This window comes from Nocardioidaceae bacterium (genome assembly GCA_018672315.1).
In the GTDB taxonomy this organism is placed as follows: Bacteria; Actinomycetota; Actinomycetes; order Propionibacteriales; family Nocardioidaceae; genus TYQ2.
The window spans coordinates 746489-861831 of record CP076053.1 but is presented as its reverse complement, the minus strand read 5'-3'; the positions used below and the strand labels follow the sequence as shown (position 1 = coordinate 861831).

General features: G+C 72.3%; 100 protein-coding genes and 5 tRNA genes (2 of these 105 running past the window's edge). 66 read left to right on the top strand and 39 right to left on the bottom strand.

Translation table 11 applies throughout. The features are described from left to right. From KLP28_04040 to orn, 3 genes are all read right to left on the bottom strand, one after another. Positions 1-51: the 5' end (the start) of an NAD(P)/FAD-dependent oxidoreductase gene (locus tag KLP28_04040; GenBank protein ID QWC85919.1), read on the bottom strand. It extends 1596 nt beyond the left edge of the window; 51 of the gene's 1647 nt are visible here — the first part of the coding sequence; the start codon lies at positions 49-51; its stop codon lies beyond the left edge, outside the window. A 60-nt stretch (positions 52-111) separates the two neighbouring features. Beyond that, positions 112-187, bottom strand: a tRNA-His gene (locus KLP28_04035). Positions 188-249: 62 nt separating this feature from the next. Next, positions 250-861, bottom strand: a complete 612-nt coding sequence (orn, locus tag KLP28_04030; protein ID QWC85918.1) for an oligoribonuclease — start codon at positions 859-861, stop codon at positions 250-252. Positions 862-982: 121 nt separating this feature from the next. Between orn and KLP28_04025 the strand changes: the two genes are divergently transcribed. Next, the gene (locus KLP28_04025; GenBank protein ID QWC85917.1) at positions 983-1786 is read left to right on the top strand and encodes a DsbA family protein; all 804 of its coding nucleotides are present in this window, start codon (positions 983-985) and stop codon (positions 1784-1786) included. A gap of 12 nt (positions 1787-1798) precedes the next feature. Here KLP28_04025 and KLP28_04020 read toward each other — a convergent pair. After that, a tRNA-Arg gene (locus KLP28_04020) sits at positions 1799-1872 on the bottom strand. A 54-nt stretch (positions 1873-1926) separates the two neighbouring features. Further along, complete coding sequence (locus KLP28_04015) at positions 1927-3360, bottom strand: aminopeptidase P family protein (GenBank protein ID QWC85916.1); 1434 nt, start codon at positions 3358-3360, stop codon at positions 1927-1929. A gap of 48 nt (positions 3361-3408) precedes the next feature. Here KLP28_04015 and KLP28_04010 point away from each other — a divergent pair, with 48 nt between their 5' ends. The 5 genes from KLP28_04010 to ettA all read left to right on the top strand — a co-directional run bounded on the left by KLP28_04010 (position 3409) and on the right by ettA (position 10468). Then, positions 3409-4581 (top strand): PrsW family intramembrane metalloprotease, encoded by a 1173-nt coding sequence (locus KLP28_04010; protein QWC85915.1) that lies wholly within the window; start codon positions 3409-3411, stop codon positions 4579-4581. After that, positions 4578-6350, top strand: a complete 1773-nt coding sequence (locus KLP28_04005) for an ABC transporter (protein ID QWC85914.1) — start codon at positions 4578-4580, stop codon at positions 6348-6350. The genes KLP28_04010 and KLP28_04005 overlap by 4 nt, the downstream gene beginning before the upstream one ends. Further along, positions 6347-8059, top strand: a complete 1713-nt coding sequence (locus tag KLP28_04000; protein ID QWC85913.1) for a 50S ribosome-binding GTPase — start codon at positions 6347-6349, stop codon at positions 8057-8059. Before KLP28_04005 ends, KLP28_04000 begins: the two co-directional genes overlap by 4 nt. Positions 8060-8213: 154 nt before the next feature. Then, a complete protein-coding gene (locus tag KLP28_03995) occupies positions 8214-8708 on the top strand; it encodes a single-stranded DNA-binding protein (protein ID QWC85912.1) in 495 nt (164 codons plus the stop codon). Positions 8709-8785: 77 nt separating this feature from the next. Then, positions 8786-10468 carry an energy-dependent translational throttle protein EttA gene (ettA, locus tag KLP28_03990; protein ID QWC85911.1) on the top strand — a complete coding sequence of 561 codons (1683 nt, stop codon included), beginning with the start codon at positions 8786-8788 and terminating at the stop codon, positions 10466-10468. A 69-nt stretch (positions 10469-10537) separates the two neighbouring features. On the opposite strand, the gene KLP28_03985 is transcribed toward ettA, so the two are convergent. Together KLP28_03985 and KLP28_03980 are read right to left on the bottom strand one after the other, a co-directional pair. Further along, positions 10538-11074: a MarR family winged helix-turn-helix transcriptional regulator gene (locus KLP28_03985; protein QWC85910.1), complete on the bottom strand. Its 537-nt coding sequence runs from the start codon at positions 11072-11074 to the stop codon at positions 10538-10540. Between the two features lie 4 nt (positions 11075-11078). Next, positions 11079-12296: an acetyl-CoA C-acetyltransferase gene (locus KLP28_03980; protein QWC85909.1), complete on the bottom strand. Its 1218-nt coding sequence runs from the start codon at positions 12294-12296 to the stop codon at positions 11079-11081. A 98-nt stretch (positions 12297-12394) separates the two neighbouring features. On the opposite strand from KLP28_03980, the gene KLP28_03975 reads away from it, so the two are divergent. Then, complete coding sequence (locus KLP28_03975; GenBank protein QWC85908.1) at positions 12395-13339, top strand: acyl-[acyl-carrier-protein] thioesterase; 945 nt, start codon at positions 12395-12397, stop codon at positions 13337-13339. On the opposite strand, the gene KLP28_03970 is transcribed toward KLP28_03975, so the two are convergent. Genes KLP28_03970 through KLP28_03955 form a run of 4 tightly spaced genes read right to left on the bottom strand, consistent with a single transcriptional unit; the run spans position 13296 to position 18230 of the window. After that, positions 13296-14141: an SGNH/GDSL hydrolase family protein gene (locus KLP28_03970; protein QWC86786.1), complete on the bottom strand. Its 846-nt coding sequence runs from the start codon at positions 14139-14141 to the stop codon at positions 13296-13298. The genes KLP28_03975 and KLP28_03970 overlap by 44 nt on opposite strands. 51 nt (positions 14142-14192) lie before the next feature. Continuing rightward, positions 14193-14582 carry a globin gene (locus tag KLP28_03965; GenBank protein ID QWC85907.1) on the bottom strand — a complete coding sequence of 130 codons (390 nt, stop codon included), beginning with the start codon at positions 14580-14582 and terminating at the stop codon, positions 14193-14195. A 27-nt stretch (positions 14583-14609) separates the two neighbouring features. Next, positions 14610-17195, bottom strand: a complete 2586-nt coding sequence (locus KLP28_03960) for a hypothetical protein (protein ID QWC85906.1) — start codon at positions 17193-17195, stop codon at positions 14610-14612. Between the two features lie 21 nt (positions 17196-17216). Further along, positions 17217-18230 (bottom strand): mechanosensitive ion channel family protein, encoded by a 1014-nt coding sequence (locus KLP28_03955; GenBank protein ID QWC85905.1) that lies wholly within the window; start codon positions 18228-18230, stop codon positions 17217-17219. A gap of 190 nt (positions 18231-18420) precedes the next feature. Between KLP28_03955 and KLP28_03950 the strand changes: the two genes are divergently transcribed. Beyond that, positions 18421-18822 carry a hypothetical protein gene (locus tag KLP28_03950; GenBank protein QWC85904.1) on the top strand — a complete coding sequence of 134 codons (402 nt, stop codon included), beginning with the start codon at positions 18421-18423 and terminating at the stop codon, positions 18820-18822. After that, on the top strand, positions 18809-19252 hold the full coding sequence (locus tag KLP28_03945) for a DUF5130 domain-containing protein (GenBank protein ID QWC85903.1): 444 nt from the start codon (positions 18809-18811) through the stop codon (positions 19250-19252). Before KLP28_03950 ends, KLP28_03945 begins: the two co-directional genes overlap by 14 nt. A gap of 12 nt (positions 19253-19264) precedes the next feature. Here the strand turns inward: KLP28_03945 and pepN are convergent, their stop codons facing one another. Beyond that, on the bottom strand, positions 19265-21817 hold the full coding sequence (gene pepN / locus KLP28_03940; GenBank protein QWC85902.1) for an aminopeptidase N: 2553 nt from the start codon (positions 21815-21817) through the stop codon (positions 19265-19267). Between the two features lie 92 nt (positions 21818-21909). On the opposite strand from pepN, the gene KLP28_03935 reads away from it, so the two are divergent. The 6 genes from KLP28_03935 to KLP28_03910 all read left to right on the top strand — a co-directional run bounded on the left by KLP28_03935 (position 21910) and on the right by KLP28_03910 (position 27562). Further along, on the top strand, positions 21910-22533 hold the full coding sequence (locus KLP28_03935; GenBank protein QWC85901.1) for a disulfide bond formation protein DsbA: 624 nt from the start codon (positions 21910-21912) through the stop codon (positions 22531-22533). A 117-nt stretch (positions 22534-22650) separates the two neighbouring features. Further along, a complete protein-coding gene (gene metG / locus KLP28_03930; GenBank protein ID QWC85900.1) occupies positions 22651-24471 on the top strand; it encodes a methionine--tRNA ligase in 1821 nt (606 codons plus the stop codon). Further along, complete coding sequence (locus KLP28_03925) at positions 24468-25031, top strand: hypothetical protein (protein ID QWC85899.1); 564 nt, start codon at positions 24468-24470, stop codon at positions 25029-25031. The genes metG and KLP28_03925 overlap by 4 nt, the downstream gene beginning before the upstream one ends. Positions 25032-25049: 18 nt before the next feature. Next, positions 25050-25949, top strand: coding sequence for an alpha/beta hydrolase (locus KLP28_03920; protein QWC85898.1), 900 nt, complete (start codon positions 25050-25052; stop codon positions 25947-25949). Between the two features lie 13 nt (positions 25950-25962). Continuing rightward, complete coding sequence (locus KLP28_03915) at positions 25963-26442, top strand: ribose-5-phosphate isomerase (protein ID QWC85897.1); 480 nt, start codon at positions 25963-25965, stop codon at positions 26440-26442. 40 nt (positions 26443-26482) lie between these two features. Beyond that, the gene (locus KLP28_03910) at positions 26483-27562 is read left to right on the top strand and encodes a serine/threonine-protein phosphatase (protein ID QWC85896.1); all 1080 of its coding nucleotides are present in this window, start codon (positions 26483-26485) and stop codon (positions 27560-27562) included. Positions 27563-27572: 10 nt separating this feature from the next. Here the strand turns inward: KLP28_03910 and KLP28_03905 are convergent, their stop codons facing one another. Then, the gene (locus KLP28_03905) at positions 27573-27737 is read right to left on the bottom strand and encodes a hypothetical protein (protein ID QWC85895.1); all 165 of its coding nucleotides are present in this window, start codon (positions 27735-27737) and stop codon (positions 27573-27575) included. 80 nt (positions 27738-27817) lie between these two features. Next, positions 27818-27891: transfer RNA gene (locus tag KLP28_03900), tRNA-Gly, on the bottom strand. A 119-nt stretch (positions 27892-28010) separates the two neighbouring features. Here KLP28_03900 and KLP28_03895 point away from each other — a divergent pair. From KLP28_03895 to clpX, 6 genes are all read left to right on the top strand, one after another. Then, positions 28011-28086 (top strand) — tRNA-Pro (locus tag KLP28_03895). Positions 28087-28174: 88 nt separating this feature from the next. Then, the gene (tig, locus tag KLP28_03890; protein QWC85894.1) at positions 28175-29620 is read left to right on the top strand and encodes a trigger factor; all 1446 of its coding nucleotides are present in this window, start codon (positions 28175-28177) and stop codon (positions 29618-29620) included. A gap of 63 nt (positions 29621-29683) precedes the next feature. Then, on the top strand, positions 29684-30913 hold the full coding sequence (locus KLP28_03885) for a GPI inositol-deacylase (GenBank protein QWC85893.1): 1230 nt from the start codon (positions 29684-29686) through the stop codon (positions 30911-30913). Positions 30914-31021: 108 nt separating this feature from the next. Continuing rightward, complete coding sequence (locus KLP28_03880) at positions 31022-31636, top strand: ATP-dependent Clp protease proteolytic subunit (GenBank protein ID QWC86785.1); 615 nt, start codon at positions 31022-31024, stop codon at positions 31634-31636. Between the two features lie 7 nt (positions 31637-31643). Continuing rightward, positions 31644-32246, top strand: a complete 603-nt coding sequence (locus KLP28_03875; GenBank protein ID QWC85892.1) for an ATP-dependent Clp protease proteolytic subunit — start codon at positions 31644-31646, stop codon at positions 32244-32246. A gap of 200 nt (positions 32247-32446) precedes the next feature. After that, positions 32447-33721: an ATP-dependent Clp protease ATP-binding subunit ClpX gene (clpX, locus tag KLP28_03870; GenBank protein QWC85891.1), complete on the top strand. Its 1275-nt coding sequence runs from the start codon at positions 32447-32449 to the stop codon at positions 33719-33721. Positions 33722-34948: 1227 nt separating this feature from the next. Here the strand turns inward: clpX and valS are convergent. Continuing rightward, positions 34949-37579, bottom strand: a complete 2631-nt coding sequence (gene valS, locus KLP28_03865) for a valine--tRNA ligase (protein ID QWC85890.1) — start codon at positions 37577-37579, stop codon at positions 34949-34951. A 65-nt stretch (positions 37580-37644) separates the two neighbouring features. Here valS and KLP28_03860 point away from each other — a divergent pair, with 65 nt between their 5' ends. The 12 genes from KLP28_03860 (at position 37645) to KLP28_03805 (ending at position 49724) form a co-directional block, all read left to right on the top strand. Beyond that, positions 37645-39204 (top strand): bifunctional folylpolyglutamate synthase/dihydrofolate synthase, encoded by a 1560-nt coding sequence (locus KLP28_03860; GenBank protein QWC85889.1) that lies wholly within the window; start codon positions 37645-37647, stop codon positions 39202-39204. Next, positions 39197-39538: a DUF4233 domain-containing protein gene (locus KLP28_03855; GenBank protein ID QWC85888.1), complete on the top strand. Its 342-nt coding sequence runs from the start codon at positions 39197-39199 to the stop codon at positions 39536-39538. Before KLP28_03860 ends, KLP28_03855 begins: the two co-directional genes overlap by 8 nt. 48 nt (positions 39539-39586) lie before the next feature. Then, the gene (ndk, locus tag KLP28_03850) at positions 39587-39994 is read left to right on the top strand and encodes a nucleoside-diphosphate kinase (protein ID QWC85887.1); all 408 of its coding nucleotides are present in this window, start codon (positions 39587-39589) and stop codon (positions 39992-39994) included. A 158-nt stretch (positions 39995-40152) separates the two neighbouring features. Beyond that, the gene (locus tag KLP28_03845) at positions 40153-41175 is read left to right on the top strand and encodes a rod shape-determining protein (GenBank protein ID QWC85886.1); all 1023 of its coding nucleotides are present in this window, start codon (positions 40153-40155) and stop codon (positions 41173-41175) included. Beyond that, positions 41172-42143, top strand: a complete 972-nt coding sequence (locus tag KLP28_03840) for a rod shape-determining protein MreC (protein ID QWC85885.1) — start codon at positions 41172-41174, stop codon at positions 42141-42143. Before KLP28_03845 ends, KLP28_03840 begins: the two co-directional genes overlap by 4 nt. Then, positions 42140-42694, top strand: coding sequence for a rod shape-determining protein MreD (mreD, locus tag KLP28_03835; protein ID QWC85884.1), 555 nt, complete (start codon positions 42140-42142; stop codon positions 42692-42694). Before KLP28_03840 ends, mreD begins: the two co-directional genes overlap by 4 nt. Next, positions 42691-44889 (top strand): penicillin-binding protein 2, encoded by a 2199-nt coding sequence (gene mrdA, locus KLP28_03830; protein QWC85883.1) that lies wholly within the window; start codon positions 42691-42693, stop codon positions 44887-44889. Before mreD ends, mrdA begins: the two co-directional genes overlap by 4 nt. A 35-nt stretch (positions 44890-44924) precedes the next feature. Further along, on the top strand, positions 44925-46118 hold the full coding sequence (gene rodA, locus KLP28_03825; GenBank protein QWC86784.1) for a rod shape-determining protein RodA: 1194 nt from the start codon (positions 44925-44927) through the stop codon (positions 46116-46118). Between the two features lie 16 nt (positions 46119-46134). After that, on the top strand, positions 46135-46308 hold the full coding sequence (locus KLP28_03820; GenBank protein QWC85882.1) for a DUF4184 family protein: 174 nt from the start codon (positions 46135-46137) through the stop codon (positions 46306-46308). After that, positions 46293-46886, top strand: a complete 594-nt coding sequence (locus KLP28_03815) for a DUF4184 family protein (GenBank protein QWC85881.1) — start codon at positions 46293-46295, stop codon at positions 46884-46886. The genes KLP28_03820 and KLP28_03815 overlap by 16 nt, the downstream gene beginning before the upstream one ends. A 9-nt stretch (positions 46887-46895) precedes the next feature. Further along, the gene (locus tag KLP28_03810) at positions 46896-47588 is read left to right on the top strand and encodes an aspartate/glutamate racemase family protein (GenBank protein ID QWC85880.1); all 693 of its coding nucleotides are present in this window, start codon (positions 46896-46898) and stop codon (positions 47586-47588) included. A gap of 126 nt (positions 47589-47714) precedes the next feature. Further along, on the top strand, positions 47715-49724 hold the full coding sequence (locus KLP28_03805) for a TIGR03960 family B12-binding radical SAM protein (GenBank protein ID QWC85879.1): 2010 nt from the start codon (positions 47715-47717) through the stop codon (positions 49722-49724). 27 nt (positions 49725-49751) lie between these two features. On the opposite strand, the gene KLP28_03800 is transcribed toward KLP28_03805, so the two are convergent. Then, positions 49752-51038 carry an MFS transporter gene (locus KLP28_03800; GenBank protein ID QWC85878.1) on the bottom strand — a complete coding sequence of 429 codons (1287 nt, stop codon included), beginning with the start codon at positions 51036-51038 and terminating at the stop codon, positions 49752-49754. A 54-nt stretch (positions 51039-51092) separates the two neighbouring features. On the opposite strand from KLP28_03800, the gene KLP28_03795 reads away from it, so the two are divergent. The 14 genes from KLP28_03795 to KLP28_03730 all read left to right on the top strand — a co-directional run bounded on the left by KLP28_03795 (position 51093) and on the right by KLP28_03730 (position 64644). Next, entirely contained in the window at positions 51093-51800 is a 708-nt protein-coding gene (locus KLP28_03795; GenBank protein ID QWC85877.1) for a TIGR03936 family radical SAM-associated protein, read from the top strand. Positions 51801-52150: 350 nt separating this feature from the next. Continuing rightward, the gene (locus KLP28_03790) at positions 52151-55765 is read left to right on the top strand and encodes an Rne/Rng family ribonuclease (protein ID QWC85876.1); all 3615 of its coding nucleotides are present in this window, start codon (positions 52151-52153) and stop codon (positions 55763-55765) included. A gap of 194 nt (positions 55766-55959) precedes the next feature. Then, complete coding sequence (gene rplU, locus KLP28_03785) at positions 55960-56265, top strand: 50S ribosomal protein L21 (protein QWC85875.1); 306 nt, start codon at positions 55960-55962, stop codon at positions 56263-56265. A gap of 69 nt (positions 56266-56334) precedes the next feature. Then, the gene (gene rpmA, locus KLP28_03780; GenBank protein QWC85874.1) at positions 56335-56589 is read left to right on the top strand and encodes a 50S ribosomal protein L27; all 255 of its coding nucleotides are present in this window, start codon (positions 56335-56337) and stop codon (positions 56587-56589) included. Positions 56590-56700: 111 nt separating this feature from the next. Continuing rightward, entirely contained in the window at positions 56701-58365 is a 1665-nt protein-coding gene (gene obgE / locus KLP28_03775; GenBank protein QWC85873.1) for a GTPase ObgE, read from the top strand. Then, entirely contained in the window at positions 58362-59537 is a 1176-nt protein-coding gene (locus KLP28_03770; GenBank protein QWC85872.1) for a glutamate 5-kinase, read from the top strand. Before obgE ends, KLP28_03770 begins: the two co-directional genes overlap by 4 nt. Before the next feature lie 251 nt (positions 59538-59788). Beyond that, complete coding sequence (locus KLP28_03765; GenBank protein ID QWC85871.1) at positions 59789-60133, top strand: hypothetical protein; 345 nt, start codon at positions 59789-59791, stop codon at positions 60131-60133. A 29-nt stretch (positions 60134-60162) separates the two neighbouring features. Continuing rightward, positions 60163-61458 (top strand): glutamate-5-semialdehyde dehydrogenase, encoded by a 1296-nt coding sequence (locus KLP28_03760; GenBank protein ID QWC85870.1) that lies wholly within the window; start codon positions 60163-60165, stop codon positions 61456-61458. Positions 61459-61571: 113 nt separating this feature from the next. After that, entirely contained in the window at positions 61572-62459 is an 888-nt protein-coding gene (locus tag KLP28_03755) for a DMT family transporter (protein QWC85869.1), read from the top strand. Positions 62460-62468: 9 nt separating this feature from the next. Further along, on the top strand, positions 62469-62654 hold the full coding sequence (locus KLP28_03750; protein ID QWC85868.1) for a hypothetical protein: 186 nt from the start codon (positions 62469-62471) through the stop codon (positions 62652-62654). A 56-nt stretch (positions 62655-62710) separates the two neighbouring features. Continuing rightward, positions 62711-63349, top strand: coding sequence for a nicotinate-nucleotide adenylyltransferase (gene nadD / locus KLP28_03745; protein QWC86783.1), 639 nt, complete (start codon positions 62711-62713; stop codon positions 63347-63349). Beyond that, positions 63350-63760: a ribosome silencing factor gene (rsfS, locus tag KLP28_03740; GenBank protein QWC85867.1), complete on the top strand. Its 411-nt coding sequence runs from the start codon at positions 63350-63352 to the stop codon at positions 63758-63760. Next, positions 63757-64449: a histidine phosphatase family protein gene (locus tag KLP28_03735; GenBank protein ID QWC85866.1), complete on the top strand. Its 693-nt coding sequence runs from the start codon at positions 63757-63759 to the stop codon at positions 64447-64449. Before rsfS ends, KLP28_03735 begins: the two co-directional genes overlap by 4 nt. A 122-nt stretch (positions 64450-64571) precedes the next feature. Next, a tRNA-Ala gene (locus KLP28_03730) sits at positions 64572-64644 on the top strand. Positions 64645-64651: 7 nt separating this feature from the next. Here KLP28_03730 and KLP28_03725 read toward each other — a convergent pair. From KLP28_03725 to KLP28_03710, 4 genes are all read right to left on the bottom strand, one after another. Then, on the bottom strand, positions 64652-65464 hold the full coding sequence (locus tag KLP28_03725) for a winged helix-turn-helix domain-containing protein (protein ID QWC85865.1): 813 nt from the start codon (positions 65462-65464) through the stop codon (positions 64652-64654). Positions 65465-65581: 117 nt separating this feature from the next. Beyond that, entirely contained in the window at positions 65582-66274 is a 693-nt protein-coding gene (locus tag KLP28_03720) for a response regulator transcription factor (GenBank protein ID QWC85864.1), read from the bottom strand. A gap of 90 nt (positions 66275-66364) precedes the next feature. Beyond that, a complete protein-coding gene (locus KLP28_03715) occupies positions 66365-66937 on the bottom strand; it encodes a hypothetical protein (GenBank protein ID QWC85863.1) in 573 nt (190 codons plus the stop codon). Continuing rightward, a complete protein-coding gene (locus KLP28_03710) occupies positions 66934-68511 on the bottom strand; it encodes a multicopper oxidase domain-containing protein (protein QWC85862.1) in 1578 nt (525 codons plus the stop codon). Before KLP28_03710 ends, KLP28_03715 begins: the two co-directional genes overlap by 4 nt. 291 nt (positions 68512-68802) lie before the next feature. Here KLP28_03710 and KLP28_03705 point away from each other — a divergent pair, with 291 nt between their 5' ends. Together KLP28_03705 and KLP28_03700 are read left to right on the top strand one after the other, a co-directional pair. Next, positions 68803-73752, top strand: a complete 4950-nt coding sequence (locus KLP28_03705) for an Ig-like domain-containing protein (GenBank protein QWC85861.1) — start codon at positions 68803-68805, stop codon at positions 73750-73752. Positions 73753-73895: 143 nt separating this feature from the next. Next, positions 73896-74480 (top strand): hemerythrin domain-containing protein, encoded by a 585-nt coding sequence (locus KLP28_03700; protein QWC85860.1) that lies wholly within the window; start codon positions 73896-73898, stop codon positions 74478-74480. Between the two features lie 21 nt (positions 74481-74501). On the opposite strand, the gene KLP28_03695 is transcribed toward KLP28_03700, so the two are convergent. The 3 genes from KLP28_03695 to galE form a co-directional block, all read right to left on the bottom strand. Beyond that, a complete protein-coding gene (locus tag KLP28_03695) occupies positions 74502-75005 on the bottom strand; it encodes an NUDIX domain-containing protein (protein QWC85859.1) in 504 nt (167 codons plus the stop codon). Positions 75006-75101: 96 nt separating this feature from the next. After that, positions 75102-75875 (bottom strand): 3-oxoacyl-ACP reductase FabG, encoded by a 774-nt coding sequence (locus tag KLP28_03690; protein ID QWC85858.1) that lies wholly within the window; start codon positions 75873-75875, stop codon positions 75102-75104. Positions 75876-75884: 9 nt separating this feature from the next. Continuing rightward, positions 75885-76859, bottom strand: a complete 975-nt coding sequence (gene galE / locus KLP28_03685; protein ID QWC85857.1) for a UDP-glucose 4-epimerase GalE — start codon at positions 76857-76859, stop codon at positions 75885-75887. Between the two features lie 217 nt (positions 76860-77076). Between galE and leuS the strand changes: the two genes are divergently transcribed. Continuing rightward, positions 77077-79581, top strand: coding sequence for a leucine--tRNA ligase (leuS, locus tag KLP28_03680; protein QWC85856.1), 2505 nt, complete (start codon positions 77077-77079; stop codon positions 79579-79581). Positions 79582-79607: 26 nt separating this feature from the next. Here the strand turns inward: leuS and KLP28_03675 are convergent, their stop codons facing one another. Beyond that, on the bottom strand, positions 79608-80078 hold the full coding sequence (locus KLP28_03675; GenBank protein ID QWC85855.1) for a hypothetical protein: 471 nt from the start codon (positions 80076-80078) through the stop codon (positions 79608-79610). A 61-nt stretch (positions 80079-80139) separates the two neighbouring features. On the opposite strand from KLP28_03675, the gene KLP28_03670 reads away from it, so the two are divergent. From KLP28_03670 to holA, 4 genes are all read left to right on the top strand, one after another. Continuing rightward, a complete protein-coding gene (locus tag KLP28_03670) occupies positions 80140-81042 on the top strand; it encodes a DegV family protein (GenBank protein ID QWC85854.1) in 903 nt (300 codons plus the stop codon). Between the two features lie 96 nt (positions 81043-81138). Beyond that, the gene (locus KLP28_03665; protein ID QWC85853.1) at positions 81139-82149 is read left to right on the top strand and encodes a helix-hairpin-helix domain-containing protein; all 1011 of its coding nucleotides are present in this window, start codon (positions 81139-81141) and stop codon (positions 82147-82149) included. 10 nt (positions 82150-82159) lie between these two features. Further along, positions 82160-84580, top strand: a complete 2421-nt coding sequence (locus KLP28_03660) for a ComEC/Rec2 family competence protein (GenBank protein ID QWC85852.1) — start codon at positions 82160-82162, stop codon at positions 84578-84580. Then, positions 84577-85650 (top strand): DNA polymerase III subunit delta, encoded by a 1074-nt coding sequence (gene holA, locus KLP28_03655; GenBank protein QWC85851.1) that lies wholly within the window; start codon positions 84577-84579, stop codon positions 85648-85650. Before KLP28_03660 ends, holA begins: the two co-directional genes overlap by 4 nt. A gap of 100 nt (positions 85651-85750) precedes the next feature. On the opposite strand, the gene rpsT is transcribed toward holA, so the two are convergent. Continuing rightward, positions 85751-86011 carry a 30S ribosomal protein S20 gene (rpsT, locus tag KLP28_03650; GenBank protein ID QWC85850.1) on the bottom strand — a complete coding sequence of 87 codons (261 nt, stop codon included), beginning with the start codon at positions 86009-86011 and terminating at the stop codon, positions 85751-85753. Between the two features lie 221 nt (positions 86012-86232). On the opposite strand from rpsT, the gene KLP28_03645 reads away from it, so the two are divergent. Both KLP28_03645 and KLP28_03640 read left to right on the top strand, forming a co-directional pair. Continuing rightward, positions 86233-87849 carry an FMN-binding glutamate synthase family protein gene (locus KLP28_03645; GenBank protein ID QWC85849.1) on the top strand — a complete coding sequence of 539 codons (1617 nt, stop codon included), beginning with the start codon at positions 86233-86235 and terminating at the stop codon, positions 87847-87849. Continuing rightward, positions 87846-89570: a ubiquinone-dependent pyruvate dehydrogenase gene (locus KLP28_03640; protein ID QWC85848.1), complete on the top strand. Its 1725-nt coding sequence runs from the start codon at positions 87846-87848 to the stop codon at positions 89568-89570. Before KLP28_03645 ends, KLP28_03640 begins: the two co-directional genes overlap by 4 nt. 12 nt (positions 89571-89582) lie before the next feature. Here KLP28_03640 and KLP28_03635 read toward each other — a convergent pair whose 3' ends face one another. The 5 genes from KLP28_03635 to KLP28_03615 form a co-directional block, all read right to left on the bottom strand. Next, positions 89583-90791: an ABC transporter permease gene (locus KLP28_03635; protein ID QWC85847.1), complete on the bottom strand. Its 1209-nt coding sequence runs from the start codon at positions 90789-90791 to the stop codon at positions 89583-89585. After that, entirely contained in the window at positions 90788-91750 is a 963-nt protein-coding gene (locus KLP28_03630) for an ATP-binding cassette domain-containing protein (protein ID QWC85846.1), read from the bottom strand. The genes KLP28_03635 and KLP28_03630 overlap by 4 nt, the downstream gene beginning before the upstream one ends. An 89-nt stretch (positions 91751-91839) precedes the next feature. Next, positions 91840-92523, bottom strand: a complete 684-nt coding sequence (locus tag KLP28_03625) for a response regulator transcription factor (GenBank protein QWC85845.1) — start codon at positions 92521-92523, stop codon at positions 91840-91842. Further along, entirely contained in the window at positions 92520-93863 is a 1344-nt protein-coding gene (locus KLP28_03620; GenBank protein ID QWC85844.1) for a sensor histidine kinase, read from the bottom strand. The genes KLP28_03625 and KLP28_03620 overlap by 4 nt, the downstream gene beginning before the upstream one ends. A gap of 102 nt (positions 93864-93965) precedes the next feature. After that, complete coding sequence (locus KLP28_03615; GenBank protein QWC85843.1) at positions 93966-95705, bottom strand: BCCT family transporter; 1740 nt, start codon at positions 95703-95705, stop codon at positions 93966-93968. Positions 95706-95835: 130 nt separating this feature from the next. Between KLP28_03615 and lepA the strand changes: the two genes are divergently transcribed. Beyond that, positions 95836-97782 (top strand): translation elongation factor 4, encoded by a 1947-nt coding sequence (gene lepA, locus KLP28_03610; GenBank protein ID QWC85842.1) that lies wholly within the window; start codon positions 95836-95838, stop codon positions 97780-97782. A 3-nt stretch (positions 97783-97785) separates the two neighbouring features. Here the strand turns inward: lepA and KLP28_03605 are convergent, their stop codons facing one another. After that, the gene (locus KLP28_03605; protein ID QWC85841.1) at positions 97786-99081 is read right to left on the bottom strand and encodes an amidase; all 1296 of its coding nucleotides are present in this window, start codon (positions 99079-99081) and stop codon (positions 97786-97788) included. After that, the gene (gene asnB, locus KLP28_03600; GenBank protein QWC85840.1) at positions 99074-100630 is read right to left on the bottom strand and encodes an asparagine synthase (glutamine-hydrolyzing); all 1557 of its coding nucleotides are present in this window, start codon (positions 100628-100630) and stop codon (positions 99074-99076) included. Before asnB ends, KLP28_03605 begins: the two co-directional genes overlap by 8 nt. A 64-nt stretch (positions 100631-100694) precedes the next feature. On the opposite strand from asnB, the gene KLP28_03595 reads away from it, so the two are divergent. Then, positions 100695-101588 (top strand): aminoglycoside phosphotransferase family protein, encoded by an 894-nt coding sequence (locus tag KLP28_03595; protein QWC86782.1) that lies wholly within the window; start codon positions 100695-100697, stop codon positions 101586-101588. Positions 101589-101603: 15 nt separating this feature from the next. Here the strand turns inward: KLP28_03595 and KLP28_03590 are convergent, their stop codons facing one another. Next, positions 101604-101837 (bottom strand): transcriptional regulator, encoded by a 234-nt coding sequence (locus KLP28_03590; protein QWC86781.1) that lies wholly within the window; start codon positions 101835-101837, stop codon positions 101604-101606. Positions 101838-101907: 70 nt separating this feature from the next. Continuing rightward, positions 101908-102375 (bottom strand): hypothetical protein, encoded by a 468-nt coding sequence (locus KLP28_03585; protein QWC85839.1) that lies wholly within the window; start codon positions 102373-102375, stop codon positions 101908-101910. Between the two features lie 65 nt (positions 102376-102440). Here KLP28_03585 and KLP28_03580 point away from each other — a divergent pair, with 65 nt between their 5' ends. From KLP28_03580 to KLP28_03565, 4 genes are all read left to right on the top strand, one after another. Next, on the top strand, positions 102441-103127 hold the full coding sequence (locus KLP28_03580; protein QWC85838.1) for an MOSC domain-containing protein: 687 nt from the start codon (positions 102441-102443) through the stop codon (positions 103125-103127). Positions 103128-103259: 132 nt separating this feature from the next. After that, entirely contained in the window at positions 103260-105101 is a 1842-nt protein-coding gene (locus KLP28_03575) for a long-chain fatty acid--CoA ligase (GenBank protein QWC85837.1), read from the top strand. 25 nt (positions 105102-105126) lie between these two features. Then, positions 105127-106389, top strand: coding sequence for a radical SAM family heme chaperone HemW (gene hemW, locus KLP28_03570; protein ID QWC86780.1), 1263 nt, complete (start codon positions 105127-105129; stop codon positions 106387-106389). A 101-nt stretch (positions 106390-106490) separates the two neighbouring features. Beyond that, positions 106491-106775 carry a hypothetical protein gene (locus tag KLP28_03565; protein QWC85836.1) on the top strand — a complete coding sequence of 95 codons (285 nt, stop codon included), beginning with the start codon at positions 106491-106493 and terminating at the stop codon, positions 106773-106775. Here the strand turns inward: KLP28_03565 and KLP28_03560 are convergent. Beyond that, on the bottom strand, positions 106768-107076 hold the full coding sequence (locus KLP28_03560) for a DUF4870 domain-containing protein (protein ID QWC86779.1): 309 nt from the start codon (positions 107074-107076) through the stop codon (positions 106768-106770). The two genes, KLP28_03565 and KLP28_03560, sit on opposite strands and share 8 nt — an antisense overlap. A gap of 392 nt (positions 107077-107468) precedes the next feature. On the opposite strand from KLP28_03560, the gene KLP28_03555 reads away from it, so the two are divergent. Continuing rightward, entirely contained in the window at positions 107469-108944 is a 1476-nt protein-coding gene (locus KLP28_03555; GenBank protein QWC85835.1) for a S8 family serine peptidase, read from the top strand. Positions 108945-108947: 3 nt separating this feature from the next. On the opposite strand, the gene KLP28_03550 is transcribed toward KLP28_03555, so the two are convergent. Continuing rightward, entirely contained in the window at positions 108948-109808 is an 861-nt protein-coding gene (locus KLP28_03550) for a DUF3097 domain-containing protein (protein QWC85834.1), read from the bottom strand. 196 nt (positions 109809-110004) lie between these two features. Continuing rightward, positions 110005-110925 (bottom strand): MBL fold metallo-hydrolase, encoded by a 921-nt coding sequence (locus KLP28_03545; GenBank protein ID QWC85833.1) that lies wholly within the window; start codon positions 110923-110925, stop codon positions 110005-110007. Positions 110926-111070: 145 nt separating this feature from the next. Here KLP28_03545 and hrcA point away from each other — a divergent pair, with 145 nt between their 5' ends. Genes hrcA through KLP28_03530 form a run of 3 tightly spaced genes read left to right on the top strand, consistent with a single transcriptional unit; the run spans position 111071 to position 114098 of the window. After that, positions 111071-112093 (top strand): heat-inducible transcriptional repressor HrcA, encoded by a 1023-nt coding sequence (hrcA, locus tag KLP28_03540; protein ID QWC85832.1) that lies wholly within the window; start codon positions 111071-111073, stop codon positions 112091-112093. Positions 112094-112149: 56 nt separating this feature from the next. Further along, the gene (dnaJ, locus tag KLP28_03535) at positions 112150-113331 is read left to right on the top strand and encodes a molecular chaperone DnaJ (GenBank protein ID QWC85831.1); all 1182 of its coding nucleotides are present in this window, start codon (positions 112150-112152) and stop codon (positions 113329-113331) included. Then, on the top strand, positions 113328-114098 hold the full coding sequence (locus tag KLP28_03530; GenBank protein ID QWC85830.1) for a 16S rRNA (uracil(1498)-N(3))-methyltransferase: 771 nt from the start codon (positions 113328-113330) through the stop codon (positions 114096-114098). Before dnaJ ends, KLP28_03530 begins: the two co-directional genes overlap by 4 nt. Positions 114099-114142: 44 nt before the next feature. Here the strand turns inward: KLP28_03530 and KLP28_03525 are convergent, their stop codons facing one another. Next, the gene (locus KLP28_03525; GenBank protein ID QWC85829.1) at positions 114143-115294 is read right to left on the bottom strand and encodes a hypothetical protein; all 1152 of its coding nucleotides are present in this window, start codon (positions 115292-115294) and stop codon (positions 114143-114145) included. Then, positions 115291-115343 carry the 3' portion of a SigE family RNA polymerase sigma factor gene (locus KLP28_03520; GenBank protein QWC86778.1) on the bottom strand. The gene runs 448 nt beyond the window's last position, so only the last 53 of its 501 coding nucleotides appear in the window; its start codon lies beyond the right edge, outside the window; it ends in the stop codon at positions 115291-115293. Before KLP28_03520 ends, KLP28_03525 begins: the two co-directional genes overlap by 4 nt.

Genomic DNA, 115343 nt, shown 5'->3' with positions numbered 1-115343 from the left:
GGTGCCGGCCAGGTGCCCGGAGGACGCTGCCGAAGGTGCTGTGGGGCTCATGTCCGGACCGTAACGCGCCGCGCCGCCCGCCCCGACGGGGGCGGACGGCGCGGGACGGAATGGGGTGAACGACGGGACTTGAACCCGCGACATCCGCGACCACAACGCGGCGCTCTACCAACTGAGCTACGCCCACCAGGGACCCTCGCGGGTCGGTCGCAGATTCTACACAGCGTGCCGTCTGCGACGCAGGCGCGGTCAGTCCGCGCCGGTGATGGCTCCGCCGTGGGTGGCGGCGATGCTGCGGGCGGACGCGGAGTCCGGGCCGGGCTGGGGCACGAAGATCGCCTCGCGGTAGTAGCGCAGCTCCTCGATGCTCTCCTGGATGTCGGCGAGCGCGCGGTGGTTGCCGGTCTTCTCCGGGGAGGCGTAGTAGGCCCGCGGGTACCACCGGCGGGCCAGCTCCTTGACCGAGGAGACGTCGACGTTGCGGTAGTGCAGGGAGCTCTCGAGCCGGGGCATGTCGCGCGCGAGGAAGGCGCGGTCGGTGCCGATGGAGTTGCCGGCCAGGGGTGGGCGGGAGCCGTCGGGGCAGTGCTCGCGGAGGAACGCGATCACCTGGTCCTCGGCCTCGGCGAGGGTGACCCCGTGCTCGAGCTCGGGAAGCAGCCCCGAGGAGACGTGCATGTCGCGCACGAAGTCGCCCATCTGCTCCAGCGCGGGCGCCGGGGGCTTGACGACCACCTGCACGCCGTCACCGATGACGGTGAGGTCGAAGTCGGTGACGAGCGCCGCCACCTCGATCAGCGCGTCGGCCTCGAGGTCCAGGCCCGTCATCTCGCAGTCGATCCACACCAGCCGGTCGCTCATGGGGGCGAGGCTACCTGCGCGCCGTCGCCGTGTCGGGCCGTGTGGTCGGTGCGGACGGCCTCCCTACGATGGGCGCGTACGTCCGTCCCATCCGCACCACGTCGTCACGGGAGAACAGCACATGGCCAAGGGGTCCAAGTCGCAGCGTCGCGCCCAGTCCGCGGCCGCCGAGCGAGCCGCCGCGCTGCGCAAGGAGGCCGAGCGCAAGGAGCGCCGCAAGCGTTCCGCGCTGATCGGCGCGGTCGCCGTGGTGGTGCTGGTGCTCGTCGGCGGTGTGGCCGCGCTGGTGATCTCGAACCAGGACGGGTCGGCACCGGCGGCCGGCACGGCCCCCGCCGGCGCGGTCGCCACCACCGGAGGTCCCGAGGACGCACAGGCCGGACGTCTCGCCGTGCCCTGGGGAGAGGCCGCCGCGCCTGTCGAGGTCGTGGTCTACGAGGACTTCCTGTGCCCCTTCTGCCGCAACTTCGAGGCGGCCAGCACGCCGATCCTCAGCGACTACGTGGCCGACGGCGACGTCGAGGTGCAGTTCCGGCCGCTGAACTTCCTCTCACGCGCCGGTGAGTACTCCGGCCTGGCCGCCAACGCGTACGCCGTGGTCCTCGACGCCGAGGGGCCGGAGGTCGCGAAGGAGTTCCACGACCAGCTGTTCGCCAACCAGCCCTCGGAGTCCGGACCGTTCCCCGACGAGTCCGACCTCGTGGACCTCGCCGTCTCGGCCGGCGCCGACCGCGACGCGGTCGAGAGCGGCATCGAGGGCGGCGCCTTCGAGGACTGGGTCGCCGACGGCACCGAGGCCGCCCAGGACGAGGGCGTGAGCGGCACGCCCACCGTGTACGTGGACGGCGAGGAGATCGACGCCGCCTCCGAGGCCGACCTCATCGCCCAGCTGCAGCAGCGCATCGAGGCGGGCCTGCAGGGTTGAGGCAGGCCACGGCGCCCCCGGCAGGATTCGAACCTGCGACCTAGAGATTAGAAGGCTCTTGCTCTATCCAGCTGAGCTACAGGGGCCAGACCGGCAAGTCTAGGTGCAGCGGGCCCGACCGTCCGGGGAGGTCGGAGCGGTCAGGCCCGCAGCCGCGCCATCCACTCCTCCACCGCGTCGGGGTCGCGGGGCAGTGCCTCGGAGAGGTTCTCGCAGCCGTCGGCGGTCACGACGACGTCGTCCTCGATGCGGATGCCGATGCCGCGCAGCTCCTCGGGCACCAGCAGGTCGTCGGACTGGAAGTAGAGCCCCGGCTCGACCGTGAGCACCATGCCCTCGGCCAGGTCCCCCTTCGGGTAGGCGCCCGGGTCGGACGCCGCGCAGTCGTGCACGTCCATCCCGAGCATGTGGCTGGTGCCGTGCAGGGTCCAGCGGGCGTACACCCGGGACTCGGGGTCCAGGGCCTCCTCGGCGCTGACTGGCAGCAGCCCCATGTCCTCGAGCGCGTGGGCGAGCACGCGCATCGCGGCCTGGTGGGCCGCTTGGAACGGCACCCCGGGGCGGACGGCGTCGATGCCGGCCTGCTGCGCCTCGAGCACCAGGGAGTAGAGCTCGCGCTGCAGGGCGGAGTACCGACCGGAGACGGGCAGCGTCCTGGTCACGTCGGCGGTGTAGAGGCTGGTCGCCTCGACCCCCATGTCGAGCAGCACCATCTCGCCGGGCACGAGGGGTCCGTCGTTGGTGATCCAGTGCAGCGTCGTGGCGTGCTGGCCGCCGCCGACGATCGAGTCGTAGCCGAGGTCGTTGCCCATCGTGCGGGCACGCCGGAAGAAAGTGCCCTCGATCCAGCGCTCGCCGTGCACGAGCGCGTTGTCCCAGTCGGCGACGCTGTCGGAGAAGCCGAGCGTGGTGGCGTCGCAGGCGGCGCGCAGCTCGCCGAGCTCCCAGTCGTCCTTGACCAGTCGGGCCTCCGACAGCGCCCGGGCGAGCTCGGCGTCGACCGTGGCATCGGCGGCGGCGTCGGGGCGTACGAGCGAGTCGATGCGCCCGTCGCGACCGCGCAGCAGACGCGTACGCCCCCTTCCGCGCAGCACGTCCGGCAGCTCGTCGAGGTGCCTGGTCCGCACGCCGAGGGTCTCACCGATCTCCCCGAGCGAGGGCCGGCGGCCGGCCCACAGCTCGCCGTACTGCCGGTCGCGGAAGAACTCGTCGGTGTCGCGGGAGGAGCGGGGCCGGGCGTACAGCGTGGCCTCGCCGTCCTCGAGCACGAGCACGGCGTCGGAGGTCTGGTTGCCGCACAGCCAGGTGTGCGCGGTGTCGGGACGGAACCGGTAGTCGGTGTCGTTCGCGCGCACCTTGTAGCCGCCTGCCGGCACCACGAGACGCTCCCCGGGGAACATCGCCGCGATCGCCTTGCGCCGACGCTCCGCCGAGTCGGCGACGGGGTGCCGCGAGACGTCCAGCGGCCGCTCACCCCACCCGGTGCGCATGAAGTCCGCGTACGCCCGCGGCACCGACGGGTCGTGGGACTCCTCACCGGTGTCGGTCGTGGCCGCCTGCTGCTCGCTGCTCATCGCCTCAGGCTACGACCCCGGCTGCCGCGACGGCTCTACTGTGAGCCCATGGCCGCCCGCCCCGCCGTACGCCCCGCCGCGCTCCCTCCCGAGCCCGGCCGGGTACGGACCACCCTGTTCACCGTGCTGGTCACGGTGGCCCTGCTGGTCGGCGGTCTCATCACGGCCCTGGTGCTGCTCAGCATCGGGGCCTCCGACGCCCTCGTCGTGGCCGTGGTGCTGGCCGCGTTGCCGGTCGGACCGGTGCTGGCGCTCTACCTGTGGCTCGACCGCTACGAACCCGAGCCGCGCTCCCTGCTGCTGCTGGGTCTCGGCTGGGGTGCCTTGGTCGCCACCAGCGCCGCGATCGTCTTCCAGGCCTTCGACCAGGTGCTGGTGGGACGGCCCGAGGCGGACTCGGCGACGCTCGTGGCCCCGGTGGTGGAGGAGGCGGCGAAGGGTGCGTTCGTGGGCCTCGTCGTGTGGTTGCGGCGCAAGGACCTCGACGGAGTGCTCGACGGGCTGGTGTACGCGGGCTTCGTCGGCATCGGCTTCGCCTTCACCGAGAACGTCCTCTACCTCTCCGCGGCCTACCTCGGCGAGGACGGCGGCGGTGGGGGCCTGGGGTCCGCCGTGGGCCTCTTCGTGCTGCGCGGGCTGATCAGCCCCTTCGCGCACCCGCTCTTCACCTCCTTCATCGGCATCGGTCTGGGTCTCGCGGTCACCTCACGGTCGGGCCTGGTCCGCATCCTCGCCCCGCTGGTCGGCTACGTGCTCGCGGTGGTGACGCACATGATGTGGAACAGCTCCGCGCTCTACGGCGGCGCCGCCGGCTTCCTCGGCACCTACGTCGTGGTGATGCTGCCCGCCTTCGCGGTGCTGGTCGTGCTCGCGGTGTGGGCGCGTCGGCGAGAGCGGCGCATGTTGGAGCGCTCGCTCACCGACGCCGCCGACCGCGGGCTCCTGGATCCTCGCGAGGTGCCGTGGCTGGTGAACCTCGACGGGCGCAAGGCGATGCGTACGCACGCCCGCCGGGTCGGCGGCCGAAGGGCTCGCGACGCCACCGAGCACTACCAGCAGCTCGCGGTGCGTCTGGGGTTCCTGCACCACCGCATGATCCGCGGGAACCCGCCCGAGGACGGTCGCGAACGCGGCGCCCGGCTGCTCGCTCAGATGCAGCAGGTGCGGCCCGCCGTGCGGTTCCCCGGCGACGACCGGGCCGTCTCCGGGGGCGGCTGGTGAGGGCCGCGGGCACGCAGCCGGCCTCGCCCGCGGACCTGGCGGGGCAGGTGCTGGCGTTGCGTACGGAGGCCGCCTCGGCGCCGCTGCCCCTGTCGCTGCCGGGTGCCTCCCAGGCGCGCGCGGACCGCGACGCGCTCGTGGCGCAGCTCGACGACTACGTGCTGCCCCGGCTGGCCTCGCTCGACGCGCCGCTGCTCGCGGTGGTCGGTGGATCGACCGGATCCGGCAAGTCCACGCTGGTCTCCTCGGTGGTCGGGGCGCGGGTCTCCGAGCCCGGCGTGCTGCGACCCACCACCCGGGCGCCGGTGCTGGTGCACCACCCCGAGGACGTGGCCTGGTTCGAGGACACCCGCGTGCTGCCGAGTCTCGCCCGGGTGACCGGGACCGGTCCCGAGCCCGGGCCGGGCGCGCTGCGCCTGGTCGCCCACCCGGGGGTGCCGCGCGGTCTCGCGCTGCTCGACGCACCCGACATCGACTCGGTCGCGGCCGAGAACCGTGCGCTGGCCGCGCAGCTGCTGGCAGCCGCCGACCTGTGGGTCTTCGTGACCACGGCCGCGCGATATGCCGACCAGGTGCCGTGGGGGTTCCTCACGGAAGCGGCCGAGCGCTCCGTCGCCCTCGGGCTCGTGCTCGACCGCACGGACGACGCCGCGGTGGCGGAGGTCGCGGGGCACCTGCGCGAGATGCTGGACGAGCGAGGTCTGGCCGAGGCCCGGCTGATGACGGTGCCCGAGGCAGCGCTCGACGGGCGCGGACTGCTGGCCGCCGACCGGGTCGCTGAGATCCGCGACTGGCTGCACGGTCTCGCGGCCGACGCCGAGGCCCGGGCGGAGGTCGTGCGCCGCACGCTGGACGGCGCCCTCGCCGCCGCGTGCGAACGCGCGGAACACCTCGCCGCGGCCGTCGAGGAGCAGCAGGTCGCGCGCGCAGCACTGGAGCGTGACGCCGCGGCTGCGTACGACGACGCCGTGCGCGACGTCGACGACGCCTGCAGCGACGGGACCCTGCTGCGTGGGGAGGTGCTGGCGCGCTGGCAGGAGTTCGTCGGTGCCGGCAAGGTGCTGCGGGCCCTGGAGACGGGCGCCGGACGGTTGCGCGACCGCGTCGCCGCCGCCGTGACCGGGCGGCCGCCCGCACCGTTGCAGGTCAGCCAGGCGGTGGAGTCGCGGCTCGAGGTGCTGGTGGTCGAGCACGGCGAGCGGGCCGCGGAGCGGGCACGGTCGGCCTGGGTCGCGCACCCGGCGGGCCGCGACCTCCTCGCCGGTGGCGACGCCGACCTCGGGCGCGCCTCGCGCGACCTGCGCGAGCGCACCGAGCGGGCCGTGCGGGAGTGGCAGGCCGGGGTGCTGGAGCTCGTCCGCTCCGAGGGGGCAGAGAAGCGGTCGACGGCGCGGTTCCTCGCCTTCGGCGTCAACGGCCTGGGCGTCGCACTCATGGTCGTCGTCTTCGCCCATACCGGCGGTCTGCTGGCCGGGGCGGAGGTCGGTGTCGCCGGAGGGTCGGCGGTCGTCGGGCAGAAGCTCCTCGAGGCCGTCTTCGGCGACCAGGCCGTACGCCGCCTCGCCGCCCAGGCACGCAACGACCTCTCGCGACGTGTCACCGACCTGATGCTCACCGAGCGTGCGCGCTTCACCGCGCTGCTCGACGGCGGGGATCTGGCCGACCTCGGTGACCACGGGTCCTCGACGGCACCGGACCGCCAGCTGCTGCGTCGCGCCGGCGCCGTCCGCGCGGCCGCCGGCGTCCGCGGCGGGAGGGGGTGGTCGTGAGCCTGCGCGAGCGTGCTCGGGACCTCCTCGGCGCCGGCGTGGACCGGCGCGACGTCGAGCAGCGCGTGGCAGGGCTGGAGCAGGCCGTGTCCGCGTGCGTACGCCACGAGCCCGTCGCCTCGGCGCCCGAGGTCGCAGCGGCCCGGGAGGTGCTCGAGCGCGCGGGCCGGCGGCTCGCGCTGTCGCTGGACCACACCGTGGTGGCCGTGGCGGGTGCCACCGGGTCGGGCAAGTCCTCGCTGTTCAACGCGCTGTGCCGGGCCGAGGTCGCCAAGCCGGGACTGCGGCGTCCCACTACGACCGAGACGAGCGCCGCGGTCTGGCCGGCGCGCGGTGGGGTCGGTGGGGTCGGTGGCGCCGGTGGGGTCGGTGGCGCCGGTGGGGTCGACCCGGACCCCGGCCCGCTGCTGGACTGGATCGGTGCAGCCCGCCGCCACCAGGTCGCGGGCGGGGACCACACCGACCTCGCGGGCACGGTGCTGCTGGACCTGCCCGACCACGACTCGACCCACGTCGAGCACCACGACGAGGTGGACCGGCTCAGCCGCCTCGTCGACGTCTTCGTCTGGGTCGTCGACCCCCAGAAGTACGCCGACGCGGCCCTGCACGACCGCTACCTGGCCCCGCTGCGGCGTCATGCGGGCCGGTCGGTGGTGGTGCTGAACCAGGTGGACCGGCTGCCGCCCGACCAGGTCGAGGTCGTGCTCGCCGACCTCCGGAGGCTGCTGGCCGTCGGCGGACTCGGCGAGGCAGTCGTGCTCCCCGCCTCCGCCACGCGTGGCGACGGGCTGGAACCCCTGGCCGAGGAGATCGCGCGACGCACGGCCGAGCGTGAGGCGGCCCGGGGTCGGCTGCTCGCCGACCTGGTCGATGCCGGAGACCGGCTCGAGCGGGTCGTGGGCACCGTCCCTGCCGGCGAGCTGTCCTTGACGCAGCGGGAGACGGTGGTCGACGCCTGCAGCGCGGCTGCGGGCGTGCCGACGGTCGTCGCCGCCGCGCGCACGTCGGCCCGCCGCCGCGGACGGGTCGCCACCGGGTGGCCGATCACCTCATGGATCGCCGGGCTGCGCCCCGACCCGCTGCGCCGGCTGCACCTGGACCGCGGCCCGCGCTCCGGTGACCTCGTGACGGCGGCGCGCACCTCGCTGCCGCCGCCCGGTGCGGTCGAGCGCGCCCACGTCGAGCGTGCGGTGCGGGACGCGGTCGAGGCACGGTGCGGCGACCTCCCGGAGGTCTGGCGCACGGCGGCGCGCGCGGCCGCGAGCCCGGTGCCCGAGGACCTGGCCGATGCGCTCGACCAGGCGGTCGCCGGTGCCGACCTGGGCCTCGAGCGCCCCCGCGCGTGGATGCGCGGCGTGCGCGTGCTGCAGTGGCTGCTCCTGGCCACCGGCCTGGTGGGCGCGATCTGGCTGCTGCTGAACGCGTTCGCGACGTTTCTCGTGGTGCCGCTGCCCGACCTGGCGCTCGGCGGCCGCGTCGGGACGGTGCCGGTGCCGACGCTTCTGCTCGCCGTCGGCGTCCTCGGCGGCGTCCTGCTCGCGCTGCTGACCCGGTGGTTGGTCTCGGTCTCCGCGGCCCGCTCGGCCCGCCGCATCGACCGCGTGCTGCGCGAGCGCGTGGCCGAGGTCGCGCAGCTCCAGGTGCTGGGGCCCCTGGACGGCGTGTGCCGCGACCAGGTCACGGCGTACGAGGGCGTCCACGGCACCTGAGGCGGGCCGGTTGCCGTGCCCGGGCGCCACCCTGCGGGGTTCTCCACCACCGGAGTCCTCGCCGCTCGCCGGACGCGCGAGACGCCCCCAGGGTGGGCGTACGCGGTGCCCGTCCGGGGCGCCAGGCCCGGGCATTGCCCGGAGGAGGTCCCTCATGTACGACACGCAGGTCACGGTGCAGGGCTGGGTCGGCGGCCCCGTCACGGTCCACGAGTTCGACGCCGACTCCCGCCTCGCGAAGTTCCGCCTCGGCGCCACGCCCCGCGTGCGCCGCGACGGGCAGTGGGTCGACGGCGAGACCGCCTGGTACTCGGTGCGCGCCTGGGGCCAGCTGGGGCGCAACGTCTCCCAGTCCGTGCAGCGCGGCGAGGCGGTCATCGTCACCGGTCGGCTCCGGCGCAGCAGCTGGACCGGCGAGAACGGGGTGGAGAACTCCGACTGGGAGATCGACGCGACCGCCGTCGGCCACGACCTGAGCCGCGGCAACAGTCGCTTCACCAAGCCCGAGGCACGCACGTCGCGCCAGGAGCAGGACGAGGAGCAGCCGGCCGAGGCGGAGGCCCCCGCCGGCGTCGACCCCGACACCGGAGAGATCACCGAAGGCACGGAGCAGGAGAGCTGGCGCGCGCCCGATCCCGCGCTCGTCTGAGCGGCACGCCGCGCCGCCGGGGGCCGCCCCACCCGGCGGTGACGGCGCCCGGGCCGTCGCCCCGTAGGCTCGACAGCATGTCTGAGTACGTCTTCACGTTGCGCAACGTGCGCAAGGCCCACGGCGACAAGGTGGTCCTCGACAACGTCACCCTCTCCTTCCTGCACGGCGCGAAGATCGGCGTCGTCGGGCCCAACGGCACCGGCAAGTCCACCTTGATGAAGATCATGGCCGGGCTCGAGCAGGCCTCGAACGGCGACGCCATTCTCGACCCGGGCGCGACGGTCGGCATGCTTCAGCAGGAGCCGCCGCTGACCGAGGGCGCGACGGTGCTGGAGAACGTCGAGGAGGCCGTCGGCGACATCAAGACCAAGCTCGACCGGTTCAACAAGATCAGCGAGGAGCTCGGCGACCCCGACGCCGACTACGACACCCTCCTCGCCGAGATGGGTGACCTGCAGACCGACCTCGACCACGCCGGCGCCTGGGACCTGGACTCGCGGCTGGACCAGGCGATGGACGCGCTGCGGTGCCCGCCGCCGGACGCCCCGGTCGACAACCTCTCCGGTGGCGAGCGCCGCCGGGTCGCGCTGTGCAAGCTGCTGCTGCAGCAGCCCGACCTGCTGCTCCTCGACGAGCCCACCAACCACCTCGACGCCGAGTCCGTGAACTGGTTGGAGGGGCACCTCGCCACCTACCCCGGCGCCGTGCTGGCCGTGACCCACGACAGGTACTTCCTGGACAACGTCGCCAGCTGGATCCTCGAGCTCGACCGCGGCAAGACGCACCCGTACGAGGGCAACTACTCCACCTACCTGGAGACGAAGAAGTCCCGGCTGAAGGTGGAGGGCGCCAAGGACGCCAAGCGCGCCAAGATGCTCGAGCGCGAGCTGGAGTGGGTGCGCTCGAACCCCAAGGCCCGCCAGGCCAAGTCCAAGTCCCGCCTCGCGCGCTACGAGGAGATGGCGGCCGAGGCCGAGCGCATGAAGAAGATCGACACCGCGGAGATCAACATCCCCGCCGGACCGCGTCTCGGCGACGTGGTGCTGGAGGCCAAGAACCTCACGAAGTCCTTCGGTGACCGCACCCTGATGGAGGACCTCTCGTTCTCGCTGCCGCGCGCGGGCATCGTCGGTGTCATCGGCCCCAACGGCGTCGGCAAGACCACCCTGTTCCGCATGATCATCGGCGAGGAGCAGCCGGACGCCGGCGAGCTGAACGTCGGCAAGACCGTCAAGATCTCCTACGTCGACCAGTCCCGCGGCGGCATCGCGGCGGAGGAGAACGTCTGGCAGGTCGTCTCCGACGGCCTCGACCACATCAAGGTCGCCAACTTCGAGATGCCCAGCCGGGCGTACGTCGCCTCGTTCGGCTTCAAGGGCCCCGACCAGCAGAAGAAGGCCGGCGTGCTCTCCGGCGGAGAGCGCAACCGCCTCAACCTGGCGCTCACGCTCAAGATGGGCGGCAACATGCTGCTGCTCGACGAGCCCACCAACGACCTCGACGTGGAGACGCTGAGCTCGCTGGAGGACGCGTTGCTCGACTTCCCCGGCTGCGCCGTGGTCACCTCCCACGACCGGTGGTTCCTCGACCGGGTCGCGACCCACATCCTCGCGTGGGAGGGCACCGAGGAGAACCCGGCCCAGTGGTTCTGGTTCGAGGGCAACTTCGCGGCGTACGAGCAGAACAAGATCGAGCGCCTCGGCGTCGAGGCAGCCCGGCCCCACCGCGTGACGCACCGCCGCCTCACCCGCGACTGACCGCCGAGAGGGCACAGAATCACGCCGAGAGGGCACAGAATCACCGCCCGAAGGTGATGGCGTGCCCTCTCAGCGGATGTCGGCGTCCGGGTGGCCCTCGGTCAGCGTGTCGGTGATGCGACCGAAGACGTGCCCGACCGCGGCCAGCTGCTCGCGCGACCCCTGGTCGACGAACCAGCGGCGTACGCCACGCACGTGGTCCGGCGCCGCCCGGCGCAGCAGCTCGAGGCCCGCGGGCTCGAGCACTGCATCGACCCCGCGCCCGTCGGACGCGGCCGGCTCGCGGCGTACGAGACCGGCGCGCTCGAGGCGTCCGACGGTGTGGGTCATCCGCGACCGCGAGTGCCGCAGCGAGTCCGAGAGCACCGCCATGCGGCAGCGGTGCTCGTGGGCCTCGGAGAGCCGCACCAGCACCTCGTACTCGCTCAGGGAGACGCGGTGCCGGGTCTGCAGCTCACGGTCGAGCTGGTCCAGCAGCCACGTCGAGCCGACGACGTAGGCCCGCCAGACCTCCTGCTCGTCGGCCGAGAGCCACGGCACCTCCCCCTCGACACCGGAGTGGGACGGCGGCGTCGGGACGTGCGAGGGGGGAGGTGCCTGGCTCATCGGGTCAGCTCATCCGTTCCACGATCATCGCCATGCCCTGGCCGCCACCGACGCACATCGTGATGAGGCCGGTCTGCTTGTCGTGGTGCTGCAGCGAGTTGAGCATCGTGGCCTGCAGCCGCGCGCCGGTCATCCCGAAGGGGTGGCCGATGGCGATGGCGCCACCGTTGACGTTGAGACGGTCGATGTCGATGCCGAGGTCCTTGTAGGAGGGCACGACCTGGGCCGCGAACGCCTCGTTGATCTCGACGAGATCGATGTCGTCGATGCTCATGCCGGCGTTCGCGAGCGCCCGCCGGGAGGACTCCACTGGACCCAGACCCATGATCTCCGGCGAGAGGCCGGACACGCCGGTGGAGACGATGCGCGCCAGCGGCGTCAGGCCCAGCTCGGCGGCCTTGGTGTCGCTCATGACGACCACGGCGGCGGCGCCGTCGTTCAGCGGGCAGCAGTTGCCGGCCGTGACGACACCGTCCTCGCGGAAGACGGGCTTCAGACCGGAGACCTGGTCGTAGGTCACGCCGGCCCGCGGGCCGTCGTCGGAGTCCACGACGGTGCCGTCGGGTGCGGTGACCGGGGTGATCTCCTTGGCCCAGAAGCCGTCGGCGATGGCCTTCTCGGCCAGGTTCTGGCTGCGGACGCCGAACTCGTCGAGCTCCTTGCGGTCGAGCCCCCGCAGCTTCGCGACGTTCTCCGCGGTGAATCCCATGCCGATGTAGGCGTCGGGGACGTCGCCGTCCTCCCGTGGGTCGTGCCAGTCGCGGCCCTGGGCCGCGGTGTCCTTCGTGCGCTGCTGCGCCTCGTCGAAGACGGGGTTCTGCGTGTCGGGGATGTGGTCGGAGGTGCCCTTGCGGAACCGGGAGACCGTCTCGACGCCCGCGGAGATGATGCAGTCGGCCTCGCCCGCCTTGATCGCGTGCAGCGCCATGCGGGAGGTCTGCACCGAGGAGGAGCAGTAGCGGGTGATGGTCGCGCCCGGCACCTGGTCCATCCCGAGCAGCACGGAGACGACGCGCGCCATGTTGTGGCCGGACTCGCCGCCGGGCAGCCCGCAGCCCAGCAGCAGGTCGTCGATGTGGTCGGGCTGCAGTGCCGGGACCTTGTCCAGGGCGGCCTGCACCATCAGCGCGGCGAGGTCGTCGGGTCGGAAGTCCTTCAGCGAGCCCTTGTTGGCGCGGCCGATGGGTGAACGTGCGGTGGAGACGATGACGGCCTCGGGCATGAGAGCTCCTCAGGGTCGGTGGACGGACTCGGGTGCGACGCCGAGCCTAGTCCCGGCCCCGGTCGTCGCAGGCTGCGGGCGTGGGCCAGCATGGGTCCGTGACCAGCCCCCACACGTACGCCTGCCCCCTGCGCTGGGGCGACCTGGACATGCTCGGGCACACCAACAACGTGCGCTACCTCGACTACGTCGGTGAGGCCCGCACCGCGCTCCTGGCGGCCGCGGGGCTGCCGGTGGAAGGGCCGCACCGGGTGCGCGTCGACGTACGCCGCCAGGACGTCAGCTTCGACGCGCCGCTGATGTTCCGCGAGGCCCCGGTCACCGTGGAGTCAGTCGTCGTCGACGCCGCAGCCGACCTGGTGGTGCTCGAGCAGAGCGTCGTCGACCGTCCGGGCGAGGGCGCGGTGCCGGGATCCGCCGGCGCGCCGCGGGTGTACTTCCGCGCCCGGACGGAGCTCACCGCCGCCGACGCCTCGGGTGCTCCTCGTCCCTGGGGCGCCGACGAGCTCGACGGTCTCTCCCGCTTCGGCGGCACGGCCCAGGAGCCGCCGCTGCGTCCCGAGGTCGCCGCCGACCTGGTGCCCGTACGCGCCGACACGGTGCCGGCCGGGGCGACGTCCTACCCGGTCCGGGTGCGGTGGCGCGACGTCAGCGCCGACGGACGCGTCGGCGACGAGGAGTTCGTCGAGTACCTCCAGGAGGCGCGGCTGCGGATGCTCGGGCTGGAGCGGTGGCTGGGCCACGGGGATGCCTCCATGCCTGCGGGTGGCTTCGACAACCTGCTCGTCGTGGCGCGCACCTCGGTGCGCCACGTGCGTGCGGCGCACTTCCGGTTGGAGCCGTACGAGGTCCTCTCGTGGGTGAGCCGCATCGGCGGGGCGTCCTTCGACGTGACCTCGGTGATCCGCGACCCGCTGCGCGAGGGGTCCGAGGCGGTGCTCGGCAGCGGTCGGGTCGTGCTCGTGGCCTTCGACGCGCGCGAGCAGCGGTCGGCGGAGCTCACGCAGAGCTCGCGGGGCGTGCTCGAGAGCCTGCGGGGCTGAGCAGCCACGGGGCGTCCGTCGCGATGGCCTCGACGACGGCAGGCAGCACCTCCTTGGCCGTGCGCTTGTAGCCCAGCGGGCTGGGATGGAACCGGTCGAGGCTGAACATGCCGTCCGGATCGGTCAGGAAGAAGGGGCCGACGGCGCGTGCCAACGAGACCGGGTGCGCGCCGCTGCGCAGGCACGCCCGGTGCTGGGCGGCGGCCAGGGCCCGCGAGGCGTGCGAGCCGAGCGTACGCAGCGGCTGGGGCACGGGTCGGAGGGCGCCGAGGTCGGGACACGTGCCGACGACGACCACCGCGCCCGCACCACGCAGGCGCGCGATCGCCTCCTCGAGGTGCGCGACGGAGGTGGCCGTCGGCACCCGGTGCGTGACGTCGTTGCCACCGACGACGATGACCGCGACATCGGGCGGGCAGTCGTCCTGCACGCGATCCACCTGGGCGGTGAGGTCCGCGGACTCGGAGCCGACGACGGCCAGGGTCGTCAGCCGGACCGACCGTCGCAGCTCTTTCGCGAGGTAGCGCGCCAGGCGGCCCCCGAGGGTCTCCTTGCGTCGGTCGGCGCCCAGCCCGGCGGCGATGGAGTCACCCAGCAGGACCAGGTGCAACGGGTCGCCGTAGCTGCGCTTCCACACCCGGTCGGCGTCGGGCACCGACTCGCCGAGGGGCTGCCCGATCAGCCGGCGGGCGTGCTGCGCCTGACGGTGCAGCAGCTCCCTCGCGGCGTACCGGGAGAGGCCGAGTCCACCGCCGACGGCGAGAGCGACCGCGGACACGAGACGCACGTCGACGCGCCTCACCGCCCGCTCGTCCACGCGGCCACGCTGTCGGGTGCCGGTGAACGGACCGTGTCACTGCAGGGTGTTGACCATGAACTGCGCGGCGTGGTCGACGTACTCACGGAAGCGGGCGTCGTGCTCCGGAGCGAGCTCTTCGGCGTCCAGGGCGGCGTGGAAGTGGCGCAGCCAGTGCTCGGCCGCCGTCGGCGTCACGGGGAACGGGGCGTGGCGCATCCGCAGCCGCGGGTGCCCTCGGGTGTCGGAGTAGGTCGTCGGGCCGCCCCAGTACTGCATGAGGAACAGCCGGAACCGCTCCTCGGCCGGCGCGAGGTCGGCCTCGGGATACATCGGGCGCAGCACCTCGTCCTCGGCGACGCCGGCGTAGAAGCGCTGCACGATGCGGGTGATCACCGGCTCGCCGCCGATGGCGTCGTAGAAGGTCTGCTCGGTCGGCTGGCTCACGCCCCCAGTCTCCCAGGCGGCACGAGCTCAGCGAAGGCGGCGTACGTAGCGACGTGCGGCATCGATCTCCGCCCGCCGCGACTCCCAGGTCGCTCCCACCAGGAGCAGCGCCGCGCCGACACCACCGGCCACGATCCACCACGGCACCACGCTGGAGACCGGCCCCAGCATCCGTACGCCGACGACGAGCAGAGCGGCGCCACCGGTGAGCAACGGCGCCGACAGGCCGCCCAGGGCGCCCCACGTCAACGCGGCGACGCCCAGGGCCACGACCAAGAGGGTCCGCGTCCCCAGCGGCTCGGTGAGGCTCAGCAGCAGGGTGGGCGTGAGGGTGAGCGTCAGCGCCGGGGCCAGCGCCCGGCGACTGCTCGTGCCCGGCCGGCGCCGCAGCTGCCATGCGCCGAGCGCCAGCAGCACCGCCCCGGCGCCGAGGGAGACGACCTCCGGCGGGGGCCCGCCGGCGATCGAGCGGGCGGCCGAGGCGCCGAGGAGCAGGGCGCTGCCGACCCAGGCGGGGGTCCCGTCGTCGGGTGCGGTGACGGTGACGAGCACGGCGAGGATGCCGGCGACCAGCAGGATCCAGGTGCTGTCGGCGGCCGAGCGGCCCTCGAGCTGGGCGACCACGGCGAGCAGCGCCGCGGCCCCTGCCGCCTGCCTGTGCGGCAGAGGTCGGCGCAGCAGACCGAGAGTGACGACCCACGCGCCGACGGCGACGACGACGGCCAGGGCCCCGGCGAGGGGCGGGAGGTCGAGACCCGGTAGTCCGGTCATGAGCGCCCAGGCGCCTGCGCCCGTGGCGACAGCGGCAGCGACTGCTCCGACGGCGAGCGGCGGGTCGAGCTGCGCGAGCGTGCCGCCCGGTGCGGGGGCGGTACGGCCCGGCGGGGGGAGACGGAACGCCATGGTCCCCGCGACCAGCGTGACGAGGGTCAGGCTCACGACGAGCAGCGGCGCCGAGGGCACGGAGGTCTTGACGAGCAGGGCCGCCGAGCCGGCCAGTACGACGACGGCGGTGGGCCCGGGCGAGGCGTACGCCGCCGCGGCCGCGGCCAGCACCGCCGCAGCAAGCGTCGCCACGACCGTCCACAGGGGCGCCTGCGGAGCGACGGCGCACGCGGCCGTCACGACCAGCAGCACGGCCGGAGTGACGGGTCGCGCGGCTCGTACGCCGCGGTGGAGCCCGGGGGCGGGTGAGGCCTCGGCGATCCGCGGCAGCGTGGCCGCGACGACCGCGAGAAGCACCGGAGCGGCCCACCACCAGTCGGTCACCGAGCCGGTCGGCAGTCCGGGGGCGTCGGCCGACAGGGGTCCCCGGCGCTCCCCGGCCACCACCAGGGTTTGCGCTGTCGCCAGACCGACCAGGACGACGGCGCCGACGGCGAGCAGCGCGTACGCCGCGAGGAGTCCCTGCGCCCGACGGCGGACGGGACCGTCCACGTCGGAGAAGTCGACGGCGGGCGAGCCCAGCGTGGCGATCAGGAGGAGCAGCGCCCCGCCGACCAGTGCCGCGGCGTTGAGGTGCGGCTCGGGGGAGAGCGTGGCGCGGCTGTAGCCGGTGGTCGCCGCGGCGCCGGCGAGCACGAGGAGCACCGCGGCAGCCCCGGCACCGGCGGCCTGCGCCCAGCCGATGGCTTTGCCCGGGAGACGGGTGAACGGGGCGTACGCCACGCCCGCGGCGAGGAGGAACGCGACGATGACGTCGGCGTAGCGGACGGGCTGCCAGGCGGCGTAGCCGCCGTCCACGACGGTCGTCAGGCCGACCACGACGATCGCCGCCCAGGCCGCGACCGTCGCCGCGGAAGCCCCGGCCGCCGTGACACGCAGCCGGCTGCGTACGCCCACGACGGACAGCCCGAGGGCGAGCAGGAGGACCGGCAGCGCCGCGCCGGAGCCGAGCAGCGGGAGGTCGGGATCGAGTCCCGTCAGGGCCGCGGCGGCCACGGCGCCCAGCACGAGCGTGCTCACCTCGAGCAGCGTCGGCACCGCCAGGTCGCGGCGGTGCAGGGCCTGCGCGACCGCCACCGCCGCACCCGCGAGCGCGAGGCCCGCGCCCAGCGCCCACGCCGCCTCGGCGCGGCCGGTCCCGGGCCCGAGCAGGAGGAGCCCGACCAGGGAGACGAACAGACTGAGCGGCCAGAGTGCCTCCGCGGCGATCCGCAGTCGGCGGCGCGAGGCGGCCCAGGCACCTGACCCGATGCCCAGCGCGATGACCAGCAGCAGGAGGGCCCGGCCGATCTCGGGGAGGAGGAACCAGGTGAAGGCGGCGAACAGCAGCACGGCCACCGCCAGCAGCAGCGCACCGACGGTCAGCAGGACGAGCGGCACCGTCGCGGACGGCAGGCGCGAGCCCCGCTCGGGCCGGGGACGCCCGGCGGGGGCGGGGGCGGGGGCGGTGACGGTCTCCGGAGCCGGGTCGCGGGACGCCGAGGAGCGTGCGCGCAGCTCGGCGAGCACGTCGTCGGCCTCGGAGAGCAGCGAGAAGAGGCGCTGGGCCTCAGGTCCGTCCAGCGCCAGGCCGCAGGCCCGGCACGCAGGTCGACCCTCCAGCGCGGCACGGCAGTCCGGGCACCGGGTCGGGTCCGCCCAGCGGGCGGCCGGACGCTGCGTGGTCATGCGCACAGCATGACCGCAGGATCAGCCGGAGTGCTCGACCTGACCGCTGGAGACGACCGTGCCGTCGTCGCTGCGGTGCCACACGACGCGCTGGCTGAAGGGGATCTCGATGCCCTCGGCGTCGAAGCGGGTCTTGATGCGCTGACGCATCTCGCGGGCGACGGCCCACTGCTGCAGCGGCGCGGTCTTGAGGACGACCCTCACCACGACCGAGTCGGCCGCGAGCTCCTGGACGCCCCAGACCTCCGGCGCCTCGATGACCTTGCCCTTGAACTCCTCGGCCTCGAACAGGTCCTTGGCGACCTCGCCGAGCACGTCGCGCACGCGCTGGATGTCCTCGCCGTACGCGACGCCGATGTCCAGCACGGTGCGCGCCCAGTTCATCGACTGGTTGCCCACGCGCAGGATCTCGCCGTTGCGGACGTACCAGACCGTGCCGTCGACGGCGCGGACGCGGGTGATGCGCAGACCGACCGACTCCACGGTGCCGATGGCCTCACCGAGGTCGACCACGTCCCCGACGCCGTACTGGTCCTCGAGCAGGATGGCGATGCCGGAGAGGAAGTCCGAGACCAGCGACTGGGCGCCGAAGCCGATGGCCAGCCCGAGCACACCGGCCGAGGCGAGGATCGGGGCCACGTCGGCGCCGACCTCGGCAAGGGCCATGACGACCGCGATGCCGAAGATGACCGCGGTCGCGATGTTCTTCAGCAGCGAGCCCATCGACTGTGCCCGCTGCGTGCGCCGCGAGCTGCCCGGCGTCGCCGCGACCTCGACGGACCGCCCGATCGAGCCCAGGCGGCCCGGGAGGCGACCGTGCTCGGCGCCCTTCATGATGCGGTCGATGCCCCGGTGCGCGAGCCAGCGCACGATGATCGCGCCGAGGAGGATCACCACGACCGAGACCGCCGCCGGGGCGGCGGTGTCGGTCAGCCAGGGGAGGAGGGTGTCGCGCAGCCATCCGCCCGCCTGCTCGGCGGACTCGCTGACCTGGTTGCTGTCGGGCTGGTTCTGAGCGGACACCGAGGAAGACATGCAGCGGAGGCTAGCGAGGGCGCCCGGTCGCGACCAACCGTCGCGCTCGTCCCCTGGGACCACGCGCCCGGAGCGAGGGTGGGCGACAGTGTGGGGTGGGGCGTGATCACCGTCGCACCCGACGTCAGGCCGGTCACGTCCACCGCTGCGGGTGCGCGTGCGACGGCTCGGAATGGATAACCTCGCAGGTGTGAGTACGACGACGCCGACCTCGACGACCCCCACGCCGCGCCGCGTCCTGACGCGCCCCCGCGTGGTCGCCGGCCTCGCTGCCGGTGTGGCTGTGAGCATCGTGACCTCGCCGTCGGCCGCGTACGCCGTGGCGGCCGAGGGATGGCCGGAGGCGCCGGAGGTCTCCGTGCTGCGTCTGCTGACGCTGGTCCTGCTCGTCCCGCTCGGCCTGGCCGTCGTGCTCGGAGTGGCGTTCGCCCTGCCGGGTCTGGCCTCGGACCGCAGGCAGAAGTCGGGCTCCTCGGTGCCCGCGACGTGGATGGGCGGCCCGAAGGGCGGCGCCGGCGACCTGCCCGAGGGCAGCTCGGCCACCGACGACACCGGCAGCGACGCGCGGGGCGGTTCCAGTGCTGGGTGGTGACAAGGGTGCGCTGAGCAAGTCCGAGCGCACGCGCGTCGACTCGGCGATGCGCGACGCGGAGATGCGTACGCGCCTGGAGTTCTCCGTCTTCGTCGGACCGCTGACCGGGGAGGACACCCGTGCGGCCGCGCGCGACCTGCACGGTCGTCTGCGCTCACCGGGACGCTCGGTGCTCATCGCGGTCGCGCCCGACCGCCGCGTCATCGAGGTCGTCACGGGTGAGCAGGCCGAGGAGCGGCTCTCCGCGGGCGAGCTCGACCGCATCACCGGCGAGATGGCCGACTGCTTCTCCCGCGACGACGTCGCGGGAGGGCTCGTGCACGGACTGGGCGCGATCGCCCAGTCGTGCCAGCGTGGCAAGCAGGCAGAGCGTACGGAGCGGTCCGGCGGTGCCGACCCGGCCCCGGGCCGGCACCGCGCAGACGCCTGAGTCAGACTCTCCTCACGCGTCCTGGGCGTCGCTGGCCTGCGCCCGCAGCGCCCGGGCTGCCTCGTCGCGGCCCTCGCGGACGTACCGCTTCGCGGCCTCCGGCGCGGCGGTCTCCTCCAGCCAGCGGTCGACCCGGTCGATGAGACCGTCGGAGGCCAGCGGCACCGGGAACATGTACTCCAGCACCGTCGAGGCGCGCTGGGTGCCCTTGGACTCCCAGATCGACTCGGCCGCGGTGAGGTACTGCTCCACGAACGGCTCCAGCGCCGCCGGGTTGCGCCCCCCGGTGAACGCGGTCGCCACCGACCGCTGGGTCTCGTTCGCGACGTCGTCGCGCTCCACGGCGTCGCGCCAGGCCTCCTGCTTCGCCTCCACCGTGGGGCGTACGGCGAGGGCCGCTGCCGCACGCTCCTGACCCGAGATGGTCGCGTCGCGATCACGCTCGGCCGCGATCTCCTCGGCGCCGGCCCGGCCCGCGGCGGCCAGCGCGCTGAGCAGGGTCCAGCGGAGGTCGGTGTCGATCTCGAGACCGTCGAGCGAGGCCTCGCCGGCCAGCAGCTGCTCGAGGTGGTCGAGGGCCTCGTCGGTGACGGACGCGGCGGCGTACGCGCGGACGAAGGCGAGCTGGTGGTCGCTGCCCGGCTCGGCGTCGCGCAGCAGCCCGCGGACGCCGGCCTCCCAGCGGCGACGCAGGGCGTCGCGGTCGGCCGGTGCGGTGAAGCGCTCCACGGCCTGTCGGGCGTACATCGGCACGCGGCCGAGGGCGGTGACGTCGCTCTCGCTGCCCAGCGCGCGCACCACCAGGTCGACGTAGTCGCGGGCGCGCATCTCGGCGTCGCGCGTCATGTCCCAGGCGGCGCCCCAGCAGAGCGAGCGCGCGAGGGAGTCCTCGAGCGAGGCGAGGTTCTGCACCACGGTGCGCAGGGACCGCTCGCCGAGGCGGATCTTGGCGTACGTCAGGTCCCCGTCGTTGAGCAGCAACAGGTCGGGCTCGAGCTCACCGGCCAGCTCCTCGACGACCGTGCGCTCGCCGCGTACGTCGGTCTCGACGCGTCGCCGCAGCGCCAGTCGGCCGTCGGTCAGGTCGTAGAGGCCGACGCCGATGCGGTGGCGCCGCAGCGTGGGGTACGCCTCGATGGCCGTCTGCGCCACCGCGACCTCCGCCATCCGACCGTCGTCGGTCACGGTCACCTCGGGACGCAGCGTGTTGACGCCGGAGGTCTGCAGCCACTCGGCGACCCACGGCCGCAGCTCGCGACCGGAGGCCGCCTCGAGCTGGGAGAGCAGGTCCTCCAGGTCGGTGTTGCCGAAGGCGTGCTCGGCGAAGTAGGCACGCAGACCGCGGACGAACTCCTCCTCGCCGACCCAGGCGACGAGCTGCTTGAGCGCGGACGCGCCCTTGGCGTAGGTGATGCCGTCGAAGTTGACCTCGACGGCGTGCAGGTCGTGGTTGTCGGCGGCGACCGGGTGGGTCGAGGGCAGCTGGTCCTGGCGGTAGGCCCACACCTTGCGGGCGGTCGCGAAGGAGGTCCAGGCCTCGGTGTACTCCGTGGCGTTCGCCATCGCCCAGTGCGAGGCCCACTCGGCGAAGGACTCGTTGAGCCAGAGGTCGTCCCACCAGCGCATCGTCACGAGATCGCCGAACCACATGTGGGCCATCTCGTGGAGGATCGTGTTGGCGCGGGACTCGTAGAACGCGGCGGTCTGACGGCTCCGGGGCAGGTACTCGTCGCGGAAGGTGACGCAGCCCGCGTTCTCCATCGCCCCCATGTTGTACTCGGGCACGAACAGCTGGTCGTAGGTCCCGAAGGGGTAGGCGGAGTCGAAGGCCTCCTCGAAGAACGCGAACCCCTGCTTGGTGACCTGAAGCAGGCGGTCGACGTCGAGGTCGGGCTGCTTGGAGGCACGGCAGTAGAGCCCGAGGGGGATCTCGCCGCCCCGGCCCGCGTAGGAGTCGCGCACCTCGACGTACTCGCCGGCCACGAGCGCGGTGATGTAGGTCGACATGCGCTCGGTCGGGGCGAAGCGCCAGGTGCCTGCGCCCTCGCCGGCCGGCTCGGGCTCGACCCGGGGGGAGTTGGAGACCACCAGCCAGTGGTCCGGCGCGGTGACCGTGAAGGTGAAGACGGCCTTGAGGTCGGGCTGCTCGAAGCACGCGTAGACGCGGCGCGCGTCCGGCACCTCGAACTGGGTGTAGAGGTAGACCTTGTCGTCGGCCGGGTCGACGAAGCGGTGCAGACCCTCGCCGGTGCGGGAGTAGCGGCAGCGGGCGCGGACGACGAGCTCGTTGTCGGCCTGCAGCTCGGGCAGGGGCAGGCGACCGTCGGTGTGGGAACCGGGGTCCAGCGGCTCGCCGTTCAGCGTCGCCGCCTCGACCTCCGCCCCGACGAGGTCGATCCAGGTGCTCGCGCCGAGGCCCTCCTCCGTGGCCGAGAAGCGGACGGTCGTGACCGAGCCGAAGGTGTCGGGTCCGGTCGTGAGGTCGAGCTCGACGTCGTAGGTGTCGACGCTGAGGAGGGAGGCGCGGGTGCGCGCCTCGTCGCGGGTCAGGTTGGTTCCAGGCATGGCGCGAGGCTAGTCCCGGTGGTCGAGGAGCGAGGCGCCAGCCGAGCCGCGAGACCCGGAACATCTTCGCCGCCCGGGTGGTTGAGACCGGCATGACCTCCACCGCTCCTGAGACCACGCAGACCGCTGACTTCTGGTTCGACCCGCTGTGCCCCTGGGCGTGGATGACCTCGCGCTGGATGCTCGAGGTCGAGCAGGTGCGCCCGGTGACCACGCGCTGGCACGTCATGAGCCTGGCGGTGCTCAACGAGGGCCAGGACGTGCCCGAGGAGTACGCCGAGGCGATGAAGCGTGCCTGGGGCCCCGTACGCGTGTGCATCGCCGCCGCCCAGGACCACGGCGACGAGGTGCTGCTGCCGCTCTACACCGCCCTGGGCAACCGCATCCACCTCCAGGACCGCACCCCGGACCGCCCCCTCATCGAGGAGGCCCTCCGTGAGGTCGACCTCCCCGTCGAGCTCGCCGCGGCGGCGGAGTCCGAGGCGTACGACGAGCAGCTGCGCGCCTCCCACCAGGACGGCATCGACCGCGTCGGCCAGGACGTCGGCACCCCGGTGATCGAGGTCGAGGGCACCGCGTTCTTCGGCCCGGTCGTGACGCCCACGCCGAAGGGCGAGGCGGCCGGTCGGCTCTGGGACGGTGCCGTGCTCGTCGCGAGCACTCCCGGCTTCTTCGAGCTCAAGCGCAGCCGCGACAAGGGCCCCGACTTCTCCTGAGCAGAGAGCCGTACGCCTCCGGCGGTGTCGAGACGCTCGGCCGGCGCCTCGCTGCTCGACCACCGGCCCGGGAGCCTCGCCCCTCCACCGACCTGGCCGTCTCACTAGGGTGACGCCATGACCCGTGTGCTCTCCGCCGTCGCCTGGCCGTACGCCAACGGGCCCCGCCACATCGGCCACGTGGCCGGCTTCGGGGTGCCCTCGGACGTCTTCAGCCGCTACATGCGCATGGCCGGTCACGACGTCTTGATGGTCTCGGGCACCGACGAGCACGGCACCCCGATCCTGATCGCCGCCGACGAGGCCGGGTTGACCGCGCAGGAGCTCGCGGACAGGAACCACCGCCTCATCGCCGAGGACCTCGTCAGCCTGGGTCTGACGTACGACCTCTACACGCGCACCACCACCCGCAACCACGAGGCCGTGGTGCAGGAGATGTTCCGCGGGGTCCACGACAACGGCTACTTCGTCGAGCAGACGACCTACGGCGCCATCTCGCCGTCCACGGGCCGCACGCTGCCCGACCGCTACATCGAGGGCACCTGCCCCATCTGCAAGACGCCCGGCGCCCGCGGCGACCAGTGCGACGCGTGCGGCAACCAGCTCGACCCCGCCGACCTCATCGACCCGGTGAGCCGCATCAACGGTGAGACCCCCGAGTTCGTCGAGACCCAGCACTTCCTGCTGGACCTGCCGGCGCTCGCCGACGCGCTGGCGGAGTGGCTCGACGAGCGTGAGGCGTCCGGCACCTGGCGGCCCAACGTCATCCGCTTCAGCCAGAACATCCTCAAGGAGATCCGCCCCCGGGCGATGACGCGCGACATCGACTGGGGCATCACGATCCCGCTCGAGGGTTGGCGGGACAACCCGACGAAGAAGCTGTACGTCTGGTTCGACGCCGTCATCGGCTACCTCTCGGCGAGCATCGAGTGGGCCCGCCGGTCCGGGAACGCGGAGGCCTGGCGCGACTGGTGGAACCCCGGCCCAGACGGCACGACGGACTCCCTGTCCTACTACTTCATGGGCAAGGACAACATCACCTTCCACTCCCAGATCTGGCCCGCCGAGCTGTTGGCGTACGCGGGGAGGGGCGAGAAGGGCGGCGACCCGGGCGACTACGGCGTGCTGAACCTGCCGACCGAGGTCGTCAGCTCGGAGTTCCTGACCATGGAGGGCAAGAAGTTCTCCTCCTCCAAGCGCGTCGTGATCTACGTGCGCGACATGCTCGAGCGCTACCAGCCCGACGCGTTCCGCTACTTCGTCGCCGCAGCCGGTCCCGAGAACCAGGACGCCGACTTCACCTGGAGCGAGTTCGTGCGGCGTACGAACGACGAGCTGGTCGCGGGCTGGGGCAACCTGGTCAACCGCACCGCCAGCCTGGTGGCGAAGAACTTCGGCGAGATCCCGGCGGTGGGCGAGCTCACCGAGCGCGACGAGCGGCTGCTCGCCGACGTGCGCGAGACCTTCGCTCGCGTCGGCGACCAGATCGGCCGGCACCGGCAGAAAGCCGCGATCGGCGAGGCGATGCGTACGGTCGGCGAGGTCAACCGCTACGTCTCCGACGAGGCCCCCTGGACGCTCAAGGGCGAGGACGAGCGTGAGCGCCTGGGCACGGTGCTGCACGTCATGTGCCAGGCGGTGGCCGACCTCAACGTGGTGCTCAGCCCGTTCCTGCCCTTCAGCGCGAACGCGGTCGACCGGGTGCTCGGGGGCGCGGGACGCATCGCGCCGATGCCCCGTCTGGAGGAGGTCGAGGATCTCGACGGCGGCGCGCCGTACCCGGTCATCACCGGGGACTACGCCGACGTGCCAGCCTGGGCGAGCTCACCGATCACGGTGGGCACGCCGGTCGCCAAGCCGACGCCCGTCTTCCGCAAGCTCGACACCGCGGTGGTCGAGGCAGAGCTCGCCCGGCTCGACGAGGAGGCAACGCCATGACCGAGGTCCTGCACCTCCCACGCTTCGAGCTGCACCAGAAGTTCGCGATGACCACGAACGTCTACCGCGTCGTCGCCGGCGGGCTCGACGTCGCCGAGGCGCGCCAGAAGCGCATGGCGCTGAAGGAGCGCGTCACCTTCCGGGACGAGGAGGGCCACGAGTCCTTCTCCTTCGCCGCGCGTCAGGTGCTCGACTTCGGGGCCACGTACGACGTGGTCGACGCCGAGGGCAGCCCGCTCGCCTCCTTCAGCAAGGACTTCGCGAAGTCGCTCTCGCGCAGCACCTTCACCCTCGAGGGGCCCGGGTACGCCGCCACCGGCGTCGAGCGCTCCCAGGGCATCGCGATCCTGCGCCGCGTGATGGACGTGCCCTTCCTGCCGATCCACTTCGACTTCACCTCCGCGCAGGCGGAGGAGTCGGGACGGTCGGGAGTGCTCATGTCGGTCGAGCGCAAGCCCACGATGCGGGACCGCTACGCCGTCGAGGTGCCCGACGAGCGCGTCGACTGGCGCGTGGCCGCCTCCGTGGCGGTCGCGCTCGACGCGATGATGCAGCGCTGAACGGCGCGGCACCCGACCATGGCGCTCCACCCCCAGGCGCTGGCCTCCCTCGAGGCACAGCCCTCGGGTCCGAGGAACTTCGAGCCCGGCTTCGACATCGAGGCGACGCGTACGCAGGCGCGTGACGTTGCTGCGGCGGAGGCTCGTCCCGAGGTGGCCGAGGTGCGCGACCTCGACGCCGACGGTGTGCCCGTACGCCTCTACCGGCCGCGGGGCCGGGGGCACGACGCCCCGGGGGTGGTGGTGCACCTGCACGGTGGGGGCTTCGTCTTCGGTGACGTGGAGGTGCACGACGCGGCGGCGCGCCGTCTCGCTCTGGCCTCCACGGTCCCGGTGCTGAGCGTCGACTACCGGCGACCGCCCGAGCACCGATTCCCTGCGGCACCCGACGACGTCGACACGGTGCTGCGCGTGCTGAGCCGTGACGCCGCCGAGCTGGGGCTCGAGGGTCCTGTGACCCTCCACGGGGACTCCGCCGGCGGCAACCTCGCCCTGGTGGGTACTCTCCGCAACCCCGCCCTCGTTGCAGGTCTGGTGCTCGTCTACCCCTTCCTCGACCCGGCCGCGGCGTGGCCGTCGTACGCGAGCGAGACCGCGGGGTTCGACGCCCGGGAGGCGGCGTGGTTCTGGCAGCAGTACGCCGGGTCGCCGGAGGACCTCGAGCACCCCGACCTGGCGCCGCTGCGGTCCTCGCGCCTCGGCGACCTGCCGCCGACGCTGGTGGTGACCGCGGAGCACGACCCGTTGCGTGACGAGGGGGAGTGGCTGGCCGCGCGACTGGCCGAGCTCGGCGTCCGCGTGCAGGCGCTCAGGGTGCTCGGGATGCTGCACGGCTTCTGGCGTCACCCCGCGGTCTTCGACGCCGCGTCCCTGGTCACAGGGGTGAGCGCGGGATTTCTCAAATCGTTGCATCTTTGACAGGATCCCGAGCATGCGTGTCCACCTCGGGTCAGACCATGCCGGTCTGGAGTTGAAGGACCACGTCGCCGCCTGGCTCCGCGAGCAGGGGTACGACGTGGTCGATCACGGACCCTTCGTGTACGACGCCCTCGACGACTACCCCGTCTTCTGCCTCCGCGCCGCGGAGGGTGTCGCCGGTGACCCGGGCAGCCTGGGTGTCGTCGTGGGGGGCAGCGGCAACGGTGAGCAGATGGCGGCCAACAAGGTCGACGGCGTACGCGCCGCCCTCGTGTGGAGCCTCGAGACCGCTCGCCTGGCACGTGAGCACAACGACGCCAACGTCATCTCTGTCGGGGGACGGATGCACAGCATCGAGGAGATGACGTCGTTCGTGGGTGAGTTCCTCACCACGGACTTCAGCAACGACGCACGCCATGTCCGGCGTATCGGCATGCTTGCGTCCTATGAGGAGACGGGAGAGCTGCCTCCGCTCCCTGCGTCCGCCACCTGAGGTGGCGCCGGGCCGCAAGGGCCCTGCCGGATCCGGACGGGTGAACTCCCGCTGGTCCCGGCTGCCGCGTCGTGCCCTCGAGCGGGTGCGTGTGGACCCGTCGGAGCGGTCGGCCCTGGTCTTCCTCGGGCTGCTCTCCTCGGCCATCACGGCCATGGCTGTTGTTCGTGACGCCGAGCTCTACACGGTGCAGCTGCTGCCGGTCTACCTCTCCTCGATCTGGCTGGGACCGCGCCGTCTGGCCTGGTTCGCCGTGTGGATGGTCGGCAACTTCCTCGCCATGCTCGTCGGACTGCCCATCGAGGGCTGGGAGACGGTGCTCCGCTTCCTCGCCGTCTTCTCGATCACGGCCTTCGTCCTGCGCGGGGCGATCCTCCGCGACCGACTGGGGGTCACGGGGCGTACGGGCGAACGTCTCCTCGTCGACCTGCGCGACCGGATCCTGCGGCAGAGCCCCCTGCCCGAGGTGCCCGCGGGCTGGAGCCTGGACAGCAGGATGCAGGCGGCCGGCAACACCCAGTTCTCGGGCGACTTCGTGCTCGGCCACCTCTCGGGCAACGGCCGGTGGCTGGACCTGGTGGTGGTGGACGTCTCTGGCAAGGGCGTCGGCGCCGGTTCGCGCTCCCTGGTGCTCAACGGGGCGATGGGAGCCCTGCTCACCGGGTTGCCGGGCCCGAACTTCCTCGACGTGGTCAACGAGTTCCTCGTCGACCAGGGGTGGGACGAGGGCTTCGCGACCGCCGTCCACGCCCACGTGGACCTGCTCGAGGGCGACTACTGGATCACCTCGGCGGGTCACCCGCCCAGCGTCCACCTGCCGGTCGGTCTCGGGCACTGGTCGAAGCTGCAGCCGCCGGGCCCGGTGCTGGGGCTCCTGCCCGACATCGAGTACGACTCGGTCCAGGGCCGCCTCGACCGCGGGGACGTGCTGATGCTCTACACCGACGGCATGGTCGAGGACCGCACCCTCGAGATCGACGAGGGCATCTCCGCCATGGTGACGAGGACCGTCGAGGTCCTGCGCGAGGACCGCACGGCCCCCACCACCAGGATCATGGACGGACTCGCCCGCGCCCGGGCCGGCGACGACTGTGCCCTGGTGGTGCTGCAGCGGGTCTGACCCGCGCCGCTCAGCGCTTGCCGGTGAACTTCCGTACGGCCGACCGCACCGCGCGGCCGATCTGGGCGTCCTGGCTGTGGGAGGCCCCACCACGGGCGGGGGCACCGCCGGTGGTCGTGGGGCCGCGGCGACCGCGGCCGGTGAAGCGGGAGATGATCTGTCGGAGTGCGCTCATGAAGACGTCATTCCCGACGCGTGGGCGTCCATGCCCGACACGCCCTCCGGACCGGACATGTCCGGCCCGGTGGCGACTCGTGGAGCGGATGACGGGAATCGAACCCGCGTAGCCAGTTTGGAAGACTGGGGCTCTACCATTGAGCTACATCCGCGCAGTCCGCGACGACGCGCCGACCACGCTCATCCTGGCACACCTGCGGCACGGGGTCCCCGGCCGCCCAGGTTCGCGTACGACCCGTGCCGGGCTCTACACTCTCGGGGTCCAGCAGACCGGGGCGTAGCGTAGTGGCTAGCGCGCCTGCTTTGGGAGCAGGAGATCGCAGGTTCGAGTCCTGTCGCCCCGACCACCGACCCCGGTCCGCACCGCCCGGACCAGGACGCTGCCGTGCAGCGCCGGCCGAGCCCCCGATCAGGCAAGCGAGAGAGAGAAACACCGTGAAGAGCGCCGTCGAGACGTTGACGCCCACCCGCGCCAAGCTCACCATCGAGGTCCCCTTCTCCGAGCTCCAGCCGAGCCTGGACAAGGCCTACAAGGACATCGCGAAGCAGATCAACGTGCCGGGCTTCCGTCGCGGCAAGGTCCCGCCGCCGGTCATCGACCGCCAGGTCGGCCGGGGTGCTGTGCTCGACCAGGCCATCAACGACGCGCTCCCGGGCGTGTACATGCGCGCGCTGCAGGAGAACGAGGTCGAGCCGCTCGGGCAGCCCGAGATCGACATCAGCCGGCTCGAGGACGGCGAGCTCCTGGAGTTCACCGCCGAGCTGGACATCAAGCCCGCCGTCGAGGTGCCCGACTACAGCGACATGGCCGTCTCGGTGGCCGACGTCGAGGTCTCCGACGAGGACGTCGACACCCAGATCCAGTCGCTGCGCGAGCGCTTCGCCTCGCTGACCGAGGTCGAGCGCGCGGCCGCCGACGGCGACTTCGTGACGATCGACCTTAAGGCGACCCAGGACGGCGAGGACGTCGAGGGCGCCGAGGTGACCGGCACCAGCTACCAGGTCGGGCGTGGCGGCATGCTCGACGGCCTCGACGAGGCGCTGACCGGCATGTCCGCCGGCGAGGAGAAGACCTTCACCTCCGAGCTGGTCGGCGGTGACGCCAAGGGCCAGCAGGTCGACGTGCTCGTCAAGGTCAGCGCGGTCAAGGAGCAGGAGCTCCCCGAGCTCGACGACGACTTCGCCCAGGAGGCCTCGGAGTTCGGCACCGTCGCCGAGCTCCGCGAGGACGTCTCCACGCGACTGCAGCGCGGCAAGCGCCTGGAGCAGGCCGCCGAAGCGCGCGACGCCGTGCTGGAGGCGCTGCTGGAGAAGGTCGACGTGCCCCTCCCCGAGAGCCTGGTCGCCGAGGAGCTGACGGCGAGGCGCCAGAGCGTCGAGCAGCAGCTCGCGTACGCCGGCATGACCATGGAGGCCTACCTCGACGACGAGGGGCAGACCATCGACGAGTTCGAGGCCGAGCTCGAGGCCCGTGTCCGGGACGCCGTCGCGGCGCAGTTCGTGCTCGACGCCGTCGTGAAGGCCGAGGAGATCGAGGTCGAGGAGCAGGAGCTCCAGCAGCACCTCATGCAGCGTGCGCAGCAGTCCGGTCAGAACCCGAACGAGTTCATCCAGCACATGCTGCAGCACAACCACATCCCCGAGATGGTGGCCGAGGTGTTGCGGGGCAAGGCGCTCGCGCGCATCGTCGAGTCGGCCACGGTCACCGACGCCTCCGGTGCCACGGTGGACCTCGCGAACCTCCGTCCCGACGGCTCGATCGGTGACCCCGAGGCCGAGGCGGCAGAGGCAGCCGAGTCAGCAGAAGCAGCAGAGGCGGCCGAGGCTCCGGCCGACACTGCGACGGCCGAGCCGACGCCGGAGGCCGACGAGAAGGCCTGACCGGGTCGTCCGCCACAGCGGCGGTGCTTGACCGCGCCCCGCGAGTTCAGTGAACATGTGTACATGAACGCTGAACCGCGGGGCGCGTCTGCGTCCGAGGACCGGTCGCATCGTGCCGCCTCGACCGGTCCGACGGTGATCGAGGGAGCTGCTCACGGCGCCGAACGCGCTGATGAGCTGCTGCTGGGCACAGCGCGCGAGGCGCACCAGGCGATCGCCCGGCGGATCTTCGACACGCTCGACCTGGCGACCCCCGCCATGCTCGGCATCAACCGGGTGGTGCGTACGGCCCACGACGGCGTCAGCGCGGGGGTGTACGGAGTGATGGGCGCCTCGGCCCGGGGGCTGGCCCGCGGGCTGCGCGAGCTCGACCGGCACCAGACGGCGCCGCGACTCGAGGCGACGGCAAGCGGACGGCTCCTCCTCGCGGCGGTGAACGGTCTGACCGGCGACAAGCTGCGGGACGAGGGATCGCAGATGGCGATCTCGATGGCCGTGCGCCACCGGGGGGCCGACGTGGCGCTGACGGGGGAGGGCATCGCGGCCGCGTACCCCGCGGCGACAGGTGACGTCGTCGTCTTCGTCCACGGTCTGTGCGAGTCCGAGGACTTCTGGTGGCGCGGCAGCGACGAGCAGGGCGGCTCCTACGGTGACCGGCTCGCCGCCGACGCAGGCTGGAGCCCGGTGTACCTGCGCGTCAACACCGGCCTCCCCATCGCCGAGAACGGTGCCGCCCTCGCGGGGCTCCTCGACGACCTGGTCGAGGTATGGCCGACCCGGGTCCGACGGCTCGTGCTCGTTGGCCACTCGATGGGGGGCCTGATCATCCGCGCGGCCTGCGTGGTGACGACACCCGCCGGCACGCCGTGGACCGAGCTCGTCACCGACGTGGTCACGCTGGGCACCCCCCACCTCGGCGCCCCGCTGGAGCAGGTCGTCGACCTGACCACGAAGCTCCTCGGCCGGGTCCCCGAGGCGGCGCCCTTCGGCCGCATCTTCGAGTACCGCTCCCGCGGCGTGCTCGACCTGCGCAGCGGCCTGGCCCGCGACGTCGAGAACCTGCCGCACGCCCGCTACCGGCTCGTCGGCGCGACGCTGGCGGCCTCGCCGCGTCACCCTGTCAGCGAGACCGCCGGCGACCTGCTCGTGCGGTGGCCCTCGGCGATCGGTCGGCCGCGACGGGGTCCGGAGATGTTCCCCGGCGCAGAGACCCTGCACGTCCCGGGGGCGGACCACTTCGACCTGCTCAACCACCCCGACGTGTACGCCGCCATCAGGCGCTGGCTGGCCTGAGGGGCCGGAGCCGTTCCGCCAACAGCGAACAACCCCCGCCAGGACGTGGCTGGTCGCCCCGTGCGGGCTAGGGTCGCCCACGTGACAGACACCAGCATCGACCCCACCATGACGCCGACGAGCGGTGGCGGAGCCCCCTCGTACGGCCTCGACGACCACATCTACCAGCGCCTCCTGCGCGAGCGGATCATCTTCCTGGGCTCGGAGGTGCGTGACCAGAACGCGAACGCGATCTGCGCGCAGATGCTGCTGCTCAGCGCCGAGGACCCCGACGCCGACATCTTCCTGCACATCAACAGCCCCGGCGGCTCGGTCGACTCCGGCATGGCCATCTACGACACCATGAACTACATCCCCAACGACGTCGCGACGGTGGCCATGGGCCTCGCCGCCTCGATGGGACAGTTCCTGCTGTGCGCCGGCGCGCCCGGCAAGCGGTACGCCCTGCCGCACGCGCGCATCATGATGCACCAGCCGCTCGGCGGCATGGGTGGATCCGCCTCGGACATCAAGATCCAGGCGCAGCAGTCGCTGCACATCAAGAAGGTGCTCTTCGACCTGATCGCCGAGCACACCGGCCAGTCCGTCGAGCAGATCGAGAACGACGCCGACCGCGACCGGTGGTTCACGGCCGACCAGGCCAAGGAGTACGGCTTCATCGACAACGTGATCGCCCGCGCGGCCCAGGCCGCCGACCAGGGCCGCCCGGCCCAGAAGAAGTGAGGCCGAGATGAACTACTACATCCCGCAGTGGGAGGAGCGCACGTCCTACGGTGTGCGCCGCATCGACCCGTACGGCAAGCTCTTCGAGGACCGCATCATCTTCCTCGGCACGCCGATCAGCGACGACATCGCGAACGCGGTCATGGCGCAGCTGCTGTGCCTGGAGTCGTTGGACCCCGATCGCGACATCCAGATGTACATCAACTCGCCCGGCGGCTCGTTCACCGCGCTCACGGCCATCTACGACACCATGCGCTTCATCCAGCCGCAGGTGCAGACGGTGTGCCTGGGTCAGGCGGCCTCGGCGGCCGCGATCCTGCTCGCCGCCGGTGCGCCGGGCAAGCGGCTGGCGCTCCCGAACAGCCGGATCCTGATCCACCAGCCCTACACCGAGGGCACCTACGGTCAGGCCTCCGACATCGAGATCCAGGCCAACGAGATCATCCGCATGCGCGAGCTGCTCGAGACGATGATCTCCGAGCACAGCGGCAAGGACGTCGAGCAGGTCAGCCGCGACATCGACCGCGACAAGATCCTCACCGCCGAGCAGGCCGTGGAGTACGGACTGGTGGACGCGATCCTCGAGTCCCGCAAGGCCGTCAAGGTCTGATCCGACGGGCCCGGTCGACGGGGGAGCAGCACGCGGGGGTGTACGCCGAGGGCGTACGACAAACCGTCCCGTGTCGTCTCCCCCCGTCGACCGGACCGGGGTACCGTCGCCCCCACGTCGACGGGTCCACAGGGGCCGCGTACGACATCCGCCGAGGGCCTCTGCGCCCACACCACCGATCCGTGAAGGAGATGGCACACGTGGCACGAATCGGTGACGGCGGCGACCTCCTGAAGTGCTCGTTCTGCGGCAAGAGCCAGAAGCAGGTCAAGAAGCTCATCGCCGGTCCCGGTGTCTACATCTGCGACGAGTGCATCGACCTCTGCAACGAGATCATCGAGGAAGAGCTCAGCGAGGGCACCGAGGTCGGTCTCGACGAGCTGCCCAAGCCCTCGGAGATCTTCGACTTCCTCAACTCCTACGTCATCGGCCAGGAGACGGCGAAGAAGTCCCTCGCGGTGGCGGTCTACAACCACTACAAGCGGGTGCAGGCCGTCGCGGCCGCGTCACCCCGCAAGGGTGAGGAGGTCGTCGAGGTCGCGAAGTCCAACATCCTCGTGATCGGTCCCACCGGTTGCGGCAAGACCTACCTCGCGCAGACTCTCGCCCGCATGCTCAACGTGCCGTTCGCGATCGCCGACGCCACCGCCCTCACCGAGGCCGGATACGTCGGTGAGGACGTCGAGAACATCCTGCTCAAGCTGATCCAGGCCGCCGACTACGACGTCAAGAAGGCCGAGACCGGCATCATCTACATCGACGAGATCGACAAGGTCGCCCGCAAGGCCGAGAACCCGTCGATCACCCGCGACGTCTCCGGTGAGGGCGTGCAGCAGGCGCTGCTGAAGATCCTCGAGGGGACGACCGCGTCGGTGCCGCCGCAGGGCGGACGCAAGCACCCCCACCAGGAGTTCATCCAGATCGACACGACGAACATCCTGTTCGTCGTCGGTGGCGCCTTCGCCGGCCTCGAGCACATCATCGAGCAGCGGATCGGCAAGAAGTCGCTCGGCTTCACCGCTGAGATCCGCGACGCCGCCGAACGCGAGGCCGACGTGCTCTTCGAGCAGGTCCGTCCCGAGGACCTCACCAAGTTCGGTCTGATCCCCGAGTTCATCGGCCGGCTGCCGCTGATCGCCAGCGTGAACAAGCTCGACCGTGAAGCCCTCGTGCAGATCCTCACCGAGCCGCGCAACGCTCTGGTCAAGCAGTACCAGCGCTTGTTCGACATCGACGGCGTCGAGCTGGTCTTCACCGACGACGCCGTCGCCCGGGTCGCCGACAAGGCGCTCGAGCGTGGCACGGGGGCCCGTGGTCTGCGCTCGATCATCGAGGAGATCCTGCTGCAGGTGATGTACGAGGTGCCCTCCCGTGGCGACGTCGCGCAGGTCGTCGTGACCGCCGAGGCCGTCGAGGGCACGGCGCAGCCGTCGCTGGTGCCGCACGAGGAGCCCAAGAAGAAGAAGTCCGCCTGAGGACCTTCGCCTCGCACCGGCTCAGAACGGGACGAATGCGCTAGTCCGATCGGCGTCTGATCCTGCGTTTTCTCGTGCCGTCCGCGTCCTCTCGACGATGATGGAGTGATGGAAGCCGCCTACCGCGCCCCGGTCGCGGCTTTCTCCGTCCTCAGCCTGGCGGCGGCTGGCTTCCTGGCCCAGAACCTGCCTGCGGGGTCGCCTGCTCCGGCGACGACGCAGGCGTCGCAGCAGACGACACAGGTCGAGGTGCCCTGGGCGGACGCGGTCGCCCCGCTGGTGAGCGCGGTGGGGTCACCCCTGTACGGCGCAGCGGAGTTCTCCGGACTGTACGACTACGGAGTCCGCCACGGATGGACCGTCGACCTCGAGCTGCCCCAGGACATGGTCACGGCGGTGCCGGTCGTGGGACAGGTGGTCGGGGAGGTCGACCAGGCTGGGACGGTGCTCCTCGCGGGTGACGGCTCCACGACCATCGCGACTCCTGCGACGTCCGAACCCGCTCCTCGCACGCCGACGCAGGCGCCGACACAGGAGCCGGCTCAGGCGCCGACCGACGGTCCCGTACGGACTGCTGGACAGACTCCGACACGGACCCCGCCACAGAGTCCACCCGGGACCGCGGCGCCGAACCCTGCAGGCACCCCGGCGTCACCGGGCGCACGTCCTGCACCCCAGGCCCCCCAGGCCCCCCAGGCCCCTCAGGCACCGCGGCCGTCGGCACCCGGCCGACAGTCCGAGCCCGGTCCCGGTGCGTCCGGGGAGGACCGCAACGGCAACGGCAACGGCCGGGGCAACGGACGGGGAAACAGCCCGGGTCCAGATCGGCGCGCGAACGCGGAGCGTGGTTCCGATCGCGGACCGGACGCGAGACCCGGCAGATCCGCCAAGCCCCCGAAGCCCACGAAGCCCACGAAGCCCCCGAAGTCGTCTGCGCCGAGCAAGCCGGAGCCGCGGAAGTCTCGGGGCGCGTCGAGCGCGTCCTCACCGCCCGGCCCGCCCGGTCAGGGCGAGCGCGGGCGGGGCAAGGCGTACGGCGTCGGCAAGGCGAAGCACGCCGAGTCAGGCCCGGGCAAGGGCGGTCCCCCGACCTCGCCCCCGGGCCGGAGCCCGGACAAGAGCCCGGACAAGGGCCCAGGCAAGGGCCCGGACACGCCCCCGGGTCACAGTCCGGGCAAGGGCAAGGGCAAGGGCAAGGGCCCCGGCAGGCCCTGAGCGCCTCCCGACTCAGTCGGCCGTGGCGAGCTCGACCTCGTCGACCGCCGCCCTGGGGTGGTCGGAGGACTCGACGACGTCCAACGAGCCGGTCACCCTGCCCGCGGCCCGCAGGTCGGGCTCGACGGCATCGACGAGGGCGGCGGTGCCGCTCGGCCCGGTGACGCGCAGGTGGTCGACCTCGGTGCGCATGCCGACCTTGGCGGTCGACTTCGCGCCGCGTACGCCGGCGAGCACGGTGCGCGCGAGGTCGAGCAGACCCTCGTGCTCCGCGCCCTCGGTCGGCGCGACGTCCGTGGGCGCAGGCCAGGAGGCGCGGTGCACCGAGCCGTCCTGCCACCAGGACCAGACCTCCTCGGTGACGTACGGCAGGAACGGTGCGAGCAACCGCAGCTGCGTGTGCAACGCCACCGCGAGGGCCGCCCGGCCGGACTGCCGTGCGGGGGAGTCGTCCTCGGCGTACGCGCGCTCCTTGACGAGCTCGACGAAGTCGTCGCAGAACTCCCAGAAGAAGCGTTCGGCGGCCTCGAGCGCGGAGGTGTAGTCGTAGGCCTCGAAGGAGGCAGTGGCCTTCTCGACCACGCCCGACAGCTCCGCCAGCAGCGCCCGGTCGACGGGCTCGGTGACTGCCGCGAGGTCGGGGTCGGTGGCGCCGACGCTGCCGAGCACGAAGCGCGAGACGTTGAGGATCTTCATGGCCAGCCGCCGACCGACCTTCATCTGCGACTCGTCGAAGGGGGAGTCCAGGCCGGGCCGGGCCATCGCCGCGCGCCAGCGGACCGCGTCCGCGCCGAACGTGGTGAGGATCTCGTCGGGCACGACGACGTTGCCCTTGGACTTGCTCATCTTCTTGCGGTCGGGGTCGACCACGAACCCGGAGATCTGCACCGTGTGCCACGGAAGCACGTGGTGCTCCAGGTGCGAGCGCACGACGCGGCTGAAGAGCCAGGTGCGGATGATGTCGTGGGCCTGGGTGCACAGGTCCATCGGGAAGACGCGCTGCCACAGGTCGTCGTCGGTCTCCCAGCCCCCGGCGATGTGCGGGGTGAGTGAGGAGGTGGCCCAGGTGTCCATCACGTCGGGGTCGCCGATGAACCCGTTCGCCACGCCTCGCTGGGTCTCCTCGTAACCGCGGGGTGCGTCGGTGGAGGGGTCCACCGGCAGCTCGGCCTCGCTGGGCATGAGGGGGTGGGCGTAGTCGGGCTCGCCCTCGGCGTCGAGGGGGTACCAGACCGGGAACGGGATGCCGAAGTACCGCTGGCGGGAGATCAGCCAGTCGCCGTTCAGTCCGCCGACCCAGTTCTCGTACCGGTTGCTCATGTGGGAGGGCACCCACCGCAGCTGCTCGCCGTCCTCGACGAGCTCCCGACGCAGGTCGCTGTCGCGGCCGCCGTTGGTGAGGTACCACTGCCGGGTGGCGACGATCTCGAGCGGCTTGTCGCCCTTCTCGTAGAAGTTCGCCATGCGCTGCGTCGCCTTCGGCTCGCCCACGAGCTCGCCGGTCTCGGTCAGCTTCGCGACCATGGCCTCGCGCGCGCTGAACGTCGTCTTGCCGGCGAGCTCGCTCCAGAAGTCGGCGCCGGAGCCTTCGATCCACTCCGGCACCTCGTGCTGGAAGCGGCCCCCCCGGTTGATGACGGTGCGCACCGGCAGGTCCAGCTCGCGCCACCACGTGACGTCGGTGAGATCACCGAAGGTGCAGCACATCGCGATGCCGGCACCCTTGTCGGGCTCGGCGGCCGGGTGCGCCAGCACCGGGATCTCGACCCCGAACACCGGTGAGGTGACCGTCTGGCCGAAGAGGTCGGCGTACCGCTCGTCGTCGGGGTGCGCGATGAGGGCGACGCAGGAGGCGACCAGCTCGGGGCGCGTGGTCTCGATGTGCACGGGGTCCCCGCCGGGCCGCCCGAACGCGAGCCGGTGGTAGGCGCCCGGGTACTCCCGCGCCTCCAGCTCGGCCTGGGCGACTGCGGTCTGGAAGGTGACGTCCCACAGCGTGGGGGCCTCGGAGAGGTACGCCTCGCCGCGGGCGAAGTTGCGCAGGAACGCCCGCTGACTCACGACCTGCGCCTTCGCGCCGATCGTCGTGTAGTGCTGGCTCCAGTCGACCGAGAGGCCCAGGGTGCGCCACAGGTCCTCGAAGACCTTCTCGTCCTCGACGACGAGCTGCTCGCACAGCTCGATGAAGTTCGGTCGGCTGACCGGGACCTGCCTCTTGGGGTCCGGCTTCGTCGGCGGGCTGAAGTCCGGGTCGTACGCCAGGGAGGGGTCGCAGCGGACGCCGAAGTAGTTCTGCACGCGGCGCTCGGTCGGCAGACCGTTGTCGTCCCAGCCCATGGGATAGAAGACCGTCTTGCCGCGCATGCGGTGGAACCGCGCGACGACGTCGGTGTGGGTGTAGCTGAAGACGTGCCCGACGTGCAGCGACCCGGAGACCGTCGGCGGCGGGGTGTCGATGCTGAAGACCTCCGCGCGCGGGCGGGTGCGGTCGAAGGCGTAGGTGTCCTCGGCCTTCCACCGCGCCGACCAGGTGGCCTCGAGGCCCTCCAGCGCCGGCTTGTCGGGGACGGTGACGGCACGGGCGGGAGCGGCAGGCTCGGGCGTCGGCGTCGTCGGGTCCTCGGGCTGGGCGGGGGCACTCATGGGCCCGATCCTAGGAGGCGTACGCACCGCGCCCGGATCCGGCGGGCTCCGTAGACTCGGGGGTGATGAGCGAGCACCCGCCGACCCCTGCCGACGCAGCCGACGACGTCCCGGCGCGCGCCCGGTTGGCGCGCACCGTCGAGGAGGTCACCGACGCGCTGCTCTCCCGCTGGCCGGAGAGCCGGCTCGAGCCGTCGCTGGACCGCATCGCCGCCCTGTGCGAGGTGCTCGGCGAGCCGCAGCGGGCCTACCCGGCGATCCACCTGACCGGCACCAACGGCAAGACCTCGACCTCGCGGATGGTCGATGCGCTGCTGCGGGCGTTCGGGCTGCGCACCGGTCGGTTCACCTCGCCCCACGTGGAACGCCTGAACGAGCGCATCAGCCTCGACGGGGAGCCCGTCACCGACGAGCAGCTCGTCCGCGCCTTCAACGACGTCGCGCCGTTCCTGGCGCTGGTCGACGACAGCCAGGACCACCCGCTGTCGTTCTTCGAGACGGTCGTGGGCATGGCGTACGCCGCCTTCGCCGAGGCGCCCGTCGACGTCGCGGTGGTCGAGGTCGGCATGGGCGGGTCGTGGGACGCGACGAACGTGATCGACGCGGGCGTGGCCGTGGTGCTGCCGGTGGCGCGGGACCACACGCAGTACCTCGGCGACGGCGAGGTCGCCATCGCCACCGAGAAGGCCGGCATCATCAAGACCGGCGCCCAGGTGGTGATCGCCGAGCAGGACGAGGCCGTGATGGAGGTCCTCCTCGCCCGTTGCGCCGAGGTCGACGCCGTCCCCGTCCGTGCCGGCGCCGACTTCGAGCTGGTCTCCCGCGTGCCCGCCGTCGGCGGCCAGATGCTCCACCTGCGGGGTCGGCGCGCGGAGTACGAGGAGGTGTTCCTCCCTCTGCACGGCGCGCACCAGGCCGAGAACGCCGCCGTGGCCCTGGCCGTCGTCGAGTCCTTCCTCGGGGGTGAGCCCCTGGACGCCGAGGTCGTCCGCGAAGCCTTCGGCCAGGTGGAGTCGCCGGGGCGGCTCGAGGTCGTCCGCCGCAGTCCCACAATCCTGCTCGATGCCGCCCACAACCCGCACGGCGCACGGGCGCTGGTGGCCGCGATCGAGGACTCCTTCGCGTTCAACCCGCTGGTGGCTGTGCTCGGCATCATGGGCGACAAGGACGCCGAGGGGCTCCTTGAGGTGCTCGAGCCGGTGCTCTCCCACGTCGTGTGCACGCAGGTCGACGACCGGCGCGCCCTGCCGGCGACCGAGCTGGCCGATCTCGCCGAGGCGGTCTTCGGCGGCGATCGCGTCACCGTCGCTCCGCGCATCGAGGACGCCATCGACCAGGCGGCGGCGATGGCGGAGTCCTCGGGTGCCTTCGGCGAGGCCATCGGTGCCGGCGGAGTGTTGGTCACGGGGTCGGTCGTGACCGTGGGACGGGCGCGCGCCCTGCTCGTGCATGAGCGCGAGGTGCTCGCGCCCCCGACGGCTCGGCTCGAGCCCCCGGACGAGCCGGAGGACGACGACGACACCGAGACCCTGGATGCGCTGGGTGCCCTGGAGCGTCTCGTCGACGTGCGCCGTGAGGCCCCCGGTCGGACCGAGCGAGACGACAGCGAGGACCTCGATGCGTGACCCCAAGCGCACCATGTGTGCCTCGGTGCTGGCCTTCGAGACGATCGTGCTCGCCCTCATGAGCCCGGTGCTGATCGTCATCACGGGCCTCGCGACCCCGGTGGGCCTCGGCATCGGCCTCGGCCTCGCGGCGCTGGCGATCGTGGCGGCGGGAATGCTGCGCTCGCCGATCGGCTACTACCTCGGCACGCTCGTGCAGGTGCTCGCCCTCGTCTGCACCGTCTTCATCGGCGCCATGGCCGTCATCGCGGTCATCTTCGGATCCCTCTGGGCCACGGCGTGGTACCTGGGCGTCAAGATCGAGCGCGAGCGCGCGGCGTACGGCGAGAGCTGACGCCGACCGCGCGCGCCGCCGCGGCGACTCGAGCAATAGGCTGTCGCCATGTCACAGCGCACCCTGGTCCTCCTCAAGCCCGACACCGTCCGCCGCGGGCTGATCGGGGAGGTGCTCGGCCGGTTCGAGGCCAAGGGCCTGCGGATCGTGGCGATGGAGCAGCGCCACGTCGACGGCGACATGGCCGACACCCACTACGCCGAGCACGTCGAGCGCGACTTCTACCCGCCGCTGCGCGACTTCATCACCTCCGGCCCGCTCGTGGCGATGGTGCTCGAGGGCGACGAGGCGATCTCGGTCGTACGCGCCCTCAACGGCGCCACCGACGGACGGGAGGCAGCCCCCGGCACCATCCGCGGCGACCTCGCGCTGAGCAACCGCGAGAACCTCGTCCACGGGTCGGACTCCCCGGAGTCCGCAGCCTCCGAGATCGCGCTCTGGTTCCCCGACCTCTGAGCCGGCTCCACGAGGTCGCCGACACCATCTCTTTACCTTCGGCGCCGCCCCACGCTGCGTGTCGCCACGGTCGTACGCGCCTGCGCTCTTAACCTGAGGTCAAGGGTCTTCCCCGGATCCACTTCCCTCGGTTGCATCAGCGCAAGGTGGTCGCTCGCATGGCGAACAACTTCATCGGCCGTGACATGGCCGTCGATCTCGGCACGGCCAACACCCTGGTCTACGTGCGCGGCAAGGGCGTCATGCTCGACGAACCCTCGGTCGTCGCGATGCGCGAGGACACCGGCGAGGTCGTCGCCGTCGGTCACGAGGCCAAGCGCATGATCGGGCGTACGCCGGACGCGATCACCGCGATCCGTCCGTTGAAGGATGGCGTCATCGCCGACTTCGACGCGGCCGAGCAGATGCTGCGCCACTTCATCCACCAGGTGCACCGCCGGCGCTCGCTCGGCAAGCCGCGCCTGGTCGTGTGCGTGCCCTCCTCGATCACCACCGTCGAGCACCGTGCCGTGAAGGAGGCCGGCTACCAGGCCGGCGCCCGCCGGGTCTTCCTCGTCGAGGAGCCCATGGCGGCCGCGATCGGCGCGAACCTGCCGGTGCACCAGGCCACCGGCAACATGGTCTGCGACATCGGCGGGGGCACGACGGAGGTCGCCGTGATCTCGCTCGGCGGTGTCGTCACCTCCATGTCAGTCCGCTACGCCGGTGACAAGCTCGACCAGTCGCTGATCGCGTGGATGAAGAAGGAGCACGGTCTGCTCCTCGGTGACCGCACCGCCGAGGAGGTCAAGATGACCCTCGGCAGCGCGTTCCCCCTGCGGGAGGAGCCCGAGGCCGAGGTGCGCGGACGCGACCTCGTCTCCGGCCTGCCGAAGACGGTCATCGTCTCCTCCGCCGAGGTCCGTCGTGCGCTCGAGGAGCCGCTGCACGCCATCATCGACGCCGTCCGGGCGACGCTCGACCAGACCCCGCCGGAGCTGGCCGGCGACATCATGGACCGCGGCATCGTCCTCACCGGCGGCGGCGCCCTGCTGCGCGGCCTCGACGAGCGCCTGCGCCACGAGACCGGCATGCCGGTCCACGTCGCCGACGACCCGCTGAGCTCGGTCGCCCTCGGCGTGGGCAAGTGCGTCGAGGAGTTCGAGGCCCTGCAGCAGGTCCTGGTCTCGGAGCGCCGATGAGCCCGCGCGGCCGTCGCCCCGGCCGTCCCCGACGCACCGCGGTCGACCGCAAGCGGGGCGGTGCCGTCGAGACGCCGTCCCGTCGCCCGGCGATCGTCGCCGCGGCCCTGCTGGCAGCCGGCTTCGGCGTCGTGACGCTCGACGCGCGCGCCGAGGGTGACTCGCCCCTGGACCCGGCTCGTGACGTGCTGGCCGACGTGGTGGCTCCCGCCCAGGAGGCCGTGGCCGCCGGCGTACGTCCCCTGGCCTCGCTGGCCGACGGGTTCTCCTCGCGCACCGCGCTGCAGGACGAGATTCGCGCGCTGCAGGCCGAGAACGCCGAGCTGCGCGGGGCGCTGGTCGCGACCGACGTCGACGCCAAGCGCGTCGCGGAGGTCGACGCCCTGTTGGCCACCTCCGGGTCCACGGGCTACGACGTGGTCGGCGCCCGCGTGGTCGCCATGGGTGGAGCGCAGTCCTTCAACCAGACCGTGACGATCGACACGGGCCGCAGCTCCGGCGTACGCCCCGACCAGACGGTCATCGCCGACGAGGGGCTCGTGGGGCGCGTCGTCAGCGCCGGCCGGTCCACCGCCGTCGTCGTGCTCGCGGTCGACCGCGGTGCGGTCGTCGGTGCGCGTCTCGGCAGCAACCGCGAGATCGGCTACCTGCGCGGGTCCGGCGACATGGGGGCCGAGGGGCGGCTGTCGCTCGACTTCGTCGACGACGCCGTACGTCCCGCCCGCGGCGACGTCGTGGTCACCTGGGGCTCGCGCGGCGGCGCCCCGTACGTGGGCGACATCCCGATCGGCCTGGTCACCGACGTCGTCAGCACCCCGCGCCAGCTGTCCCAGCACGCCGCCATCAAGCCGTTCGTCGACTTCTCCTCGCTCGACGTGGTGGGTGTCGTGGTGCCCGAGGGCACCGCCGGCGACCGCCCCGTGATCGGTGCAGCGCAGGACGACGACCCCACCGGGAGCGACCAGTGACCCCGTTCCGAGCCGTCGTCGGTGCCCTCCTGGTCACCGGCGCCGTCCTCCTCCAGCTCGGCCTCGCCCCGGTCGCCTCCGTGCGCGGCATCGTGCCCGACCTCGCGCTGCTGGTGGTCGTGGCGGCGGCGCTCACCCGCAGCCCCGTGTACGCCACCTCGCTCGCCTTCGGGGCCGGTCTGCTGCTCGACCTCGTCCCGCCGGCCGACCACGTGGCGGGCCGCTGGACGATCGCGTTCGTCGTCGTCGCCTTCCTCGTGAGCCGCGTACGCCACGACGCCGCCTCCTCGGCGCTGCTGGCGCTCGCGACCGTCGCGGCCTCGGCGTTCACCGCCACCTCGCTCTTCGCGCTGTCTGGCCTGCTGCTGGGTGACCCGGCGGTGCCGGTCTCCGCAGCACTGTCGGTGCTGCCGACCGCGATCGTGCTCGACGTGCTGATCGCCCCCTTCATCCTGCCTCCGGTGATGGCGTTGCTGTCCTACGAGCGCGCCGAGACGCCCAGCACCTGGACCGCCGGGCGACCGCAGGAGTCCGTGAGGCTGGTCTCGTGAGTCCTCGACCCACGCTCGGTGTCCCGCGCGCCAGCCAGGACGAGCGGTCGCGCCTGCGGCTGGTCGTCGTGCAGGCGACCGTGCTGGCGCTGTTCATCACCCTGTTCGGGCGGCTCTGGTACCTCCAGGTGCTCGACGGGGAGTCCTACCAGGCCGCCGCCGCCGACCAGTCGGTCCGTGAGGTCGTGGTGCAGCCGTCCCGTGGTCTCATCGTCGACGACATGGGTCGGCCGCTGGTGGCCAACCGCACCAGCTGGGACGTCACCGTCGACCGCACCCTGCTCGCCCGCCTGGAGGAGCCCGAGCAGGAGCAGCTGCTCCGCCGGGTCGCCCGGGTGACGAGGACGCCGTACAAGAAGGTGCTCGCCCGCACGGTCCTGTGCGGCGAGCCGGACGCCGAGGTCGGTCTGTGCTGGAACGGCTCACCGTTCCAGCCGGTCGTGGTCGCGCGCGACGTCGGCCAGGCCACCGCGGTCCGCGTCTCCGAGCGCCGCGAGGAGTTCCCCGCCGTGCTGGCGGAGTCCCGCAGCGAGCGCGCGTACCCCGCACCGTTCGGCATCAACGCCGCCCACGTGCTCGGCTACCTCAGCCCGGTCACGCCCGAGGAGCTCGACGAGGCCCGGGAGGACGAGGACACCTCGATCAACGGCGGCTCGATGGTCGGTCGTGCCGGCCTCGAGCGGGAGTACGACCGGTGGCTGCGAGGCCAGCCCGGCTACCAGCGCGTCGCCGTGGACTCGCTGGGACGCGTCCTCGGCGGTCAGGGCGAGGTCCGTTCTACGCCTGGCGACACCCTGGTCACCTCGATCGACGCCAAGGTGCAGGCGACCGTCGAGCGCGAGCTCGCCGAGACGATCCGCACCGCCCGCGCCACCGTCGACACCGTGACCGGCCGTCCGTACGAGGCCGACCAGGGCGCCGCCATCGTCATGGAGGTCGACACGGGGCGCATGGTCGCGATGGCCAGCCAGCCGACGTACGACCCCGAGGTCTGGGTCGGCGGCATCAGCCAGAAGAACCTCGACCGGCTCTACTCCGAGGCCGCCGACACCCCGCTGCTCTCCCGCGTCACGCAGGGCCAGTTCGCGCCCGGCTCGACGTGGAAGCCGATGATGAGCGTGGGTGCGCTGACCAACGGCTACTCGACCGACTCGCTGCTCGACTGCTCCTCGGCGGTGCGCGTGGGCAACCGGGACTTCAAGAACTACGAGTCCGGCGCGTACGGCTACATCAGCTTCGCGAAGGCTCTCGAGGTCTCGTGCAACACGTTCTTCTACCGCATCGGCCTGGACTACTGGAACAAGTTCGGCTCCGACGAGACCGACGTCGACGCCCGCGACCCGCTGGTCGAGGAGGCGCTGGACTTCGGCTTCGGCTCCGAGACCGGCATCGACCTCCCCGGGGAGGCCGCGGGCCGCATCGCCGACCGCCAGTGGAAGCAGGAGTACTACGAGGCGATGAAGGGCTACTACTGCCGTGTCGCCAAGAAGCCCGGCTCGGACTTCCTGCACGTGTTCGCCCGGGAGTTCTGCGTCGAGGGCAACCACTACCGCGCCGGCGACGCCGTGAACTTCTCCATCGGCCAGGGCGACACCGTGGTGACCCCGCTGCAGCTGGCTCGGGCGTACGCGGCGATCGCCAACGGCGGCACCCTGTACGAGCCCCGCGTGGCCAAGGCCGTCATCGACCCCGAGGGTGAGCTGGTGCGCCGCATCCCGCCGACGGTGCAGGGCAAGGTCGAGGCGCCCAAGGCGATCTGGGACTACATCGACTCCGCGCTGCAGGGCGTCTCACGCACCGGCACGATGTCGTGGCGTCTGGGCGGGTTCCCGCTCGACGAGGTCACGATCCGCTCGAAGACGGGCTCCGCGGAGGTCTACGGCAAGCAGTCGACCTCGTGGGTGGCCTCCTACAGTGAGGACTACGTCGTGCTGATGATGGTCAGCCAGGGCGGCACCGGCTCGGGCACCTCCGGCCCGTCGATCCGCCGCATCTGGGAGGCCCTGTACGGCATCGAGGGGGAGACCGTGGACCCGGTCCAGGCGCTCATCCCGGGCACGACGCCGCCTCGTCGACTGCCGTCCTTCGCCGACGACGGCTCGATCCTGCCGCCGGTGAAGCGTGAGGCTCGCCGTCCCCGGTCTTCGACGGCCGACGACGCGACCGCTGCCTCCGCCGCGGAGGTGTCGCCGTGAGCACCGCCGTCACGTCCCGGCGTACGCCGACCGCGGTGCGGCAGCCGCGTACGCGCGTCGGACCGCGCGTGGGCGGTGTCGACGTCGTCCTGCTCCTGGCCACGGCCGCCCTCCTGGTGCTGGGCACCCTGCTGGTGTGGTCGGCCACGGGCGACGACGGCGAGGCCTACCTGCAGCGGCACCTCGTCAACATCGCCGTCGGGCTCGTGCTCGGCACCGTGGTGGTGGCGACCGACTACCGGTGGCTGAAGATCCTCACACCGCTGGTCTACCTCGGCTCGGTGGTCGGACTCCTGCTCGTGCTCGTCATGGGCTCGACCATCAACGGCTCACGGTCCTGGCTGCTCATCGGCGGCCTGTCGCTGCAGCCGGCCGAGTTCGCCAAGCTCGCCGTGGTGGTGACCATGGCCCTGCTCGTGGCCGAGCGCACCGGGCTCCGCAGCGCGCGCACGAGGGCTCTGCGCTCGCGCGACGTCGTCGTGCTGCTCGGTGTGGCGGCCGTGCCGGCACTGCTGATCCTGGGTCAGCCGGACCTCGGCACGGTGCTCGTGCTGACCGCGACCGTCTTCGGCACGCTCGCGGTCGCCGGGGCCTCACGACGCTGGATGCTCATGCTCGTCGGAGGCGGCATCGCAGCGGCCGTGGTCGCGGTGCAGCTCGGGGTGCTCAAGGCGTACCAGGTCAACCGGTTCCTGGCCTACACCGACACCAGCCTCGACCCGCGGGGCGCGGGCTACAACGTGGTGCAGGCCCGCATCGCGATCGGCAACGGCGGCGTCTTCGGGCAGGGGCTCGGGCAGGGGTCGCAGACCCACGCCGGCTTCGTGCCCGAGCAGCACACCGACTTCATCTTCACCGTCGCCGGTGAGGAGCTCGGCCTCATCGGGGCGGGCGCGATCATCGCGCTGGTCGGGATCGTGGTGTGGCGGGCGCTCGTGATCGCCTCCCGGGCGACCGACCTCTTCGGTCGGGTGGCCGCCGGTGGCATCGCCTGCTGGATCGCCTTCCAGGGCTTCCAGAACATCGGCATGTGCCTGGGCATCATGCCGGTGACCGGTGTGCCGCTGCCCCTGGTCTCCCACGGCGGGTCGGCCCTCTTCGCGACACTCGCGGCGATCGGTGTCCTGCAGAACATCGCGCTGCGGTCGGCGGAGGCGGGCGACCGGTACGGCGCAGGCCTCGGCCGCAGCTCCGCCGGGGCGGTCGGCCTGCTCGTGCCGACGCGCTGACCCCTGACCTCGACCGGTGCCCGTCACTGTCGCGCACCCCGCGGCGATCCTGCCGCTGCGGCGTCTGGGCCTGCCGACGGCGGCGCTCGCGGCGGGCGCGATGGCGCCGGACGTGCCGCTGCTGACCGGGGGCCGATCCCGTACGCGTCGACGCACTCGGTCACCGGTGTGCTCGTGCTGGCGCCCCTGATCGCGGGGGTGCTGGTCGCGGCGTGGATCGGGGTGGTCCGTGACGCCCTGGTCGACATGGCGCCGGACGGCGTACGCGAGCGACTGGACCCTCGCTCCGGGCTGTCCGCGCTGCAGATCGCCCTGGTCCTGCCGGCAGCGGCGCTGGGTGCGGCGACGCACGTCATGTGGGACAGCTTCACCCACGAGGGCCGGTGGGGCGTGGAGCTCCTCCCGTTCCTCGACGGCACGTACGGACCGCTGCCCGGCTACCGCTGGGCGCAGTACGCCTCCGGTGCCGTCGGCTCCCTCGTTCTCGTTGTCGCCGCCGCCGTGTGGCTGCGCGGACGGCCGCGCCGCCCCCGACCACGGCGAGTGCCCGTGCTCGGCGACCGCGCGCTGATGGCCGGTGGCGGTGGGGTCGTGCTCGCCGTCGTCGTCTCGGCGATCAGCGACGTCACCGACGGCTTCCACGCCGTCGCCTACGGGGCTGCGATCACCACGATGGCCGCCTCAGCCGTCGTCGTGCTCTCGCTCTCACTGGCGTGGCAGGGGTTCGTACGCCGTGCGCCCGCAGGGTCGGAACAGAAGCCGACCTAGCATCAGGGCATGCGCACGATCGGTCTGCTCGGCGGGATGAGCTGGGAGTCCAGCGCGCTCTACTACCGCCTGATCAACGAGGCGGTGCGCGAGCGACGCGGTGGGCTCCACTCGGCGCGGATCGTGCTGGACTCCGTCGACTTCGCGGACGTCGAACGCCTGCAGCGCGAGGATCGATGGGACGAGGCCGGGGACCTCCTCGCGGGCCGCGCCCGAGCGCTCGTCGCCGCCGGCGCCGAGGTGCTCGTGCTCTGCACGAACACGATGCACCGGGTCGCCGAGTCGATCGAGGCGGCGGTGGAGGTGCCGTTCGTGCACCTGGCCGACGTCACGGCCCGCGCCGTCTCGGACGACGGTCTGTCGACCGTCGGGCTGCTCGGCACGGCGTTTACGATGGAGCAGCCGTTCTACCGTGACCGGCTCGCTGCCCACGGGCTCACCGTGCTCGTCCCCGACGAGGTGGACCGGGGGGAGGTGCACCGGGTCATCTACGACGAGCTCGTTCGTGGCGAGGTTCGAGAGCAGTCGCGGGACACGTACGTCGCTGTGGTCGAGCGTCTCGTGGCGAGAGGTGCGCAGGGTGTCGTGCTCGGTTGCACCGAGATCGAGCTGCTCCTGGGTCCGGACGACGTCGACGTGCCCACGTACGCCACGACCCGGCTGCATGCCGAGGCCGCAGTGCGGTGGGCCCTGGACGGCTGACCGGTCGACGGTTCGCCTGCCCGCCCGAGCGCACGTACCCTTGGCACCTGCCGCACGCTGCGTCCCACGCCCGGTCGACGCGCGTCAGGCCCCCGATCTCGCACCCGATCCTCCGGAGGCTCACGGATGACCATCGCGCCCGACCGTCCCACCCCGGTCCACCGACCCGGCGACTCCGTCTTCGCTTCTCTCGAGGCTCTCCTGCCGCACGTGCAGAAGCCGATCCAGTACGTCGGCGGCGAGCTCAACGCGGTCACGAAGTCGTGGTGCGATGCGTCGGGCGCCGAGCGGGTGCGGTGGGCGCTGATGTATCCCGACGCGTACGAGGTGGGGCTGCCCAACCAGGGCGTCCAGATCCTGTACGAGGTGCTCAACGAGCGCGACTGGATCCTGGCCGAGCGCACCTACTCGGTGTGGCGCGACCTCGAGGACCGCATGCGCGAGGCCGCCGTCCCGCAATTCACCGTGGACTCCCACCGCGCGGTCGGCGACTTCGACCTGCTGGGCATCAGCTTCTCCACCGAGCTGGGCTACACCAACATGCTCACCGCGCTGGACCTCGCTGGCATCCCGCTGCACGCTCGCGACCGCACCGACGAGCCGCTCGTCATCGCCGGAGGCCACGCGGCCTTCAACCCCGAGCCCGTCGCCGACTTCCTCGACGCCGCCGTGGTGGGCGACGGGGAGGAGGTCGTGCTGCACATCAGCGACGTCGTCCGCGAGTGGAAGGAGCAGGGTCGGCCCGGCTCCGAGGACGGCTCACTCACGCCGCGCCAGGAGCTGCTGCGCCGGCTCACGGTGTCCGGGTCGGTGTACGTGCCGGCCTTCCACGAGGTGACGTACGCCGAGGACGGCACGATTGCCTCGGTGACTCCCACGGTGCCGGGCGTGCCCGAGCGCATCCGCAAGCACACGCTGATGGACCTCGACGCCTGGCCGTACCCGGCGAACCCGCTGGTGCCGCTGGCCGAGACCGTGCACGAGCGCTACTCCGTCGAGATCTTCCGTGGCTGCACCCGTGGATGCCGTTTCTGCCAGGCGGGCATGATCACGCGCCCGGTGCGCGAGCGGTCGATCGACACCATCGGCAGGATGGTCGACAACGGCATCAAGAAGACCGGCTTCGAGGAGGTCGGACTGCTCTCGTTGAGCTCCGCCGACCACACCGAGATCGGCGACGTCGCCACGGGGCTGGCCGACCGCTACGAGGGCTCCAACGTCTCGCTGTCGCTGCCCTCGACCCGGGTCGACGCCTTCAACATCACGCTGGCCAACGAGTTCTCCCGCAACGGGCGCCGCTCCGGCCTGACCTTCGCCCCCGAGGGCGGCAGCGAGCGGATGCGCAAGGTCATCAACAAGGCGGTGACCGAGGAGGACCTGATCCGTACGGTCGCCGCGGCGTACTCCCACGGCTGGCGGCAGGTGAAGCTGTACTTCATGTGCGGTCTCCCCACCGAGCGCGACGAGGACGTGCTCGGCATCGCCGACCTCGCCAAGAAGGTCATCAAGACCGGCCGCGAGGTCTCCGGACGCAACGACATCCGCTGCACCGTGTCCATCGGCGGCTTCGTGCCGAAGCCCCACACCCCGTTCCAGTGGGCGGCCCAGCTCGACCACGAGACCACCGACGAGCGGCTCACGGCCCTGCGGGAGTCGGTGCGCAGCGACAAGAAGTACGGCCGTGCCATCGGCTTCCGCTACCACGACGGCAAGCCCGGCATCGTCGAGGGACTGCTCTCACGCGGGGATCGCCGGGTCGGCGCCGTCATCGAGCAGGTGTGGCGCGACGGCGGTCGCTTCGACGGTTGGAGCGAGCACTTCTCCTACGACCGCTGGATGTCCGCGGCCGAGGTCGGTCTGGCCGGCACCGGCGTCGACGTCGCCTGGTACACGACTCGCGAGCGCAGCCTGGAGGAGGTCCTGCCCTGGGACCACCTCGACTCCGGCCTCGACAAGGACTGGCTCTGGGACGACTGGGAGCAGGCCCTCGATGCCGCCGAGAACCCCGACGCCGTCGAGGACGTCGAGGACTGCCGCTGGACCCCCTGCTACGACTGCGGCGTCTGCCCCGAGATGGGCACCGACATCCAGATCGGTCCGACGGGTCAGAAGCTGCTGCCGTTGTCCGTCGTCTGACGGTCTGCCGCTCGGTCTCGCAGCCGCTCAGCGGCTCGCTGCTCGACCATCGGCTGACGGCAGCTCGTCCTCGATGAACTCCGGCTTCGCGACGGTCAGGCCGATGATCAGCTGGGGCACCAGCAGGACCGTCATCACCAGCAGCGGCAGGGTCCACCCCCCGCTGGCGTCGCGCATCGCGCCGACGGCGAAGGGGCCGAGCGCGGCCATCGCGTAGCCCGCCGACTGCGTGAACCCCGACAGGGCCGCCGTGCCCTCCGACGTACGCGCCCGCATCCCGATCAGCACGAGGATCAGCGGGAACGCCGCGAGGCTGACACCGGTCAGCACCGCCCAGGCGTACGGCACCGTCGTCGGCGCGAACGTGAGCCCGAGGTAGGCGACGGGACCGCACGCCATGATGCCGACGATGAGCAGGCGCTGGTCGTCCAGCCGTGCGGCGACCGAGGGGACGATGAAGCTCACCGGGATGCCCAGCCCCGTGATCACACCGAGCAGGAGGCCGGCCTCGCCCGCGGAGAACCCGGCGTCGCGGTAGACCTCGGCGAACCACCCGAACACGCTGTAGGCCTGGAAGGACTGCAGCGCGAAGAACAACGCCATGCGCCGCCCGAGGGAGGTGCGGGCCGCGTCCGCCACCGAGATGGCCGATCCCTCCTCGCGCGGGACGACCTCGCGACGTACGAGACCGAGCCACGGCATCGCCGCGACCGCGGCGAGGATCGCCCAGGACCCCAGGGCCGTACGCCATCCGCCCGCCGACTCGTCGCCGAGGACGCCGGCGAGGTTCTCGCCGAGGGGCACGGTGGCCACGCTCGCGGCCGTGAGACCGATCGCCAGGGCGGTGGAGTAGACGGCGGTGAGGGTCCCGATGCGGTCGGGGAAGTGGACCTTCACCAGGGACGGCACCAGGATGTTCGCCGCCGCCGCGCCCGAGAGCGCCAGCAGGCTCAGCACGAGGAAGGCGACCTGACCGCTGACCAGGCTGCGTCCGACCAGACCGAGCGTGGTGAGGACGAGGCTGAGCAGCATCGTGCGGTGCAGCCCGAGCACGCGTGCGGCGCGCGGCGCCCCCAGTCCGAGCACGGCGAACGCCACCACCGGCAGCGTGGTGAGTACACCCGCGACCAGCGGTGAGATGCCCAGACCGTCACGGATCTCGGTCAGCACCGGACCGACGGAGACCGCGGCGGGTCGCAGGTTCAGGCTGACGGCGACGATCGCGACGACGAGCAGCACGGCGTACGCGCGGGAGCGCTCGGCCGGCCCGGGGGAGGCGCGCCGGCCCGCGGTCGCATCTGTGGTCACCGCCATACCCTGCCCGGTCGAGTGGGCCGGCGCACGGCGGGGGGCCGTATCGTCCGGACGGTGCGTGAACAGCCTCCCCAGCAGCCGCCGCCGGTGCAGAAGGTCCGGCTGCGCTACACCAAGACCGGTCGACTCCGCTTCTCCAGCCACCGCGACTTCTCGCGCGCCTTCGAGCGGGCGCTGAAGCGCGCTGCGGTGCCCATGGCCTACTCCTCCGGGTTCCACCCCCATCCGCGCATCTCCTACGCCAATGCCGCGCCGACGGGTGCTGCGTCGGAGGCGGAGTACGTCGAGATCGGGCTGGCCACCGAGGTCGACCCCGAACAGGTGCGTGCCGCTGTCGACGAGGCGCTGCCGCCGGGCCTGGACATCGTGGAGGCGGCCGTGAGCCCCGGCGGGTCGCTGGCCGATCTGCTGCAGGCCTCGGAGTGGCACGTCACCCTGGGCGGCGTCGAGCCCACGGCCCTCGACGGGGCCGTCGCGGCTCTCCTGGCCGCACCCGAGGTGCTGGTCGAGCGCATGACGAAGCGCGGGTTGCGCGAGTTCGACGTCCGCGAGGCCGTGCTCGCCCTCGACGTCGTGCAGCCGCTCACCATCGGTGTGGGGCTCCGACACGGCACCCCGGCCGTACGCCCCGACGACGTGGTGAAAGGGCTGGTCAGGTGCGGCATGCCCGAACCGGCGACCGTGAGGCCGCACCGTCTGCGCCAGGGTCCGCTGAGCGACCAGGGAACCATCGGCGACCCACTCGCCCCCTCGGAGGCCTGAGCCGCGACGAGGCGACGTCGCGAGTCCGGCGTCCTCGGCCGTCGGCGTGACCTGTGCGATACTGGCCCCGATCCTGACCGCCGCCCGGCGGCGGCCGGGATGCGTCGACGACGGGGCGCGCACCCGCGCGACACGTCCGACGGGCGGGCACTGACCGCGACGTGGGTCCACCGGTGACAGGGGTGGACCGCTGACCGCGGTGAGGCACCGTTCGCGGAGGTGCCACGACGTCGCCGCAGCCGCCGGCAGCACCAGCTGCGCGCGGCCCACCACAGGCTTGAGTCGGCCCCACCGGGCACGGCGACACGACACGGACCCGAGGACGCCGGGCACCTCGGGCAGGAGAGCACATGCTCGAGGACCAGCAGAACGAAGCCGGCAACGACGAAGGGGCCGCCGGTCCGGGCGGGAGTGGCGAGTCCGCCCCCGCCGTCAAGAAGACGACCCGACGGCGGCGTACGACGAAGGCCGCCGCGCCGGAGCCCCCCGCGCTGCCGGAGACGGCCGTCGAGGAGCCCGCCACCGAGGCCACCGCCGCCCCGGCGGACTCCTCGGTGCCGGACGCGGCCCCCGAGGCGCCCGAGGCCACCGACGAGGCTCCGGCCACGACCACCCGTACGACGACCCGCCGCCGTGCCGCCCGCAAGTCCGCCGCACCTGCTCCGGCCTCGGTCCTGAGCGCCGGGGACGACGCCGGGGACGACGCCGGGGGCCGCGAGGACGGCGAGGAGTCCACCGAGCCGGTCACCACCGCCGCCAGCTCCGCGGTCGGTACCACGACGACCTCATCGCGTACGCGGGGCAGCGGTGGCAGCCGCCGCCGCACCTCGGCGGCCGCCGAGTCCAACCCGTCCAGCGGGTCCGCCGGCATCGAGGGGGCCGAGCAGCCGGTCGAAGCCGCCGCCGAGGCCGAGGAGGCAGCGACCACGGAGGCCGCCGCCCTCGTGGCGGAGGACGCCGAGACGCCGGAGACCACCGAGACGCCGGAAGCCACCGAGGAGCGACCGGCCGAGCAGCCCACGGCCGTGACGACGACGCGTACGACCACGCGCACCCGTCGGTCGCGAGGAGCCTCGTCCACGGGCGTCGTCTTCCAGGCGCCCGACACGGCCCAGGCGACGACCGCAGCCGCGGCCGGTGTGTCTGCTCCGTCGGCTGGTGGCGAAGCCGGCCCCGCCGAAGTCGAGGAGGCCGACGAGGTCGACGAGAGCGCTGGGTCCGGGACCCGCGAGGTCGCGCAGACCGGGGCGGACCAGGCCGAGGACTCCAAGGACTCCAAGGACTCCAAGGACTCCAAGGACTCGACGGACACGGGCGACACGACTGAGACCGACGACGACTCCGACGAGGACAAGCCGGCTCGCCGTCGCCGTCGCCGCGGCGGCCGTCGTCGGCGCCGTGGTCGCGGCGGCTCGAGCGGCTCGAGCGGCGAGGGCGGCGAGGGCGGCGACACGGACGACGAGTCCGCCGGATCCGGTGACGACGGCTCCGCCCGGGACGAGTCGTCCCGCACGTCCGAGCGGTCCGACGCCGACGGCGAGACCCCGGGCGAGGACACCGGCAGCAAGTCCGGCAACAAGTCGAGTGGCAAGTCGGGCAACAAGTCGGGTGGCAGGACGAGTGGCAAGGGCGCGGACGAGACCGCCGCGGGTACGAGCGACACGGACACCCCGACCGACGCAGCGAACGACTCCACGAACGACTCCACGAGCGACGGGGACGACGGGGACGACGACAAGCAGCGTTCCGGTTCGGGTTCCGGATCGCGCCGTCGTCGGCGCCGTCGCCGCTCGGGGGACTCGGGCTCGTCGGGCGACGGGTCCTCCGACGACCCGGAGAACACCGTCACGCGCGTCCGCAAGGGCCGCTCGCCCGAGGACGAGATCACCTCGCTGTCGGGCTCGACACGGCTCGAGGCGAAGAAGCAGCGCCGCCGTGAGGGCCGCGAGGCGGGGCGGCGCAAGGCGCCGATCGTGTCCGAGGCCGAGTTCCTGGCACGGCGCGAGTCCGTCGACCGCACGATGGTCGTACGCCAGGGCGAGGACCTCACCCAGATCGCGGTGCTCGAGGACAAGGTGCTCGTGGAGCACTACGTCGCGCGCAAGTCGCAGACCTCGATGATCGGCAACGTCTACCTCGGCAAGGTGCAGAACGTGCTGCCCTCCATGGAGGCCGCGTTCATCGACATCGGCAAGGGCCGCAACGCCGTCCTGTACGCCGGCGAGGTCAACTGGCAGGCCGTGGGCGCGAAGGAGGGCCAGCCCCGCAAGATCGAGCAGGTGCTGAAGTCCGGCCAGTCCGTGCTGGTGCAGGTCTCCAAGGATCCCGTCGGCCAGAAGGGCGCCCGGCTGACCGGGCAGATCAGCCTGCCCGGCCGGTTCCTGGTGTACGTGCCCGACGGCACCACCTCGGGCATCTCGCGCAAGCTGCCCGACACCGAGCGTGCCCGACTGAAGTCACTGCTCAAGCAGATCGTGCCCAGCAGCGCCGGGGTGATCGTGCGTACCGCCGCCGAGGGTGCCAGCGAGGACGAGCTGACCCGCGACGTCGAGCGTCTGAAGACGCAGTGGGAGTCCATCGAGAAGAAGGTGGCGAAGGGCACCGCCCCGCAGCTGCTCCACGGCGAGCCCGACCTGACGCTGAAGGTCGTCCGCGACGTCTTCACCGAGGACTTCGGCACGCTGGTCGTGTCCGGGGACGAGGCCTGGGAGACGGTGCACGACTACGTCTCCACCATGGCTCCCGACCTCGTCGAGCGTCTCGAGCACCACCAGGACGCCGACGCCGACGTCTTCGCTCGGCACCGCATCGACGAGCAGCTCGCGAAGGCGCTGGACCACAAGGTCTGGCTGCCCTCGGGCGGGTCGCTGATCATCGACCGCACCGAGGCGATGACCGTGGTGGACGTCAACACCGGCAAGTTCACCGGATCGGGCGGCAACCTGGAGGAGACGGTCACCAAGAACAACCTCGAGGCGGCCGAGGAGCTCGTCCGTCAGCTGCGACTGCGTGACATCGGCGGCATCATCGTCGTGGACTTCATCGACATGGTGCTGCAGAACAACCGCGACCTGGTGCTGCGCCGTCTCATCGAGTGCCTCGGCCGGGACCGTACGCGTCACCAGGTCGCCGAGGTGACCTCCCTCGGACTCGTCCAGATGACCCGCAAGCGCATCGGCACAGGCCTGCTCGAGGCCTTCAGCGAGACCTGTCCGCACTGCAAGGGTCGCGGCCACACCGTCGCCGCCGAGCCCGTCGAGCCCGCCCCCGCGGCGGACGACCAGCGACGCGGCCGTGGACGCGCGTCCAAGAGCCGCGGCTCCGGAGGGAGCGACGGCTCGGGTGGCTCGCCACAGGGCGGCTCGGGTGGCTCGACGCAGAAGGGGGAGGACCCCGCCCCCGCGCGTCAGGGGCCCGACCCGGCGATGCTCGCGGCGATGGCGCGCCACGACAAGCCCGCTGAGACGCCGAACGGGGCGTCGACGACGGAGGACGGCTTCGGTGAGACCCCCGCCGTGGACCCGGTCACCGAGAAGGGGACCGAGCCCGAGCCGGTCGCGGACGCGCCTCAGGCCGAGACGTCGGACCCCGCGCCCGAGCAGGTGCCGACCGCCAAGCGCACCCGCTCGAGCAGCACGCGGCGTACGGGGGCGCGCAAGGCCGCGGCTGCGCCGTCGCCGGCGCAGCAGCCCGAGTCCGCCGGCGAGCCGACGGTGGCCGCCGGCGCCGCGGAGGCGACGAGCCCCGACGCCACGAGCGCCACGAGCGCCACGAGCGCCGCCCCGACCACGACCACGTCGACGACCCGGCGCGGGAGTCGGCGTCGTGCGGCCTCCTCCACGGCCCAGGCCGAGACCACCGCGCCGTCCGTCGCGCCCCACGAGACGGCTTCGACCGGGGATCCCGAGGCCCCGCAGCCGGCTGAGCCGGCCGACCGCGACGGCGACCCGGCACAGGACGCCTGAGGGACGCGAGCCCGGGCTCGGCCGCCGTTTTGCGCCGGGCCCGGGGCTCCGCGTACTATCGACGCTTGGTGCGCCTGCCGCGCGGCCTCTCGACCGACGCGGCGTCACTGAGCGCCCCTGAGACATCTCCGGCCGCCCCTCGTGGTCGTGCCGTGAGCCCCAGCAATCCATGAAGTTCGACGAAGGAGACCGCGGTGTACGCGATCGTCAAGAGCGGAAGCCTGCAGCAGAGGGTCGCCGTCGGTGACGTCATCGAGATCGACAAGATCTCGACCGAGGTCGGCGGGTCCGTGACTCTTCCCGTGGTCATGCTCGTCGACGGCGAGACGGTCACCACGGGCGAGAAGGTCGGCGCGGCGAGCGTCACCGTCGAGGTGCTCGGCGCGACCAAGGGTCCCAAGATCGTGATCCAGCGCTACAAGAACAAGACGGGCTACAAGCGCCGTCAGGGTCACCGCCAGCACTACACGCAGGTCAAGGTCACCGACATCTCGGCCTGAGACCCGGCGCGTACGCACCGGGCCTCTCCCTGGCCACCAGCTCACGAAGACACGACAGGGGACATCCTCATGGCACACAAGAAGGGCGCCGCGTCCACCAAGAACGGCCGCGACTCCAACGCCCAGCGCCTCGGTGTGAAGCGCTTCGGCGGCCAGGCCGTCAACGCGGGCGAGATCATCATCCGCCAGCGTGGCACGCACTGGCACCCCGGCGCGAACGTCGGCCGCGGTGGCGACGACACGCTGTTCGCCCTGAGCGCCGGCGCGGTCGAGTTCGGCACCAAGCGCGGACGCCGCGTCGTCAACATCGTCCCGGGCGAGTGACCGCGGGACGTCGCTGAATCAGCCTGACGCTTCCACGAGGGGCGTCCCCGGGATGAACCCCGGGGACGCCCCTCGTCCCGTTCACGAGCACCCACCAGAGCAGGAGACCCCATGGCGCTGCCGACCTTCGTCGACCAGGTCACCCTCGACATCGCCGCAGGACGCGGGGGCAACGGCGTCGCCTCGGTCCACCGCGAGAAGTTCAAGCCCCTCGGGGGCCCCGACGGCGGCAACGGCGGTCCCGGCGGCTCGGTGGTCCTGCGCGTGGACTCCTCGGTGACCACGCTCGTCGACTACCACCACCAGCCGCGCCGACGTGCCGGCCACGGAGGCCACGGAGCCGGCGGTCACCGCAACGGGCACCACGGCGAGGACCTGGTGCTGCCCGTGCCGGACGGCACCGTCGTCACCGAGGGCGGCACGGTGCTGGCCGACCTCGTCGGCGAGGGCACCGAGATGGTCATCGCCGCCGGAGGCCGCGGGGGGCTGGGCAACGCCGCCCTCGCCTCCTCCAAGCGCAAGGCGCCGGGGTTCGCGCTGCTGGGGGAGCCCGGCGAGGAGCGCCAGGTGGTGCTCGAGCTCAAGGTCGTCGCCGACATCGGGCTGGTCGGGTTCCCCAGCGCCGGCAAGTCCAGCCTCATCGCCGCGCTGTCGCGGGCCCGACCGAAGATCGCGGACTATCCCTTCACCACGCTGGTGCCGAACCTCGGTGTGGTCGTCGCCGGCGATGTCACCTTCACCGTCGCCGACGTCCCGGGTCTCATCGAGGGCGCCAGCGACGGCAAGGGACTGGGGCACGACTTCCTGCGCCACGTCGAGCGTTGCGCAGCGATCGTCCATGTGGTCGACACCGCCTCGCTGGAGTCCGACCGCGACCCCGTGCGCGACCTGGAGGTCATCGAGCGGGAGCTCGCCCGCTACGGCGGGCTCGAGGACCGACCGCGCCTCGTGGTCCTGAACAAGGTCGACCTGCCCGACGGGTCCGACCTCGCCGACATCGTGGAGGCCGACGTACGCGCCCTCGGGCACCCGGTGCTCCGCGTCAGCGCGCTCACCGGGGAGGGCCTGCGGCCGTTGTCCTTCGCCATGGCCGAGATCGTCGCGGCGGCCCGGGCGGCAGAGCCGGCCGCGGAGCCGACCCGCATCGTGATCCGCCCCTCGGTGGCGGGATCCGGCGCGGACTTCACGATCAAGCAGACCGGTGAGGGCTGGCGCGTACGCGGGGACAAGCCCGAGCGCTGGGTGCGCCAGACGGACTTCAGCAATGACGAGGCGGTCGGCTTCCTCGCCGACCGGCTCAACCGCCTCGGGGTCGAGGAGCGGCTGGTGAAGCTCGGCGCGGTCGAGGGCGACGCCGTCCTCATCGGGCACCCCGACAACGCCGTCGTCTTCGACTTCAAGCCCGGCATGGATGCCGGTGAGCAGAACCTCGGTCGCCGTGGTGAGGACTCCCGCTTCTCCGAGCAGCGTCCCGCCGCCGTCCGACGTCGCGCGATCGACGAGGCGTTCGCCGGACGCGAGCCGCACGAGGCCCGTGCCGACATCGCACTGAGGCTCGCGGAGCAGGGAATCGTGCTCGACGCCGCCGAGGAGGCGGACTACCTCCGGGGCGACGCCGGACGCGCGGACTGGGAGTCGGCGTGGGACGAGGACGACCCCGGGGTCGACCCCGAGCAGGGCGACGACGAGCAGGGCGACGACGAGCAGGGCGACGACGAGCAGGGCGACGACGAGGTCGAGGTGACCTGGGCGAGCGACCTCGAGCCGAGGTCGTGAGCGGCTCCGACGCCGGGCAGGAGCGCCCCGAGGTCGCGACCGCGGCCCGGGTGGTCGTCAAGGTCGGCTCCTCGTCGCTGACCTCGGTCGACGGCGGACTCGACGACACCCGGCTGGCCGCGCTCGTCGACGCGGTCGCGGGCGTCCGCGCGCGCGCCGCGGAGGTCGTGCTCGTCTCCTCCGGCGCCATCGCCGCCGGTCTGGCACCGCTGGGACTGAAGCGGCGCCCGCGCGATCTCGCCACCCAGCAGGCTGCAGCGGCGGTCGGCCAGGGTCTGCTCGTCCGCCGCTGGACCGAGGAGCTGGCACGCCACGGACTCACCGCCGGGCAGGTGCTCCTCACCGCCGACGACGTCACACGCCGCGGGCACTACCGCAACGCGCACCGCACGTTCGCGAGGCTCCTGGAGCTCGGCGTCGTCCCCGTCGTCAACGAGAACGACACGGTCGCCACGGGGGAGATCCGCTTCGGTGACAACGACCGCCTCGCCGCGCTCGTGGCCCATCTGGTGCACGCCGACCTGCTGGTCCTCCTCAGCGACGTGGACGGTCTCTACGACGGACCACCGACGGCGCCGGGCAGCCGCCTGGTCCCGGTGGTCGCTCACGGCTCGGACCTCGCCGGCATCGACGTCGGCTCCGTCGGCGGGGCGGGGGTCGGCACGGGCGGCATGCGTACGAAGCTGCAGGCCGCCCGCATCGCCACCGGTGCGGGGATCCCCGTCGTGCTGGCCGCCGCCGCGCACGCCGCGGAGGCGCTCGGGGCCCGCGAGACCGGCACGCTCTTCCGGGTGACCGGGAGACGTCGTCCCACGCGCTTGCTCTGGCTGGCCCACGCCACCGAGCCGATGGGGCAGCTGCACCTCGACGCCGGAGCCGTACGCGCGGTCGTGCAGGGACGCGCCTCGCTGCTGCCGGTCGGGGTCGTCCGCCGTGAGGGCACCTTCAGTGCGGGGGACCCCGTCGACCTCGTCGACCCCGCAGGCCGTGCGGTCGCCCGGGGTCTGGTCAGCTACGACGCCGACGAGGTCGACGACGTCGCCGGGCGCACGACCGCGGCGCTGACCCGGATGCGGGGTCCGGCGTACGAGCGCGAGCTGGTGCACCGCGACGACCTCGTGCTCCTCGACGACGCGGCAGCAGTCGAGCAGACGCCCGGATCAGACAGCTGAGCGGCCAGAGGTCCGGACATTGCAGACCGCGGTCCTCCGGCCCGGGTCGAACGTCCCGAACGACGCATTCGCGGTGGGGCGAACCCGGACGGCACGGGGCGAACCGGGCGGACGTCACCAACGGCACGTTGCGTCGATCGACACCGCCGCGGCGGCTGCGCTCCTAGTGTCGTGCCATGCTCCCGACGACGCCGGTTCGGCCTCGTGCCCACCGTCGCCCCCGCTCCGTCTCCCGGGAAGGTCTCACCCTCGTGGACAGTGATGAACGCCTCTGGCACATCACCGTCGTCGTCGGCGGTCCCGCCCGACCCCAGGCAGACGTCTCCGAGGCGCTGAGCAGGCTCGCCACGCTCAGACCCTTCATGCACTCGCTGCGGCACGACGCCGACCGTGCCGAGGTGAGGTTCTGGGAGGAGGCTCCGACGGCGCTGGACGCCGCGTCCCTCGCCATGCGCGTGTGGGGCGAGTTCCGTGGCGCCATCGGCCTCGCCGACTGGGAGATGACGGGCTTCGAGATCGCCCGGCGCTCCCAGCACCTTCGTCGCGACGACGGCTGGCAGCACGAGGTCGAGGTGGGGATCAGCCCGTTCGGCTGACCCGGCCCGGCACACCTATCCTCGGCCGTATGCACCCGACAGGCAGCGACGACGTCCCCGGCGGAGCGACCGAGGCGGTGCGGCACGCGGCGCTGGCGGCCCGGGAGGCCTCGTACGCCCTCGCCACGGCCACGCGCGAGCGCAAGGACGCCGGGCTGCACGCCATGGCCGACGCCGTCGAGGGCCCGCACCTCGAGGCGATCCTCGAGGCCAACGCCGACGACGTCGCGCGCGCCGAGAGCGGAGCGAGTGCCCATCTCGTCGACAGGTTGCGGCTCGACACCGCCCGGGTGCAGGGCCTGGCGACGGGGCTGCGCGACCTCGCGGGACTGCCCGATCCGGTGGGCCAGGTCGTCCGAGGGTCGACGCTCGCGAACGGGCTCGAGCTGCGTCAGGTGCGGGTCCCGTTCGGAGTCGTCGGGATGATCTACGAGGCGCGACCCAACGTCACCGCCGACGCGGCCGGCATCTGCCTGAAGTCGGGCAACGCGGTGCTGCTGCGCGGCTCGGGCACCGCTGCCTCCTCCAACCGCGCCATCACCACGGCTCTGCGCGAGGGCCTGGTCGCAGCCGATCTCCCGCCCGCGGCGGTGCAGCTGCTCGACGCCGCTGACCGCGCGAGCGCCCGCGCGCTGATGCAGGCCCGCGGCCTGGTGGACCTGCTGGTCCCGCGCGGCGGTGCAGGTCTGATCCGCTCGGTCGTGGAGGAGTCCACGGTGCCCGTCATCGAGACCGGTGTCGGCAACTGCCACGTCTACGTCGACGCCGAGGTCGACGCCGACCAGGCGGTCGCGGTCGTGCTGAACTCCAAGACGCACCGCACCTCGGTCTGCAACTCCGCCGAGACGCTGCTGGTGCACGCCGACCATGTGGCCGGCGGGCTGGCAGCCCGGCTGGTGGCAGCGCTGCAGGACGCCGGCGTCACCGTGCACGGCGATCCGACGACCGCCTCCCTGCCGGGGCTCCCCGCCCAGGTCGTCCCCGCGAGCGCCGAGGACTGGGACGCCGAGTACCTCGGGATGCACATGGCCGTGGCCGTCGTCGCGGACCTCGAGGCGGCGCTGGCCCACGTACGCCGCCACTCCTCGGCCCACACCGAGGCGATCTGCACCACCTCCCAGGCGGCGGCGCGGCGGTTCGTCGCAGGGGTGGACTCCGCCGCCGTGCTGGTCAACGCCTCGACGCGCTTCACCGATGGGGGCGAGTTCGGGTTCGGCGCCGAGATCGGCATCTCCACCCAGAAGCTGCACGCCCGCGGCCCGATGGGGCTGCCGGAGATGACGACGACGAAGTACGTGCTCACCGGCGACGGCCACGTGCGCTAGGACGACACCCGGCCGGGGTGCCGCGACGGGGTGTGTCGCGCCTGCCAGACTGGGCCGACCCGTCTGCCCGAGAGAGAACCGACCAGCTGCCCCAGCCGACCGGAGGAGGTCCGGTGATCTCGACCGCCATCGTGCTCGCGCTGGGTTCGGCGCTCGCGTACGCGGTCGGCAACTCCATGCAGCACCAGGCCGCCGGCCGTGTGGAGCGGGGTCGCTCGGCCACCGGACTGTGGCGTGGCTTCGTGAGCTCCCCTCTGTGGCTGTTCGGCACCGTGGTCGGCCTCGTCGCGCTGTTGCTGCACGCCCTGGCACTCGGTCTCGGTGAGATCGCCCGGGTCCAGCCCTTCATGATCCTGGGGGTCGCGCTGGCGGTGCCGATCCGCGCGATGCTCTCGCGCCGCGCGCCCACCGGTGTCGAGCTCGGCACGGTCGGCGTCGCCGTGGTCGGTCTGATCCTCGTGCTGTTGGCGGTCGAGCCGGTGGCCGACCGTCCGCTGTCGACCGCCGCCGGGGTGATCGTCATGGGCGTCGGAGCGCTGCTGCTGGTCGTGCTCGGCGCCTCGGCGTGGCGGCTGATGCCGCCGGCCTCACGGTTCGGCTTCGTCCTCGCACTCGGTGCCGGTGTCGGGTTCGGCGTCAACGCCGCGCTCATGAAGGCCCTCTCGGAGGACCCGCCGGGATGGGTCGCGTGGATCGGCGACCCCGTCGCCTGGGCGTTCGTGGTCATGGGCGTCCTCGCCTTCGGGCTGAACCAGTCGGCGTACCACTTCGCTCCGCTGGCCGTGACGCTGCCCGTGCTCAACGTCGTGGCCGTCCTCGAGGCGATCGTGCTCGGCATGGTGTTCTTCGACGAGGTGCCGGCCTACGGACCCCTCAACCTGCTCGGTTCTGCCGTCGGTCTGCTGCTGATGGTGCTCTCCCTGCGCCTGGCCGCGCTCGTCACGCACGACGAGGACACCGCGACGCAGCCGGCGCGGGCAGCCGTCCGCGTACGACGGTAGGATGAGGCCATGCTGACCTCGTTCCTCGCCGCGTACGTCCTGCCGGTCCTGCACGTCGTCCGGGCCTCGGAGGCCGGTGGCGAGGAGGGCGGCTTCTACTGGACGGCCGTCTTCATCGGTGTCGCGGTCCTCGTGCTGTTCGTCGGCATGGTGGCGGCCGTCCTGGCGATCGGTCGCGGCAAAGGCTCCCTCTGAGCATCCGGAGCTCCGCGGTGGGCACGCCCTCGCGTGACCGGCGCCGCGTCGGGGTCATGGGTGGCACCTTCGACCCCATCCACCACGGTCACCTGGTGGCCGCCAGCGAGGTGCAGGGCTGGTTCGGGCTCGACGAGGTCGTGTTCGTCCCCACCGGCCAGCCCTGGCAGAAGGTGGACCGTGAGGTCTCGCCCGCCGAGGACAGATACCTGATGACCGTCGTGGCCACCGCGGCGAACCCGCGCTTCACCGTCAGCCGCGTCGACATCGACCGCGAAGGACCGACGTACACGGTCGACACGTTGCGCGACCTGCGTGCCGTCATGCCCGAGGCGGACCTGTACTTCATCACCGGCGCCGACGCTCTCGCCTCGATCTTCACCTGGCGCGACCACGACGAGCTCTTCGAGCTCGCGCACTTCGTGGGGTGCACGCGCCCCGGGTACGAGCTCGACGACGCGTCGCTGGACGGCGTGCCGTCGGACCGGTTGACGCTCGTGGAGATCCCGGCGCTCGCGATCTCCTCGACCGACTGTCGGCGTCGACGTGAGCAGGGACAGCCCGTGTGGTATCTCGTGCCCGACGGCGTGGTGCAGTACATCTCGAAGTACGGCCTGTACGACAGCGACGCCGACCCCGTCGTCGAGACCCCCGCCGCCGTCTCGACCCACCTCCCGACCCCCGAGGACACCTGAGTGACAGCCACCGACCGTGCCGTCGAGCTCGTGCACACCGCCGCGCGTGCCGCCTCCGACAAGCTCGCCCACCAGATCGTCGCCTTCGACGTCTCCGAGCAGCTCTACATCACCGATGCGTTCCTGGTCTGCTCCGCGCCGAACGACCGGCAGGTGAAGTCGATCGTCGACGCCGTCGAGGAGGCACTGCGGGGCGCCGGGGCCAAGCCCGTGCGCCGCGAGGGCGAGCGCGAGGGGCGGTGGGTCCTGCTGGACTACACCGACATCGTCGTGCACGTGCAGCACGAGGAGGAGCGGTCCTTCTACGCGCTCGAGCGGCTGTGGCGCGACTGCCCGTTGCTCGACCTCCCTGCCGAGGTGACCTCGGGCCGCGAGGGGCCCGCACCCACGACGGACTCGACCGCCGGGTGAGCGAGCCGCGGCGACTCGTGCTGCTGCGCCACGGTCGCACCGCCTGGAACGCCGAACGACGGGCGCAGGGGCACTCCGACGTGGCCCTCGACGAGGTCGGGCGGGCGCAGGCCGAGGCGACCGGGCCCGTGCTGGGGGCCATGCGACCGGACGTGGTGTGGTCCTCCGACCTCTCCCGGGCCCTGGAGACCGGCAGCGCCGTCGCCCGCGCCGCCGCGGTCACGCTCACCGTGGACGAGAGACTCCGCGAGCGTTCGCTCGGCGTGCTGGAGGGCCTGACGTACGACGAGCTCGCCGCGCAGCGTCCCGACGACCTCGCGGCCTGGGAGGCCGGGGGGCGTTCCTGGGCCGCTCTGCCGGGCGCCGAGACCGACGCCGACCTCGCCGCGCGGTACTGCGCCGCCGTCGCCGACGTGGTCGGCGACCTGACGCCCGGCGGGCTGGCCGTGGTGGCGGCCCACGGGGCCTGCACGAAGGTCGGTCTCGGTGTGCTCACCGGGCTCGGGGAGTCCTTCGCACGCGAGGCCGGTGTGCTGGACAACTGCGGCTGGGTGGAGCTCCTCGAGCGGACCGACCGACCGCGCAGCTCGGCGGTCGAGAGCGCTGAGGCCGCGGTGGCGGGCGAGGCCGGTCGATGGCGTCTGATGGCCTACAACCGCAGCGTCGCGAGCATCGCGGACCTGCTCTGAGCCGTCACGGGCGGTGAGGCGTACGCCACGTCCACCCCACCGCCCCCTGGGTTCGCATCGTGGTCACGCGTTCGTTACTCTTCATCAGGTTGCTCACCGGCTCGCCGGCGAGTGACCAGCCAGGGGCTGTGGCGCAGTTGGTAGCGCACTTGCATGGCATGCAAGGGGTCAGGGGTTCGAATCCCCTCAGCTCCACCCTTCCTCACCCACCGCTCGGGCCGGTGGACGACAGCAGTCGTCGCAGCAGCGCACGTTCGACCGGTGCGACCGTGGCACGGTCCCGGTCGTTGCGCTGCAGCTCGGCGAGGTAGAAGCGCTGCACGTCCGCCCCCGGCTCCACGCCGAGCTCGTCGCGGACGCGGTCGCGGAAATCGGCGTACACCCGGAACGCCTCACAGGTGGCACCCGCCGCGGTCATGGCGCGCATGAGTGCCAGGGCGTTCGCGTCGCACAGGGGCTCCTCCTGCAGGGCCCGGCGGCCCAGCCACACCGCGAGGTCGCCGTCGCCGAGGCTGAGTGCGCCGGCGCAGGCGCGTCGCATCGCGGTGGACATCATGCTGGCCAGATCGGCTCGGGCCTCCTCGGCGTACGCGGAGAAGGGGCTGCTCGCGAGCAACGTGGCCGAGGGGGGCGGAGCGATCGCCGCCACTCGCAGGCACGCCCGCGGCGGGGTCAGGTCCAGTGATCCGGCGAGCACCTCGCGTGCCACGGCGACGTCGACGGGGACCCCGGGATCCAGCACGTAGCCGCCGGCGACGGTGACGATCGCCGAGGTCCAGCCCGCCTCCGACATCAGACGACGGAGCCGGCAGACGTGGCTCTCCAGCGATCCCGCGAACGACGGTGGTGGGTCTCCGTCCCACAGGTTCTCGGCGAGGCGCGCCTTGTCGACGGGGATGCCCGGCGTCAGCGCCAGCAGCTCGAGCAGCTGCCGCGACTTGACGCTGGGGAAGCCGACGATGGTGCTGGTCCCGCTGTCGACCCGGGTGAGTCCGAACAGCCTGATGCGTCCCAAAGCGTCCCCCTTGCCAGCAGGTACGGCGTCCCGGGACAAGACTGCGCCTCGCCGTGTTCGGCCACATCCCCCAGCGAGAGGGCCCAGCCCCCCTAAAAGGGGGTGTGGGTTCCGTCGTCAGCGCTCGTCGTCGGTCTGGGAGGCGGGGGTGTGCACCAGACCCAGCTCGTGCGCCTTCGCCACTGCCTGCAGCTGGCTGTGGACCCCCAGCTTCCCCAGGAGGGACTTCACGTGCCCGCGGCCGGTGTGGATCGAGATGGCGAGCGAGCGACTGATCGTGCTGATGTCTCGTCCGGCCGCCAACATCTCGAGCACCTCCCGCTCGCGGGGCGTGAGGCTGATCTCGGTGGCCGCTCCGGACGACCGTGCGAGACCGAGCAGATGGCCGGACGGTGAGCTGAAGATCCCCGGTCGAGCGCGGTGGATCGCGTCGAAGACCTCGCTGAGTCCTCGACTCTTCTCCAACAGGGCGCTGGCTCCGCTTGCGAGGGCTCTGCTGAGCAGGTCCTGCACCGGGAGGCCGGTCAGCAGGACCACGGCGACGGCGGGGTCGCGGTCGACGATCACCCGGGTCAGGGCGATGCCGTCGTCCGACCCCAGGCGGACGTCCATGAGCACCACGTCGGGGCGTTGGGCCGACAGCAGGCGCAGGGCGCGATCGGCTGTCACCGCGGTCCCGATGCACTCGAGACCGCGCTCGGGGGTCATGACGGTGGCGAGGAGGTCGCAGATGGCCTCGTGGTCGTCGACGACCAGCACGCGACGCAGCCTCCGCTCGACACCGACCGGAGTGCGGGCGAGAGACGACATCGGATGACCTCCGAGTCATGGGTGACCTGGACGCAAACGTTATCACGATGGCGAGGTCGGCGCCCCGGAACAGTGGACCAGGTGGGGACGCTAGCTGCCCGTCGTCAGTCGCAGCACCAGCAGCCCGATCGTGAGGAGGACGGCGCCGTCGACGAGCGCTCTGCGGTGCGGACCCGGGGACGACCTCACCAGGAGGACGACCAGGGCGGCCTCGGCGAGCACGCAGAGGAGGTCCCATGTGCCGACGGGCTCGATCCGGGAGCCCGGGTAGACAGGGATGCCGTTGCCCCGGCTGCCGGGTGCCGCGGCCGCCACGTCGGCGGCGTCGACGTGCCCGGCTCCGACGTGCAGCGGCATGAGAGGGATGTCCATCGTCCGGGTCGCCACGTAGGCGGCGATGAACATCATGTGCGTCCAGGCCAGGAAGGCGACGGTGCGCGGCCCGGGTGCATCGAGCAGCACGAGCGTCGCCAGGAGCTGGCCGACGCCGACGACGAGGAGGGTCGCCCCGAGTGCCGGCGTGGCGAAGAAGTGATCCGGGAAGGCGGCGATGTGCAGGAACCCGGCGAGTCCGCAGCACCCGGCGGCGATCAGGGTCGACACCGTCGGTCTGTCGCGCGAGGGGGCGTCGACCACCGACACCGGGGCGGTGCCGCTGCTCACCACTCGTCCTCCGGGTCGTGCCGCGGCGGGTCGTCGAAGGGGTCGTACGCGTCTCCCGCGGGGTCGAGGATCTCGAACTGCGCCATCATGTCGTGGTCCTCGTGCACGAGGTCGTGGCAGTGCATCATGTAGCGCCCATGCCCGCCCTCGAAGCCGACGAGGACGCGCACGCTCTCGTTCTCCCCGAGGAAGACGACGTCCTTCGCTCCCCGCTCGTGCGGGTGAGGCGGCCCGCCGTTGCGGCTGAGGATCCGTAGGTCGACGAAGTGGATGTGGGCGGGGTGGTGCCATCCGCCGTGCAGGTTGTTCAGCTCCCAGACCTCGAAGGTGTCCGTCAGAGGCGACGCCAGCACGGCGGTGAAGCCGCTGTCGACGACGTCCCGCCAGGTGGTCTCGTTGATGGCCCACTCGCCGCCCTGGCGACCGAAGTCGAAGGCGCGCGTGGCGACGCTGTCGTCCTCGCGCCACGTCATGGCCGGTGTCCGCGGACGCAACCGGCTCGGCACCTGGTCGTGTCTGCGGCGGAAGGGTGCGTCGGTGACGTCGAAGGCCATGACCTTGTCGGTGTGGCGGTACCTGGTCGTGTTGCGCGGATGCTTGTTGCGCAGCTCCACCCGGGCGCCCGGGGGATACCTCGAGAAGTCGATGACGACCTCGTAGCGCTCGCCCGGCGCGTGGGGGAGCCGGTCGACGGTGGCCGGAGCCGGCATGAGCCCTCCGTCGGTCCCGATCACCTGCAGCGGCGTGCCGTCGGAGAGGTACCAGGCGTACGCACGCGAGACCGAGGCGTTCAGGATGCGGAACCGGTACCGGCGGCGGGCGACGCGCATCGCCGGCCAGGCGCGTCCGTTGACCGCGATGACGTCGCCGTAGAAGCCGTCCTCCCCGTCGGTGTGGAACAGCAGCGACCCGTCCTGCTTGAACATCATGTCGCCGACGGTCAGGGCGACGTCGTACCAGCCCTTCGGGATCGGCAGCCGGCGCTCGCGCCGGTCCAGGAGGTGGTACTGACCTGCGAGACCCATGTAGACGTTCTGGGCGGTGTGGTGCACCCCGTGGTCGTGGTACCAGAGCGTGCGGGCCTGCTGGGTGTTCGGGTAGCGGTAGTCCTTCCACTGCCCGGGCATGGTGATGTCGCTGGCGTACCCGTCGTACTGCGGCAGCGACGCGGAGCCGTGCAGGTGCAGGGACGTCCACGGCACGTAGTCGAGCGTGGGGTGCTCGGCCGGCAGCTGGTTCACGCACCGCACGACCGAGGCGCGACCGCGGCGTTGCCGGATGGTGGGCCCGGGGACCAGCCCGTTGTACCCCCACATCGGTGTCCGGTAGCCGGCGATCACCTCGGCGACCACCGGGTGCATCGCCAGCCGGTAGTAGTCGGTCGTCGCGTCGGACTGCACGGGGCGCAGCGCCGGCACCCGACGGAAGGGCACCGTGTACGGCTGCGGCAGGGCGCTGTCCGGGAGACGGTCCGACAGGTTGTCCTCGCCGGCGAAAGCTCGCTGCACCGGTAGGCCGAGAGCGACTCCTCCGGCCAGGGACAGCTTCATCAGCTCACGTCTCGACATCGTCATGGTCAGTCCCTCTCGTGATGACGGTGTTCGACCGTAAGCGCTTCACCTTGTGGAATCCCGTCTCTGTCGGCGCCCGGCACGGGACCGCCGGACCCGTGCTCGGCGCAAGGAATCTGCAAGCGCTTGCGAACACGGTTGCTCCGGGCCGTTCCGAGCCCTCAGCCGGATCAAGGGGAGAAGACCGTGAAGCGGATTCTGGAGACGACGACGGATCCTCGAGCGTCACGGGGGAGCGACGATCCACCTCGACGAGCAGGACGACGGCGTACGAGTCCGGCCATCGCCCTCGCGGTGGCGGTGGCCGGCCTGGTGGTCCCCGGGGCGGTGACGACGGCCGCGGCGCCGAGCGCGGCCGCGGCGCCCGTCGGGCAGGGCTTCAACCTCAACCGCTCCGACCTGCGGTTCATCCTGCGTCAGATCGCCATCGCCGAGCGGCACGCCAGCACGCGTACGCCGCAGGACCCTTGCAGCACCCTGCTCGGGGGCGCCCCGGACCAGATCCCGGACGGCAACCAGCAGGGCATCGAGCTGCCGTGGGGCCTGCGGACCGTCGACGGCAGCTGCAACAACCTGCTGCCGGGCAAGGAGACTCTCGGAGCAGCCGACACGACGTTCCGACGCCTGGTGCCGGCTCGATTCCGGGACGCCGACGTCGGGGACCCGGACGGGCCGTTCGGTCCCGCAGGTGAGCAGCAGACGTCGTACGCCCAGACGCGCGGCACGGTCATCGACGCGACCCCGCGTCAGATCAGCAACCTCATCGTCGACCAGACCTCGGCCAACCCGGCGGCCGTCGAGGCGGCGGGCGAGGGGACAGCCGACGAGCAGGGCAACCTACCCATCCCCAACGTCGCGCCGGACGTCGGACTCTCGGCGCCGTACAACTCGATGTTCACGTTGTTCGGGCAGTTCTTCGACCACGGCCTCGACCTGGTCACCAAGGGCGGCGGCACGGTGTACATGCCGGTGCTCCCCGGCGACCCGCTGTACCAGCCCGGCAGCTCGACGAACTTCATGCTGCTCACCCGCGCCACCAACCAGCCCGGCCCCGACGGCGATCTGGGCACCGACGACGACGTCACCGAGCACACGAACACGACGACGCCGTTCGTCGACCAGAACCAGACCTACACCTCACACCCCTCACACCAGGTGTTCCTGCGCGAGTACGAGCTCGACCCCACCACCGGGCGACCGGTCGACACCGGCCGACTCCTCGAGGGTGAGGGAGGCGGACTCGCGACGTGGGGAGGGGTGAGGAGCGAGGCCCTCGACAAGCTCGGCATCGTCCTCGAGGACACCGACGTGCTCGACGTGCCCCTCCTCGCCACCGACCCCTACGGCAACTTCCTGCCCGGACCCGACGGGTTCGCGCAGCTGGTGACCGACTCCGGACTCGTCGAGGGGAGTGAGGCCGGCACACCGGTGCCGGACGACGTGGTGCGGACAGGACACGCGTTCCTCGACGACATCGCCCACCACGCTTTGCCGAGGGGTGACGTCGACCCCGCCGACGGGCCGGGCCCCGTGGTCGACCTCGCGCCCGATGAGGACCCGGGGGTGACCGACGACGGGGACCGTGCGACGTACGACGACGAGATGCTCGCCGCCCACTACGTCGCCGGTGACGGCCGGGCGAACGAGAACATCGGTCTGACCGCCGTGCACCACGTCTTCCACTCCGAGCACAACCGGCTCGTCGCCGACATCGACGCTCTCGTCACCGACCTGGAGACACCGGCCAACCTCGAGGCGTGGCGCAGCACCGACGGCCCGTCCGGCTGGGACTACGGCCAGCGCCTTTTCCAGGCCGCGCGCTTCGTCACGGAGATGGAGTACCAGCACCTCGTCTTCGAGGAGTTCGCTCGGAAGGTGCAGCCGATGGTCAATGTCTTCGGCGAGGGAGGAACGGGGTACCGGCCGGTCATCGACCCGTCGATCACGGCGGAGTTCGCCCACGCGGTCTACCGCTTCGGACACTCGATGCTCACCGAGACGGTGGCTCGCCGCAACGCCGACGGCAGCATCAACGACGTCGGCTTGATCGAGGCGTTCCTCAATCCGCAGGAGTTCACCGACGGCGGTCCCGCCGGCGGGCTGACCCCCGACCAGGCGGCCGGCTCGGTGTTCCGCGGCATGACCCGTCAGGTCGGCAGCGAGATCGACGAGTTCGTCACCGAGGCGCTGCGCAACAACCTGCTCGGACTGCCGCTGGACCTCGCCTCCCTCAACATCGCGAGAGCACGCGACGCCGGCATCCCGACGCTCAACGAGGCGCGCCGCGCGTTCTTCGCCGAGACGGCCAACTCCGCGCTCGAGCCCTACACCAGCTGGGCCGACCTGAACTTCGGGCTGCGGCACCCGGCGTCGCTGGTGAACTTCGTCGCGGCGTACGGGCGCCACCCGGACATCGTCGCCGCCACCGGCACGAGTGCCCGGCGCGAAGCAGCCCAGGTCGTCCTCGACCTCGCCGGGACCCCGGCACCGACGTTGTCGGACCCACCGACGCCGCAGGAGCTGGAGTCGGTGCAGGCCACCCAGGACGCGTACGACTTCGTCAACAGCCAGGGCGCGTGGAGCGACGACGCCGGACGCAGCACGACGGGTGTGGACGACATCGACCTCTGGATGGGAGGACTCGCGGAGAAGCCGATGGTCTCCGGGGGCATGCTCGGCGCCACCTTCAACTACGTCTTCGAGACGCAGCTGGAGGACCTGCAGGACGGCGACCGGTTCTACTACCTCTCGCGGACGGCGGGCCTGAACCTGCTCACGCAGCTCGAGGGCAACTCCTTCGCGGAGCTGGTCATGCGCAACACCGACGTGGCAGGACTGCCGGCTGACACCTTCTCCCGTCCCGACTTCGTCTTCGAGGTCGCCAACCTGGGCACGAGCGGGCTGATCCTGGACGATGCGGCCACCGAGTGGGACGAGAGCGTGCTGCTGACGAGGATGCCGGACGGGACGGTGCGTTTCGGAGGCGGCGAGCATGCCGTCTTCAACGGCACGGCCGGCGCGGACTCGATCCGGGCCAGCGAGGGCGACGACACCCTGCGTGGCAACGACGGGGACGACCGCCTCCAGGGCGGCGACGGCAACGACAGCATCGTCGGCGGCCTCGGCGACGACATCCTGACCGACCTCGCCGGTGACGACACCATCAAGGGAGGGGACGGCGACGACGCCATCTCTTCCGGACAGGGATTCGGAGGCGATCTGAACCAGGGCGGTCGCGGCAAGGACTTCATCGTCGGCGGCAACGACATGACCGAGAGCTTCGCCGGCCCCGGCGATGACTTCGTCTTCGCCGGCGACGGGAACGACACGGTCTTCGGCGACGACGGCGACGACTGGATCGAGGACGGCAAAGGGCCCTTCAGCCTCCTGCAGGGAGACAACGGCGCACCGTTCCAGGACGACCCGAACGAGGCCGGCCACGACGTGCTGAACGGGGACGGTGGCGAGCAGGACTACGACGCCGAGGGTGGCGACGACATCATGATGGCGGGGCCGGGCATCCAGCGATCCGAGGGAATGCTCGGCTTCGACTGGGTGACGCACAAGGACGACCCGCGAGCCGCCGACTCCGACATGGACGTCAACGGTCTGCTGCCCCCGTCGGTCGAGACGAACCGGGACCGCTTCGACCTGGTCGAGGCGCTCTCGGGCTGGGAGCTCGACGACGTGCTCCGCGGCGACGACCGTGAGGCCGCCGACCTGGGCACCGACCACGCGCTCACCCAGGAAGGCATCGACCGCATCGCGGGGCTCGACGGCATGGTGGAGGCGCCGTTCGACGGTGGCAACATCATCGTCGGCGGCGCCGGGAGCGACGAGATCGAGGGTCGGGCGGGCGATGACGTGCTCGACGGCGACCTGTGGCTCAACGCTCGCCTGAGCATCCGGACGGATCCTGCCGACCCGTCGACCGAGATCGGCTCCGCGGACGGGATGAGGGCTCCGTACCTGCCCGGCAGCGCCCGGACGCTGCAGCAGGCCGTCTTCGCCGGCGACGTGGATCCGGGCGACATCGTCATCGTGCGCGAGCTGCTCGACGGCGGCGCGGCGGACGACGTCGACGTCGCGGTCTTCACCGGATCGCGCGACGACTACACCGTGACGGTCGACGGCGAGTGGACGACCGTCACCGACGACGCCGGCACGGACGGCACCGATCGAGTGAGGAACGTGGAACGGCTCCGGTTCGCCGACGAGACCGTCGACCTGACGGTGGTGCCGGCCCCGCCCGAGCTGCTGACGGCCACGATCGAGGGCACGACGGCCTCGCTGACCTTCTCGCCGGGTGAGGTCGGTGCCGGTCTTGCGGTCACCGGCTTCGCCGTCCAGGTGCTGGTCGACGGACAGGTGGTCGACGCGATCACCGGAATCCCTGCCGATGCCCGGGAGGCCGTCGTGGAGGGGCTGACGCCCGGGACCCCGGTCACCCTGCGTGTGGTGGCCGTCAGCCCCTCCGGGACGAGCGCACCGTCGGCGGAATCAGGCGCGCTGCTGCCCGAGGCACCTGCGCCGCAGCCGCCGGCACCGCAGCCGCCGGCACCGCAGCCGCCGGCACCGCAGCCCCCGGCACCGCAGCCCCCGGCTCCCCAGCCGCCGGCACCGCAGCCGCCGGCAGCCCCCACGATCCTCTCTGCGGTCGTGGACGGCAGGACAGCGACCGTGAGGTTCGCTCCGGCCGCGTCGACGGGCTCGGCGATCACGGGGTTCGAGGTGCAGGTGATCAACGGTGGAGACGTCATCCGGACGGTCGGAGGCATCCCGGCGAACGCGACCCAGGTCGTGATCGAGTCCCTGGCCTCGGGGACGACCTTCACCTTCCGGGTCGTCGCGCTGGGTGCCTTCGGTCGCACCGCACCCTCGGCGGCGTCGGACCCGGTCAGGTCGGCACCAGCGGACACGACAGCACCCACCGTGGTCTCGACACGCCCGCTGGCGGGTGAGAGCGGCGTACGCCGCAACGGCAACCTCTGGGTCCGCTTCAGCGAACCCGTCGCGGTCGAGGGCGGTTCGGGGGTCCTCCTCCGCGATGTCACCGCCCGGGCGTTCCGCAGCCACACCGTGCGGCTCTCGGCGGACGGGCGGGTGATGGTCGTCGATCCCGACCTGCGGCTGTCGCCCCGGTCGCGCTACCGGCTGGTGCTGCGCGGCACCACGCAGACGGGGGTCCGCGATCTCGCCGGCAACCCGCTCGCGAGGACACGGGTGGTCTTCCGCACGCGCTAGCGCGTACGGGGCGGTGGCCGACACCGGACCCCCCTCCCAACGGTGTCGGCGCACCCGCGGCGGCCCGGACCAGCCAGGTCCGGGCCGCCGTCGTGCCGCGCTGCGTCATCAGAAGGGCCGGGAGGGGCTGGGAGGATCGGGCCGTGAGCATCCCGCAGTTCCTCGACGCCGACCGACCCCGCCGGCAGGACCGTCCTGGCGGTGAGCACGCGGTGTACGCCGACGCCTCGCCGATGGACCGACGCACCGGTGAGCACCTGCGGATGATCCACGACAACTACCGCGGCGGGTTCGCCCAGGTGCAGCAGCTCGTCGACGGCCTGGTCGACGGTGTCGGTGCGGTCGCCGACGTGAGGGCCGCGATGCACCGCATGGGACTGACGCAGGCGTACCAGCAGCTCGGCTCGTTCTGCGGCCAGCTGTGCCGGGCCGTCGAGGCGCACCACCGCATCGAGGATGCGCACCTCTACCCCGCGCTACGGGCCGCCGACCGTGACGGCGTCCACGGTCTCGAGCCGGTGCTCGACCGGCTCGCCGCCGAGCACGTCGTCGTGCACGAGGCGCTCGAGGACTTCGACGGGATCGCTCGTGGCGCGCAGGCCGACCCCTCGCGGCTCACCGAGCTGGCAGAGGCGTACGCCGCCCTGCGCGCCCTGGTCGAGAGCCACTTCGCCTACGAGGAGGAGCAGATCGGGCTCCCGCTCGCGGTGCACGGCGTACGCATCTGACGCCTTCTCCGACGTCCCAGGTCAGGTCGGGACCGTCGACTCCTCGACCGTCCCGAGATCAGCGGGCTCCAGGCCCGGGACCCACGAGGCGGCCAGGTCGAGCAGCTCGGCCAGACGCCCGGGCCACAGCGGCTCCGCGGCGGCGTCCGCGGCGTGGGCCTCGAGTTCCGCCCGGGTCCACCACCGGTGGCCTGCGAGCGACTGCTGCTCCTCCGCGGTGTGGCCCGCGGTGCTGATGCGGTCGTGCGGCGTACGCGCCGACCAGAAGACCTCCTCCTGCTCGACGACCACGTCGCTGTAGCCGTGCACGACCGTCCGCCGAGCCAGCGGCCCCACGAGGTCGTCGGCGGTCAGCCGGAAGCCCGTCTCCTCGGCCACCTCCCGCAGCGCTGCTCCCACGTCCGTCTCGCCCGGGTCGACGCCGCCGCCCGGCGTCATCCACCAGTGCGCGACCGGGTCGAGCCCGAGGTCGGAGTCGCGGAAGAGCAGCACCCTGTCGCGGGGGTCCACCAGCAGCACCCGCATCGCACGACGCCTGCGGCGTGGCCGGTCGTCAGGAGCCGGGACGACGGAGTCGCGATGGGGCACGGGTCGGGTGTGGTCAGGGGTGCTCAGGCGTGCTCATGCGATGGTCATGCCGCCGTCGACGGCGATCGTCTGGCCGGTGACGTAGCCGGCGGCCGGGGAGGCCAACCAGACCGCCGTCGCGGCGAGCTCGCGCGGGTCACCCGTACGCCCCGCCGGGACGCGGGAGGTGACCTTGTCGAGGTAGCCGTCGGGGTACTGCTCGGTCATCTCGGAGGCGAAGAAGCCGGGCGCGATCGAGTTCACGCGGATGCCCTTGCGACCCGTCCACTGCTGGGCGAGGTCGCGGGTCATGCCGTTCAGCCCCGCCTTGGTCGCCGAGTACGCCGCCTGCGGCAGCCCGCCGGTGGTGATGCCGAGCACCGAGGAGATGTTGATGATCGAGGAGCCCTCGCCCATGACCCGGCCGCACGCCTGGGCCATCCAGTAGCAGCCCTCGAGGTTCACCTCGACGACCTGGCGGAACTGCTCGACCGTCTCGCGGGTCGCGGGCACGGCCGTGCCGATGCCGGCGTTGTTGACGAGCACGTCGACACGTCCGAACTCCTCCATGGCCGCCTCGACGAGCGCCGTGCACTGCTCCGGGTCCGCCACGTCGGTCGCCACGGTGATGGCACGCCGGCCGAGGTCGCGCACCATCTGTGCGGTGTCCTCGAGCTTCTCGACGCGACGCGCACCGAGGGCCACGTCGGCGCCGGCCTCGGCGAAGGCACGGGCGAACGCGACGCCCAGCCCGGAGGAGGCTCCGGTGACCACGACGACCTTGCCGGTCATGTCGAACATCTGCAGGGTGCTCATCTGGTCGGTCACGTCTGCTCCTCAGGCTCGGTCCTGCTCGGCCGCCTGGCGGGCCCGCCAGGCGCTCTCCACCATCTCGGTGAGGGTGTGGCGCATGCGCCACTCCAGGTCACGGGCCGCGAGGTCGCCGGAGGCGACGATGCGGGCGGGGTCGCCGGGTCGCCTGGGGGCGATCTCGGGGGTGAAGTCGATGCCGGTCACCTCGCGCACGGCGGCCATGATCTGCGCGACGGAGGACCCGTCGCCGGAGCCGAGGTTGTAGACCGGTTCCACCGGTTCGCCGGCGATCATGCGGCGTGCGGCGGCCACGTGGGAGTGCGCCAGGTCGGCGACATGGATGTAGTCGCGGACGCAGGTGCCGTCCGGTGTGGGGTAGTCGTCGCCGAAGATCTTCGGCGTACGCCCCGCCACCAACGCGTCGAAGACCAGCGGGAAGAGGTTGTGGGGGCTCGTGTCGTACCGGTCGTCGTAGCCGGAGCCGACCACGTTGAAGTAGCGCAGCGAGGTGTGCGCGATGCCGTGGGCACGGGCGACGTCGCGCAGCAGCCACTCGCCGATGAGCTTGGACTCGCCGTACGGGGACTCCGGCGTGGTCGCGGTCCGCTCGGTGACGATATCGGTGTCGGGGGTGCCGAAGGTCGCCGCGGAGGAGGAGAAGACGACCTTGTCGACGCCCTCCTCGCGCATGGCGCGCAGCAGGCTCGCGGTGCCGGTGACGTTGACGTCGTAGCAGTGCAGCGGGTCCTCGACGGAGACACCGGCGTACTTGAAGCCGGCGATGTGCACGACGCCCTCGACCGTGTGGTTGGCCATCGCCTTGCGCAGCAGGTCGGTGTCGACGATCGAGCCCTCGATGAGCTCGGTCTCGGGATCGACGAAGCTGCGGTGACCCGAGGAGAAGTCGTCGACGACGACGGTGGCGAGTCCCTGCTCGTGGAAGGCGCGCACCACGTGGGAGCCGATGTAGCCCGCCCCTCCGGTCACCAGCCAGCTCATGGGTCTCCTCGTACGTCTCGTGCGTCGTGCGACAGGTCGGACCACGACCCTAGACCCCGCGGGTCGACGGTCGCCGTCGCGCTAGGATGGATGCGTGCTGAGCACACGACTCCTTCTGCAGCCGCGCTGACGTCTTCGACGACGACAGCGCGGCCACCCTCCTGCCCGGAGGGTTTTTTTGTGCCCGCACCACCGCAGTCACGACCGTGAGGACCCCATGAGCGACCAGGACCAGACCGCCACGTACGACCCGGCCGCGCTGCAGGCGAAGTGGCTCGAGATCTGGGAGCGCTTCCCCTTCACCGCCGGCGAGGGCGGCATCAAGGGCGGTCAGCAGGAGCCGGGCCGCGGGGAGAAGCGGTACGCGCTGACGATGTTCCCCTACCCCTCGGGCGACCTGCACATGGGCCACGCGGAGGTGACCGCGCTGCACGACGTGATCGCGCGCTTCTGGTGGCAGCGCGGCTACGACGTGCTCAACCCGATCGGTTGGGACTCCTTCGGGCTGCCCGCGGAGAACGCCGCGATCAAGCGGGACGAGCACCCGGCGACCTACACGTACGCGAACATCGAGACCCAGGCCGACTCCTTCCGGCGCTACGGCATCGCCTTCGACTGGTCGCGGCGGCTGCACACCTCCGACCCGGAGTACTACCGCTGGACCCAGTGGCTGTTCCTGGCGTTCCGACGGCGCGGTCTGGCCTACCGCAAGGACTCGCCGGTCAACTGGTGCCCGAACGACCAGACGGTGCTGGCGAACGAGCAGGTCGTCGACGGCGCGTGCGAGCGGTGCGGCGCGCAGGTGACCAAGCGCGAGCTGAACCAGTGGTACTTCAAGGTCACCGACTACGCCCAGCGGCTGCTCGACGACATGGAGCGGCTGGAGGGTCGCTGGCCCGAGCGCGTGTTGACGCTGCAGCGCAACTGGATCGGCCGGTCCGAGGGCGCCCACGTCGACTTCGAGATCGAGCTGTCGGACGGTTCGACCCGCACCACCACCGTCTACACCACCCGCCCCGACACCCTGCACGGCGCGACGTTCTTCGTCGTCGCGGCCGATGCGCCGCTGGCGGGCGAGCTGTGCGCGCCGGGGCAGCGCGAGGCGTACGAGGCCTACGTCGAGGACGTGCGCAAGGCCTCCGACATCGACCGCCTGGCCACCGACCGGGCGAAGACGGGCGTCTTCCTCGGCGTGCACGCGGTGAACCCGGCGAACGGGGAGCGGCTGCCGGTCTACGCGACCGACTACGTGCTGGCCGACTACGGCACGGGTGCGGTCATGGCGGTGCCGGCGCACGACCAGCGCGACCTGGACTTCGCCCGCGCCTTCAGCCTGCCCGTCAAGGTCGTCGTCGACGTGCCCGGGGCCGAGGACCCGGTCGAGTCCGGCGTGGCGACCACGGGCGACGGGGCGTACGTCAACTCCGGGGACCTGGACGGACTGACCGACAAGACGGCCGGCGTCCGCGCGATGATCGACCAGCTGGAGTCGCAGGGCAAGGGATCCGGTGCGGTCAACTTCCGCCTGCGCGACTGGCTGCTGAGCCGCCAGCGCTTCTGGGGCTGCCCCATCCCGGTGGTGCACTGCGACAGCTGCGGGGAGGTCGACGTGCCGGAGGACCAGCTGCCGGTCGTCCTGCCGGACCTCAAGGGCGCGGACCTGAAGCCCAAGGGCACCTCGCCGCTGGCCGCGGCGACGGACTGGGTGCACACCGACTGCCCCTCGTGCGGCGGACCGGCGCTGCGGGACACCGACACGATGGACACCTTCGTGGACTCCAGCTGGTACTTCCTGCGCTACTGCTCGCCGCAGTTCACCGACGGCCCGTTCGACGAGGACGCGGCTGCGGAGTGGATGCCGGTCGGGCAGTACGTCGGCGGTGTCGAGCACGCGGTGCTGCACCTGATGTACAGCCGCTTCTTCATGAAGGTGCTGCACGACATGGGGATGGTCGAGGCCACCGAGCCGTTCAGCGCACTGCTGAACCAGGGCGTGGTCATCAACGGCGGCAAGAAGATGAGCAAGTCGTTGGGCAACGGCGTCAACCTGGGCGAGCAGATCGAGGAGTTCGGCGTCGACGCGGTCCGCCTGACGCTGGTCTTCGCGGGCCCGCCGGAGGACAACATCGACTGGGCCGACGTCAGCCCGGCGGGATCGCTGCGGTTCCTGCAGCGGGCGTGGCGCCTGTCCGGCGATGTCACCAGCGCGGTCGGCGCCGACCCGGCGACCGGCGACGAGGGCGTACGCCGGGCCACGCACCGCACCGTCGCCGAGTGCGAGCAGCTGCTGGAGGCGATGCGCTTCAACGTCGTGGTGGCCCGCACGATGGAGCTGGTCAACACGCTGCGCAAGGCCGTCGACTCCGGTCCGGGTAGCGACGACGCCGCCGTGCGCGAGGGCGCGGAGGCCGTGGCGATCCTGCTGAGCCTGGTCGCGCCGTACACCGCGGAGGAGATGTGGGAGCGGCTGGGCCACGAGCCGACCGTGGCCCGCGCAGGCTGGCCCGCGGTCGAGCCGAGCCTGCTGGTCGAGGAGTCCGTCACCTGCGTCGTGCAGGTCAAGGGCAAGGTGCGCGCACGCCTCGAGGTCACCCCCGACATCTCCGAGGCGGACCTGGAGGCCGCGGCCCTCGCCGACGAGGCCGTGCAGCGCGCGATCGACGGGGCGCCGGTGCGGAAGGTCGTCGTGCGCGCGCCGAAGCTCGTGAACGTCGTCGTCTGAGCGAGGCCCGCCCGATCAGGCGATGGTCAGGCCAGCTGCTCGGACTCGTCCTCGAGACCGGGCGGCAGCGGCTGGCACTGCTCGAGCGTCGTCTGCTGGTATCGCACCGTGTCACGGGACGCCGGGAAGGCGTCGCGCAGCTCGGTGACGGACAGACCCGCGTAGTAGCGGACCGCTTCCAGCAACGCCTGTGCCGCCCGGGCGCCCTCGCCGGCTCCCTGCTGGGCAGCGTGGGTCCGCGCCAGCGGGAGGGCGTCGTCGAAGGCCTGCACCGACTCCTCGAGGTCACCGATGTTGTAGGCGTCGATGCCGTCGCGTACCGCAGCGCAGACCGCGGTGTCGTACGGCTCGTCGATCGACTCGGACGTCGCTGATCCCTGCTCGCGTGCCTCGTCGGTGAGGGAGGGCGTGCAGGCGGTGAGCGCGACCAGCGCCGGGACGAGCAGCAGCGCGCCGCAGCGCCGACCGAGGCGTCGGGGTGCCGGGGTGCGCGACATGGGCCGAGCGTAGCCAGGCGGACCGCCCCCGGCGGCCGATCGTGCGTCTAACCTGTGGCGCATGCCCGGGCCGCTCGCCGTCGTCACCGACTCGACCACCGCTCTCAGCAGCGAGGACGTCGAGCGTCACCGGGTGGTCGTGGTGCCGCTCCAGGTCGTCATCGGTGCGGAGACCTTCGCCGAGGGAGGCGACGAGGTCAGCCAGGAGCGCGTCACGCGTGCCCTGCGCGACTTCGAGCCGGTCAGCACGTCGCGGCCCAACCCCGCGGAATTCGTCGAGGCGTACGAGGCTCTCGCCGCCCGCGGCGTCTCCGGCATCCTCTCGGTGCACCTGTCGGGGGACATGAGCGGCACCGTGGAGTCGGCGCGGCTCGCGGCGGCCCAGGTCGAGGTGCCGGTGACGGTCGTCGACACCCGCCAGGTCGGGGCGGGCGCGAGCTTCGCGGTGCTCTCGGCGTGCGAGGCCATCGAGGCCGGCGCCTCGCTGGACGAGGCGGCCGGCATCGCCAGACGTCGCGGTGAGGCCACGACCTCGATGTTCTACGTCGACACGCTGGAGTACCTCCGCAAGGGCGGACGCATCGGTCATGCCCAGGCGCTGGTCGGGCTCGCCCTGGCGGTGAAGCCTCTGCTGCGCCTGACCGACGGCAGGGTGGCGCCGCTGGAGAAGGTGAGGACGGCCTCTCGTGCCCTGGGCCGTCTCGCCGACCTCACGGTGGAGGCTGCGCTCGAGAGCGGCGAGGAGCACGAGGTGGACGTCGTGGTCGCCCATCTGGACTCCCGGGAGCGCGCCGAAGGACTGGCCCGGCGGCTCTCCGACCGCCTTGCGGAGCAGCTCGGCGGTCGCGAGATCCCTGTGGGTGAGGTCGGGCCGGTGATCGGCGTGCACGCGGGGCCCGGGATGGTGGCCGTGGCGGTATCGCCCCGGTCGCCCCGGTCACCGGGTGCCGCCGGCGTCGACTGAGCCGGTTGTCCTCCCCGGCGGTGGACGACGCGCGTTGTCCACCGGTGGCTGCTGACCTGCTTGGTCCATCGAACCGGTGGCGGCAACGTGCTGCCCATGTCCGTACGTCGTCACCCCTCCGCCGAGCTCTCCGACGCTGCCCGCGTGCGCCTGGAGGCGTTGCGCGCCGACCTCCTGCGCGAGGCCGGTCGCGAGGAGTCGGCGGACGCGCCGGACGCCGGTGAGACGTGGGAGCCCCGGGCGTCGCCGACGCTGATGCCCGTGCCCGGGCGTCATGCCGAGCGGCGCCCTCGTACGTCGGGTGGTCGGGGAGGGCACGGTCGGCACGGCTGGCAGGCCGCTGCGCTCGACCGGCTCCCGGCCGGGCTGGTCGAGCGTCCGCTGGGCACGGCCCACGTGGCGGTGCTCGCTGTGGTCTGCGGTCTGCTGGTCACCGCCGGCGCCTGGTGGGCTCTGCAGCTCCGCGGCGAGGCTCCGGTGGCGGCTCCGGCGCCGAGCGCCGGTTCCGCGACCTCCTCCGGATCCAGCGGGGACGCCACCCAGGCTGAGCCGTTGGTGGACCTCGACGCCTCCGCGCCGGGGCCGGGGACCGGTGTGGCCACGCCTGAGCCCGTCGACGCGTCGGGGGCGGCGTCGGGCGCAGCGATGCGCGCGGGCACCGCCGCCGTCGTGGTGGTCGACGTGGCCGGCCGTGTCCGCCGACCCGGTCTTGCGACCCTGCCTGCGGGATCACGGGTGGCGGATGCCATCGACTCCGCCGGCGGCGCACGTCGCGGCGTCGACCTCACGAACCTCAACCTCGCGCGGGTGCTGGTCGACGGCGAGCAGGTGCTCGTCGGGGTGGATCCCGCGGCAGGCGCTCCGCTGGGCGTGCCCGGGGTCGCGACGGGCGCCACCCCGGACCCCTCGTCGGTGGCGCTGGTGAACCTCAACACCGCCGACCAGCCCACGCTCGAGACGCTGCCGGGTGTCGGCCCGGTGACGGCGGCCGCGATCCTGCAGTGGCGCACCGACCACGGTGCGTTCACCACGGTCGAGGAGCTGCTCGAGGTCTCCGGCATCGGGCCGGCCACGTTGGAGGACCTCGCGCCCCTCGTGACGGTCTGAGCCCCGGTCCGTGGCGACGCTGCTCCGGGGCGCTGCCGCGTCCGCGCTCGCCGATGGCGGGCCCGGCCGGCGATCGGAGGGCCCCGACGACCGTGATCCCCGCGATCCACGCGCAGCCTTGCTGGGTCTGGCGTGCTGGGCGGGCGCCTGGCTCGGCGTCAGCCTTGCGACGGGGGTCGGCCTGGCCCTGGTGGTGGTCGTGCTCCTCGGCCTCTGGCGGGTGCGTGGGTTGCCGTGGGGTCAGGCCGTCGCGGTGGTGCTGGTGGCCGGGTGGGCGGCCGGGATGCTGCGCGCTGAGAGCACGACAGCCAGCCAGGTCGCCGCGTGGGCGCAGGAGGGGGCCGTGGCCAGGGTCGAGGTGCTGGTGACCGGCGACCCGCGCACCGTCCAGGGCAGCTTCGGGCCGGTCGTCTTCACCCGTGCGGTGGTCGAGGCGGCTGCGGCCCGTGGTGCCACGGTGAGGGGCCGGGCGCCGGTGCTCGTGCTCACCGACCCTGCCGACCCCGGGCTCGTGCTCGGCCAGCGGCTGGCCGGCTCGGCCCGCCTCTCCGCGGCCGAGGGCCGCGACCTGGCCGCGATGATGTCGCCGGTCGCGCCGCTCGCGGTGACGGCGGAGCCGGATGTGTGGTGGCGCGGAGCGGCCGCCGTGCGTGAGGGCGTACGCCGAGCCGTCGCGGCGACCCCACCGGGTCCCCGCGGACTCGTGCCTGCGCTGGTCGACGGGGACGACGGACGACTGCCCGCGCAGGTCGAGGACGACTTCCGCACCACCGGACTCACCCATCTCCTCGCCGTCTCGGGCACCAACCTCACGCTGGTCAGCGGGTTCCTCGTCGCCGTGGCCCGCTGGTCGGGCGTACGCGGCCGGGGTCTGGCCGTGGTGGCCGCCGCGGGCATCGTCGGCTTCGTGCTGCTGGCCCGCGGGGAGCCGTCGGTGCTGCGTGCCGCGGCGATGGGCACGGTCGGGCTGTTGGCGCTCGGGACCGCTGGACGTCATCAGGGGCCCCGGGCGTGGGGGGTGGCCGTGGCTGCTCTCCTGCTGGTGGATCCCTGGCTCGCCCGGTCCCCGGGGTTCGCCCTGTCTGCCCTGGCGACGGCGGGGATCCTGTGGTGGTCGCCGACGTGGCGGGACGCGCTGCTGCCATGGCTGCCGCGTTGGCTCGCCGAGGCCGTGGCCGTCTCCTCGGCCGCGCAGCTGGCCTGCACCCCCGTCGTGGCTGCGTTGTCGGGAGAGGTGAGCCTCGTCGCGGTGGCGGCGAACCTGCTCGCCGGACCGGTGGTCGGCATCGCGACCGTCGCCGGGCTGCTCGGCGGGGTCGTCGTGCTGGTGGTGCCGGCGCTGGGCGCCGTCCTCGGGTGGGGGGCGTCACTTGCAGCGGGGTGGATCATCCTCGTGGCGACCTGGACGGCCAGGCTTCCCACGCCCGCTGTGCCGTGGCCCACGGGCGCAGCCGGCATCGTGCTCCTGAGCCTCGGCTGCCTGGCGGTCGCGTGGGCGGCGCCGCGGGTGATGCGCTCGCGGCGCACCAGTGTCGTGGTCGCGGCCGCGCTGACGGTCTGGATCGTGGTGCCCCCGAGCGTGGTGCGTCACGTGCCGGTGCTCGGACCCGCGAGCGCCGGCACCGCCGAGGGGTGGCGGGTCGTGCAGTGCGACGTGGGGCAGGGGGACGGCCTCCTCCTGCGCGTCGACGACCACGCGGCCGTCGTCGTCGACGTCGGCGGTGAGCCGGACGCCATGGCCGACTGCCTGCGCGACGTCGGCGTCTCCGAGGTCCCCCGGCTGGTGCTGACGCACTTCCACGCCGACCACGTGGGCGGGATCGACGGGGTGCTGGACTCCGTCGACGTCGGCGAGGTCGTGGTCAGCGGGCTCCCGGCGCCCGGCAGCGGTGTCGAGGCCGTGACCCGCGCGGCGAGCCGGCACGGCGTCCCGGTCCGGGTGCCGGCGCTCGGCGAGGTCCACCGTGACGGTGCCGTCACCTGGCAGGTGGTGGGTCCGCGCAGCCTGCTCGACGGAGCACCGGACGCGCCGGTGACCGAGGACGGTGCGGAGGGCTCGGTGGTCAACGACGCCAGCCTCGTGGTGCTCGCCGACGTGGCCGGGCCCGGAGGCCCGGCGCTGCGGGTGCTGCTGACCGGCGACGTCGAGCCGGGCGGCCAACGGGACCTGGTGACGCCACTGGCCGGCCTCGACGTCGACGTGCTCAAGGTGCCCCACCACGGCAGTGCCCACCAGGACCTCGACTTCCTGACGGGACTCGGTGCCGAGGTCGCGGTGATCGGGGTGGGGGAGAACGACTACGGCCACCCGGCCCCGGCGACCCTGGAGGCCCTGCAGCGGTCAGGCGCGGACGTCGGCCGGACCGACCTCGACGGGCGCCTGGTCGTCGTACGCCGCGGCGGCCCGGTGACCCTGGTGCGGCAGCGATGAGTGAGCCACGAGGGAGCGGCCGGGGGAGGAGTCGTACGCCCCGACGCCCGCTGTCGGAGCACTGTGCGAGGCTGTTGAGCGTGGCAGGCACCAGGGCTCCGAGCGCCGCGGACGTGCTCGGCACCGTGACGCTGCTGACCGGCCCCGAGGAGTTCCTCGGCGAGCGGGCCGTCACCACGCTCAAGGAGGTCGTGCGCGGCGTCGACCCCGAGGCGGAGTTCTCCGACACCGTCGGCTCCTCGGTCACGGCCGCCGCCCTCGACGAGCTGTCGGCACCCTCGCTCTTCTCCTCCACCCGCTGCGTGGTCGTCAGGCTGCTCGAGGACCTGCCCGAGGAGGCCGTCCCCGGCGTCGTCGACTACGCCGCCGCGCCCGCCGAGGACGTCGCCCTGATCCTCGTGCACACCGGCGGGCAGAAGGGCACCGGCATCCTGACCCGCCTGCGCAAGCTCGACACGGTGCGGGAGTCCAAGTCAGCCGCGGTCAAGGCGCACGAGCTGCCCGGTTTCGTCGCGGGCGAGGTGCGACGCCACGGTGGACGCATCGAGACCCCCGCCGCCGAGGCGCTGGTGCAGGCGGTCGGCACCGACCTGCGCGCGCTCGCCGGCGCCGCCGACCAGCTCGCCCACGACTTCGCGGACCGCTCGATCTCAGCCGATCTCGTCGCCCGCTACTTCGGGGGCCGCGCGGAGACCAAGTCCTTCGCCGTCGCCGACGCCGCCGTGCTCGGCCGCGCCGCCGTGGCCCTCGAGGAGCTGCGATGGGCGTTGGACACCGGCACACCGCCGGTGCTGGTCACCAGCGCGCTCGCCGGCTCGCTCCGCGCGCTGGGACGGCTCCAGGGCGTACGCCGCGGCGCGCGCGACGCCGACATCGCCCGCGAGCTGGGGGTGCCACCGTGGAAGGTCCGCCAGATCACCGGTCAGGCGCGGGCCTGGGACGCCGCCGGCATCGCGACCGCGCTGCGGGCCGTCGCCCGGGCCGACGCCGAGGTCAAGGGGGCGGCGCACGACCCCGCGTACGCGCTGGAGCGCATGCTCCTCGACGTCACCGAGGCGCGCCTCGGCTGAGCCGGCACCACGCACCGACCGCCTGCAGGAACGACGAACGGCGCCGCCCCGAGGGCGACGCCGTGCGTGAGGCGCTGACTCGCTCGAGCGCGAGACGGACTCAGAGAGAAGCGGCCTGCTTGGAGATCGACGACTTGCGGTTCGCCGCGTTGTTCTTGTGGATGACGCCCTTGCTGACAGCCTTGTCCAGCTTGCGGTTGGCCTCGGCGGCGGCCTTGACGGCCGCGTCCTTGTCGCCGGCGGAGGCAGCGTCGCGGAACTTGCGGATGGCGGTGCGCACGTTCGTCTTCACGGCCTTGTTGCGCTCGCGCGCCTTCTCGTTCTGCTTGTTGCGCTTGATCTGGGACTTGATGTTGGCCACGGGGCACGCCTCGACTTCTCGGTGACTGGCTGGGACGAGCGAAAGACTCTGTGTGCGGCGGCACGAGGCCGGTCATGACGCGCTCGACGGCGCGGACGCACGAGGATCGAAGATACCAGCGGGCGACGGTGCGCCCCAAATCCTGTCGCAGTCAGTTGCACACAGCAACTTCATAGGCATCGCGAGGTTCCGGGGCGGAGGTGCAGCGGTACTGAGCAGACGTGTTCAGATTCCTAACCGTCGGATTCGTGTCCGTCCTGGGTCTCCTCGCCGTCCTCGCCGCATCCCTGGGCGGTGCCGGCTGGTGGCTGGTGGCCGTCGTGCTGGTCGTGCTGGCCGCGGTCGGCGTCCACGACCTGGTCCAGAAGCGCCACGCGATCCTGCGCAACTACCCCGTGCTCGGCCACATGAGGTTCGCGATGGAGGCGATCCGCCCCGAGCTGCAGCAGTACTTCATCGAGCGCAACTACGACGGCCGCCCCTTCGACCGGGACACCCGGGCGTCGATCTACCAGCGCGCCAAGGGTGAGACGCAGGAGCAGCCCTTCGGCACCGAGCGCGACGTCTACGAGCCGGGCTACGAGTGGCTGGTGCACTCCACCGCGCCCGTGCAGCCGCCGGCGGAGCCGGCACGGGTCCGGATCGGCGGACCCGACTGCAGGCATCCGTACGACATGGCGCTGGTGAACGTCTCGGCGATGAGCTTCGGAGCCCTCTCGGGCAACGCCATCACGGCCCTGAACGCCGGAGCCCGCCTCGGGGGATTCGCCCACGACACCGGGGAGGGCGGGCTCAGCCCGTACCACGAGCAAGGCGGCGACCTGGTCTGGGAGATCGGCACGGGCTACTTCGGCTGCCGCACCGCCGACGGCGACTTCGACGCCGACGCCTTCGCCGAGAAGGCTGCGAAGGAGCAGGTGAAGATGACCTCGCTCAAGCTCAGCCAGGGCGCGAAGCCCGGCATCGGCGGCGTGCTGCCAGGCCCCAAGGTCACCCACGAGATCGCCGACACCCGCCAGGTCGAGGTCGGGAGGACGGTCGTCTCGCCGCCCGGCCACCGTGTCTTCGACACCCCGCGGGGCCTCGTACGCTTCCTCGGCCGGATGCGTGAGCTCTCCGGCGGCAAGCCCGTCGGCTTCAAGCTGTGCGTCGGCTCCCGCGTCGACGTGCTGGCCATCTGCAAGGCGGTCCTCGAGGAGGGGATCGCGCCGGACTTCATCATCGTCGACGGCTCCGAGGGCGGCACGGGTGCGGCACCCATGGAGTACACCGACCACGTCGGCATGCCGTTGACCGAGGGGCTGATGACCGTGCACAGCGCCCTGGTCGGCACCGGCCTGCGCGACCGGGTCGCCCTCGGCGCGTCGGGCAAGGTCGCGACGGCCACCGACCTGGTCAAGCGGCTCATCCAGGGCGCGGACTTCACGAACTCCGCACGGTCGATGATGATGGCGGTCGGCTGCATCCAGGCCCAGAGCTGCCACACCAACAAGTGCCCCGTCGGCGTCGCGACCCAGGACCCCCGCCGGGCCCGGGCCCTCGACGTGCCCGACAAGACCCAGCGGGTCGCGCGCTACCAGCAGGCCGTGGTCGAGCAGGCCGGCCAGATGATGGCGTCCATGGGCGTCACGCACCCCTCCCAGCTGCGCCGCGACATGCTGCGCCGACGTCTGGACCACGCCACCGTGCTGTCCTACGAGGACCTCTTCGACCACCTGGAGGATCGCGCCCTGCTGATCGAGCCGCCGCCGGGATGGGAAGGGGACTGGCGTCGCGCCGATCCCGACCGTTTCGGCAGCCGACCCACGGACCCCCACCGGCAGGAGCCGAGACCATGACCACCGTCGCAGAACTCATCGTCACCGCCCTCGCGAACCACGGCGTACGCAGCATCTGGGGCGTCGTGGGCGACGCCCTCAACCCCGTCACCGACGCGATCCGCCGCGAGGAGCGCCTGGAGTGGGTGGGCGTACGCCACGAGGAGGCCGGCGCCTTCGCGGCCGGCGCGCAGGCGCAGATGACCGGGGACCTGGCGGTCTGCATGGGCACCGTCGGCCCCGGAGCCGTGCACCTTCTCAACGGCCTCTACGACGCGAAGAAGTCGCACGCGCCGGTGCTGGCGATCGTCGGCCAGGTGCCGCGGGAGGACATGGGGTCGGAGTTCTTCCAGGAGGTCGACAACCAGACGCTCTTCGACGACGTGTCGGTCTTCAACGAGACCCTGACGCAGCCCTCGCAGCTGCCGCACGTGCTGGAGCGGGCGGTGACCACGGCCCTGGCCGAGCGTGGCGTCGCCGTGCTCTCCATCCCCGGCGACGTCGGCGAGCTGGAGGTGCCCGACGGCACGCCGGTGCCGACCTTCGCGGGCGGTCTGCCGCCGGTCGCGGCAGCAGAGCGGCAGCTGCGCGCCGCCGCCGCGGCCGTCGACGACGCCAAGCGCGTCACGCTCCTGGTCGGCCGAGGCGCGGTGGGCGCCCGCGACCAGGTGATGGAGCTCGCGGCACGCCTGTGCGCCCCGATGGTGCTGACGCTGCCGGGCAAGGAGGGCCTCGAGGAGGACAACCCGTACGAGGTCGGGCAGTCCGGGCTCATCGGCAACCCGGCGACCGCGGAGGCGTTCGCGGCCTGCGACACCCTCGTGCTGGTCGGCACCGACTTCCCGTACCGCGCCTTCCTCCCCGAGGGCAAGACGGTGGTGCAGCTCGACGACCGTGGCGCCCACGTCGGGCGCCGCATCCCGGTCGACCACCCGCTCGTCGGCGACGCGCGCCTGACGCTCGAGGCATGGCTGCCGATGCTCACGCAGAAGACGTCGACGACCCACCTCGACGCGGCGCGCAAGGTCTACGAGACGTGGCGCAGCCTGCAGGCCCGGCTGACGGCGCCGGACTACGACTCCAAGCTCTTCGGGCGCGTACGTCGACTCGTCGACAACCGGGACAAGATGATCCGCCCCGAGGCGCTGGCGGCGTCGGTCGACCGGCACGCCGACCACGACGCGGTCATCACCGCCGACACCGGCATGGCGACGGTGTGGCTGTCGCGGTTCGTACGCTTCGGCGACGAGCGCCGGCTGCTCGGCTCATGGAACCTCGGCTCCATGGCGAACGCGATGCCCCAGGCCCTCGGGGCGCAGGCCCTCGACCGCGGCCGACAGGTCATCGCCTTCTGCGGCGACGGCGGCCTGAGCATGCTGATGGGAGACCTCATCACCGCGGTCTCCCAGCAGCTGCCGGTCAAGCTGGTCGTCTTCGACAACAGCCGGCTCGGCATGGTCAAGCTGGAGATGGAGGAGGCGGGGCTCGCCGAGTTCGGCACGGTGCTGCACAACCCCGACTTCTCCGCCGTGGCCCGGGCGTGCGGGCTGCACGGGGTCCGCGTCGAGGACCCCGCCGAGCTCGACGAGGCCGTCGCGGCGATCCTCGCCCACGACGGCCCCGCGCTCCTCGACGTGGTCACCAACCCCGAGGAGATCGCGATCCCGCCGCGTCCCACGGCCTCCCAGGCCAGCGGTTTCGCGATCGCCAAGATGAAGGAGTTCGTCACCAGCCCCGAGTGAGGCGTACGCGGCTCAGGTGGCGGCCGTCCAGGCCTGGCGCATGCTGAGCTTGCCGCTGGTCTGCAGCAGCGCACGGCGGTACAGCCGGCTGGCTGCGACCAGCACTGCCGCGGTGGCCAGCACCAGCAGGACCAGGGCGACGACCGGCTCCCACCACGCGGCCTCCCCGGAGACGACCCGGATCGGCATGATCAGCGCGGAGGTCGGCGGCAGGAACGACGCCACGACCTCCGCGGTGCCGGAGAGGAACGCGCCGCCGAAGAAGACCACGAAGACCACGATGGTCGCGGGGCCCGACGTCGACTGCACGTCCTCCGTACGGCTCGCGAGGGCGCCGGCGACCGCGTACAGCGTCGAGACCAGCAGGAAGCCGACGAGGAAGAAGACGGCGAACCAGCCGATGCCTCCGGTGACGGCCGGCAGGGCGCTGCTGAACTCGGTGAACGACAACCCGACCACCGACACCGCGCCGATGAGCAGCAGCTGTCCGAGGGCGAGCACGGTCGAGCCGACGATCTTGCCGGCGAGCAGCTGACGGACCGAGATCGTGGAGGCGAGGATCTCGACGAGGCGGGACTGCTTCTCCTCGACCACCGAGTTCGCGAGCGCGATCCCGAAGAGCAGCGAGGAGATGTAGAAGAGGAACGCCATGCCGAAGCCCAGCAGGTCGGCGAGCTGGCTGCGGGTCGCGTCGCCCTCGAGCTGTCCGGTGGTGACCGTGGAGCCCGCTTCGAGCCCGGCGAGGTCGACACCCCCGGCCGCGGCGTTCGCGGCCAGCACCTGCTGCTGCACCGACTGACCGAAGGCTGCCTCGAGGCCGCCGTCGACGGCACGCAGACCCACCAGGCGGAAACCGTCGTCGGTGGGGGCGAGCCAGGCGTCGGCCGCCTCGTCCCGCACGAGGGTCCGGGCGGCGGCGGGGTCGGCCGCTCGGCGGACGTCGACGACGACGTTCTCGTCGATGTCGCTGGTCGGGCCCGCGGCCGCCTCGGCGATCGCGACCGTCTGCGGTGTCGCGGCGACCGTGAACTCCTCGGTGCGGTCGGCGAGCACCGCCTGCACCGCCAGCACGGCGGCGAGCAGCACGAGCATCGCCAACGTGCCGAGCACGAACGCCTTGTCGGTGAGCTTCACGATCACCTCACGCTGGGCGACCAGCGCCCAGGCGCGACGGGGAGGGGAGGGCGGGTTCGCCAGGTCGGGGGAGACGCTGGTGCTCATGCGGTCACCTCGCGGTAGATGTCGGACAGTGTCGGGACGACGTGGGCGAGCTCGCGGACGCTGCCGCGGCGCAGCGCCTCGGTGAGCAGGTCGGCGCTGACCCGGTCGCGGGATCCGGGGTCGGCGGGCGGGTCGAGCAGGGCGGTGGAGCCCTCGACGTCGAGCACCTGCAGGTCCGCGACACCCGCGGCGTGGTCGCGGACCCAGCCGGCGTCGCCACCGAGCACCAGCCGCCATCGCATCGGTGCCGCGGCGCGGAGCTCGTCGACGCCGCCGGCGGCGCGGACACGCCCCCCGGCCATCACGACGAGTCGGTCGCAGAGACGGTCGACGAGATCGAGCTGGTGGCTGGAGAACAGCACGGGCACCCCGGCGGCGGCGTGCTCCCCGAGCAGTTCGGCCATGTCGTCCACGGCGTCGGGGTCCAGGCCGGAGAACGGCTCGTCGAGGACGAGCAGGGGAGGCGAGGAGATCACGGCGGCGATGACCTGCACGCGCTGCTGGTTGCCGAGCGAGAGCTTCTCCAGCGGATCCTCGGTGCGGTCCCCGAGGCCGAACCGGCCGAGCAGGGTCACGGCCCGCGACCGGGCGTCCGTCTGCGAGAGGCCCTTGAGGCGCCCGAGGTAGACGAGCTGGTCGACGACCTTCTGCTTCGGGTAGAGCCCTCGCTCCTCGGGCATGTAGCCGAAGGTCGTCCGGTCGGCCCAGGTCACGGGTCGTCCCTGCCACGAGACCTCTCCGGCGTCGGCGGCGAGCAGACCCATGGCGAGCCGCATCGTCGAGGTCTTGCCGGCGCCGTTGCCGCCGACGAAGCCGGTCATCACACCGGGCGGCACGTCGAAGGACACGTCGTCGACCGCGGTCAGGTCGCCGAAGCGGCGGACCAGGCCGCGCAGCTGCAGGCCCGGGCCGAGGTCGGTCCGTCCCGTGGAGCGTACGGGTGCGTCGGTGAGACTCATGAGGGCAACGCTAGGGACTCATCGGCGCCGGCGGATCCCCCGTGGGACCGATCTTCGCGGGGCCCGGCCCCGCTCGTGAGGCCGGTGCCTCATCCTTCCGGAGGAGACACCAGTCCTGCCTCGTGGGCGAAGACGACCGCCTGCACGCGGTCGCGGACGCCGAGCTTGGCCAGCACGTGCGACACGTGCGTCTTGACCGTGGTCTCACCGATGACGAGAGCGCGGGCGATCTCGGCGTTGGAGAGGCCGCTGCCGAGCAGTCCGAGCACGTCGCGCTCCCTGGCCGTGAGGTCCGCGGGGAGAGGCCGTCGGGCGGCGGGGGTGCCCGACGTGCCCGGGGCCTGCTCGACCATCTGCTCGATGACCCGGCGGGTGACCTCCGGTGCCAGCAGCGCGTGCCCGGAGGAGACCCGCCGGACGGCGTCGACGAGGTGGTCGGGCTCGGCGTTCTTCAGCAGGAAGCCGCTGGCGCCCGCGCGCAGCGCGGCGAAGAGGTAGTCGTCGCGGTCGAACGTGGTCAGCACGACGACGCGGCCGAGGTCGCGGGCGACGATGTCGGCGGTCGCGCGGATGCCGTCCGTGCCGGGCATCTGCACGTCCATCAGCACGACGTCGGGGCGCAACCGGTCCGCCTCGCGGACGGCGCCGGCCCCGTCGGACGCCTCGCCGACGACCTCGATGTCGTCCTCGACCGAGAGGATGAGGCGGAACCCGCTGCGGACGAGGTGCTGGTCGTCGACGAGCAGGACGCGTACGGGGCTCGGCGCGCTCATCCGACCCCGCCCAGGGGGAGGCGTACGCGGACCCGGTAGCCGCCGACCGGTCGGGGACCGATGTCGACCGTGCCGTGGAGCGAGCGGGCCCGTTCCCGGATACCGAGCTGGCCGAGACCGCTGCTGACGGACTGACCGGCGGCCCGCGGCCGGCCGTCGTCGGTGATCTCGACCTCGACGGTGCCGCGACCGGTCTCCTCGTTGCTCACGCGCAGGGCGACCTGGGCGTGCCGGGCGGTACTGTGGCGTGCCACGTTGGTCAGGGCCTCCTGAGCGATGCGGTAGACGGCGAGACCGTGACCGGGTGGGACCCGGTCGCCGGCGCCGGGCGGGTCCTCGACCAGCGTCAGCGCCACCTCGAGCCGACTGTCCTCCCAGGCCCTGACCAGCTCGGCCACGTCCGCCAGGCGCGGCGCCGACCCGACGTCGGGCGAGGCGGCCTCCGCCTCCGCCGGTGTCTGCCGCAGGGCCCCGAGGAGCTGCCGCATCTGCTCGACGGCCTCGCGTGTGGACTCCTCCACCTGGTGCAGGGACTCCCGGGCGGCGACCGGGTCCTTGTCCATGACGCGCCGTCCGGCGGCGGCGTGGATGCCCACGACGGAGACGTGGTGGGCGACGACGTCGTGCAGGTCCCTGGCGATCCGGAGCCGCTCGGAGACGACGGCCTGGTCGCGCAGGCGGTCCGCCTGCTCGGAGATCGTGCGCGCCTGCTCAGCGAGCCGGGTGCGCTCGCGGGCCCGCCACCAGGCCGCTTGTCCGAAGCCGACCGCGCCCCCGAAGAACAGCGCGTTGATCAGCAGGGTCAGCAGCACGCCGGAGGTCAGCGGTCCGAGCAGCGCAGCCGGGTCCTGCTCGGCCGCGGGGACGGTGAACTGCTCCTCCAGCGACCGTCCGACGGCGAAGGAGAGAGCGATCCAGGCGAACATGAACACGACGATGCTGCCGACCACCAGGACGGTGGTGGTGCGGTTGCGGGCCCACGCGACGCCCGAGTAGATGGCTGTCGCGTAGACGACCTGCAACATGAACTGGCCCATGACCAGCGGCATGACCACACCCACGACGAACAGGTGCACCGCGGCCAGCGTGGCCACCGTGAGCGGCAGCCGACGGCGAGCGATCAGCAGCAGCGGGGCGGAGACGGTGGCCAGCTGCTGCAGCCAGACCGGCTGGCCCACCTCACGGAGCACGCCCCCGGCCCGCACCAGCTCCAGCGAGAGCGAGGCCAGCACGGCCAGACCGACGGCCACGAGCACGTCCGACCGACCGATCGCGGCGGTGGGCCGCTCCCACGGGTCGTCCAGCGCCAGATACCTGCGGATGCGGGCGGTCGCCGTCATGGACTCACGATAGGCGCGGCGCTCCGGACGCACGACGGCCCGGCGCCCCCCTCGGGCGCCGGGCCGTCGTCTGCTCGGGTCCGTGGCGGACCCGGGGTGCTGCTACTTCTTCTTCTTCGCAGGAGCCGGCTCGCGGGAGGAGCCGCCGCGCGTACGCTGCTCCTCCTCCTTGGCGAACCGCTTCTGTGCCTCGCGGATCTGCTTGTCGGTCAGGTCGCCCTGCTCGGCCTTGGGACCGGCGGACATACGGGCGTACTCGCGGAGTCCCGCGAGCGGCTCGGGCTCGACGATCTTCGGCGAGCTCATGTCCTCACCCAGGAGCGACTTGTAGAGACCCACGCCCATGACGATGAGCACCAGGCAGAGCGGAAGCCCGGCTGCGATCGAGGCAGCCTGGAGCGCGCTGAGTGCCGCCGCCGGGTCGTCGGGGAAGGCGAGGGCGCCGGCCACGAGCAGGATCGCCGCGACAGCACCCTCGGTGACCGCCCAGAACAGGCGCTGCTGCCACTTGGGGTTCGGGTCGCCACCGTTCGTGAGGATGTCGACCACGAGCGAGCCCGAGTCCGAGGACGTGGCGAAGAAGAGCACGACCACGACCACCGTCAGCACCGAGGCGGCGGTGACGAGGAAACCGGGCAGCGGCAGCTGCTCCAGCAGCAGGAAGATGCCGTTGGCCGGATCGTCCGCCGACTGCGCGACCGGGTTGTTCGGGTTGTCGAGCAGGCGGTTCAGCGCCGAGTCCCCGAAGACCGTCAGCCATACCGCCGAGGCGCCGACCGGGAGGAACAGCGCACCTCCGACGAAGTTGCGGATCGTGCGGCCGTAGGAGATGCGTGCCAGGAACATGCCGACGAACGGTGACCACGAGATCCACCAGCCCCAGTAGAAGAGCGTCCAGGCGTCCTGCCACTCCTGGCCCGACTGGCTGTTGGGGAACGTCTCCAGGCTGAGCCCGGGGAGCGCGGAGATGTAGTTGCCGACGTTGCTCGCGAGCGAGTCGACGATGCCGAGCGAGCTGCTCACGACGAAGACCAGCACCATCAGGCCGAAGGCCAGCCACAGGTTCAGCAGCGACAGGTTGCGGACGCCCTTGTCGATGCCGAGCATGATCGAGACCACGGCGATCGAGGTGATCGCGGCGATGATGACCACCTGCACGAAGGTGTTGTTCGGCATGCCGAACAGGGTGTTGAGACCGGAGCCCACCTGCTGGGCGCCGAGGCCGAGCGAGGTCGCGAGCCCGAAGATGGTGCCGAAGACGGCGATGAGGTCGACGAGGGCGCCTTGCCAGCCGTAGATCTTGTCGCCGAGCAGGGAGTACAGCGCGGACGCCGGCCGCAGGGGGAGACCGCGGCGGTAGGAGAAGTAGCCGAGCGCCGTCGCGAGCAGGATGTAGATCGCCCAGGGGTGGAAGCCCCAGTGGTAGAAGGTGTAGACCATGGCGTTCTCGGCGGCCTCGGGGGTGCCTCCCTGGCCGGTCGGGGGGCCGGTGAAGTGCGTGACCGGCTCCGCGACTGCGTAGTACACGAGCCCGATGCCCATGCCTGCGGTGAAGAGCATCGCGAACCACGAGAGGTTCGAGTACTCCGGCGTCGAGTCGTTGGGCCCGAGCTTGATGCGGCCCAGGCGGGACGCCATCAGCACCAGGACGGCGATCAGGAAGCCGGTCGCGGAGAACAGGTAGAGCCAACCGAACTTGTCGGAGATGAACGACAGCGTGCCGTTGGCAGCGGTGCCCAGCTGGGCAGGCGCGATGACGCCGTACAGAAGGAAGGCGAGGGTCAGGCCCGCCGCCCCCAGGAACACCGGTGGGTTCGTGTGCTCCTTGAGATATTCACGCATGAAGAGACCTTCCGGCGTTGTGTCCAGGACCTGTCATCTCTTTCCGGTCGCCGGGACCGCTACACCCGCAAGGGCCCGACGTGACCGGTTCGTGACGTGGGGGCTGCCTGGCCCGGGCGTGACCGCAGGGATGGGAGGATGGGGCGATCCAGCTCCCCCGCACCGAGAGGCGACGTCACCCGTGAGCACCACCGTGCCGGCCGGCCACGCCGCCGTGGCACCCCAGCCAGGCAGCACCGACCCGTCGATCCTGCGCAACTTCTGCATCATCGCGCACATCGACCACGGCAAGTCGACGCTGGCCGACCGGATGCTGCAGCTCACCGGCGTCGTCGACGAGCGCGCGGCCCGCGCGCAGTACCTCGACCGCATGGACATCGAGCGCGAGCGCGGCATCACGATCAAGTCGCAGGCCGTCCGCATGCCCTGGACGGTGCAGCCCGACGGACCGACCGAGGCCGCGCCCGGCACGTACGTGCTGAACATGATCGACACGCCCGGGCACGTCGACTTCACCTACGAGGTCTCCCGCAGTCTCGCGGCCTGCGAGGCTGCGATCCTGCTCGTCGACGCCGCCCAGGGCATCGAGGCGCAGACGCTGGCGAACCTCTACCTCGCGATGGCCGCGGACCTCCACATCATCCCGGTGCTCAACAAGATCGACCTGCCGAGCGCCCAGCCGGAGAAGTACGCCGCCGAGCTCGCCGGGCTCATCGGCTGTGACGTCGCGGACGTGCTGCAGGTCTCGGCCAAGACCGGGCTCGGGGTCGAGCTGGTGCTGGACGAGATCGTGGCGCAGACCCCCGCCCCGGTCGGCGACCCCGACGTGCCGCCGCGGGCCCTGATCTTCGACTCGGTCTACGACACCTACCGCGGTGTCGTCACCTACGTGCGCGTCGTGGACGGCCACCTCTCCCACCGCGACCGCATCAAGATGATGTCGACCGGCGCGGTGCACGAGATGCTCGAGGTCGGTGTCATCAGCCCCGAGCCGGTGAAGACCGACCGCATCGGCGTCGGCGAGGTCGGCTACCTGATCACGGGAGTGAAGGACGTACGCCAGTCGAAGGTCGGTGACACCGTCACCGCCCAGCACGGCGGCGCCCAGCAGATGCTCGGCGGCTACAAGGAACCCGTGCCGATGGTGTTCTCCGGTCTCTACCCGATCGACGGCGACGACTACCCGGTGCTGCGCGACGCCCTCGACAAGCTGCAGCTCAACGACGCGGCCCTGCGCTACGAGCCCGAGACCTCCGGCGCGCTCGGGTTCGGGTTCCGCTGCGGGTTCCTCGGCCTGCTCCACATGGAGATCACCCGCGACCGCCTCGAGCGCGAGTTCGGGCTGGACCTCATCTCGACCGCGCCGAACGTGGTCTACGAGGTCGCGATGGAGGACGGCACCGAGCACACGGTCACCAACCCCTCGGAGTTCCCCGAGGGCAAGATCGCCGAGGTGCGCGAGCCCGTCGTCAAGGCCACGATCCTGAGCCCGAGCGACTACATCGGCGCGATCATGGAGCTCTGCCAGTCCAAGCGCGGGCAGCTCCAGGGCATGGACTACCTCTCCGAGGACCGTGTCGAGATGCGGTACACCCTGCCGCTCGCGGAGATCGTCTTCGACTTCTTCGACGCCTTGAAGTCGCGGACCAAGGGGTACGCCTCGCTCGACTACGAGCCCATCAGCGACCAGGCCGCCGACCTGGTGAAGGTCGACATCCTGCTGCAGGGCGAGCCGGTCGACGCCTTCAGCGCGATCGTGCACCGCGACGCGGCGTACTCCTACGGGGTCATGCTCGCGGGCAAGCTGCGCGAGCTCATCCCGCGGCAGCAGTTCGAGGTGCCCATCCAGGCAGCGATCGGGGCGAGGGTCATCGCGCGGGAGACGATCCGCGCGATCCGCAAGGACGTGCTCGCCAAGTGCTACGGCGGCGACATCAGCCGCAAGCGCAAGCTGCTGGAGAAGCAGAAGGAGGGCAAGAAGCGCATGAAGATGGTCGGACGCGTCGAGGTCCCCCAGGAGGCCTTCATCGCCGCGCTCTCCACGACCGGACCGACCGGGGACAAGCCGAAGAAGTAGGCCTCAGACGGCGCCGCCGAGGCGCCGGCCGAGGTCCACCAGGCGCCGGTCGTCGCCGCGACGACCGGTCAGCATCATGCCGACGGGCATCCCGTCGTCCTCGCTGCGGCCGACGGGCACCGACAGCGACGGCAGCCCGGCGAGGTTGGCCACGACGGTCCAGCAGTCGGTGTACGGCGCGGTCAGCGGGTCGGCGACGTCCACCGTGGGCGGGCCGGCCGGGGCGAACCCGGGGGCCGTGGTCGGCATCGTCGGCGACAGCAGGGCGTCGCACTTCCCGAGCGCGACGGCGCACTGGTGTGCCAGGCGCTCGCGCAGCGCCTGGGCGTCCGCGACGCGGTCGAGGTCGTCCCGGAGCAGCGCCGTGGCGAGCCGCGTACGCCGCACCACCTCCGTGCCGGCGCGCCCGGTCGCCAGCCAGGGACGCAGGTGCGGGAGGCACTCGACGGAGGTCAGGGTCATGTAGGCGGCCAGCGCCCCGGGCGCGTCGGGCAGCGAGACCTCGACGACCTCGACACCGGTCCGCCGCAGCGACGCGACGGTGGTAGCCAGGGCGGCGCGGACCCCTGGGCGGTTGGGCTCGCCGGCCAGCTCGGTGACCAGTCCGATCCGCGCCGGCGTCGGGGCGGGGGCAGGATCGGACGCAGCGGAGGCGGACCCGGCCATCACGTCCCACGCGCGGGTCAGCAGCGCAGGGTCGAGAGCCATGGGTCCCACCCGGTCGCACGACGGCGCGAAGGGCACCACGCCACCGGTCGGCACCAGTGCGGGTGACGGCGCCAGACCCCAGATGCCGCACTGGGACGCCGGCTCGCGGATCGAGCCCCCGGTGTCGGTGCCGATGGCCAGGTCCGCGAAGCCGGCGGCGACAGCGGCCGCGCACCCGCCGCTGGACCCGCCGGGTGACCGGGTGTGGTCGTGGGGGTTGCGGGTCGCGCCGTGCACCGACGTCGCGGTCGAGGCGCCCATCGCGAGCTCGTCCATGTTGGCGCGGGCGAGCACCAGGGCGCCCGCGCGTCGCAGTCGCGCGACCACGGGGGCGTCCTCGCCCGCGGGGGCGGAGCCGCGGGCCGGCGAGCAGCAGCCGGTGACCTGGCCGGCGACGTCGATGTTGTCCTTCACCACCGTCACCACACCGTGCAGCGGACCCCGATCGCGCTCCGCGACGCGGTCGAGCGCCGCCGCGGCACGACGAGCCTCGTCCTGGTCGAGATGCACCAGCGCACGCAGCCGCCGGTCGTGGGCCGCGATCGCGGCCAGGCGGGACTCGAGTCGTGCGAGGACGGACTGCTCAGGCATGGGCGAAGCGGCCCAGCACCTGCTCCGCGCGTACGCCGCCGAGGTGAGCGGCGAAGATGCGCTGGTAGCCGAGCTCCTCGCGCGTGCGGGCCGGCGGGAGCCCCTGGTGACGCTCGGCCTCCCAGTCGGCGTCGCTGACGATCGAGGCTGCCTGCCGGGCCATCACCTCGGTCGTGCCCGAACCGTCACCGAACTGCTCCTTGCGGCGCCACAGGACGGACTCGGGCAGCCACCCCGCGAAGGCCTCCCGCAGCAGCGCCTTCTCCTGCGCCTGCTCCTGACCGTCCTCGCCGAGGAGCTTCCACTCGACCGGCACGCGTACGGCGCTCTCGATCACCTGCCGGGCCAGGAAGGGGACGCGGGCCTCCAGGCCGTGGGCCATGCTCACGCGGTCGGCGCGCTGCAGGTTGAGGTGGTGCAGCACCTCGATGCCCTCGACGAGGGCCGCGTCGAGCTGCTCGGCGTCGAGCTCACGCAGGTGGTGGTAGCCGGCGAAGAGCTCGTCGGCGCCCTCGCCGGTGAGGACCACCTTGACGTGACGGGCCGCCAGCTCGGCCAGCAGGTAGTTCGGCACCGCACTGCGCACCAGCGAGGGCTCGAAGCTCTCCATGCTGCGCACGACCGCGGGGAGGGCGTCGACGACATCGGCGTCGTCGTACACGCGCTCGTGGTGCTCCAGGCCCAGGTGGGCGGCGACCTCACGGGCCGCGACGAGGTCGGCGCTGTCGGCGGTGCCCGCGGCGAAGGAGCGGATGACCTGGCCGGGTTCGGCGTGCCTGGCCATCACCGCCGCCACGATGCTCGAGTCGAGACCGCCGGAGAGGAAGACCCCGATCGGCACGTCGGCCATCATCCGCTCCCGCACGGCGGCGACCACGGCCCCGCGTACGCCCTCGAGCGCGTCGTCGCGGTCGGTGTGGGGAGCCCCGAGCCCGCCCCGGCCCATGGGGTCGGTGAAGAGGTCGACGAACGGACGGAGACCGTCCTCGGGCGTCCAGACGTGCCCGGGCGGGAACTCCTCGACGTCGCGGCGCACCTCCTCGTCGAACGCCGCCAGCTCGGAGGCGGCCAGCACCCGGTCGTCGACGCGTGCCCAGTAGAGCGGCTTGATGCCGAGCGGGTCGCGGCCGAGCACGACCTGTCCGTCCTCATGGGCGAGACCGAAGGCGTACATGCCGTGCAGGTCCACCGTGGCACCGGCTCCGCGGTGAGCCACCAGGTGCAGGACGACCTCGGAGTCCGATCGCGTACGGAACGGCCCGGGCAGCCGGTCACGCAGGGCCTCGTGGTTGTAGACCTCGCCGTTGGCGACGACCCACCACCCGGCGGTCTCACCGGCCGCTGCTCCGCTCATGGGCTGGGCCCCGCCGGCGAGGTCGACGATGCTGAGCCGCGTGTGGCCGAGCCACGTGGCGCCGACCCGGCGGGAGCCCTCACCGTCCGGTCCGCGGTGAGCCAGGCACGGCAGCATCCGCTCGCCGAGGCGACGTCCCTCCTCGAGGCGCTCGGGCGTGGGGGAGAAGTCGTGGACGACGGCGATTCCGCACATGGGTCGATCCTGCTCCGTGAGCGCCCGGGGAACCCTGCACGACACGTGACAGTCTCGGCGCGTGATCCCGGTCCCTGCCCGCCCGCTCGCCGAGAGGTCGTCCTCCGCGGCGTTCGCGCGGTGGCTCGAGGGCCTCCCCGCGCTGGTCGAGCAGGTGCGGACTGAGTGGGGACTCCGCCGCGACGGCGAGCCCGTCGCCACGCCCGGTGCCCTGGCGCTGCCCGTGCGTGACGAGACGGACGTCGCAGCGACGCTCAAGCTCGCCTTCGCGGACGACGGCGGCGCGTACGAGCACCTGGCGCTGCGTCACTGGGCGGGCCGCGGCGCGGTGACAATGCTGCGCGCGGACCCGCACCGTCGCGCGCTGCTGCTGGAGCGGCTGGGCGAGGAGGACCTGTCGGCGGCGTGGGACATCGAGGCGTGCCGGCCGGTCGGGGGCCTGTTCGCGCTGCTGCACAGGCCCGCGCCGCCACAGCTGCGGGCGCTCTCCGATGTCGTGCGTGGGTGGCGTGACGACCTGGCCTCGCTGCCGCGCGACGCCGGGCTGCCCCGGCGTCTGGTCGAGCAGGCCCTGTCGATCGCCGCCGGTCTGGTCGAGGACCCGGCCACCGACGGCACCCTCGTGCACACCGACCTGCACTACGGCACCGTCCGTACGCGCCCGGACGGCGAGCACGTCGCGACGGACCCCCGACCGCTGTCGGGGGACCCCCACTGCGAGCCCGCCCCGATGCTCTGGCACCGCTGGCGCGAGGTCGGTGACGACGCCGGTGCACTGCGCTGGACGATGCGTGAACGGCTCGACGTGCTCGCCGAGGTCGGTGGCCTGGACGTCGACCGGGCCCGCGCCTGGACCGTGCTGCGGCTCGTGGTGCGGGCCCGTGCGCTGGCCGATGCAGGGGAGCGCGAGGAGGTCACGGCCCTGGTGCGGATCATCAAGGCCGTCGCCGAGCCGTGAGGGACCGCGGCCGGCTCACTCGGCGAGCAGCGCCCGGAGGGCCGACCGGTGTCGGGCGTACGCGTCGCGCCCGAGCCGTGTGGCCCGGAAGGTGGTCGTGGCTCCCCGCCCCCGTCCGCGCTTGGTGACGGCGACGTAGCCCGCGGCCTCCAGAGCCGACATCTGCTTGGACAGGTCGGAGTCGGAGATCCCGAGGTGCTCGCGCAGGAACCCGAAGTCGGAGGAGTCGGTGCCGATGAGCACCGCCATCGCGGCGAGCCGCTTCGGAGCGTGGATGACGGCGTCCAGGTCCTCCAGCCTCGCGCGCCCCGATGGTCGCTCAGCGGACACGCGACGTCGTCCCCAGTCTCGCCGCGGTGCGGCGACTGGCCCGGGCGTACGCGTGGTCGTACCACCACAGCACCCCCGCGACCGCCACGGCGACGACCGGTACGCCCACGGCCGGCCCGAGCGACGCCGTCAGCCCGAGCCCGCCGATGAAGAGGACCACCATCGCGGCGGAGAAGACGGTCGCAGGCCCCACGAACTCCGGGGGCATCGAGGACAGTCGCGGCCACGTGCCCCACCGGCGGCGCGCCCACCAGAAGTACGCCGCGGCGAGCGCGAAGAGCACGACCAGGGGCAACGGCTCTCGCGACCCCTCCCGGGCGCTGGCGGCCACGAGGGCACCGAACCACGCCCCGCCGGCCGGCGCGTACCACCAGGGGTTGGCCGGGTAGTCGAGCCAGGGCGCGACCTCGGCGCGCTCGGCGGACGCCTCGGCCATGCGGATCTCATCGCTTTCCATGGCGGAAACCATAGATGTCGCTTTCCAAGTCGGCAAGCGATCGGTGACGCTGGTTGGATGACCTCATGAGCACGGACCGACCTCACGTACGCAGCGTCTGCGTCGGCCGGGCGGCCGACGTGCAGCACCCCGGCGGCGTGGAGCGCACCGCCATCGGCAAGGAGCCGGTGCAGGGGCGCGTACGCCTCGAGCCGGCCGGCCCCCTCGGCGAGGCCGGCGCCGTCGGCGACGAGATCGTCGACGACGCCTTCCACGGCGGCCGCGACCAGGCGGTCTACGCCTACGCGCGCGAGGACCTCGACCACTTCGTCGAGCTGCTCGGGGTGCCGGTCCCGGACGGCTTCTTCGGCGAGAACCTCACCACCAGCGGCATCGACCTGAACGCCTGCCTGGTGGGCGAGCGGTGGCGTCTGGGTGAGGGCGGGCCGCTCCTGGAGGTCGCCTCGGTGCGTACGCCCTGCCGGACGTTCGCCCTGTGGCTGACCCACCACGGCATCGACGCCACCAGCTGGGTCAAGCGCTTCACCCGCGAGGGACGGTCGGGCGCCTACCTCCGGGTCCTCGAGCCCGGGACGGTCGGGGCCGGGGACGGCATCGACGTGGTCTCGCGCCCGGGCCACGACGTCGACGTGGCGACGATGTTCCGGGCGATGACGACCGGACGCGATCTGCTGCCCCGGCTGCGGGAGGTCGAGGACCTCGCCGTGGTCGCGCGTGAGCGGCTCGAGGCGTACGAAGCATCCCGCCGGTAGGGACCCGTCCCACACCTGAGGACCTACGACACGGTTCGGCCATCATCGGCCACCGGCCTGTCGCGTTGTCGTGCGCGTCACATAGTCTCTGCGCGAATACCCTCCCCGGCCGCAGCAGAGAAGCAGGAGCCCATGACCGCGATCAGCTACGACACCTCGAAGATCGAGAACCGCGCCGACAACGTCGCCATCCAGTTCCGCGAGCGCGTGAAGTCCAGCGGCACCAAGGAGGCCTACAGCTGGCCGGGAGCCGACGGCGGGGCCTGGCACACGCAGACCTGGGGCGAGGTGGGCGAGAAGGTCGAGCAGATGGCCGCGGGCCTCATCTCCATCGGGGTCACGCACGAGCAGCGCGTCGGCATCGCCTCCGAGACCCGGGTCGAGTGGATCTGGGCCGACCTCGCGATCATGTGCGCAGGCGCTGCGACCACGACGGTCTACCCCTCGACCAAGTCCGAGGACGTCGCCTTCATCCTGTCCGACTCCGAGTCGGTCGTCTGCTTCGCAGAGGACGCCTCGCAGCTGGAGAAGCTGAAGGAGCAGCGCAACGAGATGCCGCACCTGAGCAAGGTCGTCCTGATCGACGGCCAGGGTGACGGCGACTGGGTGATGAGCCTCGACGACCTCCTCGAGGCCGGCAAGAAGCAGCTCGCCGAGCACGCCGACTGCGTCGAGCAGGCCGTCGCCAAGATCTCCGGCGAGGACCTCGCCACCCTGATCTACACCTCCGGCACGACCGGTCGCCCCAAGGGCGTACGCCTGCGTCACTCCTCGTGGACCTACGAGGGCACCGCCATCCAGGCCCAGGGCATCCTCACCGAGGACGACAAGCAGTTCCTGTGGCTGCCGATGGCGCACTCGTTCGGCAAGGTGCTGCTGACGACCCAGCTGGCGATCGGCTTCCCCACCGCCGTCGACGGCACGGTCGAGAAGATCGTCGACAACCTGGCCGTGGTGAAGCCGACCTTCATGGGTGCGGCACCCCGCATCTTCGAGAAGGCGCACGCCCGCATCGTCACGATGACCCAGCAGGAGGGCGGCGCGAAGGAGAAGATCTTCACCAAGGCCTTCGCCGTCGGCAAGGAGGTCGCCGAGCGCAAGCGCAACGGTGAGTCGGTGCCCTTCGGGCTGAAGGCCCAGCACGCGCTCTTCGACCGCCTCGTCTTCAGCAAGGTGCGCGAGCGCTTCGGCGGCAACGTGCGGTTCTTCATCTCCGGCGCCGCGGCGCTCAACCGCGACATCGCGGAGTTCTTCGACGCCGCGGGTCTGCCGATCCTCGAGGGCTACGGCCTGACCGAGACCTCGGCGGGCGCGTTCGTGAACCACCCCGACAAGTACAAGTTCGGCACCGTGGGTCCCGTGCTGCCTGGCGGCGAGGCCAAGATCGACCCCGACACCGGGGAGGTCATGATCAAGGGCCCGAACGTGATGGACGGGTACCACAACAACCCCGAGGAGACCGCCAAGGTCCTCACCGACGACGGCTGGCTCCGCACCGGCGACAAGGGCGAGCTCGACTCCGACGGCTACCTGCGCATCACCGGCCGCATCAAGGAGCTCTTCAAGACCTCCGGCGGCAAGTACATCGCCCCGCCGATGATCGAGGCGAAGTTCAAGGCCGTGTGCCCGTACGCCTCGCAGTACATGGTCTTCGGCAACGAGCGCAACTACTGCGTCGCGCTGGTGACCCTCGACCCCGACGGCATCATGGACTGGGCGGCCCAGAACGGCATGGAGGGCAAGTCCTACGAGGAGGTCGTCAAGGCCGACAAGACGCGCGAGATGGTCGAGGGCTACGTCGAGGAGACCAACAAGAAGCTCAACCGGTGGGAGACGGTGAAGAAGTTCCGCATCCTCGACCACGACCTCTCGGTCGACTCCGGTGAGCTCACCCCGTCGATGAAGGTCAAGCGCAGCGTGGTGGAGAACAACTACGAGCACCTCATCGACGAGATGTACGCCGAGGGCAAGTGACGCCTCCTGCTCGTGACGGAGGGTCCTGCTGAGTCCCTCCCAGCTCCCTGACGGCGAGCCCGTCCCGACGGACGGTTCCCTCCCCGACGCCTCGGCGTCGCGGGTGGGGGACCGTCCGTTCGGCGTGTACGTGCACGTGCCGTTCTGCTCGGTGCGCTGCGGCTACTGCGACTTCAACACCTACACCGCCGAGGAGCTCGGACCCGTCGACGGGCCTCCGGGCGCCTCGCGGGGGTCGTACGCGACGGCGGCGCTGGCCGAGGTGCGCCTGGCCGCAGACGTGTTGGACGGGTCGGCGCGCCCGGCCTCGACCGTCTTCGTCGGCGGGGGCACCCCGACCCTGCTCGACCCGGCCGACCTGGTGGCGGTGCTCGGAGGCGTACGCGACCACCTCGGGCTCGAGGCCGACGCGGAGGTGACCACGGAGGCGAACCCGGACTCGGTGACACCGGCGTCCCTGGCGGCCCTGCGGGCGGGGGGCTTCACACGCATCTCCTTCGGGATGCAGTCCGCGGAGCCGCACGTGCTGGCGGTGCTGGACCGGACCCACGACCCCGCCAACGTCCCTCGCGCGGTGGCCTGGGCACGCGGGGCGGGCTTCGAGCAGGTCAGCCTGGACCTCATCTACGGCACGCCGGGGGAGACGGTGGGCGGCTGGCGGCACACCCTGCACACCGCGCTCGCCTCCGAGCCGGACCACGTGAGCGCGTACGCCCTGATCGTCGAGGACGGCACCGCGCTGGCGCGCCGTGTGGCACGCGGGGAGGTGCCGGCGCCGGTCGACGACGAGCAGGCGGAGAAGTACGAGGTCGCCGACGAGGAGCTGACCGCGGCGGGTCTGGGCTGGTACGAGGTCTCCAACTGGGCTCGCGACGAGGCTGCCCGGTGCCGTCACAACCTGGCCTACTGGCGCAGCGACGACTGGTGGGGTGTGGGCCCGGGGGCGCACTCGCACGTGGCGGGCACCCGGTGGTGGAACGTCAAGCACCCCACCGCGTACGCGGGCCGGCTGGCCCAGGGCGTCTCGCCGGCCTACGCCCGGGAGGTGCTCACCGAGGACGACGTGTACGCCGAGCGCCTCCTGCTCGAGGGGCGCATTCGCGACGGGCTGCCGATCAGTGCCCTTCGGGAGGGTGCTCGTCCGAGGGTGGCCGCCCTGGTGGCCGACGGGCTCCTGGACGGACGAGCGGCACTCGGGCGGGGGACCGTCGACGGACAGCCACGTCTGGTGCTCACCCGCCGCGGTCGGCTGCTGGCCGACGCGGTCGTGCGCGACCTGCTCGACTGACAGAGGACGCGTCCCGGCTTAGGGTCTCGGCATGACTGCTGTGCCGCCGCGTCCCCCGTCCCCGTCCCGGCCGGACCCGGCTGCCCGCCGAGGACATCGGCATGCTGTCGGGGACGGACTTCGCGAGGCCGCTGCACCCCGATGCCGCACGGTCCCTGGCCGCGCGTGCCTTCCGGCTGCTGCGGCTGGCGCTCATCGGCGTGATCGTGCTCGCGGTCGTGCTGAGCTTCTGGCTCAGCTCCGTGTTCGTGCTGCTGCAGGGACTCGCCGTCGCGCTCATCGGGGTGCCGGCGTTGGCGGCGCTGCGCGTGCTGCTCGATGCGGCGCTCACCGTGATCGCCGAGCTGCACGACGAGAAGGCGGGCGGGACGCGGTCGGTCAGCTGACGAGCCGGATGGTCAGCGGGTAGCGGTACATCTCGCCGTTCGAGGCTTTCACCGTCGCCAGGATGACGACGACGAGGTAGAAGATCGCCACCGCCGCGAGCATGAGGATGCCGACGAAGACGAGGATCAGCACCGCGCTGACGATGATGTAGACCAGCGCCGAGAGCTGGAAGTTCAAGGACTCGACGGCATGGGCGCGGATGTAGGCCGACTCCTTGCCCTTCACCAGCATCACGATCAGCGGCGCGATGAACCCGAGGGCAACGTACGCGGCGACGAAGCTGCCCGCGTGGGCCGCCATCGCCCAGTTGCGCTCCTCCGAGGTGGTGCTCGCCGGGCCCTGGTAGGGGCGCTGCTGGATGCCGCCGTACGCGGGCTTCGGGCCCGGCTGCTGCCAGCCCTGCTGTGGGTCGGGCTGCTGCGGGTCGGGCTGCTGCTGCCAGCCCATGTCGTCGCCCGGGCGGCCGTACGGGTCGGAGGGTCCCTGCTGCTCACTCATGCGTCGAGCGTACGGACCGCGGCGGTCGCAGGCGCGGATCGTCCACAGGGGGTGGTCCGAACCCGACCGTGACCTCCGGCACTCTGCGTCGTTGTGTCCCGCATCGACCGGTCCGTCCCGTCCGACACGGGACGTCCCGCTTCACCCGGCACGACGGGACGAGGGGCGAGCGGCCGGCGGCCAGGAGGATTCGCGTGACCTCACGCCTTCGCCCGACCCGACGTGCCCCCCTCGCGGTGGCAGCAGCCGCGACAGCGGCGCTGACCGCGCTCGCCACGGGGCCAGCCCTCGCCGAGGAGCCGGCCGCCCCGCTGGCGCCCGTCTCGGACTTCCTCGCCGGCACGCTCGGCTCGCTCACGGGCTCCAGCACCGTGCTGGTGCACGGTGAGACGCTCGCCGACGCCCGAGGCGCCGTGGCGGCGACGGGGATGAGGACCACGCTCACGCTCGAGCGCATCGGCGTCGTCGCGGCGCGCGGCACGAAGGCGCAGATCCGTGCCGTACGCGCCGAGCCCGGCGTGACCTACGTCGAGGGCAACGAGCCGATCGAGGTGCTCGACGACACCTCCAACACCGCCACGCGCGGCGACGTGGCCGTCTCCGACCTCACCGGCGCCGACGGCACGGCGCTGAACGGCTCCGGCGTCTCGGTGGCCGTGATCGACTCCGGTGTCGACCCGACCCACCCGGCGTTCCGTGGCCCCGACGGCCGCGCGGTCGTGGCGAACCTGAAGACCGTCTGCGCCACCGACGCGCTGTGCACGGTCCAGCGCGTCCCGAACTTCCTCGACACCGACACCCTGAGCGCCGGCGGCCACGGCACGCACGTCTCCGGCATCGTCGCCGGGCGCCCGAAGACCCTGATGGACGGCACCACCCAGACCGGCGCCGCACCGGGCGCCGACGTCGTGTCGCTCTCGACCGGCGCGGTGCTCTTCATCCTGGGCGCCGACGCGGCGCTGGAGTGGGTGCTGGAGAACCACGAGGCCCCGTGCGGCGAGGGCGTCCCCGCGGCGGAGTGCCCGCCGATCAAGGTCACCAACAACTCCTACGGCCCGACCGGTGGTGGGGAGTTCGACCCCGACTCCGCGACCGTGAAGCTGCAGCGCGAGCTCGTCGCCGAGGGCGTCGTGACCGTCTGGGCCAACGGCAACGACGGCGGCGACGGGTCGCAGAGCCTGTCCAACCCGCCCGGTCAGGACCCCACGGGGGGCATCTTGAGCGTCGCCTCCTACTTCGACCAGGACACCGGCACCCGCGACGGGGTCGTCTCGGAGTTCTCCAGCCGGGGCGAGGCGGGAGACCCCTCGACCTACCCCGACATCTCGGCGCCGGGTGAGGCGATCACCTCGGCCTGCCGGCCGTACCTCGTGATCTGTGCGACCGGTCTGGACTTCCGCAACGGCCCCGGTCTGCTCGACGTGGGCACGTACAACACGATCAGCGGCACCTCGATGGCCGCCCCGCACATCGCGGGCATCGTCGCGCAGCTGTTCCAGGCCGACCCGACGGCGACACCGGCGGAGATCGAGCAGGCGTTGAAGTCCTCGGCCCACAAGTACACCGACGGCGCGGCGTACGAGCCGGCCCCGTTCGGGTCGACGTCGTTCGACAAGGGCGCCGGCCTGGTCGACGTGCCGGCCGCCGTCGCGGCCCTCACGGGCGGCTGAGGCTCAGCCGCTCCCCGGAGCGGTGACGAAGTCGATCAACTCCTCGACCCGGCCCAGCAGGGCCGGGTCGAGGTCGTTCCAGCCCCGCACCTTGCCGAGGATGTGCTTCCACACCCGGGCGACGTCCGCCTGGTCGCGGTGCGGCCAGCCGAGTCGCTGGCAGGTGCCCTTCTTCCAGTCCTCACCGCGGGGCACGGCCGGCCAGGCCGGGATGCCGACGGACGAGGGCTTGACGGCCTGCCAGATGTCGATGAAGGGGTGGCCGACGACCAGCACGTGCGCGCCGATCGGCGACCGCTGCACGGCCCCCGCGATGCGCGCCTCCTTCGACCCCGGCACCAGGTGGTCGACCAGCACGCCGACGCGCCGCTGCGCCGTCGGCTCGAAGTCGCGCAGGTGCTCGGCGAGGTCGTCGACACCGTCGAGGTACTCCACGACCACCCCCTCCACGCGCAGGTCGTCGCCCCAGACCTTCTCGACCAGCTCGGCGTCGTGGCGGCCCTCGACGAAGATGCGGCTGGCCCGGGCGACTCGTGCGGGTGCGTCCGCGACCGTCATCGACCCCGAGGCCGTACGCGTCGGCTTCGCGGGGGCCTTGCGGCTCGGTGGACGCACGATCACCGGCTTGCCCTCGAGCAGGAACCCCGGGCCCATCGGGAACACCCGGCGGCGGCTGCGACGGTCCTCGAGCGTGAGCGTGCCGAGGTCGCGGTCGACCTTCACCACCTCGCCGCACATGCCGGTCTCGACCTCCTCGAGCACCTCGCCGACGGAGGTCTCGTGCTCGACGGCGCGCCCGTTCTTCGGTTTGCGCCAGTCGGAGGAGAGGACGTCGCTGCCGTACCTGTCGTGGGGGGAGGTCACCGGTCAACGCTAGGTCAGCACCGGGTCACCCCGGGCGTACGTGGCGCCCGGCGCGCCGTCCGCCTCGGCCGCCCCGGCCGCCCCGTCCTGAACGCCCGCGTATGCGGGCGTCCTGGACCTTGTGCGGCGCTGCACACCCGCGCAGGCACGGGATCACCCGCGTACGCGGGCGTTCAGGGGGCCGTGGACGTCGCCGTCAGGCCATCGGCAGCTGGCGGCTGCCGCGAGGGAGGTGCTCCCAGGCGCGGCGTACGGCGTGGTCCAGCACCTCGACCGGGTACGGCCACTCGCCCGCGGCGAGCACGTCCTCGAAGCGCGTCCCGGAGACCGCGAGGGCGCGCACCTGCTCGGCGACCTGCCCGACGGCGTCGCGCTGGTCCTCGACGAAACCGCGGTCGACCAAGGCGCCGTGACCGGGGACGACGACGTCGCCGGGCATCGTCAGCTGCAGCACCAGGTCGAGGGTGCCGGGCCACTCCAGCGGCCAGGAGTCCGGACCCCACACCGGCGGCGCCGACTCCTCGACGAGGTCGCCGGTGACGACGACGGCGCTCCCGGGGCCCTCGACACCGCCGACGCGGACGACCAGGTCGCCGTCGGTGTGCCCCCTGCCGGGGTGCACGACCTCGACGAGCCGGTCGCCCAGGTCGTACGCCCACACCGCCGAGAGCGTGCGGCTCGGCTCGACGATCGGCGAGGCCGCCTGCAGCCGGAGACGCTCACGCTCGACGTCGGTGAGCTCCGCAGCGGCGTCCTCGGCGCGACGCGTCGCGTCGGCGGCGTACGCCTCGTTCTCGGCGACCAGCACCGCGGCGGCGCGCTCGTGGGCGAGGTAGTCGACGCCCGGCCAACGGTCGAGCACCGCGGAGGCCCCCAGCACGTGGTCGTGGTGGCTGTGACTCGCGACGACGGCTGAGAGCGGCCGGTCCGTCACGCGCTCGATCTCCGGGAGCAGCGCGGCCATCGAGGCCGCCGAGGCGTGGGTGTCGACCAGCAGTGCGGACTCCCCGCCCACGACGAGCGTCAGGTTCGCGTCGAACCACTCGTGCCGGGCCACCCACACCCGGTCGCCCACCTCGGCGAAGGACGGCGTACGGAAGGGCAGGGGGGAGGACATGGTCCGAGGCTAGGGGCACGGTCGAGTCCGGCGCGCCGGCCACGGGTGAGGAGCGCGACCCCCGCTCGGCTCGGCTCGCACGGGTGGTCCCGCGTAGACTGGCACTCGCCATTCATGAGTGCCAGCACGCGACCCGGGAGGTGCGATGTCGGAAGAACGCCGCCTCGCGGTGCTCCGCGCGATCGTGCAGGACTACGTCGACACCCACGAGCCCGTCGGCTCCAAGGCGCTGGTCGAGCGTCACGCGCTCGGCGTCTCCAGCGCCACGGTGCGCAACGACATGGCCGTGCTCGAGGACGAGGGCCTGATCCAGCAGCCCCACACCTCCGCGGGTCGCATCCCGACCGACAAGGGATACCGGCTCTTCGTCGACCGGCTCTCCGGCGTCAAGCCGTTGTCGGGTCCGGAGCGCCGGGCCATCACGACGCTTCTCGACGGGGCCGTGGACCTCGACGACGTCGTGCAGCGCAGCGTCCGGCTGCTCTCCCAGCTCACCCGGCACGTGGCCGTGATGCAGTACCCGACGCTCTCGCGCTCGACGGTGCGCCACGTCGAGGTCATCTCGTTGACCGGCAGCAGGCTGATGGTCGTGCTGATCCTCTCCACCGGCCGGGTCGAGCAGCGCGTGGTCGACATCGGTGAGGCGCCCAGCGAGGAGGACCTGCTGCTCCTGCGTACGGCCGTCAACCGCGCCGTCGTCGGCGAGACCATCGCGGACGCGGCGGCGGCACTGACCGGGGTCACCGCGACCGTCCCGCCGACGTTGTCGGTGGCGGCGGACACGATCGTCGGCACCCTGGTCGAGGCGATGAGCGACCACCGCTCCGACCACCGCGTCGCGGTGGGCGGTGCGGCCAACCTCGCGGCGTACGGGGAGAGCTTCGACTCCGCCATGCGTCCGATGCTCGAGGCGCTCGAGGAGCACGTGGTGCTCCTGAAGCTGCTCGGGGAGGCCTCGAGCCCGGCGGCCGTGACCGTGACGATCGGCCACGAGGGACCGGTGCAGGAGCTCAGCTCGACCTCGGTCGTCTCCACCGGCTACGGACCTGGGCCGGAGGCCCTCGCCGCGCTCGGCATCGTGGGCCCGACCCGCATGGACTACCCGGGCACGATGGCCGCCGTGCGCGCGGTGGCCCGCTACGTCTCCCGCATCCTCGACGAGCAGTAGCACCGCAGACTGCTCCCCCCGCACGCTCACCACGACGATCCGACGAAAGAGAACCCGTGGCCCAGGACCTGTACGAAGCGCTCGGCGTCAGCCGTGACGCCGGCCCCGACGACATCAAGAAGGCCTACCGCAAGCTGGCCCGCCAACTGCACCCCGACGTCAACCCGGACCCCGCGACGCAGGAGCGCTTCAAGGAGGTCTCGGCGGCGTACGAGGTGCTCAGCGACCCCGACAAGCGGCAGCGGTACGACGCGGGCGGCAACCCGTTCGGCCAGGGCGGCTTCGGCGGTGGTGCCCAGGGCCAGGGGTTCAGCTTCAACGACATCATGGACGCCTTCTTCGGCGGCGCCGGCGGAGGTGCGGCCGGCGGGCGGGGTCCGCGGCCGCGCGTACGCCGTGGCCAGGACGCGCTCATCCGGCTGCAGGTGACGCTGGCCGAGGCCGCGTTCGGGGCGGAGAAGGAGCTGAAGGTCGACACGGCCGTCGTGTGCGGCCTGTGCCAGGGCGACGGTGCGGCGCCGGGCTCGAGCCCGCAGACGTGCCAGACCTGCCACGGACGGGGCGAGGTCTCCCAGGTGCAGCGCAGCTTCCTCGGCGAGGTGCGCACGATGCGTCCCTGCCCGGCGTGCCGCGGCTTCGGCTCGATCATCCCCGAGCCGTGCCGTGAGTGCTCCGGCGACGGACGGGTGCGGTCGCGCCGGTCGCTGACGGTGCAGATCCCCGCGGGCGTCGACGCCGGCACGAGGGTCCAGCTCGCCGAGCAGGGCGAGGTCGGGCCGGGCGGCGGCCCGCCCGGGGACCTGTACGTCGAGCTCGACGTCGAGCCCCACGAGCGCTACGTCCGCGAGGGCAACGACCTGATCTGCAGCGTGTCGCTGCCGATGACGGCTGCGGCGCTCGGCACGAAGATCACCCTGCCGCTCCTGGAGGCCGACGTCGTCGCCGACGGCGACGAGGCCGCGACCGACCTCGAGACCCAGGTCGAGGTCGAGGTGCGCGCCGGGACCCAGTCGGGCACCGAGCAGCGGCTCCGCGGCCGCGGGGTGCCGGGGCTGCGGTCCTCCGCGCGCGGCGACCTGATCGTCCGCATCGTCGTCGACACCCCGACGCGGCTCGACGCGAGGCAGGAGGAGCTGCTGCGCGAGCTGGCAGCGCTCCGTGACGAGGAGTCGCCCGACGGCGAGCTGGCGCAGCCGCACCGGTCGGTCTTCGACCGGCTGCGCGACGCCTTCAAGTGAGCCTGCCGGTCTTCCTCGTCCCCGAGCAGCCGGGGCTCCCGGCGCCGCATCAGGCGCAGGGGACGGTCGTCGAGGTGACCGGCGCGGAGGCCCGGCACGCCGTGGTGGTGCGGCGTACGACGGTCGGCGAATCCGTCGAGCTGGTCGACGGGTGTGGTCGTCGCGGCGTCGGCGAGGTCGTGTCGGCCTCGAAGACGGTCATGGGCGTACGCCTCGCCTCGGTCGTCGACGAGCCGGCCCCGGTGCCGCGGCTGACGGTCGTGCAGGCCGTGCCCAAGGGTGACCGCGGCGAGCTGGCGGTCGAGATGCTCACCGAGGTCGGCGTCGACGTCGTCGTGCCGTGGGCGGCATCGCGCTGCGTGGCGGTGTGGAAGGGCGAGCGCGCCACCAAGGGTGTGGCCAAGTGGCGGACGACGGCGCGGGAGGCCGTGAAGCAGTCGCGGCGGTCGCGGGTGCCGGTGGTGGCGGAGCTGGAGCGGACGACCGAGCTCGTGGATCGCGTTCGCCAGGCGGTCACCGGCGGGGGACTGGCCCTCGTGCTGCACGAGGGGGCCGACGAGCGTCTGACGGGCGCCCTCGCCGCCGTCGACGCACCGACGGACGTGCTGCTCGTCGTCGGCCCCGAAGGTGGGGTGTCGCCCGAGGAGATCGAGGCGCTGGTCGACGCGGGTGCGACGTCGGTGCGGCTGGGCGACGAGGTGCTGCGTACGTCGACCGCCGGGGTCGTGGCGTGTGCGGCGGTGCTGGCCGCGACGAGGTGGCACTGACGAGTGGCGAGCAACCGCCGCCGCGTCCTGGGACGGGCACGCGCTCAGCCGCGCGACCCGGCCACCTCGATCGACACGCTGTAGCCGGCGAGCCCCCGGCCGAGCGCCCTCTGGTCGGCGGTGAGGCCGATCTGCAGCCGACCGTCGATGTCCGGGACCGGCACGTCCACCTCGAAGTAACGCCGGTCAGGATCGCCGGTCAGCGGACGGAGGGCGACCTCACCGCTGCCGAAGGTGCGTGGCTCGCCGGCGCAGTCGACCCCGCACCCTTCCATCAGGTCGTACGTCAGACCCTGCACGCGGTTGTCCACGACACCGGAGACCCTCACGACCTCGCCGGCCACGAATCGTTCGCCGTCGGCCGGGCTGGCGATCTGCACGGCGTCGAGGGAGTCTGCCTCCGGGGCCACCTCGCGCACGGCCCCGTCCGGACCTTCCACGCTCAGGCGTACGGGCTCCTGAAGGACCGAGCGCGCCGTCCAGGCCAGCTGCTGCAGCGCGGCGTCCTCGGCACCCGTCACGTCGCGGGACTCAAGAGCGAGGTCGCCCACCCGGACCGAGACCAGCGTGGGAGCCGACGTCCCGGTCTCCGAGCCGTCCACGCTGGTCAGCTCGACCTGCTCGAACGCGGGGAAGCCGAGATCCGTCCCCGAACTGTCGATCTCGGCCGCGTACGCGCCGCGAAGCAGGTCCTGGTCGCTGCCGTCGCTGGTCACCGAGAGGAGTTCCGCGCGCAACGAGGTCGTGACGGGGTCGCCGGTCGTACCCGCGGGCCCGACAGCGAGCAGCCGGTAGACCGGCACGACCCACCGGTCCCTCCCCGCAACGGACTGGGGTGCGAACGGGTCCGCGCCCGGCACCCCGAGATCCGTGTCGCCGGGCGTGGGAGCTGCTGAGGGGGAGCCGCCGGCGGACGGAACCGGTGTGTCGGGCCCGGCGGAGGCGACCGGCGGGGCGACGCCGTCAGGGAAGAGATCCTCCACCAGGGCGGCGCCGCCCACCACCACCGCAGCCGCCGCGGCGGCGGCCAGCGCGGCTGCGACCGGGCGGCCGACACGTCTCGAGGCGCGGCGGGACTCGCGTCCCGCCCCGAGGACCTGCTCGAGGTCGGACCTCGGACGTACGTCGTCGACCGCACCGTGCAGGAGGGCGCGCAACGCCGGGTCCACGGGATCGTCCTGCTCGTGAGGGCTCATGACTCTCCTCCCAGCCTGGCACGCAGCGCCGCGGCTCCCCGTGAGGCGT

Coding starts and splice junctions, on each gene's coding strand:
- KLP28_03545 (QWC85833.1), bottom strand. CDS start 110,925: ATGTCCTCCCCCCTGCCCTTCCGTACGCCGTCCTTCGCCGAGGTGGGC.
- KLP28_03675 (QWC85855.1), bottom strand. CDS start 80,078: ATGTCGCGCACCCCGGCACCCCGACGCCTCGGTCGGCGCTGCGGCGCG.
- galE (QWC85857.1), bottom strand. CDS start 76,859: ATGAGCTGGCTGGTGACCGGAGGGGCGGGCTACATCGGCTCCCACGTG.
- KLP28_03565 (QWC85836.1), top strand. CDS start 106,491: ATGCTGTCGGGGACGGACTTCGCGAGGCCGCTGCACCCCGATGCCGCA.
- KLP28_03960 (QWC85906.1), bottom strand. CDS start 17,195: ATGACCACGCAGCGTCCGGCCGCCCGCTGGGCGGACCCGACCCGGTGC.
- KLP28_04025 (QWC85917.1), top strand. CDS start 983: ATGGCCAAGGGGTCCAAGTCGCAGCGTCGCGCCCAGTCCGCGGCCGCC.
- KLP28_03640 (QWC85848.1), top strand. CDS start 87,846: ATGACCACCGTCGCAGAACTCATCGTCACCGCCCTCGCGAACCACGGC.
- KLP28_03840 (QWC85885.1), top strand. CDS start 41,172: ATGAGCCCGCGCGGCCGTCGCCCCGGCCGTCCCCGACGCACCGCGGTC.
- holA (QWC85851.1), top strand. CDS start 84,577: ATGAGTGAGCCACGAGGGAGCGGCCGGGGGAGGAGTCGTACGCCCCGA.
- KLP28_03805 (QWC85879.1), top strand. CDS start 47,715: ATGACCATCGCGCCCGACCGTCCCACCCCGGTCCACCGACCCGGCGAC.
- KLP28_03800 (QWC85878.1), bottom strand. CDS start 51,038: ATGGCGGTGACCACAGATGCGACCGCGGGCCGGCGCGCCTCCCCCGGG.
- KLP28_03750 (QWC85868.1), top strand. CDS start 62,469: ATGCTGACCTCGTTCCTCGCCGCGTACGTCCTGCCGGTCCTGCACGTC.
- KLP28_03875 (QWC85892.1), top strand. CDS start 31,644: ATGAACTACTACATCCCGCAGTGGGAGGAGCGCACGTCCTACGGTGTG.
- KLP28_03620 (QWC85844.1), bottom strand. CDS start 93,863: ATGACGGCGACCGCCCGCATCCGCAGGTATCTGGCGCTGGACGACCCG.
- KLP28_03790 (QWC85876.1), top strand. CDS start 52,151: ATGCTCGAGGACCAGCAGAACGAAGCCGGCAACGACGAAGGGGCCGCC.
- KLP28_03980 (QWC85909.1), bottom strand. CDS start 12,296: ATGCCCGAGGCCGTCATCGTCTCCACCGCACGTTCACCCATCGGCCGC.
- KLP28_03695 (QWC85859.1), bottom strand. CDS start 75,005: ATGCGGGTGCTGCTGGTGGACCCCCGCGACAGGGTGCTGCTCTTCCGC.
- pepN (QWC85902.1), bottom strand. CDS start 21,817: ATGCCTGGAACCAACCTGACCCGCGACGAGGCGCGCACCCGCGCCTCC.
- KLP28_03720 (QWC85864.1), bottom strand. CDS start 66,274: ATGTCGTCTCTCGCCCGCACTCCGGTCGGTGTCGAGCGGAGGCTGCGT.
- KLP28_03710 (QWC85862.1), bottom strand. CDS start 68,511: ATGACGATGTCGAGACGTGAGCTGATGAAGCTGTCCCTGGCCGGAGGA.
- KLP28_03630 (QWC85846.1), bottom strand. CDS start 91,750: ATGAGTCTCACCGACGCACCCGTACGCTCCACGGGACGGACCGACCTC.
- KLP28_03670 (QWC85854.1), top strand. CDS start 80,140: ATGCCCGGGCCGCTCGCCGTCGTCACCGACTCGACCACCGCTCTCAGC.
- KLP28_03665 (QWC85853.1), top strand. CDS start 81,139: ATGTCCGTACGTCGTCACCCCTCCGCCGAGCTCTCCGACGCTGCCCGC.
- KLP28_03905 (QWC85895.1), bottom strand. CDS start 27,737: ATGAGCGCACTCCGACAGATCATCTCCCGCTTCACCGGCCGCGGTCGC.
- ettA (QWC85911.1), top strand. CDS start 8,786: ATGTCTGAGTACGTCTTCACGTTGCGCAACGTGCGCAAGGCCCACGGC.
- KLP28_03575 (QWC85837.1), top strand. CDS start 103,260: ATGACCGCGATCAGCTACGACACCTCGAAGATCGAGAACCGCGCCGAC.
- KLP28_04010 (QWC85915.1), top strand. CDS start 3,409: ATGGCCGCCCGCCCCGCCGTACGCCCCGCCGCGCTCCCTCCCGAGCCC.
- ndk (QWC85887.1), top strand. CDS start 39,587: ATGTCACAGCGCACCCTGGTCCTCCTCAAGCCCGACACCGTCCGCCGC.
- orn (QWC85918.1), bottom strand. CDS start 861: ATGAGCGACCGGCTGGTGTGGATCGACTGCGAGATGACGGGCCTGGAC.
- KLP28_03915 (QWC85897.1), top strand. CDS start 25,963: ATGCGTGTCCACCTCGGGTCAGACCATGCCGGTCTGGAGTTGAAGGAC.
- KLP28_04015 (QWC85916.1), bottom strand. CDS start 3,360: ATGAGCAGCGAGCAGCAGGCGGCCACGACCGACACCGGTGAGGAGTCC.
- KLP28_03880 (QWC86785.1), top strand. CDS start 31,022: ATGACGCCGACGAGCGGTGGCGGAGCCCCCTCGTACGGCCTCGACGAC.
- KLP28_03810 (QWC85880.1), top strand. CDS start 46,896: ATGCGCACGATCGGTCTGCTCGGCGGGATGAGCTGGGAGTCCAGCGCG.
- KLP28_03860 (QWC85889.1), top strand. CDS start 37,645: ATGAGCGAGCACCCGCCGACCCCTGCCGACGCAGCCGACGACGTCCCG.
- obgE (QWC85873.1), top strand. CDS start 56,701: ATGGCGCTGCCGACCTTCGTCGACCAGGTCACCCTCGACATCGCCGCA.
- nadD (QWC86783.1), top strand. CDS start 62,711: ATGGGTGGCACCTTCGACCCCATCCACCACGGTCACCTGGTGGCCGCC.
- KLP28_03585 (QWC85839.1), bottom strand. CDS start 102,375: ATGGAAAGCGATGAGATCCGCATGGCCGAGGCGTCCGCCGAGCGCGCC.
- KLP28_03855 (QWC85888.1), top strand. CDS start 39,197: ATGCGTGACCCCAAGCGCACCATGTGTGCCTCGGTGCTGGCCTTCGAG.
- KLP28_03560 (QWC86779.1), bottom strand. CDS start 107,076: ATGGCGGCCCACGCGGGCAGCTTCGTCGCCGCGTACGTTGCCCTCGGG.
- KLP28_03580 (QWC85838.1), top strand. CDS start 102,441: ATGAGCACGGACCGACCTCACGTACGCAGCGTCTGCGTCGGCCGGGCG.
- leuS (QWC85856.1), top strand. CDS start 77,077: ATGAGCGACCAGGACCAGACCGCCACGTACGACCCGGCCGCGCTGCAG.
- KLP28_03590 (QWC86781.1), bottom strand. CDS start 101,837: ATGGCGGTGCTCATCGGCACCGACTCCTCCGACTTCGGGTTCCTGCGC.
- KLP28_03615 (QWC85843.1), bottom strand. CDS start 95,705: ATGCGTGAATATCTCAAGGAGCACACGAACCCACCGGTGTTCCTGGGG.
- asnB (QWC85840.1), bottom strand. CDS start 100,630: ATGTGCGGAATCGCCGTCGTCCACGACTTCTCCCCCACGCCCGAGCGC.
- KLP28_03925 (QWC85899.1), top strand. CDS start 24,468: ATGACCGAGGTCCTGCACCTCCCACGCTTCGAGCTGCACCAGAAGTTC.
- lepA (QWC85842.1), top strand. CDS start 95,836: ATGGGAGGATGGGGCGATCCAGCTCCCCCGCACCGAGAGGCGACGTCA.
- hrcA (QWC85832.1), top strand. CDS start 111,071: ATGTCGGAAGAACGCCGCCTCGCGGTGCTCCGCGCGATCGTGCAGGAC.
- KLP28_03985 (QWC85910.1), bottom strand. CDS start 11,074: ATGAGCCAGGCACCTCCCCCCTCGCACGTCCCGACGCCGCCGTCCCAC.
- KLP28_03845 (QWC85886.1), top strand. CDS start 40,153: ATGGCGAACAACTTCATCGGCCGTGACATGGCCGTCGATCTCGGCACG.
- rpmA (QWC85874.1), top strand. CDS start 56,335: ATGGCACACAAGAAGGGCGCCGCGTCCACCAAGAACGGCCGCGACTCC.
- KLP28_03920 (QWC85898.1), top strand. CDS start 25,050: ATGGCGCTCCACCCCCAGGCGCTGGCCTCCCTCGAGGCACAGCCCTCG.
- KLP28_03625 (QWC85845.1), bottom strand. CDS start 92,523: ATGAGCGCGCCGAGCCCCGTACGCGTCCTGCTCGTCGACGACCAGCAC.
- valS (QWC85890.1), bottom strand. CDS start 37,579: ATGAGTGCCCCCGCCCAGCCCGAGGACCCGACGACGCCGACGCCCGAG.
- KLP28_03885 (QWC85893.1), top strand. CDS start 29,684: ATGAACGCTGAACCGCGGGGCGCGTCTGCGTCCGAGGACCGGTCGCAT.
- KLP28_03760 (QWC85870.1), top strand. CDS start 60,163: ATGCACCCGACAGGCAGCGACGACGTCCCCGGCGGAGCGACCGAGGCG.
- KLP28_03605 (QWC85841.1), bottom strand. CDS start 99,081: ATGCCTGAGCAGTCCGTCCTCGCACGACTCGAGTCCCGCCTGGCCGCG.
- KLP28_03995 (QWC85912.1), top strand. CDS start 8,214: ATGTACGACACGCAGGTCACGGTGCAGGGCTGGGTCGGCGGCCCCGTC.
- KLP28_03635 (QWC85847.1), bottom strand. CDS start 90,791: ATGAGCACCAGCGTCTCCCCCGACCTGGCGAACCCGCCCTCCCCTCCC.
- KLP28_03935 (QWC85901.1), top strand. CDS start 21,910: ATGACCTCCACCGCTCCTGAGACCACGCAGACCGCTGACTTCTGGTTC.
- metG (QWC85900.1), top strand. CDS start 22,651: ATGACCCGTGTGCTCTCCGCCGTCGCCTGGCCGTACGCCAACGGGCCC.
- KLP28_03955 (QWC85905.1), bottom strand. CDS start 18,230: ATGTCTTCCTCGGTGTCCGCTCAGAACCAGCCCGACAGCAACCAGGTC.
- KLP28_03525 (QWC85829.1), bottom strand. CDS start 115,294: ATGAGCCCTCACGAGCAGGACGATCCCGTGGACCCGGCGTTGCGCGCC.